We start from the raw sequence: 109,861 nt of genomic DNA, 5'->3' as shown, positions 1-109,861 counted from the left end.
CGCCCCCGCCCAACTCAACAAACACCTGCAAGGCAGCCTGGCGCCCGTATACGTAGTCAGCGGCGATGACCCGCTGCTGTGCCAGGAAGCTGCCGACGCCATCCGCAATGCGGCGCGCCAGCAAGGTTTTGACGAGCGCCAGGTGTTCAGCGCCGACGCCAACTTCGACTGGGGTACCCTGCTGCAAGCGGGTGCCAGCCTGTCGCTGTTCGCCCAGCGGCGCCTGCTGGAGCTGCGCCTGCCATCGGGCAAGCCCGGCGACAAGGGCGCCGCGGCGCTCATGGAGTATTGCGCCAGGCCCGCCGAAGACACCCTGCTGCTGATCAGCCTGCCCAAGCTCGATGGCAGCGCGCAGAAAACCAAGTGGGGCAAGGCACTGATCGAAGGTGCCCACTGCCAGTTCATCCAGATCTGGCCGGTGGATGCCCAGCAATTACCCCAGTGGATCAACCAGCGTCTGTCCCAGGCCGGGCTGTCGGCCCAACGCGATGCCGTCGACCTGATCGCTGCGCGGGTCGAAGGCAACTTGCTGGCCGCCGCCCAGGAAATCGAAAAGCTCAAGTTGCTGGCAGACGGCAACCAGATCACCGTCGAAACGGTGCAGGCGGCCGTGGCCGACAGTGCGCGCTTCGATGTCTTCGGGCTGGTTGACGCCATCCTCAATGGCGAAGCCGCACATGCCCTGCGCATGCTCGAGGGCCTACGCGGAGAAGGCGTGGAACCGCCGGTGATTCTCTGGGCACTGGCCCGTGAATTACGCCTGCTGGCCGGGCTGGCGCAACAGTTCAGCCAAGGTGTGCCGCTGGACAAGGCCTTCAGCCAGGCGCGCCCGCCAGTCTGGGATAAACGCCGACCCCTGGTGAGCAAGGCCCTGCAGCGTCTCTCGGCGCAGCGTTGGGCGCAGCTGCTGCAGGATGCCCAGCGTATCGATGCGCAGATCAAGGGGCAGGCCGAGGGGTCGCCCTGGACCGGGTTGTCGCGGTTGGCGCTGTTGATGGCCGGCCAGCGTCTGGTGCTTCCTTCGGAATAGGTGCGAAGCGGCCACAAGGCCTCAACCATAAACACAATCAATTGGCCCCGCCACCCTCTCAGGCCTACAGTGCGCCCCGAAACCCATCCAAACCGGGAACCCCGCCATGCGCAAGAAGCCGAAAAAGCACGGCCCCAACAAGGCCAAGTCGATCATCGCCCAACCCCTGTTCCGCTGCCGCCAGGAACAACCGGAAAAGGGCAAAGGCAGCTACCGCCGCGAAGCCTTCCAATCGAGAGATTGGGAGGCTTCTTACTTTTTGGCCGCATGAAAGCATCGCGAGCGCAGGCATGGTATGGTCGGCACCTGACCTGCAATTCTGGATCTGTGCATGCTCTTGAGTCTTCTCCCCCGTTGGAATTCCCGCCAGTTGCTCGCGGCCTCCAGCTTCATCCTGCTCGTCGCCTGCGCGGAAAAACCCACCGCCGCCGACGCCCTGCCGCTGGCCCCCGCCCAGCCTGCTCCGGTCGTTACCCTGCCTGGCACGACGCCCGAGGTCAGCACTGAAATCCAGCCCCTGCAAACCTTCGCCCAATGGCAAGCCGGTTTCCGCCAGCAGGCGCTGCAGGCCGGCATCGCGGCGGGCACCTTCGACCGTGCGTTCCTTGGTGTCCTGCCAGATATGGATGTGATCAAGGCCGACCGCAGTCAGCCTGAATTCACCCGCCCGGTATGGGAATACCTGGATGGCGCGCTGTCCCCCCTGCGCGTGCGCAACGGCAAGAAACTGCTGGAACAGAACGCCGAACTGCTGACCCGCATCGAGCAACGCTATGGCGTCGACCGCCAGGCACTGGTCGCCGTGTGGGGCATGGAGAGCAACTTCGGCCAGTTCCAGGGCAGCAAGTCGGTGATCCGCTCGCTGGCTACCCTGGCCTATGAAGGGCGCCGCCCGCAGTTTGCCCAAGACCAGCTGATCGCTGCCCTGCAGATCATCCAGCATGGCGATATCCAGCCTGAGACCATGCGTGGCTCGTGGGCCGGCGCCATGGGCCAGACCCAGTTCATTCCGACCACCTACAACACCTACGCGGTGGACTTCGACGGCGACGGCCGCCGCGATATCTGGAACAGCACACCCGATGCCCTGGCCTCGACGGCCAACTACCTGCAGAGCTCGGGCTGGAAGCGCGGCCAACCTTGGGGCTTCGAAGTGCAGGTGCCAGCCGGCTTCGACTACTGGCAAGCCGATGGCGCGCTGCGCAAGCCGGTCTACGAGTGGCTGCAGATGGGCGTGAAGCTGCCGGCAGGTACCCAGCTGCCAGCCGGCAGCAACCAGCTGTCAGCGGCCCTGCTGTTGCCGGCAGGTGCCCGCGGCCCGGCATTCCTGGTGCTGGACAACTTCCGCGCGATCCTCAAGTACAACAACTCGTCGTCCTATGCCCTGGCGGTGAGCCTGCTGGGTGATCGCTTCTCGGGTTGGGGCTTCATCAGCGGCAGCTGGCCGAAAGAAGACCTGCCATTGAGCCGCAGCGAGCGGATGGAGTTGCAGAATCTGCTGAATGCCAGCGGGCATGAGGCGAGGAACCCGGATGGCATCATCGGGGCCAATACCCGCAAGGCCATTCGCAATGCCCAGCAGCAGCTGGGGTGGCCGGCGGATGGCTATCCGACCCACAAGCTGCTCGACAGTCTGCGTCAGCGCTGATGCACCTGGGGCCGCTTTGCGGCCCCGGCTATTTCAAGCCTTGAACAAGTCCTGCCCCAGCACCAGTGTCTGCTTCTCGCTGTCCAGCCTCACCAATGCCCCCAGCGGCATGCACACATTCGGATCACAATGCCCACTGCGCCACCCGGCCAGCACCGGTACGCCCAGCGGCCCAAAGGTCTGCTCCAGCAGCGGCGCCAGTGCCGCGACAGTAATCCCGGCAAAATCCCCCACCAGCACACCCTTGATGCCCTGTAGCTTGCCTGCCAGGCGCAAGTGGGTCAGCAACCGGTCTACCCGATACAGCGGCTCGTTGACGTCTTCGATGAACAGGATGCAGCCCTGGGTATCTATCTCCGCTACTGTCCCGAGGGTCGCGCTCAGCATCGACAGGTTGCCACCGAGCAGGCGCCCACTGGCAACGCCGGGGACCACGCAGTTCAAGGCGAAATCGGTCGGATGGACAATTTCATCCCCCGCCCCCAAAAGCCCGCCCAATTGCGCCAGCAGCGACGACTCGGTCGGCTGCAACTTGGCGCCCAACAGGTCGGCATTGAGCATCGCACCATGGAAAGTGATCAGCCCGGTACGCTGATAGATCGCCGTGTGCAGCGCGGTGATATCGCTGTAGCCAACCAGCGGCTTGGGGTTGCGGCGGATCAGTTCGAAGTCCAGCTGATCGAGCAGGCGCATGCTGCCATAACCACCGCGCATACACAGGATCGCGTCGACCTCCGGATCGGCAAAGGCCGCATGCAGGTCCTGCAGGCGCTGCTCATCGCTACCGGCCAGATAGCCCTCGGCTTCATAGACGCCTGGGTAGATCCGGCAGCGGTAGCCACGCTCGGCGAACCACTGGCCAGCCTTCTGCGCATCCAGACGCGCCGGCCCGGCCGGGGCGACGATGGCGAAGCAGGCATTGTCCGCCAGCACCTTGGGCAAAAGGGATTCCATGGTTTCAGCGCAATTCATCGCAGCTCCTTTCTATACCGCAAAAACAAAAATGCCGATGCCGCCTCTCAGCGCGCATCGGCATGGTCAGCTCAAGCCCGGATCAGAGCTTGATCTTGGCTTCGTGAGCTTGCTGGTCGGCATGGTACGACGAACGCACCAACGGACCGGAAGCGACGTTCTTGAAGCCCATCTTGTAACCTTCCTCGGCGAACCAGGCGAAGGTGTCCGGGTGGACGAAACGCTGCACCGGCAGGTGGCTGCGCGACGGCTGCAGGTACTGGCCGAGGGTCAGCATGTCGATGTCATGCTCGCGCATGCGATGCATCACCTCGATCACTTCTTCGTCGGTCTCGCCCAGGCCGAGCATCAGGCCCGACTTGGTCGGCACGTGCGGAACCATCTGCTTGAACTTCTGCAGCAGGTCCAGCGACCAGTCGTAGTCCGAACCCGGGCGCGCAGCCTTGTACAGGCGCGGTACGGTCTCGAGGTTGTGGTTGAACACGTCTGGTGGCGTTTGCGCGGTGATTTCCAGGGCAACGTCCATGCGGCCACGGTAGTCCGGCACCAGGGTTTCCAGCTGCACGCCCGGCGACAAGGCACGGATTTCGCGAATGCAGTCGGCGAAGTGCTGGGCACCACCGTCACGCAGGTCGTCGCGGTCCACCGAGGTGATCACCACATACTTCAGGCGCAGGTCGGCAATGGCCACGGCCAGGTTCTTCGGCTCGTCCAGGTCCAGCGGCTTCGGCCGACCGTGGCCGACGTCGCAGAACGGGCAGCGACGGGTGCAGATGTCGCCCATGATCATGAAGGTCGCGGTGCCACCGGAGAAGCACTCGCCCAGGTTCGGGCAGGACGCCTCTTCGCACACGCTGTGCAGCTTGTGCTTGCGCAGCAGCTGCTTGATGCGGTCGACTTCCGGGGATACCGGGATGCGCACGCGGATCCAGTCAGGCTTCTTCGGCAGTTCGTCGGTGGGGATGATCTTCACCGGGATACGCGCGACCTTTTCGGCGCCACGCAGTTTTACCCCGGCTTCCACTTTCTTCGGCGCTGGGCGCGCGGTGGCATCCTGGGTAGGGATCAGGTTCGGCACGGCTTCTTGCACAGTTGTCATATTCAGTCGATTCCGCCCGTGAGGGTCGTCTGCTCAGCATAGTCGAGGTGCCTGACCAGCTGTCCGCGCAGCCTTGTCCTGACCTCGTCGAGTTCGATCGGGCCTGCCAGGTCGCGCAGCTGGGTCATGGCCAGCCCCGCATACCCACAGGGGTTGATTCGGCGGAATGGAGCCAGGTCCATGTCCACGTTCAGAGCAAGGCCGTGGAAGGAACGGCCGTTGCGGATTCGCAGGCCGAGGGAGGCGATTTTCGCTCCGTCGACATAGACACCCGGCGCATCGGGCTTGGCCACGGCGTTGACGCCATAGCTGGCGAGCAGGTCGATCAGGGTCTGCTCGATACGGCTGACCAGCTCGCGCACGCCAAAGCCCAGACGGCGCACGTCCAGCAGCAGGTAGGCCACCAGCTGCCCGGGGCCATGGTAGGTCACCTGGCCGCCGCGATCAGTCTGCACCACCGGGATGTCGCCCGGTACCAACAGGTGCTCGGCCTTGCCGGCCTGGCCCTGGGTGAAGACCGCGGGGTGCTCGACCAGCCAGATTTCGTCCTGGCTGTCCGGGCTACGTTGCTCGGTGAAGCGACGCATGGCCTCCAGCACCGGTTCATAGGGCTGCAGGCCAAGCTCGCGAATACCGAGGCAAAGCGACATCAGAGCACCATTTTCACGATGCCGGTGGCACGCAGGGCACTGTTGATGTCGTGCAGCTGGTTCTCGCTTTCAGCGACGATGTGCAGTTGCACGGTGGTGTACTTGCCTTCCTTGCTCTGGCGCTCGGCCAGGGTGGAAAGGTCGACCTTGGCGTGCTTGCTCAGGATCTCGATCACCGTGTCCTTGAAGCCGACTACGGTGTCGCCGATTACCTTGATCGGGTAATCGTCGCAGGGGAATTCGATTTTGTGCGACTTGACGTCAGGTTCGCTCATGGCGGAAACGGCCTCGTAAGCCGTGGCAACAACAACGCCCCCGCAGGATGCGCGGGGGCTTGCAGGTCACGTATCAGTTGAACAACCCGTAGAAGAATAGACGGATGCTATCCCACATACGGCGGAAGAAACCACCTTCCTCGACGCCATCGAGGGCGATCAGGTCGGCGCTGTGAACCACGTTCTCGTCCAGTTTGACTTCCACTTTGCCGATCACGTCACCTTTGGCGATCGGTGCGGTGAGCTGCGGGTTCATGGTCATCGAAGCCTGCAGGCGCTTCAATTGGCCTTTAGGCATAGTCATGGTCAGGTCGTCGGCCAGGCCTGCCTTGACTTGGCTGGTAGCGCCCTTCCAGACCGGAGCCTGGGCCAGCTCGGTGCCCTTCTGGTAGAAGGTCTGGGTTTCGAAGAAGCGGAACCCGTAGGTCAGCAGCTTCTGGGTCTCGGCAGCACGGGCCTGCTCGCTGTTGGTACCGAACACCACGGCGATCAGGCGCTGGCCGTCACGTACGGCCGAAGCCACCATGCAATAGCCGGCTTCCTCGGTGTGGCCGGTTTTCAGACCGTCGACGGTCTTGTCACGCCACAGCAGCAGGTTGCGGTTCGGCTGCTTGATGTTGTTCCAGAAAAACTCTTTCTGCGAGTAGATGGCGTAGTGGGCCGGGTCGATGGTGATGATCGCGCGGGCCAGCAGGGCCATGTCATGAGCCGAGGAGTAGTGCTCCGGGTTCGGCAGGCCGGTCGGGTTCATGAAGTGGCTGTTGGACATGCCCAGTTCGGCAGCGGTCTTGTTCATCATGTCGGCGAAGGCGTCTTCGCTGCCGGCGATGTGCTCGGACAGGGCGACCGAAGCATCGTTGCCCGACTGGATGATGATGCCGTGCAGCAGGTCGCTGACGGTCACCTGGCTACCGACCTTGATGAACATGCGCGAACCGCCGGTACGCCAGGCGTTTTCGCTGACGGTGACCGGGTCGTTCTCGCCGATCTGGCCACGACGGATGTCGACGGTGGCGATGTACGCGGTCATCAGCTTGGTCAGGCTGGCTGGCGGCAGGCGCTCGTCACCGTTGTTCTCGACCAGCACGTTGCCGCTGGACGCGTCCATGAGTACGTAGGACTTGGCTGCCAGTTGCGGTGGCGCCGGCATCATCTGCTCTGCTGCGAAGGCAGCAGGCGTGAGCATCAGCAGTACGGGCAGGCAAAGTCGTTTGGCAAGGTTGGTGATGTTCATCCGTCTCTCGAAAATCGCTAATGGTCTGATGTTCCCTGGGCCACATCGTGTGCCCAGCGCCAGTCAGTCTAGTTTTGATGGCCATGGCCGGCCCACCCCTGAACGGCTGAATCAGGGTGCGGCTTTATGTCGCTGCGGGCAAAAGCGGACATTGTACATGGCCGGGGCCGGCAATTCATGACAAAACCGACAGTTTGTGGGGGCCTGGGCCCCCACAAAAACTGTCAGTCAGCTGTGACAAGCTTGGCCTGGCCAAGGTTCGCCAGGCGAATGCTGTCTTGTGCCTGCTGGATCTCGCCCTGGCTGCTGAACGGCCCCAGGCGCACGCGGTGCAGGGTCTGCTGGTTACGCACGATGGAGCTGATGAACACCGGCGCGCTGACCATGGTACTGAGCTTGGAGCGCAGCAGTTCGGCAGCATCCGGGTTGGCGAAGGCGCCGACTTGGAGGACGTTGCCAGCAGCGCCGGCTGGCACGTTGCCGCCGCTCACCTGCACCGGTACCACCGGCGCCGCGTGCTGCTGCGGCGGCGGGGTCCACTGCTCGACCCGCCCGGTACTGGCCGGGATCGCCTGGGTCTGGGCGACCTGCGGCTCTTTCAGCATCAGCGGCGGCTGCTGGCCCTTCTGTGCCCACCATTGCTGCGGATCGATTCCCTCGACACGCACGTGCGCCGTGCCGATCTCGGCGTAGCCGAGCTTCTTCGCCGCAGCGTAGGACAGGTCGATGATGCGGTCGGAATAGAACGGGCCACGGTCGTTGACCCGCAGGATCACACTGCGGCCGTTGGCCAGGTTGGTCACCCTTACATAGGCCGGCAGTGGCAGGGTCTTGTGCGCCGCGCTCATGCCGTACAAGTCGTACAGCTCACCGTTGGCGGTGTTCTGGCCGTGGAACTTGGTGCCGTACCACGACGCGGTGCCTTCGGCGCGGTAGTTGCGCGCGTCCTGCATCGGGTAGTAGGTCTTGCCCAGCACGGTGTACGGGTTGGCCTTGTAGGCACCGGTATGCACGGTCGGCGTGGCATCGGGGATCTTGTTGACGTCGACATCCCACCACGGCGCACCGTCCTTGTGGGCCCGGTTGATGTCCAGGCCAGGCTGCGAGCGGACGACGTTGCCACTGCCCTGTGAGGTCGGGCGGCTGGAGGAACAGCTGACCAGCAGCATGCCGACGGTCATGCAGGTCAGCAGTTTGAAGGTGTTGCCAGAGAGGATTGCGCGCATTACTTGACGCCCCGTACTTGGACCAGCTGTTCCGCAAGCTGATGCACCGCCATGGCATACATCACGCTGCGGTTGTAGCGAGTGATCGCGTAGAAGTTCTTCAGGCCCATCCAGTACTCGGGGCCGTTGTCGCCCTCCAGGCGGAAGGCCGTAACCGGCAGATCATCGCGCAACGCATCATGGCTCGACCAGCCCAGCGCTCGCAACTCCCCGAAGGTTTTCGCAGGATCGATACCGGTGGTCAGGCCAAGATCAGCCTGCGTGCCACTGACCTGGGCGCGGCTGACCACGCCCTCGCCGGCTACCCAGCCATGGCGCTTGAAGTAGCTGGCCACGCTGCCGATGGCATCGTCGGGGTTGTTCCAGATATTGATGTGGCCGTCGCCGTCGAAGTCCACCGCGTAGTTGCGGAAGCTGCTCGGCATGAACTGCGGCAAGCCCATGGCACCGGCATAAGAACCCTTGAGGGTGAGCGGGTCGATCTGCTCATCACGGGCCAGCAGCAGGAACTCACGCAGTTCCTTGCGGAAGAATTCCGCGCGCGGCGGGTAGTCGAAGGCCAGCGTCGACAAGGCATCGATCACCCGGTAGTTGCCGGTGTTGCGACCGAAGAAGGTTTCCACGCCGATGATCGCGACGATGTACTGCGCCGGCACGCCATATTCTTGCTCGGCACGGGCCAGCACCGCTTCGTGCTGGCGCCAGAAGTCCACGCCACGGGCGATGCGCGCGTCGGTGATGAACATCGGCCGGTATTCCTTCCACGGCTTGACCCGTTCGGCCGGGCGCGAAATGGCGTCGAGGATCGACTGCTTGCGCTGCACCTCGCGGAACACACCATTCAGTTGCTCGGGGGCAAACCCATTGTCGCGGCTCATCTGGAGCACGAACTCGGTCACCTGTGGCGAGCCATCGTAGTCGCCGGCCTGGGCCAGCTGTACAGCGCCGAACAGGCCCACCGCGCCGATCCACGGCGCACAACGGGCAGCCCAGTTACGCACTGCTTGCATGAAATTCTTCACCTTATTCAAACCTGTGCGATCCATTTGCGGTGCGTGTGGATCGACATCAGAACGCCAAACGCTGACAGCAGCGTCACCAACGAAGTTCCGCCATAGCTAATGAAGGGCAGCGGCACGCCCACCACGGGCAACAGGCCGCTGACCATACCGATATTGACGAACACATATACAAAGAAGGTCATGGTCAGGCTGCCCGCCAGCAGCTTGCCGAACAGGGTCTGCGCCTGTGCGGTGATCATCAGCCCGCGGCCGATCAGCAGCAGGTAGACGATCAGCAGCAGGCAGATGCCGACCAGGCCGAACTCCTCGCCAAGCACCGCGATGATGAAGTCGGTATGGCTTTCCGGCAGGAAGTCCAGGTGCGACTGGGTACCCAGCAGCCAGCCCTTGCCAAACACGCCACCGGAACCGATCGCGGCCTTCGACTGGATGATGTTCCAGCCGGTACCCAGTGGGTCGCTCTCCGGGTCGAGGAAGGTCAGTACGCGCTGTTTCTGGTAGTCGTGCATCACGAAGAACCACATCGCCACCGCTACCGGCACCGTCGCCGCGAGCACGCTGAGGATCCAGCGCCAGCGCAGGCCACCCATGAACAGCACGAATGCGCCGGAGGCGAGAATCAGCAGCGCCGTGCCCAGGTCAGGCTGACGGACGATAAGAATGAACGGCACGCCGATCAACACCAGGCTTATTGCCACGTGTTTCAGGTGCGGCGGCAAGGTGCGCTTGGAGAGGTACCAGGCGATGGTTGCCGGCATGATGATCTTGAGGAATTCCGAGGGCTGGAAGCGGATCACCCCGGGGATGTTGATCCAGCGCGTGGCGCCCATGGCGTTGTGGCCCATGACGTCCACCACCACCAGCAGGAACACCCCGACCAGATACGCCAGCGGCACCCAGCGGGCCATGAAGCGCGGTTCCAGCTGGGCGATGACGAACATCGAGACCAGGCCGATGCCGAACGAGGTGGCCTGCTTGAGCAGCAGGTCCCAGTTCTTGCCACTGGCCGAATAGAGGACGAACAGGCTGCCGGCCGCGAGGGTCAGCAGGATGATCAGCAAGGGGCCGTCGATGTGGATGCGCTGCAGGAAGCTGGCGCGTCGACGCATCACGTCCTCGCTGGAGAGCATGCGATCGAAATTGTTCTTCACTGGGCCGTTTCCTGGGCGACGGTGGCAGGCGCGAATTCGCTTTTCAGCCGGCCGCTCTCGTCGAGCAGCCAGGCGTCCATGATCTGCCGCACCACTGGCGCGGCAACGCCGGAGCCGGACTCACCGTTCTCGACCATCACCGAGACCACGATCTTCGGATCGTCGGCCGGGGCGAAGGCGACGAACAGCGCGTGGTCGCGGTGGCGCTCCTGGAGTTTGTTGCGGTCGTACTTCTCGCCCTGCTTGATCGCCACCACCTGGGCGGTACCGCTCTTGCCGGCAATGCGGTACTGGGCGCCGGCTGCCGCCTTGCGCGCGGTACCGCGGGCGTTGTGCATCACCTGCTCCATGCCGTGGGTGACCTTGGCCCAGTCGGACTTGTCGCGCAGGACGATGTCTTCCATCGGGTTAGGGTCCACCGGCGGCTGACCCTCGATGGTCTTGGCCAGGTGCGGGCGGTTCCACACGCCCTTGTTGGCGATCAGTGCAGTGGCCTGGGCCAGCTGCAACGGCGTGGCCTGCATGTAGCCCTGGCCGATGCCGAGAATCAGCGTTTCACCCGGGAACCAGGCCTGGCGGCGGGTGGCGCGCTTCCACTCGCGCGACGGCATCAGCCCGGGCGACTCCTCGAACATGTCGAGGGCCACCTTCTGGCCGATGCCGAACTTGTTCATGTAGCTGGACAGCCGATCGATACCCATCTTGTGGGCAAGGTCGTAGAAGTAGGTGTCGTTGGAACGCATGATCGCGGTGTCCAGGTCGACCCAGCCGTCACCGGTGCGGTTCCAGTTACGGTATTTGTGATCGTAGTTGGGCAACTGGTAGTAGCCCGGGTCGAATACCCGGCTGCTGGCATTGACCACCCCGCTGTCGAGGCCGGCAATGGCCACCGCCGGCTTGATCGTCGAGCCCGGCGGGTACAGGCCACGGAGCACGCGGTTGAACAGTGGCCGGTCGATCGAGTCGCGCAGCTCGGCATAGGCCTTGAAGCTGATGCCGGTGACGAACAGGTTGGGGTCGAAGCTCGGCTGACTGACCATCGCCAGCACTTCACCGGTACGCGGGTCGAGCGCCACCACCGCGCCGCGCCGGCCGCCCAGGGCGGCCTCGGCGGCCTCCTGCAGCCTGATGTCGAGGCTCAGCACGATGTCCTTGCCCGGCTTCGGATCGGTGCGCTTGAGCACCCGCAGCACGCGGCCCCGGGCGTTGGTCTCGACTTCCTCGTAACCGACCTGGCCGTGCAGTTCGGGCTCGTAGAAGCGCTCGATGCCGGTCTTGCCGATATGGTGGGTGCCGCTGTAGTTGACCGGATCGAGGGTTTTCAGCTCTTTTTCGTTGATCCGCCCGACATAGCCGACCGAATGGGCGAAATGCGCCCCCTGAGGGTAGTGGCGCACCAGCTGGGCGACGACCTCGACGCCCGGCAGGCGGAACTGGTTGACCGCCACGCGGGCGATCTGCTCTTCGTTCAGCTCGAACAGGATCGGCACCGGCTCGAACGGCCGTCGCCCCTGCTTCATGCGCTTCTCGAACAGCGCCCGATCGTCCGCTGTCAGGTCCAGCACTTCGACGATGTTATCCAGCACTTCCTGCCAGTTACCCGCACGCTCGCGGGTCATCGACAAACTGAAGCTAGGCCGGTTGTCGGCGATGATTACCCCGTTGCGGTCGAAAATCAGGCCACGCGTCGGCGGAATCGGCTGCACATGCACCCGGTTGTTCTCCGACAGCGTCGAGTGATAGTCGTACTGGATGATCTGCAGGTAATACAGACGTGCGACCAGCACGCAGATGAGCAGGATGACCGCCACCGCGCCGACCACGACGCGGTTACGCACCAGGCGGGCGTCTTTCTCGTGGTCCTTGAGACGGATCGGCTGCGACATCGGACTGCTTACAGGCTCATTTGTGGTAAGGGTGCCCGGACAATACCGTCCAGGCGCGGTAGATCTGCTCGCCGATGAGTATCCTTACCAACGGGTGCGGCAGGGTCAGCGGCGACAGCGACCAGCGTTGCTCGGCACGCGCACAGACCTCAGGCGCCAGCCCTTCCGGGCCGCCCACCATCAAATTCACCGTGCGCGAGTCCAGGCGCCAGCGGTCCAGCTCGGTCGCCAGCTGCTCGGTACTCCAGGGCTTGCCATGGACCTCGAGGGTGACAATGCGTTCCCCAGGCTGAACCTTGCTCAGCATGGCTTCGCCCTCCTGACGGATCAGGCGGGCGACGTCGGCATTCTTGCCACGGGTGTTCAGCGGGATTTCCACCAGCTCGAGCGACAGCTCCTGGGGCAGGCGCTTGGCGTATTCATGCCAGCCTTCCTCGACCCACTTGGGCATGCGCGAGCCGACCGCGATCAGGCGCAGACGCACGACGCTTCCTTATTCCCGGTCTTTGATCTTGGCGTCGAAGTAGTCGCTGGCGTTTTCCGGGCTGTGGTGCTTGCCATCGGCGGCACGGCTCTGCTCGGCGCCCATCCACAGGCGCTCGAGGTCGTAGAACTGACGGGCAGCGGCGGTCATCATGTGCACGATGACGTCGTTCAGGTCCAGCAGTACCCAGTCGCTGTCGCCCTTGCCTTCTTCACCCAGAGGCTGCGCGCCCTCTTTCTTGACCGACTCACGGACCTTTTCCAGCATCGCGTTGATCTGGCGGTTGGAGGTACCGGTGGCAATGATCATGTAGTCGGTCAGGCTGTGCTTCTCGCGCACGTCGATGACCTGGATGTCCTGGGCCTTGACGTTTTCCAGGGCGCTGATGGTCAGTTTGACCAGTTCTTCGCCATTGATTTTCTGCTTGCTCATAAAAAACTCTTCAACTCGTTTGGATGAGGCGCCCTGGGGCACCGTCAGTTAGGGGCACGATACAGCTCGTGCGCCTCGATGTAGGCCAGTACGGCGTCCGGCACCAGGAACCTCACCGATTTGCCGCTGGCCAGCAGCTGTCGGATCTGTGTAGCCGACACCGCGAGCGGCGTCTGCCAGACGAACGAAATATTCCCCGCCGGGCCGGACATGGCGGTGGGATCGCTCTCCGAGCGCGCAGCCAGCAGGTTGCGCAACTCGTCAGGGGGTTCAACGTCGGCATCCGGGCGTTGCAGCACCAGGATGTGACAGTGTTGCAGCAGTTCTTCCCAGCGGTGCCAGGTGGGCAGACCGCAGAAGGCATCCCAGCCAAGCACCAGGAACAGCTGGTCGTCGACGCCCAGCTCGGCGCGGATCGACTCCAGCGTGTCGATGGTGTACGACGGCTTGTCGCGTTCAAGCTCGCGGGCATCGACGCTGAGGCAATCGACACCCTTCACCGCTTCACGGACCATGGCCAGGCGGTCCTGCGCCGCCACCTGCGGGGTATCGCGGTGCGGCGGACGGGCATTGGGCAACAGGCGCAGCTCGTCGAGCGCCATGAACTCGGCCACTTCCAGCGCGCTGCGCAGGTGGCCGATGTGCACGGGGTCGAAGGTACCGCCAAGAATGCCGATGCGCCGGACTGCCTGGGCCTTGCTCAACTCAGCAGGACTCCTGGCCACGCAGTTGGCCGTCACCGATCACTACGTACTTCTCGCAGGTCAGGCCTTCCAGGCCGACCGGGCCACGGGCGTGCAGCTTGTCGGTGGAAATGCCGATTTCCGCGCCCAGGCCGTACTCGAAGCCATCGGCGAAGCAGGTCGGGGTGTTGAGCATCACCGACGCCGAATCCACTTCGGCCATGAACTGGCGGGCCTGGCCCTGGTGTTCGGTGATGATCGAGTCGGTGTGATGCGAGCCGTACTGGTTGATGTGCTCGATGGCCTGGTCCAGGCCGTCGACGACGCGGATCGACAGGATCGCGTCGAGGTACTCGGTGTGCCAGTCGTCTTCAGTGGCCGGCTTGGCCTCGATCAGCGCGCGGGTACGCTCGCAACCACGCAGTTCGACGCCCTTCTCCTGGAAGCGGCGGGCCATTTCCGGCAGGAAGCCTTCGGCCACGCGCTGGTCGACCAGCAGGGTCTCCATGGCGCCGCAGATGCCGTAGCGGTAGGTCTTGGCGTTGAACGCCACGCGCCAGGCCTTGTCCAGGTCGGCGTGCTCGGCCACATAGACGTGGCAGATACCGTCCAGGTGCTTGATGACCGGCACGCGGGCATCACGGCTGATGCGCTCGATCAGGCCACGGCCGCCGCGCGGCACGATGACATCGACGAACTCGGGCATGCTGATCAGCGCGCCAACGGCTTCGCGGTCAGTGGTTTCGACCACCTGCACCACGGCAGCTGGCAGGCCCGCCGCCGCCAGGCCACGCTGGATACAGATGGCGATGGCGCGGTTGGAGTGGATGGCCTCGGAGCCGCCACGCAGGATGGTGGCGTTGCCCGACTTCAGGCACAGGCTGGCGGCGTCGATGGTCACGTTCGGGCGGGACTCGTAGATGATCCCGATCACCCCCAGTGGCACGCGCATCTTGCCGACCTGAATGCCCGACGGGCGGTAGCTCATGTCGCGGATGGCGCCGACCGGGTCCGGCAGGCTGGCCACCTGGCGCAGGCCAGTGATCATGCCGTCGATGCGCGCCGGGGTCAGCGCCAGGCGGTCAAGCAGCGCTGGCTCCAGGCCATTGGCACGGCCGGCGGCCAGGTCCAGTTCGTTGGCTGCGGCAAGCTCGGCACGCGCAGCATCCAGCGCATCGGCGGCGGCCTGCAGGGCGCGGTTCTTCTGCGCGGTGCTGGCACGTGCGATGACGCGGGAAGCCTGGCGTGCGGCGCGACCCAGGCGGGTCATGTAGTCAAGAACGGACTCAGTCATGGGTTCGGTGTCTTGGCGAAGGGGAAATCGGCTGATTATAACTGTCGCGCAGGTATACGCCCAGCGGCGGGTGGCGGATGGTAGAAAATGGCGCGCAAGAATCCATAGGAAAGATGTAACCGCGCTTATCGAACTGTCCCGGTTCAGCCTCGATTAAGCTATTCATTGCTATCATCCCCGCCTTTACTGCCACGAACCGCCAGCATGCCAGCCTCAGCCCCCTGCCCTGCACTCGCCCTCCCTGACAGCTTCTTCGACCGCGACGCCCTGACCTTGGCCAAGGCGTTGCTGGGCAAAGTCATCCGTCATCGCCATGGCAACCTGTGGCTGGCCGCACGGATCATCGAGACCGAGGCCTACTACCTCACCGACAAAGGCAGCCACGCTTCGCTCGGCTATACCGAAAAGCGCAAGGCGCTGTTCCTCGACGGCGGGCACATCTACATGTATTACGCCCGCGGCGGCGACTCGCTCAACTTCAGCGCCCAGGGCCCGGGCAACGCGGTGCTGATCAAGTCTGCCTACCCTTGGGTCGATGCCATTTCCGATGCCAACAGCCTCGCGCAGATGCAGCTGAACAACCCCGATGCCAGCGGCAACCTGCGCCCGCCCGAGCGCCTGTGCGCCGGGCAGACCCTGCTGTGCAAGGCCATGGGCCTGAAAGTGCCGCACTGGGACGCACAACGCTTCGACCCCGAACGCCTGTACGTGGAAGATTGCGCGATTGCTGTGCCTACCGTGGTCCAGGCTGCGCGCCTGGGCATTCCCCACGGCCGCGACGAACACTTGCCGTACCGCTTCGTCGATGCCGAATTCGCCCGCTTCTGCACCCGGAACCCGCTGCGCCGGGGCCAAGTCGAAGGGCAAGACTTTTTCATCCTAAAACAAGGAAGCTGAAACATGGGCCAATGGCTCGACAGCCTGACCGGCTGGCTCAGTGCTCACCCTCAGTGGCTTGGCCTGGCAATTTTCCTGGTGGCTTGCGTGGAATGCCTGGCCATTGCCGGCATCATCGTACCGGGCACGGTACTGCTGTTCGCCGTTGCCGTACTGGCGGGCAGTGGCGCATTCAGCCTGGGTGAAACCCTGCTGCTGGGTTTCCTCGGCGGCCTGCTCGGCGACGCGCTGTCGTATACCATCGGCAAGTACTTCCACCAGAACATCCGCCGCCTGCCGCTGCTGCGCCACCACCCGGAATGGATCGGCAGCGCCGAGGCCTACTTCCAGCGCTACGGCATTGCCAGCCTGCTGGTCGGCCGCTTCATCGGCCCGCTGCGGCCGATGCTGCCGATGGTCGCCGGGATGTTCGACATGCCTCTGCCGCGCTTCATCGCCGTCAGCCTGGTGGCGGGCGCGGGCTGGTCGGTCGCCTATCTGCTGCCAGGCTGGGCCACTGGTGCAGCCATGCGCCTGCCCTTGCCGGAAGGCTTCTGGCTGGATGCGGGCATCATCGCCGGTACCCTGGCGGTGCTGATCGGCCTGAGCCTGAACAGCAGCCTGCGCGATCAGCGTCATGCTACCCGGCTGATCGCCGGCCTCAGCTTCGTCGCCTTGACGGCGGTGTTTCTTGGCTGGCCCTACCTGCAGGCATTCGACCAGGGGCTGATGACGCTGGTGCAGGAGCACCGCAGCAAGGTGATCGACGGCACCGTGGTGCTGGTGACCCGGCTGGGCGACTTCAAAACTCAGTTTTTCCTGGGCGGCCTGCTGACCGGCTTGCTGCTCCTGGCGCGCCAGTGGCGGCATGCCCTGTTCGCGGGCGGCACGCTGATTGGCACGGCCCTGGCCAATGGCACGCTGAAATGGCTGTTCGCCCGCGCCCGCCCGGAAGTACTGAGCGACCCGCTGACCAGCTACAGCATGCCCAGCGGGCACAGTTCAGCGTCGTTCGCGTTCTTCCTGACCCTGGCGGTACTCGCCGGGCGCGGCATGCCGCCACGCATGCGCCTGACCTGGGTGTTGCTGGGCTGCATTCCGGCGCTGGCGATTGCCTTGTCGCGGGTGTACCTGGGTGCGCACTGGCCGACCGACATCATGGCCGGGGCATTGCTGGCCTGCTGCGTGTGTGCGCTGAGCCTGACATTGGTGCAGCATCGCCAGCCGCTGACAGCAATGCCGCAGCGCGTGTGGTGGCTGGTGTTGCCGGCATGCATCGCGCTGCTGGCGTTCTTTGCCATGCATGCGTTGCCCCACGCCCTGCTGCGTTACCAGTACTGAGATAGCCGCGAAGAGGCCAGTACAGACCACTGAATTCAGTCAGGCGAACAACTCACCCTGAATCCGCTCCAGCAGCTTCTGGATCTCTTCCAGTCGCTGCGCCGGCGAGTCGATTGCCAGCAGGTCCAGCTTGTCCTCTTCCATGAACGGCAGCAGGTAGGCCAGCTGGTTGGCCAGGGCCTGACGCCCGTCGACATCCCGCGGCATGTCCAGCGCTTCGACCATCGGGTGCTCGCCCAAGGCCACCAGCAGCGCCATCAGGTCATCGTCGTGCTCGGTGAGCGGACTGTCCGGTTGTTCCGCCAGCCAATGCACTTCACCCACCAGCAACTGGTCCTTCTGCACTTCGGTCTGGCTCAACTCGAAGCGCCGCACACCCTCCACACGAATACCGAGCAAGCCGTTGTCCTGCTGGACGAAGTCGCGGATCACGGCCTCGCAGCCAATCGAGGCCACCACCGGTGGCGCCTTGCCGACCTGTTCGCCTTCGACGATGCACACCACGCCAAAGCCGGTACCCTGCTTCATGCAGCGGCCAATCATGTCCAGGTAGCGCGCCTCGAAGATCTGCAGATCCAGCAGGCAACCGGGAAACAACACGGTATTGAGGGGAAACAGCGGTAGCGTCATCACAACTCCTCAAGCCACCAGGCTGACCGCCAACGGCAGGAATACCGCCGTGGCCACCCCCATCAGGCTCATCGCCAGCGCGGCAAAAGCGCCGCACTCGTCACTTTCCTGCAAGGCCACTGAAGTGCCCACGGCATGGGCCGTCACCCCCAGCGACATGCCACGCGCCTCCGGGCTGTGCACTCCCAGGCGGGTCAGCAGCGCCGGGCCGAAGATCGCCCCGATCACGCCGGTAATCAATACGAACACGGCCGCCAACGCCGCCACACCACCAATCTGCTCGGCCACCAGCATGGCGATCGGCGAAGTGACCGATTTCGGCGCCATGGTCATCAGGATCATGTGCTCGGCACCGAACCACCCGCCCAGCAGCAGGCAGCAGACCGTGGCGAACAGGCCTCCGATTACCAGCGTAGTAAATGTCGGCCAGAACAGCTGCCGGATGCGCCTCAGGTTGAGGTAGAGCGGCACCGCCAGGGCCACGGTGGCGGGGCCGAGGAGGATGTTCATGATTTCGGTGCTCTTGCGGTATTCGGCGTAACTGATGCCGCAGGTCAGCAGCACGCCGATCACCAGCAGCATCGATACCAGCACCGGTTGCAGGAAGATCCAGCGGGTCTTTTCATAGGCGGCCAGCACGATCTGGTATGCGCCCAGGGTGATACCGATGCCGAATAGCGGATGATGGATGACTGCGTCGAGCGCACCTTGCCAGTCGAGGATCATGGCTGCTCCTCACGCTTGCCGTGCTGGCGATCGATGAGCTTCTGCATCAGCAGGCCGACGAACACCAGAGTCAACAGGCAGGAAATCAGCAAGGCACCGGCAATCGCCCAGAAGTCTGCGGCAATGTCCCTGGCATAGACCATCACCCCCACCGCCGGCGGCACCAGCAGCAGTGGCAGGTAGCGCAGCAGGCTACCGGCGGCCTCGCTCAGCGGCTTGCCGACTTCGCCACGGGCCATGAGGAAGAACAGCAGCAGCAACAGGCCGATGATCGGCCCCGGCAGAATCGGCACGCACAAATGATTGAGCGCCGTACCCAGCAGTTGAAACAGCACCAGCCAGGTCAAACCACGCAACAGCATAAGGATCTCCTTCAGGCATGCCGGCCATTATAAGCATGCGCTGCCCGTAAGCCGATATTCGCCGAAAAGCGGGCATCTTGACTGAAACGGTTCGCCGTGATGATCTTGCACTCTCGTACCAAATGACAACCTGGAGAGTCGCGATGCCCTATGTACCGGTAAACGAGCTATCGCAATACGTTGGAAAGGAGCTGGGACGTTCCGACTGGCTGAAGATCGACCAGCAGCGCATCAACCTATTCGCCGAGGCCACCGGCGATTTCCAGTTCATCCATGTCGACCCGGAAAAGGCGGCGAAAACCCCGTTCGGCACCACCATCGCCCACGGTTTCCTCACCTTGTCGCTGATCCCCAAGCTGATGGAAGACATCCTGGTGCTCCCGGAAGGGCTGAAGATGGTGGTCAATTACGGGCTCGACAGCGTGCGTTTCATCCAGCCGGTCAAGGTCGACAGCAATGTGCGGCTGAAGGTGGACTTGGGTGAGGTGATCGAGAAGAAGCCTGGGCAATGGCTGCTGAAAGCCACCGTTACCCTGGAGATCGAAGGCGAAGAGAAGCCGGCCTATATCGCCGAACCCCTCTCGCTCTGCTTCGTCTGATAGGGCCTATTCGCGGGCGAAGCCGCTCCCACAGGATCGCCACAGGGCCAGGCCTTGTGCAGGACCTGTGGGAGCGGGCTTGCCCGCGAAGAATCCAGCACCGATTTCAGCCAGATCACAGATACCTGCGCCCCGCATTCTGCGGCATACTCGGCAGACTTTTTGCCTGGATTCCGCCATGCGTCCACTGCTCCCCTTCGCACTGTTCCTGATGCTCGCTGCCTGTGGCGATGGTGAGTCGTTGTCGCCGCCCGATGCGCGCCTGCCCGACGGTGGCCGCTACCGGGGCCAGGTGGTCGATGGGTTGCTGCAGGGCGAGGGGCGCATCGACTACCCCAACGGCAGCTGGTACGCCGGCAGCTTCAAGGACGGCCAATGGCATGGCCAGGGTGAGTGGCACGGCAGCAATGGCGAGATCTACCGGGGCCAGTTCGACAAAGGGCTGTTTCACGGTCTGGGCGACCTGACCACCCCGGGCAGCCACTATGCCGGCACGTTCAGCCATGGCCGGCGGGACGGCGAAGGCAGCCTCAAGCAGGCCGACCAGACCTACCGCGGCCAGTTCAAGGACGACCAGTACGAAGGTGCGGGCGAACTCGAACTGGCCGACGGCAGCCGTTACCAAGGTTTGTTCGCCAAAGGCAAGCCCAATGGCGCGGGTGTGCGCAGCGATGCCAGCGGCAACCAGTTCAGTGGCCGCTTCGTCGATGGCCAGCTGCAAGGCAGCGGCACTTATGACAGCGTCGATGGCGAGCAATACATCGGTGAATTCAAGGACAACCGCCTGGAAGGCCGCGGCCGCTACGAAAATGCCGACGGCGACGTGTGGATCGGCGACTTCAAGGACGGCTCACTGATTGGCGAAGGCGAAATGCTCGGCAGCGACGGTAGCCACTACAAAGGCACGTTCGTCGACTGGCGCCTGTCCGGCCAAGGCAGCCTGCAGTTGCCTGATGGCAGCAAGTACGTCGGCGGTTTCGAGAGCGATGCCTACCAAGGTCACGGCAAACTGACCCTGGCCAGCGGCCAGGTCGAAAGCGGCACCTGGGCCAATGGCGTGCGCGTTCGCGACCAGAAAGGCAAACTGCTGCCCGACCCGCTGGACCTGGCCCTGCTCAACCAAGGCCGCCTGCTCGAAGAATCCCTGGCCCGGGTACCACGCTCGGCATCGCCCATCCAGTTGTACAGCCTGGTACTGGCCGGCGATGGCCAGCAGAGCGTGTTCCTGCGCGAAGCCGACTATGTCAGCAACATGCTCAAGGTGCGTTTCGGTGCCAGCGGCCAGGTCACCCTGGTCAACCACCGCGACCAGATGACCACCCGGCCCATGGCCACCCGCGAGAGCCTCACGCGCGCCGCCCGCACCCTGGCCGAGCGCAGCGGCCCGGAAGACCTGATCTTCATCTACCTGACCAGCCACGGCAGCGAGGACCACCAACTGGTGCTCGACCAGCCACGCCTGCAACTGGCCGACCTGTCCGCCGACGAACTGGCCAGCGCCCTGGCGCCACTCAAGGACCGCGACAAGATCATTGTCATCTCCGCCTGCTATTCCGGTGGTTACATCGCCCCGCTCAAGGACGATCGCACGGTGATCATGACGGCGGCACGTGCCGATCGGGTATCGTTTGGTTGTTCGGAAGAAGCAGACTTCACCTACTTCGGCGACGCCCTGTTCGCCGAGGCCCTGAACCAGACCGACGACCTGAAACAAGCGTTTGAACTGGCGCGCAGCAGTGTTGCCGAAAGAGAACGAAGGGAAGGTTTCGAAGCCTCCGAGCCACAATTCTGGGCTCCGCCCGCAGTGCTGGCACATTGGCAGCAACTGCGTAAGCAACAGGCCGAAGAAGCCTTGCGTAATGCAGCACAGGCCAAGGCCGAGGAACAGGCAAAAACGCCTGCCAGCCGCTAAGCTTGTGTGTAACAAGGGAGAGACATCATGTATTTGACGCCTCAGCATGTCCTGCTTGCCGGAGCTACCGGCCTTACTGGTGAGCACCTGCTCGACCGCCTGCTCAACGAACCCACCATCAGTCGCGTGCTGGCACCGACCCGTCGGCCACTGGCCGGGCACCCTCACCTGGAAAACCCGGTGGGCGACCCGGCAGTGTTTCTCCCGCAACTGGCCGGTCGCGTCGATATTGCCTATTGCTGCCTGGGTACCACCCTCAAACAGGCAGGCTCGGAGCAGGCGTTTCGTGCCGTCGATCTGGACATGGTCGTCGCCTTCAGCAAGCGCGCACGGGAAATGGGGGCGCGGCATCTGCTGGTGGTCAGCGCGATTGGCGCCGACCCCAAATCGCCGATTTTCTACAACCGGGTCAAGGGCGAGATGGAAGAAGCGCTCAAGGCCCAGGACTGGCCACAACTGACCATCGTGCGCCCGTCGCTGTTGCTCGGTGAACGGGTACAACCACGGCTCGGCGAGAAGCTGGCATCACCGTTTTCGAAGTTGATGCCGGGCAAGTACAGGGGGATCGAGGCCTGTACCCTGGCCCGGGCACTCTGGCGCCTGGCGCTGGAGGAAGAGGACGGCATTCGGGTCATCGAGTCCGACGAGTTGCGCAAACTCGGCAAGAAATAGCCCCTACAGGCCGCCCGTAGCCTGAAACCCTATGCCTGCCGCCGTCAGCAATGACAGTGGCAGGAGCAGCGTATCCAGCAGCATGCTGCCTGGCAGGTCCAGGTGTGGATACGCTGGCGCCTCAGCCCCGAAGCGATCCTTCGGGCAGCACCCGCCATTGATCACATACATGTCCAGCCGGGTCCCGGCGTATACCACCGGCGCCCCAGGCTTGTTGGCATCCAGCGTGCGCGCCGTGGCGCAGCCGCCGAGCAGGCTCGCCGCCAGCAAGCCGGTCATCAAACGCCTCAATCATCAACCCCGAAATGATGCTCGCCCCAGCGCGGCAACATGTCCTGTGGAATATTCAGCACGTTAAGGATGCGCGCCACGACAAAGTCGACCAGGTCATCGATGGTCTGCGGCTGGTGATAGAACCCCGGTGCCGCAGGCAGGATCACTGCCCCCATCTGCGACAGCTTGAGCATGTTCTCCAGGTGAATGGTCGAGAACGGCGCCTCGCGCGGCACCAGGATCAGCTGCCGACGCTCCTTGAGGGTGACGTCGGCGGCCCGCTCGATCAGGTTGTTGCAGGCACCAGTGGCGATTGCCGACAGGGTGCCGGTGGAACACGGCACCACCACCATCGCCGCTGGCGCACCGGAGCCCGAGGCCACCGGTGACATCCAGTCTTCCTTGCCGTATACGCGGATCTGCCCGTCGGCAGCACCGGTGTATTCGGTAAGAAACGCCTGCATGGCCTGGGGCTTGGCCGGCAGGACCACGTCGGTCTCGGTGGCCATCACCAGTTGCGCGGCCTTGGAGATGAGGAAATGCACCTCACGGTCCTCGCGCACCAGGCAATCGAGCAAGCGCAGGCCATACTGCGCCCCGGAGGCGCCGGTCATGGCCAGGGTGATACGCTCCGGCCCGCTCACTTCAAGGCCTCGGCCAGCTTGCCGTGCAGGCCGCCGAAGCCGCCGTTGCTCATGATCACCACATGGGTACCCGGGCGGGCCTGGCCCTTGACCCGCTCGATGATCGCCTCGAGGCTGTCGGCGACCACGCTTGGCACCTTGCACTGCGCCGCCGTGGCAGCCAGGTCCCAACCCAGGTTGGCGGGCGCGTACCAGATCACCTGGTCGGCATCATTGACGCTTTCTGGCAAGCCGTCACGGTGCGCGCCGAGCTTCATGGAGTTGGAACGCGGCTCGATGATGGCGATGACCGGTGCTTCGCCCACTCGCTTGCGCAGGCCGTCGAGGGTGGTGGCGATAGCGGTCGGGTGGTGGGCGAAATCGTCGTAGATGGTCACGCCCTGGACTTCAGCGACCTTCTCCATGCGCCGCTTGACGCTCTTGAATGCACTCAGGCCGTCGATGCCCATGGCCGGCACCACGCCCACATGGCGGGCAGCGGCCAGCGTGGCAAGGGCGTTGGCGACGTTGTGCTGGCCGGTCAGGGCCCAGTCCACCACGCCCTGCACTTCACCTTCGAACAGCACCTCGAAACGCGAGCCGTCGGCGCTGAGCAGGCGCGCCTGCCACTGGCCTCCTTCACCGGTGGTCTGCACCGGGGTCCAGCAGCCCATGCCAATCACGCGCTCCAGCGCCTGCTCGGTGGTCGGGTGAATCACCAGGCCTTCGCTCGGAATGGTCCGCACCAGATGGTGGAACTGCCGCTCGATGGACGCCAGATCAGGGAAGATATCTGCGTGGTCGAACTCAAGGTTGTTGAGGATCGCGGTGCGCGGGTGGTAATGCACGAACTTCGAACGCTTGTCGAAGAAGGCGCTGTCGTATTCGTCGGCCTCGACCACGAAGAACGGCGTGCCGCCCAGGCGCGCCGACACCGAGAAGTTCTGCGGCACGCCGCCGATCAGGAAGCCCGGGCTCATGCCGGCATGCTCCAGCACCCAGGCCAGCATGCTGCTGGTGGTGGTCTTGCCATGGGTGCCCGCCACGGCCAGGACCCAGCGGCCCTGCAGCACATGGTCGGCCAGCCACTGCGGGCCGGACACATAGGGCAGCCCCTTGTTCAGCACATACTCCACCGCCGGGTTGCCCCGCGACATGGCATTGCCGATCACCACCAGATCAGGTGCAGGGTCCAGCTGAGCCGGGTCGTAGCCCTGGGTCAGCTCGATGCCCTGGGCTTCGAGCTGGGTGCTCATTGGCGGATAGACGTTGGCGTCGGAGCCAGTGACGCGGTGGCCGAGCTCTTTGGCCAGCACGGCCAGCGAACCCATGAAAGTGCCGCAAATACCGAGAATATGAATATGCATGGTCGACCTCGCAAAACTTCGAGGCAGGGTAGCCCAGGGCGCGGGAAATCGCACCCGGTGTTTTGCTCAGACGCCCCTGGCGATGCCGTGTTTGCGCAGTTTTCGATACAAGGTATTGCGGCTGATGCCCAGGTGCTCGGCGACCCGGGTCAGGTGCCAGTGTTTTGCCTCCAGGATTTCCATCAGCGCCTGACGCTCGGCATGTAGGAGCGGCCTTGTGTCGCGAAAGGGCTGCGCAGCAGCCCCGGCGGGTTCAGCGTCACTGGTGAGATCCTGGGGCCGCTGCGCGCCCCTTTCGCGACACAAGGCCGCTCCTACAGGGCTCGCGTCACTTTGAATGATTGCGGGGAGATCCGAGAGGCCTATAAGGGTGTCTTCGCACAGCGCCACCAAGGTCCGCAGCACATTGCGCATCTGCCGCACGTTCCCCGGCCAGGCAAAGTCCAGCAGCGCCTGACGCGCCTCGGGCGCCAACTGCACAACCTGCCCTTGCGCCTCCTGGCGCAACAGGAAGTCCAGCAACGGCCCCTTGTCGCTTCGTTCGCGCACGGCTGGTAACGCCACCTCCAAGCCATTGAGCCGGTAGTAAAGGTCCTCACGGAAACTGCCCTGCTCCACCCGCTCCAGCAGGTCCCGGTGGGTGGCACTGACGATGCGTACATCCACTGCCTGCGGCTCACCGCCAATCGGCACCACCTGGCGCTCTTCCAGCACCCGCAACAGGCGGGTCTGCAACGCCAGCGGCATGTCGCCGATCTCGTCCAGCAACAAGGTACCGCCATCGGCCTGCAGCAGCTTGCCGCGCATGCCCTCCTTGCGCGCGCCGGTAAAACTGCCGCCGCGGTAGCCGAACAGCTCGCTCTCGATCAGGCTCTCGGGAATCGAGGCACAGTTCACCGCCACGAAAGGCTTGCCATGGCGTTGACTGGCCTGGTGCACGGCCTGGGCGAAAGCTTCTTTGCCGCACCCGGTCTCGCCGCGCAGCAGCAGCGGGACATCGCGCTCGAACACGCGCACGGCACGGTGGAAGTCGTGTTGCAAGGCCGGGTCCAGCAGGCAGATGCCCGGCTCCGCGACAGGCCTGGCCTGGGGCAGGCTGGCTGGCACCGTCCAGAGCGGCGCCCTCGCTTGCCCGCGCAGGCTGGCGAACACCTGGCGGCCATCACGGGTGCGCAACGGCCAGACCGTACTGCCGCCTGGCGTGGCACGGCTGAACAGCTCGTCATGGCTGCAGGCGAAGAACATGTCCAGCGGCTTGCCCAGCACGCCGCCGCGGATGGTGCCCAGCAGGTTCAGCGCACTCTGGTTGGCGGCGCAGATGCGGCCATCACCATCGAACGCCAGCAACCCTTCGCTGAACTGGCCGACCGACTCGGCCTGCACGTGAATGCGCAGCAACCATTGCTGCTCGAAATGGCGCAGGAAATAGCAGCTCTCGATCATCTTCGCCGAGAGGTTGACCAGCGCCATGGTGTGGAACTGGCTCTGGCGCGACACGTCTGGCCGCGCCGAGGACACATCGAGCACCGCCAGCAGTTCGCCGTGCGGGTCGAACACCGGGCTCGCCGAGCAGGTCAGCCCGGTATGGCGGCCGCGAAAGTGCTCATTCTGGTGAATGGTCAGGGCCTGGCGTTCGACCAGGCAGGTGCCGATGCCGTTGGTGCCTTCGCGGGCCTCACTCCAGTCCGCCCCCAGCCACAGTCCGGCACGCTCGAAGTTGTGCCGCTCGGAGGGCGCGGTGACACAGTTGAGGATCACCCCACGGGCATCGGTCAGCAGCACAGCGTGACCGGCGCCGGATAACTGCTGGTGCAGGCTGTTCATTTCGTTGTCGGCGATCTTCAGCACCTGGCGCAGGCGCTCACGACTTTCCAGCAGGCGGCCGTGCTCAAGCACAACCGGCGCCTCGATCACTGACGGGTCGAGGTGATAGTCGTCCAGGCAGCGCAGCCACGAACGGGCAATGGAAGGATCGCTGCCGGCTTCACCACGGGCAACGGTATGCACTTGCTGGGCATGGCGGCTGAATGAGTTGCTCTGCATTTGTTGTTGTTCTCCGCAGATAGAGATTCACGCCAGCATCCTCCACCCGCGCAGGCTTTGCAACGTACCCGCCGGCCACGTGTCGCAATCGGTACAAAGTGTCACCCCTGCCGTGCCAGGCCTGGCACAGCGCGCCTTGCCGCCGCACCTGAACATGACCCAAGTCATTGATTCCACAAGGGCGCACCACGCTGGCCCAACCTTTGCTCTACGCTTTTCAACTCCTCAACAAACATAACAGCCAGGAGACACACCATGCGTTACGCACATCCCGGTACCGAGGGCGCGAAGGTTAGCTTCAAGAGCCGCTACGGCAACTTCATCGGCGGTGAGTTCGTGGCCCCGGTCAAAGGCCAGTACTTCGAGAACACCTCGCCGGTGAACGGCCAGCTGATCGCCGAATTCCCTCGTTCCACTGCCGAAGACATCGATAAAGCCCTGGATGCCGCCCATGCCGCCGCCGACGCCTGGGGCCGCACCTCGGTCCAGGACCGCTCCAACGTCCTGCTGAAGATCGCCGACCGTATCGAACAGAACCTGGAAATCCTGGCCATCACCGAAACCTGGGACAACGGCAAGCCGATCCGCGAAACCCTCAACGCCGACATCCCCCTGGCCGTCGACCACTTCCGCTACTTCGCCGGCTGCATCCGCGCCCAGGAAGGCGGCGCCGCCGAAATCAACGAAAACACCGTGGCCTACCACATCCACGAGCCGCTGGGCGTGGTCGGGCAGATCATCCCGTGGAACTTCCCGATCCTGATGGCCGCCTGGAAGCTCGCCCCGGCCCTGGCCGCTGGCAACTGCGTGGTGCTCAAGCCGGCCGAGCAGACCCCGCTGGGCATCACCGTGCTGGTCGAGCTGATTGGCGACCTGCTGCCCAAGGGCGTGCTCAACGTGGTGCAAGGCTATGGCCGCGAGGCCGGTGAAGCGCTGGCCACCAGCAAGCGCATCGCCAAGATCGCCTTCACCGGCTCCACCCCGGTCGGTTCGCACATCATGAAATGCGCGGCCGAGAACATCATCCCGTCCACCGTCGAGCTGGGCGGCAAGTCGCCGAACGTGTACTTCGAAGACATCATGCAGGCCGAGCCGAGCTTCATCGACAAGGCCGCCGAAGGCATGGTGCTCGCGTTCTTCAACCAGGGCGAGGTGTGCACCTGCCCGTCGCGCGCCCTGGTGCAGGAGTCGATCTACCCGCAGTTCATGGAAGTGGTGATGAAGAAGGTGCTGCAGATCAAGCGCGGCGACCCGCTCGACACCGACACCATGGTCGGCGCCCAGGCTTCGCAGCAGCAGTTCGAGAAGATCCTCTCGTACCTCGACATCGCCCAGAAGGAAGGCGCCGAGCTGCTGACCGGCGGCAAGGTGGAAAAACTCGAAGGCGCGCTGGCCACCGGTTACTACATCCAGCCGACCCTGCTCAAGGGCAACAACCGCATGCGCGTGTTCCAGGAAGAAATCTTCGGCCCGGTGGTCAGCGTCACCACCTTCAAGGACGAAGCCGAGGCCCTGGCGATTGCCAACGACACCGAGTTCGGCCTCGGCGCCGGCGTGTGGACCCGCGACATCAACCGCGCCTACCGCATGGGCCGCGGCATCAAGGCAGGCCGCGTGTGGACCAACTGCTACCACCTGTACCCGGCGCATGCCGCGTTCGGTGGCTACAAGAAGTCCGGCGTTGGCCGTGAAACCCACAAAATGATGCTCGACCACTACCAGCAGACCAAGAACCTGCTGGTGAGCTACGACATCAACCCGCTGGGCTTCTTCTAAGACCTGGGATGGCCTCGGGGGCTGCTTTGCAGCCCATCGCAGGCAAGCCCGCTCCCACAGTGCAGTACCTGTGGGAGCGGGCATGTCGAGGCGTCGAACCGCCGCGAAGAGGCCCGACCTGCAAACACAAAATCCAGAGCGGCAACTGCTCTGGCTCGCTTCCTGCAGTCCCCATCACCATCGGCCCGGAACCCTTCCGGCCACCAAGAAAAAGAACAGGTGAACTATGCCAAGCGATCAATCCGCCGGCGCGCCGGCAGGGTCTTCCGTCGACTTCGAAAAAGTCGGGTCGGACTATTTCCAGCAACGTGAACTGAAAAAAGGCGCCGCCGGCTGGGTACTGCTGGTGGGCCTTGGCGTTGCCTATGTGATTTCCGGCGACTATGCCGGCTGGAACTTCGGCCTGGCCCAGGGTGGCTGGGGCGGCATGTTCCTCGCCACCCTGCTGATGGCCACCATGTACCTGTGCATGTGTTTCTCGTTGGCTGAGCTTTCCTCGATGATCCCGACCGCTGGCGGCGGCTACGGCTTTGCCCGCAGTGCCTTCGGCCCGTGGGGCGGCTTCCTGACCGGCACGGCGATCCTCATCGAATACGCCATTGCCCCCGCCGCCATCGCCACGTTCATCGGCGCCTACTGCCAGTCACTGTTCGGCATCGGCGGCTGGATGATCTACCTGGCGTTCTACGTGGTCTTCATCGGTATTCACATCTTCGGCGTGGGTGAAGCGCTGAAGCTGATGTTCATCATCACCGCCATCGCCGCCATCGCCCTGGCCGTGTTCCTGGTGGCTATGGTGCCCCATTTTGATGCAGCCAACCTGTTCGACATCGCCAAAACGGACGCCGCCGGGGCCAGCAGCTTCCTGCCGTTCGGCTACGTCGGCGTGTGGGCCGCGATCCCCTACGCCATCTGGTTCTTCCTCGCCGTCGAAGGCGTGCCGCTGGCTGCCGAAGAAACCAAGAACCCCAAGCGTGACCTGCCGCGCGGCCTGATCGGCGCGATGCTGGTGCTGTTGGCCTTCGCCCTGCTGATCCTGGTGGTCGGCCCTGGCGGTGCGGGCTCCGAAGCGCTGAAGGCTTCCGGCAACCCGCTGGTCGAGGCGCTGGCCAAGGCCTATGGCGGCTCCACCTGGATGGGCAGCTTCGTCAACCTGGTGGGCCTGGCCGGCCTGATCGCCAGCTTCTTCTCGATCATCTACGCCTATTCGCGGCAGATCTTCGCCCTTTCCCGCGCTGGCTACCTGCCGCGCAAGCTGTCGGAAACCAACAAAAGCAAGGCCCCGGTCATGGCGCTGGTGATCCCCGGCATCATCGGCTTCGCCCTGTCGCTGACCGGCCAGGGCGACCTGCTGATCCTGGTGGCGGTATTCGGTGCCACACTGTCGTATGTGCTGATGATGGCCGCGCACATCACCCTGCGCATCCGTCGGCCGAAAATGGAACGCCCTTACCGCACCCCGGGCGGCATCTTCACCTCGGGCCTGGCCCTGGTGCTGGCCTGCATCGCCGTGGTCGCGGGCTTCCTGGTCGACCCACGGGTGGTGATTGGCGCTGCGGTGATCTACGCGGTGCTGATCGCCTACTTTGCGTTCTACAGCCGTCACCACCTGGTGGCGGGCACACCGGAAGAGGAATTCGCCGCGATCCAGAAGGCCGAAGAGGCCCTGCACTGATCGCCGCCACCTGCCGCGGGCCAGCCCGCGGCTCTGGAGATTCTGTATGGCAAGTTTCGTACACACGGTAGGCCACCTGGTCTACCGCTTCGACAGCCTCAAGGAGGTGATGGCCAAGGCCAGCCCGGCCCGTTCCGGGGACTTCCTGGCCGGCGTCGCCGCCAGCAACGACGGCGAACGGGTCGCCGCGCAAATGGCCCTGGCCAACATCCCGCTCAGCCATTTTCTCAATGAAGCGCTGATCCCCTATGAACAGGACGAGATTACCCGGCTGATCGTCGACAGCCATGATGCCCAGGCCTTTGCCCCGGTCAGCCACCTGACCGTTGGCGGCCTGCGCGACTGGCTGCTCGGCGAAGAGGCCAACGAACACAGCCTGCGCGCCCTCGCCCCGGGGCTGACCCCGGAAATGGCCGCCGCCGTGTCGAAGATCATGCGCGTGCAGGACCTGGTGCTGGTGGCGCAGAAGATCCGCGTGGTCACCCAGTTCCGCGGCACCATGGGCCTGCGCGGGCGCCTGTCGACCCGCCTGCAGCCCAACCACCCGACGGATGAGCCGGCCGGCATCGCCGCCAGCATCCTCGACGGCCTGCTCTACGGCAACGGCGACGCCATGATCGGCATCAACCCGGCCACCGACAGCATCGCCTCGATCTGCGCCCTGCTGGAAATGCTCGACGCCATCATCCAGCGCTACGACATCCCCACCCAGGCCTGCGTGCTGACCCACGTCACCACCTCGATCGAAGCGATCAACCGCGGCGTGCCGCTGGACCTGGTGTTCCAGTCGATTGCCGGCACCGAGGCGGCCAACGCCGGCTTTGGCATCAACCTCAACGTGCTGCAGGAAGGCTACGAGGCCGGCCTGTCGCTCAAGCGCGGCACCCTCGGGCAGAACCTGATGTACTTCGAGACCGGCCAGGGCAGCGCGCTGTCGGCCAATGCCCACCACGGTGTCGACCAGCAGACCTGCGAGACCCGCGCCTATGCCGTGGCCCGCCACTTCAAGCCGTTCCTGGTCAACACGGTGGTCGGCTTCATCGGCCCCGAGTACCTGTACAACGGCAAGCAGATCATCCGTGCCGGCCTCGAAGACCACTTCTGCGGCAAGCTGCTCGGCGTGCCGATGGGCTGCGACATCTGCTACACCAACCACGCCGAAGCCGACCAGGACGACATGGACACCTTGCTGACCCTGCTGGGCGTGGCCGGGATCAACTTCATCATGGGTATCCCCGGCTCCGACGACATCATGCTCAACTACCAGACCACGTCATTCCACGACGCGCTCTATGCGCGCCAGACCCTGGGCCTGAAGTCCGGGCCGGAATTCGAAGCCTGGCTGCATCGCACCGGCATCTTCACCCAGGCCGATGGCCGCGTGCGCTTTGGCGACAACCTGCCGCCGGCGTTCCGCCAGGCCCTGGCACAGCTGGCATAAGAGGAGACCATGGCAGACCATACCCCAACCCCGGACAACCCCTGGCTGGCCCTGCGCAACCTGACCCCGGCGCGTATCGCCCTGGGCCGTTGCGGCACCAGCCTGCCCACCGGCGCGCAACTGGACTTCCAGTTCGCCCACGCCCAGGCCCGCGACGCCGTGCACCTGGCCTTCGACCACGCTGCCCTGAGCGAACAGCTCAAGGACCGTGGCCGCGACAGCCTGGTGCTGCACAGTGCCGCCAGCGACCGCCACCAATACCTGCAACGCCCCGACCTGGGCCGGCGGCTGAACGAAGATTCGGCCGAGCGCTTGCGCCAGCATGCCCAGGCCAACCCCGATGGCGTCGACCTGGCCATCGTGGTCGCCGACGGCCTCTCGGCCCTGGCCGTGCACCGCCATACCCTGCCGTTCCTGACCCGCTTCGAGGAGCAGGCCGCAACCGATGGCTGGACCAGCGCCCCCGTGGTGCTGGTGGAGCAAGGCCGGGTAGCGGTGGCGGATGAAGTGGGCCAACTGCTCGGTGCGCGCATGACCGTGATGCTGATCGGCGAACGTCCGGGGCTGAGCTCACCGGACAGCCTGGGCCTGTATTTCACCTACGCGCCCAAGGTCGGCCTGACCGATGCCTACCGCAACTGCATCTCCAATATCCGCCTGGAAGGCTTGAGTTACGGCATGGCGGCCCATCGCCTGCTATACCTGATGCGCGAAGCCTGCAGGCGACAGCTTTCTGGTGTGAATCTGAAAGACGAAGCCGAGGTCCATAGCATCGACAGTGAGAATGCCGCCACCCAGCGAGGCAATTTCCTGCTCGGTGAAGGTTAAAGAACATGTCACGGAAGGCGGATTGCACTGATGGCCAGCATTGGGGCAGCATGCCCATGAAAGCTGCAGGCATTCCGCTGTTTCCCCAAATGGACTCTGAGGGCCGCACATGCGCATCATCAAGGCAACCCTGGAACACCTCGACCTGCTCACCCCGCTGTTCGTCAGATACCGCGAGTTCTATGGGCAGCTCCCTTATCCGGACAGCTCGCGCAAATTCCTGCAAAAGCGCCTCATGCGCGGTGAATCGGTCATTTATCTGGCTTTGCCAGTCGACGATGACAGCAAGCTGCTCGGCTTCTGCCAGCTTTATCCAAGCTATTCGTCGCTGTCGCTGAAGCGGGTGTGGATTCTCAATGACATCTTCGTGGCCGAAGATTCGCGGCGCATGCTGGTAGCCGACCACTTGATGCGAGAGGCCAAGAAAATGGCCAAGGAAACCAACGCGGTACGGATGCGGGTTTCGACCAGCGCCAACAACGACGTGGCGCGCAAGACCTACGAATCGATGGGCTTTCGCAAGGACACCGAGTTCGAGAACTACATCCTGCCGATCAGCCAGGACTGACCTGCACCGCCGCTCCTACAGGATTTTCACAATCCCTGTGATTGCATAACGCCTGTAGGAGCGGCGGTCCAGGTTGACGCTGTAACCCCACGCTACAAACTCCCCGGGCAGGTTTTCCACTTCTCCGTATAATGCCCTTCTGTCGTGTGTGAAAAGTTACCCACTGTCAGGAAATGATGCCGACACCCAGGGCATAGCCCGTTATCGCGTGCCCGTATAGGCGGGTCAAGAACACAGGTGCTGTACATGGAATTCAACCCGCTGGACTTAATCCTGCATCTCGATACCTACCTCGATCTGCTGGTGACCAACTACGGCCCCTGGATCTACGCGATCCTGTTTGCTGTGATCTTCTGCGAAACCGGCCTGGTGGTGATGCCGTTCCTGCCGGGCGATTCGCTGCTGTTCATCGCTGGCGCCGTGGCTGCAGGTGGCGGCATGGACCCGGTCCTGCTGGCAGGCCTGCTGATGGCCGCTGCCATCCTGGGCGACAGCACCAACTACATCATCGGCCGCACCACGGGCGAAAAACTGTTCAGCAACCCCAACTCGAAGATCTTCCGCCGCGACTACCTGCAGCGCACCCACGAGTTCTATGAACGCCATGGCGGCAAGACCGTGACCATGGCGCGCTTCCTGCCGATCCTGCGCACCTTCGCGCCGTTCGTGGCCGGTATCGCGCACATGCACTACCCGCGCTTCCTCGGTTTCAGCGTGGCAGGTTCGCTGCTGTGGGTCGGCGGCCTGGTGACCTTGGGCTACTTCTTCGGCAACGTGCCGTTCATCAAGCAGCACCTGTCGCTGATGGTGGTCGGCATCATCGTGCTGTCGCTGGTACCGATGATCCTCGGCCTGCTGCGCAGCCGCCTGGGCCGCACCGCCAAGGCTCACTGACAGCGGACATGTGGTCCTTCAGCGCCTGGCGGCGCAAGCGTACCCTCGCGCGCTACCCGATCGACCCAAGGCAATGGCAGGTGATCCGTGATCGCCTGCCGATGCTCGACGGCATCAGCGCTGAAGAAGACCTTTGGCTGCGTGAAGCCTGCATCCTGTTCCTGCTCGACAAGCACCTGACCACCCTCCCCGGGGTCGAACTGGACGACGAGCAGCGCCTGTTTCTCGCCGCCCAGGCGCAGCTGCCGCTGCTGCACCTGGGCGAGTTGAACTGGTACCAGGGCTTCCACGAGATCATCCTTTACCCCGACGACTTCAAGAGCCCGCAGCGCCACCGCGATGCCAGCGGCGTGGAGCACGTGTGGGATGCCGAGCACAGCGGCGAAGCCTGGCAACAGGGGCCGATCATCCTGGCCTGGGCCGGGGTGCTGGCCAGTGGCGGCTGGGAGGCCTACAACCTGGTGATCCACGAGCTGGCGCACAAACTCGACATGCTCAATGGCGATGCCAACGGCCTGCCACCGCTGCACCCAGGCATGCGCGTGGAAGACTGGGCTGCAGCCATGCAGCAGGCCTATGACGACCTCAATCGCCAGCTCGACGCCGACCCTGACGCTGAAACTGCCATCGACCCCTATGCGGCGGAAAACCCGGCAGAGTTCTTCGCCGTCACCAGTGAGTATTTCTTCAGTGCTCCCGACCTGCTGCAGCAGGCTTATCCACAGGTGTACCAGCAACTGGCGCTGTTCTACCGGCAGAACCCTCTCGAGCGCCTGCTCAAGCTGCAGGCCGGGCACCCGGATTACCGCGAAAGCCACGCCTGATGCGGCCGCACATCCGTCCACACGTGGCATGGCCTGTCGGAATGTGCCTATAATCGCCGCCACTTTTTTGATCAAACACGGGGGCACTGCCCAATGAGCTACAGCAAGATTCCGGCTGGCAAAGACCTGCCGAACGACATCTACGTCGCCATCGAGATCCCGGCCAACCACGCGCCGATCAAGTACGAAATCGACAAGGACAGCGACACCCTGTTCGTCGACCGCTTCATGGCCACCCCGATGTTCTACCCGGCCAACTACGGCTTCATCCCGAACACCCTGGCCGACGACGGTGATCCGCTGGACGTGCTGGTCGTGACTCCGTACCCGGTTGCTCCAGGCTCGGTCATCCGCGCCCGTCCGGTCGGCGTGCTGAACATGACCGACGACGGCGGCGGCGACGCCAAGGTCATCGCCGTTCCTCACGACAAGCTGAGCCAGCTGTACGTCGACGTGAAGGAATACACCGACCTGCCAGCCCTGCTGATCCAGCAGATCGAGCACTTCTTCGCGAACTACAAGGATCTCGAGAAAGGCAAGTGGGTCAAGATCGAAGGCTGGGAAGGCGCCGACGCCGCCCGCGCTGCGATCACCAAATCGGTCGCTGCCTACAAGGGCTGATACCGCTTTGCAGAAAAAAACCCGCCTCGGCGGGTTTTTTTATGGGCGATACAGGAAGCGGGTAAAAAGTCCTACGCAGTCCTACACATTCGCCCTACATCCAGGCATTTTTCACACCGTTCTTATCAACATCACGTTCATTTCGCTACTGGCAACCGGCCGCTACACTCGGCCTCATGAACAGATCCGGTGACCGACTCAAGGCACTCCTCCGGGAATGTGGCCTGACCCCCGCAGACTTCGCTGCCCAGCGCCGCGTCACGTCGCAGCACATCAACAACTGGTTCACCCGCGGCATCCCGATTGCCCGCCTGGACGAAATGGCCGAGTTGTTCTGTGTGCAACGTCGTTGGTTGCAAACGGGCGAAGGCCCCAAGCACCCGCATTCGCTTCTGCGCATGTACGCACCACAGGCAACGCCGATAGACGCATTCGGTGAGTCACCGGATCAGCCTGTGCCGCTGGTGCAAGTGCCCTTCCACGAACTGCGCAATGGCCAGCTCATCGCGCTTGACGGTCATCACCTGGCAATGCCGGCACCTGCGCTGGAGGCCTTGGCCGTACCCGTGGACCAAGCCATCTGCATGACCATGCCTGCCGCCAACATGGCGCCGTGGATTCCGCGCGATGCCATCCTGGCGATCGACCTCAGCTACACCCGGGTGGTTGATGGCGAGATCTATGCCCTGCTGCACAACGGCAGGCTCAGGGTGAACAGCCTGAGCCTTGGCCATCAAGGGACCCTGTGCCTGCATAGCCACAACCGACGTGAGGTGGTGGAACGCTACACGCCGTTACAACGCAATGTGCAGAAGCTGGAGGTACTGGGCTGGGTGTTCCATTGGTCGCATTACCGCCAGCGACGCCCCGACTGACACACGCTGTGCCATTTTTTGCTGGGCATACAGCGCCAGCCCTTGTATGCTACGCCGCACATTCAGCCCCGGCCGGCGCAAGCTGCGTTCCAGAGGGCTCGGCGACGCTCCACACGACCGTCTGCCATCTCTTTCAGGCCCTTGCTGGCCACACAGTTAAGGCGGTTGCGACTTACCATAAATTAGTCGGAACCGTCCCCGAGAAGCCGGCCACAAGCCGGCTTTTTAATGCCTGTCAGTTTGTTCGCCATGACATTTGCATCGCTTGTGAGATCGAGCGCCGCCCGCGCGGCGCATCGCAGGCAAGCCTGCTCCTACATCTGTTTCGGGCCAATCAAGCCTGTGCCATTAGCGCGCGGCCCCTTGTTTGTACGACACGATATCGAGCCATGCACCAAGGGGTACGCGCGCCTCTGCCACAGGACTCACTGGCCCGAAACAGATGTAGGAGCAGGCTTGCCTGCGATGCGCCGCGCGGGCGGCGCTCGATCTGATAGGCGCTGCACATCTGTCGGCGAACACCTGGTGGCCGTGATGCGCTATCAGGCCTGGCCCATCAATGCCTCATGCCCATCTCGGCATCATCCATCAGCGCCTTGGCCATCGCGCTCAGGTAGTGCGAAGCCCAGATCATCATTGGTTTCTCTTCCATCAGCCCAAGGATGGTCAGCTCCCGCACATAGCCCATCAGTTCCGAGGCCTGCTCTCGGGCATCACGACAGGGGATGCCGGGTTCGATGCGGAACAATGGGTGGGTCCGGTTTTCACCTTGGAAGAAGGTGGTCTTGCCGACGGTGCATTGGGTGTCGTCTGTGGTCATTGGTCAATCTCCCTGAAAAGTCTCGAGTGCCTGGGCGGGCCTCATCGCGGATAAATCCGCTCCTACAAAATTCACGCATTACCTGTAGGAGCGGATTCATCCGCGATTGGCCGGCCCAGACAACACATCACTCAAGCCTCAGTGCAAGGTCCGAGGCCCAGTGGGCATCTGAACCTGGATTAACGCCGATTCGAGCAAGGCCCGCAGCGCCTCCAGCTCATGCATCGAGGTCATCATCAAAATCGACGCAGGGGACTTGGGCTGCAGCAGCAACGCCTGATGCACCACCGTCGTCGCGCAGAGCGCGTAGTCAGTGGCCTGGATCAGGGTGTCTTCGAGGGAATGAATATCGTGAGGTGGATCGGGGACTATCTTAAGCATGGTGTAACCTCGTCTGTATCCGAAGAGACCACCACGTCATCACTTGCATTTGATGGGTGGCGACTACGTGCAGGTCTGCAAGACCGGACAGACGAGAACCGGCAGATCCGAAGATCTCCCGCACGCAGCCACCATTGACCGAACTTGCTGGCAAGCAGCAACTCGGAAAGCGGTACTGATGTCTGTACGGGCTTGCAGGCCCGGTCGCTGCTTTGGCAACGACCGGGCCACACTAGGCCGCCCAGAACACCACCGCAATGGCCCAAGGGCGGTAGGAAGCTAATTCAGAAATGGACTACAAACAACGGGAATTTTCTGAACTTAGAAGTCATAACGCGCCCCGACCATCATGCTCCGCGATGGCCCATAGAAGTTGAACGTCGAGGTAGACCCCACCCGCGACAGGTAATCCCGGTCGAACAGGTTGTTGACGTTCAAGGTCGCCGTCAGCTTCGAAGTCACCGGGTACGACAGCATCGCATCCACAGTCGCGTAACCCGGCGCATCGATACGCACGCCGCCATTCTCGGAGTAGAAGTTGCTCATCGCCGACACACCGCCACCAATGGCCAGCCCGTTCAGCGGGCCCTGGCTGATGGTGTATTTGCTCCACAGCGACGCCTGGTTGCGCGGCATGATGAAGAAGGTGGTTTCGGCATCACCCTTGACGGTGTCGGTTTCCATCCAGGTGTAACCCGCCAGCAGCTCCCAGTTCGGCGTCAGCTTGCCGCTGACTTCCACTTCCGCGCCCTTGACCCGGGTCTTGCCAGAGGCGACCGAGAAGCCGGTGTCCACGCCATCGGCATCGTACTCGGTGCTGGCGCGGTTCTTGTCGGTCAGGCGGAACACCGAGAAGCGGGTGTTCAGGTCGCCACCGAAGTAGCTGCTCTTCAAGCCGAATTCATACTGCTCGCCCTGGCGCGGCTTGAGCACCCGGCCGTTGCCGTCGGTGTCCGACTGGGGCTTGAACACCTGCGAGTAGCTGGCGTACAGCGCGTGGTTTTCGGTCAGGTCGTAGACCAGGCCGCCATACGGCGTGAAGCGGCCATCGACGCGCTTGTTGTCGTCGACCGTCGAGCCGCTGCTCAGGGTGGTGGTGTAGAAATCACCGCGGTACCAGCTGAAGCGGCCACCGGCAATCAGCGCCAGGCGCTCAACCGGGCGGAAGGTGACCTTGGAGTACAGGCCGTATTCCTCTTCCTGCATGCCGGTCTCGGTACTGTAGTTCGGCGACGGCTTGGCGAAGCGCGTCGGTGTATAGCTGTTGACGTTTATGCTGCCCAGGTTGGTGGTGCCGTTGAGGTACTCGGTGTCATAGTTCTTGTAGTCGGTGCCGACCACGAATTCGCTGACCTGGCCGAAAGTCTCGAACGGCTGGCTGTAGCTGGCATCCAGCGAATAGGTGTCCTGGGTAAAGTCGCGGGCGCTGGCGCGTTCGGAGTTGGCACCGGTGGTGGCGTTGGTCGCGGTGAAGGCGTACAGGTAGTTGGTGTCGCGGTGCGAGCCGCGGGCGGCGACGCGGCCATAGCCACCGTTGTCGAAGCGGTGGGTCAGCTCGGCGACCAGGTCGGTGGTCTTGCCGTCGAAGTAGTTCCAGTCGGCGCCGAAGAACTTCGAATGGCTGAAATCAGGCACCTCGCCGGACAGCGTCGCCGGGTAACCGTTGTGCGGGGTGATGTCCTTCACTTCGTGGATCAGGCCGAACGACAGCACAGTGTCGTCGTCCAGGTCGATATCCAGCGCGCCGTAGTAGCTGTTGCTGGTGTTGGCGTTGTAGTCCACTTCACCGTTGGTGTCGTCACGCGAGGCGATGAAGCGCCCGCGCACCCGGCCGGCATCGTCCAACGGCCCGCTCAGGTCGATTTCTTCATGGTTGGTGTCCCAGGTGCCATAGCGGCCTTCGACATGGCCCTGGAATTCGGCGGTCGGGCGTTTGCGCACCATGTTGACGATACCGCCCAGCTCGCTGGTGCTGCTGAACAGCCCGGCCGGGCCGCGCATGATCTCGACCCGGTCGAAGGCCGCCAGCGACGGCACGGTGCCGAAGATACTGGCCATGGGCGCAGGCAGTCCGTCGATATTGAACTCACTGTACTCGTAGCCACGGGCGTAGATCGACGAACGGCCGCTGTCGTTGGTCAGGGTGCGCAGGCCTGCGGTGTACTTGGCCAGGTCATCCAGATGTACGAACTGGCGATCCTTGACGTAGTCCTGGGTGTACACGGTGATTGATTGCGGGATGTCCTTGAGCGCCGCCGGCGTCTTGGTGCCCACGGTAGCGGCATCGACGCTGTAACCACCGCTCTGTTCCGAGGGCAGCATGTCGTAGAGGCGGTTGCCTTCGATGGTCAGGGCCGGCAGGTCGAGCGACGTGTCGTCCGCAGCTGCCTGGCTTGCCACCGTTTCAGCGAGTGCCGACAACGAAAACGGCGCCAGCAGCCCCAGCACCAGCCATCCCCGAACCCGTCGCGGGCTCCCCACACCTTTGTAACCGCTCATGACACACCCTTCGCCCAAGTGATATTTAATCGCAAATGAAACAAGTTGCTTTTTGCGAACGATACCGGACGAAAAACCGGGGTGCAGCAGGATTAACCTTCTTAACACATGCGCCCGACACGGGGCGATTGCCCTGCCCCTGCCTACAATGGGATGATGGCTAACTGATACGAATTCTCATTAAAGACAACCGATGCCCACCTCACTCCTCCTCGCCGAAGATGACGCACACCTGCGCGAGGACCTGCAGCGCCACTTTCTCAACCGCGGTTTCCGGGTCAACGCCTGCGCCAGCGGTACCCAGGCATTGAATGCCGTGCAGCACAGCCGCTTCGACCTGGTGCTGCTGGACATCATGCTGCCAGGCATCGATGGCCTCAGCCTGCTCGACGACCTGCGCCGCCAACATGCCGTACCCGTGATGCTGATGTCGGCGCTGGGCGCCGAGCAGGACCGCATCAGTGGCTTTACCCGCGGCGCTGACGATTACCTGCCCAAGCCGTTCAGCCTCGCGGAGCTGGACGCCCGGGTGGATGCCCTGTTGCGGCGGGTGGCCTTCGGCCGCAGCACGCTCGCGCACAGCGACGCCGGCCCGCTGGTCTTCGACCAGTACCTGCAGGATGTCCTTCTCCACGGCACGGCGGCCGGCCTGACCGCGTCTGAATTCCGCTTGCTGGCCACGTTGAATGCCCACCCAGGCGAGGCCCTGAGCAAGCCGTTCCTGTACCAGACCGTGCTGCACCGGGCCTACACCCGCCTGGACCGCGGCCTCGATGTGCACGTGTGCAACCTGCGTCGCAAGCTGGCCGATATCGGCGCCCAGCACCTGCAGATCCAGGCGGTGCGCGGCCAGGGCTACATCCTGGTCGACACGGAACACGCCTGATGCGCCGCCACCCCTTGCTATGGAAACTGGCAGCCTTGCAGGTCAGTTTCTGCCTGCTGCTGACCTGGCTGATCTGGACCTGGGGCCTGTCGGTGGAGCGCAGCACCTATTTTCTCTCCCAGGCCGACCAGGACTACCTCGCCCGCTACGCACAGCAGGCTGAACAGGCCTGGGAGCAAGCGGGGGCGACAGGCGCCGAGGCCTTCCGCCGCAAGCTCGAACACGCCGAAGACACCTGGGCGGTACTGCTCGGGCCACACCTGCAAAGCCTTGGCACCACCACGCTGGACGCCGAAGAAGCCAGCCACCTGACCTTCATGCGCAAGCTCGACTGGCCGATGAGCCGGCGCCTGCAGGATGAACTGCCGTACGTCAGCATCGAGTTCCCGCAACACCCCGAGAACGGCCGCCTGGTGATGCAACTGCCCGAACGCCTGCTGCCCACGGGCCTGACACCCTGGACCCATGTCATCACCCACGGCGTCGTGCCCACACTGCTTGCCCTGCTGCTGGGCCTGGCGATCTATCGGCAGCTGGTGGTGCCGCTCAACCACCTGCGCGACCGCGCCGATGCCCTGCGCGCCGACGATCTGGAAAGCCCTGGCCTGCCGCTGCAGGAGCGTCGCGATGAGCTGGGTGAACTGGCACAGGCCTTCGAGCACATGGCCGGGCGCCTGCGCCAGAGCCTGGAGCAACAGCGCCTGCTGCTACGCACGCTGTCCCACGAACTGCGCACGCCACTGGCGCGCTTGCGCATCGCCCATGACAGCGGCTTGCCGCCGGCACACCTGCGTGAACGCCTGGAGCGCGAGGTCAACGACATGCAAAAGCTGCTCGAAGACACCCTGGACCTTGCCTGGATGGACACCGAGCAACCGCAACTGCCCACCGAGCCAGTGCTTATGCTTTCCGTGTGGGAAGCGCTCTGCCAGGACATCTGCTTCGAAAGTGGCTGGGACCGCGCGCGCCTGCCCTGCTCGCTGGGCACCGACTGCCGGGTGCAGGTGCATCTGGACAGCCTGGCCCAGGCCCTGGAAAACCTGATGCGCAATGCCATCCGCCATTCGCCCGAGGGCGGCCGGGTGAGCCTGGATGGCTGGCGTGACGGCGACTGCTGGCACCTGCGCCTGAGCGACCAGGGGCCCGGCGTACCGCAAGCTGACCTCGAACGCATCTTCCAACCCTACCAACGCTTGCCCCACAGCGGTGCAGGCTTCGGCCTGGGGCTGGCCATCGCCCGTCGCGCCATCGAACTGCAAGGCGGCCGGCTGTGGGCGAGCAATGCTCACCCTGGCTTGTGCCTGCATGTGGTGCTGCCGATCGGCGAGGAATGTTTAGAAAGTTAATGCGCTTTACGCCCAAACGGCACTGATTATCATCTGGCGTCTCCCTGCAAAGTCCTGACGAGACGCCTGATGAGCAAGATGACCCTGTCCCTGCCCCTGATTGTGGCACTGGCGCTGGCCGCCCCGATTGCCGTGGCGCAGCCAGCGCGTGAGCAGAAGATGGACACCTCGCTGCTGCAGCGCCAGGACCTGGCCTACCACTTCAGCCACCTCGACCTGGACTCGGCCGACGGCCAGCGCCACTACCGCCTGTGGGTCGGCAAGCCGGACCGCCCGGCGCCGGCCGCCGGTTATCCGGTGCTGTGGATGCTCGACGGCAATGCCGCACTTGGGGCGCTGGATGGCCAGCAACTGAGCAGGCTCGCAGCCGGCCAGGCACCGTTGCTGGTGGCCGTGGGGTACCAGACAGATCAGCGCATCGAGCGGACCGGGCGCACCTTCGACTACACCCCGGCTGTGGCCGGGCAGGCCGAGCAGCACGATCCGCTGACGGGAGAACCCAGCGGTGGAGTGGATGCGTTCCTTGATCTGCTGACGCAAAAAATGCGGCCAATGGTGGCCGACGTGGCGCCCATCGACCCGCTGCGGCAGACGCTGTGGGGGCATTCCTATGGTGGCCTGGCAGTGCTGCATGCACTGTTCACCCGGCCAGCGGCATTCAGTGACTATGCGGCAGCCAGCCCATCGCTGTGGTGGAACGACGGAGCGATCGTGCGTGAGGCACCGGGGTTGCAGCGGCGCCTGGGTGATAGCCGGCCGCGGTTGTTGCTGATGCGCGGCAGTGAGGAGCCGGCGAATCCGCGCATGCCGATGAAGGGCGATGCGGAGCGGCCAGCGCGGGAGTTGGCGGCTGATCTATCCAGGGTGAAAGGGCTGCAGGTGCGCTTCGAGCGATTCGAAAGGCTGGGGCATGGGCCGATGTTGCCGGCTTCGCTGGGTAAGGTGATTGGGGATATGTCGCGGTAATCCTGCTTCGGCCTCTTCGCGGGTTTACCCGCGAAGAGGCCGGGACAGGTCAGCCTTTAACGCAAACCAGCTGCCGCAGCGTGTGAACCACTTCCACCAGTTCACTCTGCGCCCGCATCACCGCATCGATGTCCTTGTACGCCATCGGAATCTCGTCGATCACGTCCTTGTCCTTGCGGCACTCCACATGGGCCGTCGCCCGCCGCTGATCCTCCACGGTGAATTGGCTCTTGGCCTTGGTCCGGCTCATCACCCTGCCCGCGCCATGGCTGCAGGAGCAGAACGACTCTTCGTTGCCCAACCCCCGCACAATGAAGCTCCTGGCCCCCATGGAGCCGGGAATGATGCCGAGCTGCCCCTTCTGCGCCGACACCGCGCCCTTGCGCGTCACCAGTACCTCGCGGCCGAAATGCTGCTCGCGCTGCACATAGTTGTGGTGGCAGTTAACCGCCTCCAGGCTTGCCTCGAACGGCTTGGCCAGCACCTTGCGGGTGGCCGCGACCACCGCCTGCATCATCAATTCACGGTTGCATCGGGCAAAGTCTTGCGCCCACTCCACCGCCTCGACATAGTCGGCGAAATGGCGGCTGCCCTCCTCGAAGTAGGCCAGGTCCTTGTCCGGCAGGTTGGCCAGGTGCTGGCGCATGTCGGCCTGGGCCAGTTCGATGAACAGGTTGCCGATGGCATTGCCGACACCGCGCGAGCCGCTGTGCAGCATGAACCAGACCCGGTCGGCCTCGTCCAGGCACACCTCGATGAAGTGGTTGCCGCCGCCCAGGGTGCCCAGGTGGTGGCGGTTGTTGGTCTTTTCCAGGCGCGGGTACTTGTCGGTGATGGCCTTGAAACACCCGGCGAGCTGGCCCCAGGCTTTGTCTGCCAGGCCCGGCACGTTGTCCCAGGCACCTTGGTCGCGTTTACCGAAGGTCTTGCCGTGGGGCACCGCCTGCTCGATGGCACTACGCAGGCGGTGCAGGTTGTCCGGCAGGTCCCGCGCCTGCAGCGAGGTACGCGCGGCGATCATGCCGCAGCCGATGTCGACCCCCACCGCTGCGGGGATGATCGCGCCGACCGTGGGGATCACGCTGCCAATGGTCGAGCCCTTGCCCAGGTGCACATCCGGCATCACCGCCAAGTGCTTGAAGATGAACGGCATCTTCGCCGTGTTGAGCAGTTGCCGGCGGGCGTCGTCTTCGACCGGCACGCCGTCGGTCCACAGTTTGACCGGCTTGCCGCCGGCGACCTGGAGAATGTCCATGGAGCTGTTCCTGTTGAGCCATGCCTGCATGTTACCGCCGAAGGTCGTAGAGCAGCGGCTTGCCAGCAAGGTGGCACCGTACTGTATGCTTGGCCGGTCTTCAGGGCGGGGTGAAAGTCCCCACCGGCGGTAAATCGAAAGATGAGCCCGCGAGCGCCCCGGCCATGCCGGGGGTCAGCAGATCTGGTGCGACTCCAGAGCCGACGGTCATAGTCCGGATGAAAGAAGGCGTCAGGCAGGGGCCATTCGGGCGCCCCTGCGCGCGCATTTTGTTCGCCCCGAGACGTTCATCGATCAATCACGAGGAGCGTTTCATGTCCCCTTTGCTGCAAAAACAATTTCCCAATGTGTCCGCCGCCATCGCCGCCTTCCAGGCCGGGCGCCCTGTGCTGCTGCTCGACGATGACGACCGCGAGGACGAAGCCGACATCGTCGCTGCCGCCGAGAACCTGTCGCTGCAGACCATGGCCATGATGATCCGCGACTGCAGCGGCATCGTCTGCCTGTGCCTGGACGAAGCCACGGTCGATGCCCTGCAACTGGCGCCAATGGTGCAGAACAACCAGGCCCGCCACGGCACCGGCTTCACCGTCACCATCGAAGCGGCCGAAGGCGTGAGCACCGGCGTTTCCGCGCAGGATCGCATCACCACCATCGAAGCGGCGCTGCGTTCGACCGCCGAGCAACGCCATATCGTCAGCCCGGGCCATGTGTTCCCGCTACGTGCGCGGGATGGTGGCGTTCTGACCCGTCGCGGGCATACCGAAGGCTCGGTGGACCTGGCTCGCCTGGCCGGTCTGCGGCCGGCGGCGGTGCTGTGCGAACTGATGAACCCCGATGGCAGCATGGCGCGGGGTGAGCAGGTGGCGGTGTATGCGCGGCAGTACAACCTGCCGGTGCTGACCATCGAAGAGCTGGCGCGGTGCCGTGAGGCCATGGTGGAGCTCGAAGCCGAGCCTGCCTGATCCATCGCACGGGGCCGCTTTGCGGCCCATTCGCGGCGGTTCGGCGCCCCGATGAACCCAGCGGAAGTTTGCTCCCCTAGCGCCGCTCTGCTAACGTCGCGCGGTTCTGACCTGCCACCGAGACTGTCGCCATGGCCCGCAAAAAAGCCTCCATCGATTTCGAACAATCCCTCGCCGACCTGCAAGCCCTGGTCGAGCGCCTGGAGAACGGCGAACTGTCGCTGGAAGACTCGCTGGCCGCCTTCGAGCAAGGCATCGCCCTGACCCGCGATTGCCAGGGCGCCCTGGCCCAGGCCGAACAGAAAGTGCAGATTCTGCTGGAACGTGACGGCGAACTCGCCGCGCAGCCGTTCGATGCGGAGCCAGAAGCATGATCACTGCTTACCAGGCCAGCTGCCAGGCCCGTGTCGACGCCGCCCTCGAGCCCCTGTTCATCGCCCCCACCAAAGAGCTTGAACGCCTTTATGCCGCAATGCGCTACAGCGTGATGAACGGCGGCAAGCGCGTGCGCCCGCTGCTCGCCTATGCGGCCTGCGAAGCCCTTGGCGCGCCGGCCGAGCAGGCCAACGGCGCCGCCTGTGCGGTGGAGCTGATCCACGCTTATTCGCTGGTCCATGATGACCTGCCGGCCATGGACGACGACGACCTGCGCCGTGGCCAGCCAACTACCCACAAGGCCTTCGACGAAGCCTGCGCGATTCTCGCCGGTGACGGCCTGCAGAGCCTGGCGTTCAGCGCCCTGCTCGACCCACGCCTGAGCCCGCAGGCCGACAGCATCCGCCTGGCCATGGTCCAGGCCCTGGCCAAGGCGGCAGGCCCTGCAGGCATGGTCGGTGGCCAGGCCATCGACCTCGGCTCGGTCGGCCTGAAACTCGACCAGCAAGCCCTGGAATTCATGCACCGGCACAAGACCGGCGCCCTGATCGAAGCCAGCGTGCGCCTGGGTGCCCTGGCCAGTGCCCGCGCCGAGCAGGCGCAGCTGGATGCCCTGCAGACTTATGCACAGGCCATCGGCCTGGCCTTCCAGGTGCAGGACGATATCCTCGACGTGGAAAGCGACACGGCCACCCTGGGCAAGCGCCAGGGTGCCGACATCGCCCGTGACAAACCGACCTACCCAGCCCTGCTGGGGCTGGAAGCGGCCAAGGCCTATGCAACCGAACTGCGCGACCAGGCGCTGGTCGCCCTGCAAGGGTTTGGCGAAAATGCCGAGCCGCTGCGGGCGTTGGCGCGCTATATCGTCGAACGCCGCCATTGATGGATGGGGGCCGCTTTGCGGCCCTTCGCGATACCCGTCTGAATGGGCAGTATTTCCCACAATGGGGTAAACTGCCGCGTCTTCACACACCTATAACGACTCGCCTGATGCCCACGACGTTTCAAGAGATCCCCCGCGAACGCCCGGTCACGCCGTTGCTCGACCGCGCTGACACGCCTGCCGGCCTGCGCCGGCTGGCCGAAGCCGACCTGGAGACCCTGGCCGACGAGTTGCGCCAGGAGTTGCTCTACACCGTTGGTCAGACCGGTGGGCATTTCGGCGCCGGCCTGGGCGTCATCGAGCTGACGATCGCCCTGCACTACGTCTTCGACACCCCGGATGACCGGCTGGTGTGGGACGTCGGCCACCAGGCCTACCCGCACAAGATCCTCACCGGGCGCCGCAAGCGCATGCTCAGCCTGCGCCAGAAGGACGGCATCGCCGCCTTCCCGCGCCGCAGCGAGAGCGAGTACGACACCTTCGGTGTCGGCCACTCCAGCACCTCGATCAGCGCAGCGCTGGGCATGGCCATCGCCGCCCGCCTGCAGAACAGCGCACGCAAGTCGATCGCCGTGATCGGCGACGGCGCCCTCACTGCCGGCATGGCCTTCGAAGCGTTGAACCACGCCCAGGAAGTCAACGCCGACATGCTGGTGATCCTCAACGACAACGACATGTCGATTTCGCGCAATGTCGGCGGCCTGTCCAACTACCTGGCCAAGATCCTCTCCAGCCGCACCTACGCGAGCATGCGCGAGGGCAGCAAGAAGGTGCTGTCGCGCCTGCCCGGTGCCTGGGAAATCGCCCGCCGCACCGAGGAATACGCCAAGGGCATGCTGGTGCCGGGCACGCTGTTCGAAGAACTGGGCTGGAACTACATCGGCCCGATCGACGGCCATGACCTGCCCACCATGATCGCCACCCTGCGCAACATGCGAGACCTCAAGGGGCCGCAGTTCCTGCACGTGGTGACCAAGAAGGGCAAGGGCTTCGCCCCGGCCGAGGTCGACCCGATCGGCTACCACGCCATCACCAAGCTCGAACCCGCCGACAAGCCGGCTGCGCCAAAGAAGGTCAGCGGGCCGAAGTACTCTGCGGTGTTCGGCCAGTGGCTGTGCGACATGGCTGCCGCCGACAACCGCCTGGTGGGCATCACCCCGGCGATGAAGGAAGGCTCCGACCTGGTCGATTTCAGCGAGCGCTACCCCGAACGCTACTTCGACGTGGCGATCGCCGAGCAGCACGCGGTCACCCTCGCTGCGGGCATGGCCTGCGAAGGCAGCAAGCCGGTGGTGGCGATCTACTCCACCTTCCTGCAGCGCGGCTATGACCAGCTGATCCACGACGTGGCGGTGCAGAACCTCGATGTGCTGTTCGCCATCGACCGCGCCGGCCTGGTCGGCGAAGACGGCCCGACCCACGCCGGCGCCTACGACCTGTCGTACCTGCGCTGCATCCCCGGCATGCTGGTGATGACCCCGAGCGACGAGAACGAACTGCGCAAGATGCTCAGCACCGGCCACCTGTACAACGGCCCGGCGGCTGTGCGCTACCCACGCGGTACCGGCCCTAACGCACCGATCAGTGGCGACCTCGAACCGCTGGAAATCGGCAAGGGTGTGGTGCGCCGCCAAGGCGAGAAAGTGGCCCTGCTGGTGTTCGGTGTGCAGCTGGCCGAGGCCCTGCAGGTTGCCGAGCAGATCAACGCCACCGTGGTCGACATGCGCTTCGTCAAACCACTGGACGAGGCCCTGGTGCTGGAACTGGCTGCCAGCCATGAGCTGCTGGTGACCATCGAAGAGAACAGCATCATGGGTGGCGCCGGGGCGGCCGTGGGCGAGTTCCTGGCCCATGAGGGCGTGGTCAAACCGCTGCTGCACCTGGGGCTGCCGGACATCTATGTCGAGCATGCCAAGCCTGCGCAGATGCTGGCGGAGTGTGGGCTGGATGCCGCTGGTATCGAGGCCTCGGTGAAAGCCCGCATGGCCAAGCTCGGGCTGTAAATTTTGGGGCCGCTTTGCGGCCCTTTCGCGACACAAGGCCGCTCCTGCACAGGATCGCGCAATCCTGTAGGAGCGGCCTTGCGTCGCGATCGAGGGCACAGCCCTCGCAAAATGGAACAGCCAGTGAAAGCCTCAACCTTTACCACCCTGCTCTGCCTCCCACTGCCCCTGCTGGCCGCCGAGCGCGACGACGCCCTCAAGCTCCCCGACATCCTGATCAGCGCCAACCGCCAGGTCGAATCGCGTACCGCCACCAGCGCCGCCAATACCGTTTTCACCCGCGCCGACATCGACCGCCTGCAGCCCAGCAGTGTCACCGACCTGCTCACCCGCGTGCCCGGTGTACAAGTCGCGCCCACCGGAGGCCGTGGCAGCCTGCCGGGCATCTTCATCCGTGGCACCAAGGCCGCCCAGAGCCTGGTGCTGGTCGATGGCGTGCGCATCGCCAACGCCACCTCCGGCGACAGTGGCCTGCAGTTTCTCGATGTCGACCAGATCGAACGTGTCGAAGTGCTGCGTGGTTCGCGCTCGGCGGTGTACGGCAGCGATGCCATAGGCGGGGTGATCCAGATCTTCACCCGCCGCAGCAGCGGCCCCGGCCTGCAACCACGCCTGCGCCTGGCAGCGGGCAGCAACCAGACGTTCCAGCGCAGCCTGGGGCTGTCCGGCGGTGACGGTGCTACCCGTTTCAACTTCGGCGCCAGCCTCGATGAGACCGCAGGTATCGACTCGACCGGGCCGTCGTTTGCCAGCGATGGTGACCACGACGCCTACCGCAACAAGTCGCTGAACCTGAGCCTGAGCCATACCTTTGACGAGCGCCTGGAAGCCGGCCTGAACCTGCTCGACAGCCGCGGCCGGCACGAGTACGACGAGCCACGCGGCTTCAGCCCGCAAGAACCCTACTCTGACTTCGCAGTCAGCAGCCTAGGCAGTTATCTGGATGCTCAGCTCGCCGAGCAATGGAACACTCGCCTCGAGCTGGCCCACAGTGAGAACCGCGACGAAAGCCGAGACAAGCTCAGCCATTCAAGCTTTCCGTTCACTACATACCGGGACCAGGCAACCTGGCAGAACACCCTCACCCTGGACGACAGCAACAGCTTGATGCTCGGCGGCGACTGGTATGAAGACCGCGTCCATGCAAGCACCGACTTCACCGAAGACAGCCGCTGGAATCGCGCGGTGTTCGCCCAGCATCGCTTCCACGGCGAACACTTTTCCACCGAACTGGGGCTGCGCCACGACAAGAACCAGCAGTTCGGTGGCCAGACCACCTGGAGCGGCAGCCTGACAGTACCGCTCGACGAGGCCAACGATGTACTGCTGTCGTACAGCGAGGGCTTTCGCGCCCCCACTTTCAACGACCTGTACTTCCCCGGTTACAACAACCCGGACCTGAAGCCTGAGCACTCGAAAAGCTATGAGCTGCAATGGCGCAGCCAGTTGAGCGAAAGCAGCAGGCTGGAAACGTCGCTTTATCGCACCGACCTGCGCGACGCGATCGAATACAGTAACCAGCCTGAGAACGTCGGTTCCGCCCGAATCAACGGCTTTGAAGTAGCCCTGAGCCAGGAGTGGAACGGCTGGGTGTCGCAACTGGGCCTGGCACTGATCGATCCACGCAACCGCGAAAACGGCCACACCCTCTCACGACGGTCCAGACGCACCTTGAGCCTGGATATCGACCGTCAGTTCGACCGTTTCAGCCTGGGAGCCAGTTGGCAGGCAGCCAGCAGCAGTTTCAACGACGAAGCCAATACCGACGCGATCGGTGGCTACGGCGTGATCGGCCTTCGTGGGGGGTGGGCGGCAAGCCACGAGCTGAAATTCGACCTGAAGCTGGACAACGTGTTGGACCGGCAGTACAGCCGCACCCATTACAACTACCTGGGCAACAACTACGGCTACCGCGAAGAAGGCCGCACTGCGCTGTTCAGCGTCACCTGGACGCCGGCACTCTAGCCGCCAGCAGCGCGCACAGGCGGGCGGTGGCTTCGATCATCTGCCCGCTGGGCCGCTCCAGGCCCTTGTCCGGCACCACCAGCAAGCCCTTGCCTGCCACCGCGCTCAGCCGTGGCCAGGCCTTCCAGCTCGCCAGCTGCGCCTCATCACCCGCCAGGATCACCTGCGGCTCACGCATCAGCACCGACTCGACATTCACCTGAGGTGCCGGCTGGCTCAGATCGGCAAAGACATTGCGCGCCCCGCACACCGCCAGGGCATCGCTGACCACCTGCCGCCCGCCCAGGGTATACAGCGGCCGGTCCCACACCTGGTAGAACACCCGCAACGGCTGCTCGCGCCGGTACTGCTGGCGCAGCTGCTGCAGGCGCTCGCGCAGGGCCTGCACGTATAGCCGGCCTTGCTCGCCCCGCCCGACGCGCACGGCAAGGGCCTCGATCTGCTCGAGCAGCTGATTCAGGTCGTGGGGTTCGGCGCTGTAAGTCGCGATGCCCAGGCGCTTGAGCTGGTCGCGCTGGGCCGGTGCCACGCTGCCGGGCCAGAGCAGCAGCAGGTCGGGCTTGAGGCTGAGCAGGGTTTCCATGTCGAGCTGGCCCTGGCGCCCGACCGAAGGCAGCCGTTGCAGCGCTGGCGGCCGCTCGCCGCCATCGAGCACGCCCACCAGCAGGTCATCGGCGTGCAGTTCGAGCATGATTTCGCTCATCGACGGCGCGAGGCTGACCACGCGCAAAGGCTCGTCGGCCCTCGCGGCAAGGGCCAGCAATGCCAGCAGGCACAGCAGGATACGCATCAGCCCAGCTGACGCGGAATGCAGTAGAGGTAAAGCAGCACCACGGTGGACAGCGCGAGGAGGATCTGCGGCACCGCCTCCAGCCCGACCAGCACCGAAAGCGCGGCGACCCAGGCCGGGAAGCAGGCAAACAGCATGGCCATGCGTCGCACCCGCGCCAGGGTGATCCAGGCGGCTGGCTCTTCAGCCGTGCCCAGCACCTTCGAGGTGGCGATCAGTGCCCGCTTGTAGGCGCCGAAGCGCGGCAGGCTGAGGAACATGGTCGCGGCACCGGCGATGAACAGCGGCATCGCCAGCACCGGGATCAGCGCATCGCCGCCGCCAAAGGCCCAGGCCATGACCGGCAGCGGCACCAGGCCAACCGCCAAGTATTGCCACCAGGCCAGCGCCAGGCGCCGCTTGACCTCGCCGCGGGTCACGCCTGGGGCACCTCGCCCTGGTGTTCGTTACCCAGCATGTGACCGAGCTTGCCGGCCTTGGTCGCCAGGTAGTAACGGTTGTGCGGGTTGTGCCCAGTGTGCAGCGGCACGCGCTCGGCGACCTTGATGTTCATGTCGGTCAGCGCCTTGACCTTGCGCGGGTTGTTGGTCATCAGGCGCAGCGCTTTCACGCCCAGGTGCTCGAGCATTGGCAGGCACATGGCGTAGTCGCGCTGGTCCGCGGCGAAGCCCAGGCGCTCGTTGGCTTCGACGGTGTCGGCACCACCATCCTGCAGCTCATAGGCGCGGATCTTGTTCAACAGGCCGATGCCACGGCCTTCCTGACGCAGGTACAGCAGCACGCCACGGCCTTCGCGGGCGATGGCCTGCAGCGCGGCTTCCAGCTGCGAACCACAGTCGCAGCGCTGGCTGAACAGGGCATCGCCGGTCAGGCACTCGGAGTGCAGGCGCCCCAGCACCGGCTCGCCGTCGGCGATATCACCCAGGCTGAGCACCACGTGCTCACGGCCAGTGGCTTCGTCAAGGAAGCCATGCATGGTGAAGATCGCAAAGGGAGTCGGGAGTTTCGAGGCGGCAACAAAGACGACGGGCACGTTGTGCTCCTGGATAAGTAGGAAATTTCTCGTGAGCCGATTGTATCAGCAGGTCGCCGCGTGTGCGCTCGTTGTATACCGTGGCTTAAGATCGAAAAGTTCGATGCTTAGGTTTCCCTGTGGGGCTGTGCCTGAACGGGTTATTGCGGTTTGCTGTCCGCCGTGAAGGGATACGGTTGCTTCCAGTGCTCGAAGATCGGCTTCAGCTCGCCACTGTGCACCAGCACGGTCATGCGTTTGTCGAACAGGTCGCGCAGGGCCTTGGCGTGTTCGTTCTTGGCAAACGCCAGGTACAGCGGCAGTTCGGCCACATGGGTACTGCGAAAACGCTCCGGCTGCGAGGCCTGCCCGAGCACATAGTCGACTTCGGTCTGCGCATCTATGTAGAAATCCACCCGCTCATGTTCGAGCATCGGCAGGATGCCTTCACGGCGCTGGATTTCCCGGAAGTTGTGCACATTGGGCAGGTAACTGCCGTAGTCATAGCCACGCACCCAGGCCAGGCGGTACTGGCCGACTGTGGCCAAGGTCGGCACCGGCTTGCTGGCCAGGCCCAAGGCGTAGATGTGGTCCATATCGAAATGCCAGCGCGGATACAGGTTATCGCCGTTCTCTTCCTTGTACGACCCGACCCAGGCATCGGCCTCGCCGCGCTTGACCAGGCCAACCGCGCGGCTGTAAGGCGCACTCTGGGCCACCACCTTGACCCCGGCAGGCTCGAACACCTTGCGCAACACATCCCAGGCCACACCGCTGCCATCGGCGTTGGTGTAGTCGATCCACTCTTCGCTGACCAGGTGAATCTGCTTCGGCAACGCATCGGCCGCCATCGCCCAAGGGGCAAGGCTCAGCATCATTGCCAGCAGCACAGTCCTCATGGCCATCGAAACGCTCCCTGCTTCAGCCTACCGCCCACACCAGAATCTGCATGCCCAGCCAGGCAAAAACACCGGCCAGGATATCGTCGAGCATGATCCCGACACCCCCGTGCACATGGCGGTCGATCCAGCGAATCGGCCATGGCTTGAGGATGTCGAAGAAGCGGAACATCAGGAACCCGGCGAGGATCCACTGCCACCCTTCCGGCACCAGCCAGAGGGTGATCCACATGCCGACCATCTCGTCCCAGACAATGCCTTCATGGTCGTGCACACGCAAGTCATTCGCAACTTTGCCGCACAGCCAGAAGCCGAACAGCATCGTCACGCCCAGCAGCAGCCAGTAGCCCCAGTCGGGCAGCATCTGCCACAGCGGGATGAACGGGATCGCGACCATCGAGCCCCAGGTGCCGGGGGCCTTGGGCAGGGTGCCGGAGCCGAAGCCAAAAGCGATGAAGTGCCACGGGTTGCGCCAGACCGATGGCGGAACGAACTCCGCAGGCACCTGGTTGGGGTGGTCGGTCACGGTGTCTCCCTAAAGTGTTGATAGCCCCGTTGAACCGGGGTGATGTCCTGGCCCTGCGGGTCGCGCAGGGTCACGCCCTGGCCTTCGAGCACGCGACCGATGACGTGCACCTCGGCAAAACCGAGGTCGGTCAGCGGGGCGAGCGCCGCAGGCGGCAGGGTAAAAGCCAGTATGTAGTCGTCGCCGCCGGTCAGCGCAGCCAGCCGTGCCGCATCGTGGCCAAGGAAGGCCTCCAGAGCAGGAGACACTGGCACCTGCACCAGGTTCACTTCAAGTGCGACCCCGGACGCCTTGGCGATATGCCCGCAGTCGGCGAGCAGGCCATCGGAAATGTCCAACGCCGCCGTGGCCCGGCCGCGCAGCAGCTGGCCAAGGTGGAGCTGCGGCATTGGCGACCAGTAGTGGTCGAGCAGCGGCTTGGCCTGCTCGGCCGGTGCCTCGCGCTCACCCAGTACCAGCGGCAACGCCCCAGCCGCCTTGCCCAGCGAACCGCCGACACACAGCAGATCGCCCGGCCGCGCGCCGCTGCGGCGCAACGCCTGGCCGGCCGGCACACGGCCGAACACGGTAACGGTGATGCTCAGCGGACCACGGGTGGTGTCGCCGCCGATCAGGCTCATGCGGCAACGCTGGGCCATGCGGCTGAGACCGTCGGCATAGGCCGCCAGCCAGTCGGGGCCGACATCAGGCAGGGTCAGGGCGAGGGTGAAGCCGATCGCCGTCGCGCCCATGGCCGCCAGGTCACTGGCCGCCACGGCCAACGAGCGCTGGCCAAGCAGCAGCGGATCGCAGACAGCGGGGAAATGCACCCCGGCGACCAGGGTGTCGGTCGACACCGCCAGTTGTTCACCGGGTGGAAGGTCCAGCAGGGCACAGTCGTCGCCGATACCCAGGGCCACGCCCTCGCCGCCCTGCGCACAAGGCGCGGCGGCGAAGTAATGGTTGATCAGCTCGAACTCACCCATGGGCAGGCAGCGCCGGGATCAGCGCTTGTTCGCCTTGACTTCTGCTTCACGCAGGGCCGGGGCGAGCTTGTCCAGCACACCGTTGACGAACTTGTGGCCGTCGGTGGCACCGAAGACCTTGGCCAGTTCCACGCCTTCGTTGATCACCACGCGGTAAGGTACGTCGACGCGCTTGATCAGTTCCCAGGTGGACAGCCGCAGCACGGCCAGCTCGACCGGGTCGAGCTCTTCCAGTGCGATGGTCATGCAAGGCACCAGCGCCTTGTCGATTTCGCCCTTGATCGCCGGGACCCCGTGGAGGATCTCGCGGAAATAGGCACCGTCGACATCGGTGAAATCGTTATCGACCCGGAATTGCGCTTCGATCTCGTTCAGCGAATGCTGGGCCATGTGCCACTGATACAGGGCCTGGGTCGCGAGCTTGCGGGCTTCGCGGCGCTTGGCGCTCTTCGATGGCTTGCCAGCATCCGCAGGTTTTGGATCGCGCGGGTTGAAACGATCGCTTTCGTCGCTAATCACTTGGCCTCCAACTGCGCCAGCAGGCTGACCATTTCCAGAGCGGACAGGGCAGCTTCACCGCCTTTGTTGCCAGCCTTGGTGCCGGAGCGCTCGATGGCCTGCTCGATGGAGTCGACGGTCAGAACGCCGAAGGCCACCGGTACGCCGAACTCCATGGACACCTGGGCCAGGCCCTTGGTGCATTCGCCCGCCACGTATTCGAAGTGCGGGGTACCGCCACGGATCACTGCGCCCAGGGCGATGATCGCGTCGTATACGCCTTGCTGGGCGACTTTCTGTGCCACCAGCGGGATTTCGAACGCGCCCGGGGCACGGATGATGGTGATGTCGCTTTCGCTGACACCGTGGCGTACCAGGGTATCAACGGCGCCGCTTACCAGGCTTTCGACAACGAAGCTGTTGAAGCGGCCAACCACCAAAGCATAGCGACCTTTGGGGGCGATGAAGGTACCTTCGATGGTCTTCAGGGTCATTCCGATATTCTCATCTTCAAGAGCGAGGCCGCATACAAGCGGCCTCGACAGGGGTCTGGACTCGAGCTCAGGGCGTCAATGCCGCCTCAAGTCACTCGGAGGGCACGTATTCTACAACTTCCAGATCGAATCCGGATATCGCATTGAACTTCATCGGCGAACTCATCAGGCGCATCTTGCGCACGCCGAGGTCGCGCAGGATCTGCGAACCGGCACCGACGGTGCTGTAGGTGGTCGGCGCCTTGGTCGGCGCATCGCCCGCGCTTTCGCGGATGTGCGCCAGCAGCACGTCGCCGTCCAGCGGGTGGCCCAGCAGCAGCACCACGCCGCTGCCCGCCTCGGCCACGGCGGCCATGGCCGCGCGCAGGCTCCAGCGGCCCGGCTGCTTGACCAGCAGCAGGTCGCGCAGCGGGTCCATGTTGTGCACGCGCACCAGGGTCGGCTCTTCGGCACAGATGTTGCCCAGGGTCAGGGCCATGTGCACGTCGCCTTCCACCGCGTCGCGGTAGGTGACCAGGTTGAACTCGCCGAGCTCGCTCTCGATCGGCTGCTCGGAGACGCGCTGCACGGTGCGCTCGTGGATCATGCGGTAGTGGATCAGGTCGGCGATGGTGCCGATCTTCAGGCCGTGCTCGGCGGCGAACACTTCCAGTTCGGCGCGGCGCGACATGGTGCCGTCGTCGTTCATCACTTCGCAGATCACGCCGCTCGGCTCGAAGCCGGCCATGCGCGCCAGGTCGCAGGCCGCTTCGGTGTGGCCGGCGCGGGCCAGGGTGCCGCCCGGCTGGGCCATCAGCGGGAAGATGTGGCCTGGGCTGACGATGTCTTCGGCCTTGGCGTCCTTGGCAGCGGCAGCCTGCACGGTGCGCGCACGGTCAGCGGCGGAAATGCCGGTGGTGACGCCCTCGGCGGCTTCGATCGACACGGTGAACTTGGTGCCGAAGCCCGAACCGTTGCGCGGCGCCATCAGCGGCAGCTTCAGGGTTTCGCAGCGCTCGCGGGTCATCGGCATGCAGATCAGGCCACGGGCGTGCTTGGCCATGAAGTTGATGTGCTCAGGCAGGCAGCACTCGGCCGCCATGATGATGTCGCCTTCGTTCTCGCGGTCTTCGTCATCCATGAGAATGACCATTTTGCCCTGGCGGATGTCTTCGACCAGTTCTTCGATGCTGTTGAGCGCCACTCGGCACCCCCTTCTCAATCAGGATTTCAAGAAGCCGTTGGCGGCCAGGAAGCTTTCGGTGATGCCACTGCCCTTGCTCGGTTCGGCAGCCTTGTCGCCCAGCAGCAGACGCTCCAGGTAACGGGCCAGCAAGTCGACCTCAAGGTTGACCCGACGCCCTGCGCGGTAGTCGGCCATGATGGTTTCGGACAGGGTGTGCGGGACAATGGTCAGCTCGAATTCGGCGCCATTGACCTCGTTGACCGTCAGGCTGGTGCCGTCGACGGTGATCGAACCCTTGTGGGCGATGTACTTGGCCAGCTCCTTGGGCGCACGCACGCGGAACTGGATGGCGCGGGCGTTATCGCTGCGCGAGATGATTTCGCCGACGCCGTCGACGTGGCCGCTGACCAGGTGGCCGCCCAGGCGGGTGGTCGGGGTCAGGGCTTTTTCCAGGTTGACCTTGCTGCCGCTCTTGAGGTCGATGAACGCGGTGCGCTTGAGGGTCTCGACGCTGACGTCGGCCCAGAAGCCGTTGCCCGGCAGCTCGACGGCAGTCAGGCACACGCCGTTCACGGCAATGCTGTCGCCGAGCTTGACGTCACCCAGGTCGAGCTTGCCGGTTTCGACGTAGACGCGCACGTCACCGCCCTTGGGGGTCAGGCTACGGATGGTGCCGATGGATTCGATGATGCCGGTGAACATGGGGACTTCCTCAAAAACGGGTTGCGCAGGGCAAGCCAGGCATTATACGCCGGGCGCCGGCAGGGGGATGGCCGTGACCCGCCAGTCATCGCCCACTGCGCGCATTTCGGTGATTTTCAGCCGCGGTGCCTGGCTCATCTTGTCCAGCGGCCAGTCCAGCAATGGCCGGGCCTGGGAGCCGAGGAAGGTGCCGGCGACGAACAGCTGGTACTCGTCGACCAGGCCCAGCTGGGCAAAGGCGCCGACCAGGCCGGCACCGGCCTCCAGCAGGATTTCGTTGACGCCGCGCGCGGCCAGCACCTGCAGCAGTGCCGGCAGGTCCACCTGGCCATTGTCGCCCGGCAGGCAGAGCAGTTCATGGCCGGCAGCGGCATAGCGCGGGTCATCTGCGACGGCGGTCACCACCAGTGCCGGGCCGGCCTGGAAGAACGGCGCGTCCAGCGGCAAACGCAGGCGGCCGTCGATCAGCACGCGCAACGGCGTGCGGCTCAGTGCCAGGGCGGTGGTTTCGGCATCGAGGCCCAGCTCGGTGCCACGCACGGTCATCCGCGCGTTGTCGGCCAGCACGCTGGCCGCACTGGTCAGCACCACGCTGGAGCGGGCGCGCAGGCGCTGCACTGCCGAACGGGCTGCGGGCCCGGTGATCCACTGGCTTTCGCCGCTGGCCATGGCGGTGCGGCCGTCCAGGCTCATCGCCAGTTTGGCGCGGACGAACGGCAGGCCGTGCTCCATGCGCTTGAGGAAGCCAGGGTTGAGCGCGCGGGCTTCGGCTTCGAGCACGCCGCTGGCGACTTCGATACCGGCTTCTGCCAGGCGCCGCAAGCCCTGGCCTGCGACTTGCGGATTGGGGTCCTGCATGGCGGCGACCACACGGGCGACGCCGGCCTTGACCAGCGCCTCGGCGCACGGCGGCGTGCGGCCATGGTGGCTGCACGGTTCCAGGGTCACGTAGGCGCAGGCGCCGCGGGCCCGTTCGCCGGCCTGACGCAGGGCATGCACTTCGGCGTGCGGCTCGCCGGCACGCACGTGCCAGCCTTCACCGACCACCTCGCCATCGCGGACGATCACGCACCCCACACGCGGGTTGGGGTGGGTGGTGTACACACCCTTGCGCGCCAGCTCCAGCGCGCGGGCCATGTAATGGGCGTCGAGGATCGCGGTCTGGCTGGACATGCTCACTCTTTAGCCGGCTCGCGGGCCAGGCGGTCGATTTCTTCGCGGAATTCGTCGAGGTCCTGGAAGCGTCGGTACACCGAGGCGAAGCGGATGTAGGCCACTTCGTCGAGCTTGCGCAGCTCGGCCATGACCATTTCGCCTACCACCAGTGACTTGACCTCACGTTCTCCGGTAGCGCGCAGGCGGCTCTTGATATGCGCCAGCGCCGCTTCCAGGCGCTCGACGCTGACCGGGCGCTTCTCCAGCGCACGCTGCATGCCGGCCCGCAGTTTGTCTTCATCGAAGGGCTGGCGCGTGCCGTCCTGCTTGATCAGCCGGGGCAACACCAGCTCGGCGGTTTCGAAGGTGGTGAAGCGCTCGCCGCAGGCAACGCATTCACGGCGGCGGCGCACCTGTTCGCCCTCGGCGACCAGACGCGAGTCGATGACCTTGGTGTCGTTGGCACCGCAAAAGGGACAGTGCATGGTGGCAGGCAACAAAAAAAGGGAGGGCCATGGTAGCGCATTGCACTGGCAAGACAAGCCAAAGGGGTTAACATCCATACAATTCTGCCCGTGAAGGACCCACCCATGCATCTTCGTGCGCTCGTCGTGCTGTGCTGCGCTTCCCTGCTCGCCGCCTGCGGCAGTGACCGCCCCAGGACCGAAGCAGTCCCTGCGCCAACAGCGGCCAAGGTGGCGAAAAACGCCGAACCGCTCGGCCCGCTGCCGGCCTATCAGCGTGAGTTGAGCGGCACCTTGCTGGAGATCCCCGCCGGCGCCGACGTGGAGCTGGCACTGCTGGTCATCGACGACCGCGACCGCCCGCAACAGCTGCTGGCCAGCAGCACCCTGACCGGCACCGGCCAGGCCCTGCCCTACCACCTGCGTTTCAACCCCGAGGCCTTCCCGGCCGGTGCCCGCGTCGAGCTGCGCGGCCGCGCCAGCAGCTCCGGCCAGCTGATCATGCACCTGCCACCGGTGCGCATCATCCAGGCCCAGACCCAGGCCACCGGCCCACTGCGTTTCGAGAAGGCGCCGTAAGTGGCGCCGCTGGCCCTGCAACAGGCCCTCAGCGGCCTGATCGGCGAAGCGCGCCTGGTCATCAGCGATCTGCCCGAGTGCGAACTGAAGCTATGGCTGATCGATGACCAGAACATGGACCGCGCCTTCAGCAGCGAAGAAACCCGGCGCATCCTCGAAGAACCGCCGTACTGGAGCTTCTGCTGGGCCAGTGGCCTGGCCATGGCCCGCTACCTGGCGGCGCACCCCGAGTGGGTCGCCGGCAAGCGCGTGCTGGACTTTGGTGCCGGCTCCGGCATTGCCGGGATTGCGGCGGCCCGCGCCGGGGCGCTGGAAGTGGTCGCCTGTGACCTCGACCCGCTGGCCCTGGAAGCCTGCCGTGCCAACGCCCAGCTCAATGAGGTCGAGCTGGGCTACAGCAGCGACTTCTTCGCCGAAGCCGACCGCTTCGACCTGATCCTGGTCGCCGACGTGCTCTATGACCGCGCCAACCTGCCGCTGCTCGATGCCTTCCTGGGGCGTGGCCGCCAGGCACTGGTGGCCGACTCGCGTGTCCGCGATTTCAGCCACCCGCTGTACCGGCAGCTTGGCGTGCTCGAGGCCTTGACCCTGCCGGACCTGGCCGAGCCGCACGAATTCCGCCGGGTCAGCCTGTACCACGCCAGCCGCGAGCCTTTATAGTGGTGCCATTCACGGATTACCGAGAGTCGCGATGAGCCAGGACACCCCATACATCTTCGATGCCACCGATGCCACCTTCCAGCAACTGGTGATCGAGAACTCCTTCCACAAGCCGGTGCTGGTGGACTTCTGGGCCGAGTGGTGCGCGCCGTGCAAGGCGCTGATGCCGCTGCTGGCGAAAATCGCCGAGGGTTACCAGGGCGAGTTGTTGCTTGCCAAGATCAACTGCGACGTCGAGCAGCAGGTGGTGGCCCAGTTCGGCATCCGCAGCCTGCCGACCGTGGTGCTGTTCAAGGATGGCCAGCCGGTCGACGGTTTTGCCGGTGCGCAGCCGGAGTCGGCGATCCGCGCCATGCTCGAGCCCCATGTGCAACTGCCGGCCGCGCCGACCGCTTCGCCGCTGGAGCAGGCCAAGGCGCTGTTCGCCGAAAGCCGTTTCGCCGAGGCCGAAGCTGCGCTGCAAGCGCTGCTGGGTGAAGACAACAGCAATGCCGAGGCGCTGATCCTGTATGCCCGTTGCCTGGCAGAACGTGGCGAGCTGGGTGAGGCCCAGGTGGTGCTGGATGCGGTCAAGACCGATGAGCACAAGGCTGCACTGGCCGGTGCCAAGGCCCAGCTGACCTTTCTGCGCCAGGCTGCGAGCCTGCCGGAGGTCGCCGACCTGAAGAGCCGCCTGGCGCAGAATCCGCAGGATGATGAGGCGGCTTACCAGCTGAGCATCCAGCAGTTGGCGCGCCAGCAGTATGAAGCGGCACTGGACGGGTTGCTGAAGCTGTTCCAGCGTAATCGCGGGTATGAGAACGGCTTGCCGCAAAAGGCGATGCTGCAGGTGTTCGAGCTGCTGGGCAATGATCACCCGCTGGTGGGTGTGTATCGCCGCCGCTTGTCTTCGGCCATGTTCTGAATTTGAGATTGCCGGGGCCGCTTTGCGGCCCTTTCGCGACACAAGGCCGCTCCTACAAGGGAACGCGGTCTTCTGTAGGAGCGGCCTTGTGTCGCGAAAGGGCTGCAGAGCAGCCCCAGAATCCAGAACCTCACCCCACCCAGTGATACACCGGCGCATCCACGCCACTTTCCACCTTCACCTCACTGCTGTGCCGCAAGCGCACCAGCAGCCGCTTGCCCGCCGCCGTGCTCCCGGCCAGCCCTTCCAGCCGGTCGAGCAATTCCGGACCGCTCATCTGCCCCGCCAGGCGCAGCACCTCACGCGCCGCATGCCACTGCCCGTCATCCTGGCGCGGTGCCGCTGCCACGGCGACCGGCTCTGCCACCGGCACCTCGATCTGCCGTCCCAATTGCGCCCACTCCTGCGGCTCCAGCTCGATGGTCAGGTCCACCGGCCAGTCACCAATCTGTCCACGAATTCTCACGTTGCGCTCCTTGAGCTCAGATCCATGCAGCCATGCTACCGCAACATGAAACCTGCACCATGCAGACTGGCGACGCGAAGAAAAGTTGTTATAACATAACCAAACTTTCCAGCCCGCCCCCGGAGTCGTCCATGCGTCGCCTGCTGCTCGCCCTGCCCTTCGCCCTGCTGCCCCTGGCCGTGGTCCATGCCCACGACGAACATGACCATGATCACGCCCACGGCACCCTCGGCGCCCACGAGCATGGCGTGGCCAAGCTCAACGCGGTGCTCGATGGCAATACCCTGGAGCTGGAACTGGACAGCCCGGCGATGAACCTGGTCGGCTTCGAGCACATGGCCAGCAGCGATGCCGACAAGGCCAAGGTCGCCGCCGTGCGCCAGCAGCTCGAACAACCGCTGAAGCTGTTCGCCCTGGCCTCGGCCGCCGGCTGCAAGGAAGACCAGCAAGAGCTGGAAAGCCCGCTGTTCGGCGACGCAGCCAAAGCTGACGACGACGGTGACGAGCATGAAAAAGGCCACGTGCACAGCGACATCAATGCCCACTACCAGCTGACCTGCGCCACCCCGGAAAAACTCGCCCAGATCGACCTGACCCCGCTGTACAAGGCCTTCCCGGCCACCCAGAAGATCAACGTGCAACTGATCGGCCCCAATGGCCAGAAAGGCGTAGAAACCTCGCCTGCCAAGGCCGTGGTCGCGTTCTGAAATGCGCCAGGCGTTGATTGAACTGCAGGGCCTGGTGTTCGCCTGGCCTGGCCAGGCGCCGCTGCTGGATATCCCGGCCTTCCAACTGGAAGCGGGTGAAGCACTGTTCCTCAAGGGCCCCAGCGGCAGTGGCAAGACCACCCTGCTGGGCCTGCTCGGCGGGGTCAACCGGCCGGGTCAGGGGCGTATCCAGCTGCTCGGGCAGGATCTTGCCCTGCTCGGCCAGGGTGCGCGTGACCGCTTCCGGGTCGACCACACCGGCTACATCTTCCAGCAGTTCAACCTGCTGCCGTTCCTTTCGGTGCGCGAGAACGTCGAGCTGCCGTGCCGGTTCTCGCGCAGCCGCGCTGAACGTGCCATTCAGCGCCACGGCAGCGTCGACCAGGCCGCCAGCGAGCTGCTCGCGCACCTGGGCCTGGGTGACCCGGCACTGCTCGCACGGCGTGCCGACAGCCTGTCGATCGGCCAGCAGCAACGCGTTGCCGCTGCACGTGCGCTGATCGGCCAGCCGGAGCTGGTGATCGCCGACGAGCCGACCTCGGCACTGGATGCCGACACCCGCGAAGCGTTCATCCGCCTGCTGTTCGACGAGTGCCGCGCAGCCGGTTCCAGCCTGCTGTTCGTCAGCCATGACCAGAGCCTGGCACCGCTGTTCGACCGTCACCTGTCCCTGGCCGAACTCAACCGCGCCGCCAAGCCCCGGGAGGCCTGATGTACCTGCTCCGCCTTGCCCTGGCCAGCCTGGCCAACCGCCGTTTCACGGCATTCCTCACCGCCTTCGCCATCGCCCTGTCGGTGTGCCTGCTGCTGGCCGTCGAACGCGTGCGCACCGAAGCGCGCGCCAGCTTTGCCAGCACCATCAGCGGCACCGACCTGATCGTCGGCGCTCGCTCGGGCTCGGTGAACCTGCTGCTGTATTCGGTGTTCCGCATCGGCAACGCCACCAACAACATCCGCTGGGACAGCTACCAGCACTACGCCCAGGACCCACGGGTGAAGTGGGCGATCCCGATCTCGCTGGGTGACTCGCACCGTGGCTACCGGGTGATGGGCACCACCACCGATTACTTCGACCATTATCAGTACGGCCGCAAGCAGCACCTGGAACTGAGCCAGGGCCGTGAATTCGCCAGCGACCCGTTCGAAGTGGTGCTCGGCGCCGAAGTGGCCGAAGCGCTGCACTACAAGCTCGGCGACAAGCTGGTACTGGCGCACGGTGTCGCCGCGATCAGCCTGGTCAAGCATGACGACAAGCCGTTCACCGTGGTCGGCGTGCTCAAGCGCACCGGCACGCCGGTCGACCGCACCCTGCACATCAGCCTCGGCGGCATGGAGGCCATCCACATCGACTGGCACAACGGCGTGCCGGCCCGTGGCGCCGGGCGCATCAGCGCCGACCAGGCACGGAGCATGGACCTGCAGCCGACGGCCATCACCGCGTTCATGCTTGGCCTGAACAGCAAGATCGCCACCTTCAGCCTGCAGCGCGAGATCAACGAGTACCGCAGCGAACCGTTGCTGGCGATCCTGCCTGGCGTTGCCCTGCAGGAGTTGTGGAGCCTGATGGGCACCGCCGAACAGGCGTTGTTCGTGGTGTCGCTGTTCGTGGTGCTGACCGGCTTGATCGGCATGCTCACGGCAATTCTGACCAGCCTCAACGAACGCCGCCGGGAGATGGCGATCCTGCGTTCGGTGGGCGCGCGGCCGTGGCATATCGCCGGGCTGCTGGTGCTCGAAGCGCTGGCGCTGGCAGTGACAGGCATCGCGGCGGGGCTCGGGTTGCTGTATGCAGGCATCGCCCTGGCCCAAGGCTACGTTCAGGCCAACTACGGTCTTTTCCTGCCCTTGGCCCTGCCCAGCGCACATGAGTGGACGCTGCTGGCTATCATCCTTGGCGCAGCGCTGCTGATGGGCAGCGTACCGGCCTGGCGCGCCTATCGGCAGTCGCTGGCCGACGGCCTGTCCATTCACCTCTGAGAGGCACCATGCTCCGCGTACTGCTGTTATCGATCCTGTTCTTCGCCGCTCCTGTATGGGCGGACGAGGTGCGCGAGCTGGACTGGCCTGCACTCATCCCTGAGGGCGCACCGGTCATCCCGCCACAACTGGCGCCGCTGCACGACATGTCGCAGCTGAGCGATGCGCTGTCGGCCGAGTCGGCCCCACCGGCACGCCAGCAAGGGCCCGACGCCCCGGTGGTGAAAACGCTCGATGGTCAGCAGGTGAAGATCCCGGGCTACATCGTGCCGCTGGAGGTGAGCGAAGAAGGCCGCACCACGGAGTTCCTGCTGGTGCCTTACTACGGTGCCTGCATTCATGTGCCGCCCCCACCGTCCAACCAGATCGTGCACATTTTCAGTGAAATGGGTGTGCGCGTGGAGGACCTCTACCAGCCCTACTGGATCGAGGGAAAGATGCAGGTCAGAGCCTCCAGCAGCGAATTGGCCGACGCCGGCTACCAGATGGAGGCCGAGAAAATATACGCTTATGTTCTCAAGTGAGAACTGTTTCGAATTCGTGACAACAGTTCTTTGAGCTGGGTCAAACAATTGGTTTAGACGGCTCCTTACCATTGGACTACTCGATTACTCACGTCCTTTGGGAGCTTCCATGAACAAGTCCTTGCTCGGCGCCTCGCTTGTGGCCCTTGCGCTCGCCGCCCCTGTCGCCCACGCCCACCAGGCGGGTGATGTCATCGTCCGCGCCGGTGCCATCACCACTGCCCCGAACGAAAACAGTGGCGACCTGAAATTCGACGGCAACAAGGTTTCGGGCACCAAGGCAACCCTGGACAGCGACACCCAGCTGGGCCTGACCTTCGCCTACATGCTCACCGACCACATCGGCCTGGAGCTGCTGGCCGCGACCCCGTTCAAGCACAGCGTAGGCGTCAAAGGCCTGGGCGGCGGGCTGGACGGCAAGCTGGCCGACATCAAACAGCTGCCACCGACCCTTTCCGTACAGTACTACCCGATGGAGCCTAACTCCAAGTTCCAGCCCTATGCCGGCGTCGGCATCAACTACACCCTGTTCTTCGACGAAGACCTGACCAGCGAGCGCAAGCAACAGGGCTTCAGCAACCTCAAGCTGCAGGATTCGGTGGGTATCGCCGGCCAGTTGGGCATGGACTACATGATCACCGACAACCTGCTGGTCAACGCCTCGGTCTGGTACGTCGACATCGACACCAAGGCCAGCGTCAATGGCCCGACCGCCCTGGGCTACAGCAAGACCAAGGTCGACGTCGATGTCGACCCTTGGGTGTACATGGTCGGCCTCGGCTACAAGTTCTGACCTGAACACGACAGGGCGGCTTCGGTCGCCCTTTCTCGTTGCCCCCAAGCCCAGTACCCCAGTGCCAGCACACTGATCGCCATCCCCAACCCACAGACTGCGATCCAGCCCCAGCGCGCATACACCCAACTCGCCAGCACTGCACCCAGGCCGCTACCGATCGAGTAGCAACACATGTAAGCGCCGATCAAGCGGCTGGCCATCGCACCACGCCCCGCCAGCAACAGGCTCTGATTGGTGACATGCACCGCCTGCACGGCGAAATCCAGCATCAGCACACCCAGCACGAACGCCGTCAGCGAGTGCCCGACCAAGGCTGTCGGCAGCCATGACAGCGTCAACAAGGCCAGCGCCAGCCCGGTGGTGCGCTCGCCCAGCCCTCGATCAGCCAGCCGACCGGCCCGCGACGCCGCCAAGGTACCGGCGATACCTGCCAGGCCGAACAGGCCGATCTCGGTATGGCTGAGGGCCAGCGGTGGTGCACTCAGGGGCAGCGCCATGGCACTCCACAGCACGCTGAACGCCGCGAAGATCAGCAGGCCGAACAGCCCGCGCCGGCGCAGCAGGCTGTCGTTTCGATACAAGGTGAACAAAGAGCCGATCAACTGCAGGTAGCCAAACCGTTGCGTGGGAATCCGGCTCGCTGGCAGCCAGCGCCAGAGCACCACCGCCATCAGCACGAGCAGTACCGCCGCCACGAAGTACACACTGCGCCATCCGGCCAGGTCGGCGAGTGCCCCCGAGACCAGACGCGCCAGCAAGATGCCCAGCACGATACCGCTGGTGACCGTGCCCACCGCCTGGCCCTGGCTGACCGGGGTGGCGAGGGTCGCGGCGTGGGCGACCATCACCTGCACCATGACCGCCATCAGCCCGACCAGGGCCAGGGCTGCCAGCAGAATCAGCCAGTCCTGCGCCAGGCCTACCCCGATCAAGGCCAAAGCGGCAACCAGCAGCTGCCCCAGCAGCAGGTGCTTGCGTTCGAGCAGGTCGCCAAGGGGCACGATCAGTATCAACCCAAGGGCATAACCCGCCTGGGTCGCACCGACCACCCAACCGATCTGCTGTTGCGCCACCCCCAGGTCGCTAGCCATCGACTCGAGCAAAGGCTGAGCGAAATAGACCGTGGCCACGGCCATGGCGCAGGTGGCGGCAAGCAACAGGGTTATCCAGCGACTCATCGGGCTGACTCCTTAGCACTTGGTTTCAAATTGAAACCACATGCTGGATATTTAGCAAATGTGGTTTTAATCTGCAACCAGATGAACCTTGCAGGTACTGTCAATGCTCGATGAAGTGAACGCTCAGTGCCCCGTGGCCCGGGCGCTGGAAGTGCTGGGTGACCGTTGGGCGCTGATGATCCTGCGCGATGCCTTCGATGGCCTGCGCCGTTTCAGCGAGTTCCAGAAGAACCTGGGGCTGGCCAAGAACATCCTGGCGTCGCGGTTGAAGCTGCTGGTGGAGAGTGGGCTGCTGGCGTTGCAGCCGGCGTCCGATGGCAGCGCCTACAAGGAATATGTACTGACCGAGAAAGGGCGCTCGGTGTTTCCGATCGTGGTGGGGTTGCGCCAGTGGGGGGAGCGGTTTCTGTTCGAGGCGGGGGAAGCGCGGTCTGCGCTGGTGGACAGTGCCAAGGGGCGGCCGGTCGGGATTCTGCAGGTGCGGGCCGAGGATGGGAGGCTGCTCGCGGCAGAGGATTGCCGGCGCAAGGTTGTGCGGCATTCATGAATCTGGGGCCGCTTTGCGGCCCCGGCTATCTCAAGCCTTGCCGAGCAGTTTGGCCAAAGCCTCGACCATCGGGGTCGGCTGCGGGAAATCGAAGCGCGCCAGCAAGCGTTGGTTGTCCGCCCGCGAATGGCGAATATCACCCGAGCGCGCCTGGCCGTAGCTGATCGCCGGCAGGCTGCCCACCACCTGCTCCAGTGCCTTGAGCATCTGGTTCAGCGAAGTCGCCTGGTTCAGGCCGACGTTCACCGCGCCCTCTTCCACCTGCGGCTGTTCCAGCGCCTGCACCATCACCTGCACCAGGTCGCCGACGTAGAGGAAGTCACGGGTCTGCTCGCCATCACCGAACACGGTGATCGGCAACCCTTGCACCGCCCGTTCGCTGAAGATGCTGATCACCCCGGAGTACGGCGAGGATGGGTCCTGGCGCGGGCCGAAGATGTTGAAGAAGCGGAACACCACCGGCTCCAGGCCATGCTGGCGGCGATAGAAATCCAGATACTGCTCGCTGGCCAGCTTGTCCACCGCATAGGGCGTCAGCGGCGCCTTGGGCGTGTCCTCGGCAATCGACTCACCTTCACCATTGTTGCCGTACACCGCCGCACTCGAGGCGAACAGCACGCGGCGCACCCCATGCACGCGCATGGCCTCGGCCACGTTGAGGCTGCCGATGAAGTTGCTCTGGTGGGTCTTCACCGGGTCTTCGACCGACGCCTGCACCGACGCCACTGCTGCCAGATGGACCACGGCACGGCAACCAGCGGCGGCACGCTGAACCAGCTCGGCGTCGGCCACATCGCCTTCGATCAGCTCGAGGCGCGGGTTATCCAGTTGCAGGTTGTCGCGTTTGCCGGTGGAAAGGTCGTCGAGAATACGTACGGCATAGCCCTTGGCCAGCAACGCATCGCACAGGTGGGAGCCAATGAAGCCGGCGCCGCCGGTGATCAGGATGGGGGCATCAGCCATGGCGGTAGAATCGATCCAGTAGTGGCGGCAAACCAGCGCGCCAGGCACGCGGCTTGATGCCGAAAGTGTGAAGTATTTTCTTGCAGGCCAACACCGCGTGCTGCGGCTCCTCGCTGGCATCCGGCCGTGCGGCATGGGCCTGCGCGGTAGGCGCCTGTACGGCCAGCTGACGGTACTGCCCGGCCTCGCTGAGGATTGCCTGGCCCAGCGCCAGCGGCGTGGTCGCCTCGTTGCCGGCGTAATGGTAGGTGCCCCACAGCGGCGCGCTGCAATCGAGCTGCTTGAGCACCGAGAGGATCACCCGTGCAGCGTCGTCGACCGGCGTCGGGTTGCCGCGGCGGTCATCGGCCAGCAACAGCTCCTGCGGTTGCTCGGCACGGGTCAGGAAGCGGCCCAGGGCACCGTCGATGCTTTCGTCCAGCAACCAGCCGAAGCGCAGCAGCACATGCTGTGGGCACGCCGCGCGCACGCTCTGCTCGATACGCCACAAGGCCTGGCCACGCTGGCCCAACGGTACCGGTTCGTCCTTTTCGGAGTAGGCCGTGGCCCGCGAACCGTCGAACACCCGGTAGCTGGAGGGCTGCACCAGGGTGATCTGGTGGTGCTGGCACAACTCCGCCAGCCGCTCCACCGCCCGCTCCTGCAAGGCCAGGCGCTGGTCGCTGACCGCCTCGGCCTGGAACCAGTCGAAGTAGTAGGCCAGGTTGACCAGGGCATCGGGGCGATGATCGTCAAGCAGCTGAGTGAGGCTGGCCGGGGCCCAGCCGTTCTCCGGCGGGCGCGGTGCCAGGAATGCGATGTCCTCCTCGGCCCCGAGACGAATCAGCGCTTGCCCGAGGGCATTGCCACCACCCAACAGCATCAGGCGCATACGCATAGAGTCAGCAGATCCGAACAGGTTGATAGAAGGAAAGGGGTCATTTTGCGGTTTCCGGGCGGGGAAGTCCAACACGGGGTCTGGACGGCACCAACGACCAGGCTCTTCATCGATCAGCGCGATTACAAGATGAATTCTCCTACAGCCTTCAACGATCGAGCTGACTTTAGTTCAACAGCATAACGGCATTGAATTGTTGACCTGCCCACTTGCCGGTTGCTGAAGCATTTTCCAAGCGGCGGCTGAGGCACTTCACCCATATTTACAAGGAACGTCCCATGTCGCATTCAGAAGTCGCGTACCTGGATTTCAACCGGGAACAAGGCCAGGCCATAACCCTCGCAAGCGATTTTCTTACTGATCTGGGGGGACCACAGGCTGGGAAAGTGGCAGCTCAGGCACGCCTGTTCGCCAAGCAGCTCGAATCAACATTGAGTACTGATCAAAAATCGACACTACAACGTTTTAGCGACGGCTTGCTGTCCGCGTTGATGTTCAGGGGCATGCCTCGCCCCACCGATTCGGCCCCAGAGCAGTTGGCGGACATTTCAGTAATGGCGCGCAGCAACCGCTGCCAATACCTCGCTTCACGCAACCAAGTGCTGTTGGCGCTGGCACAACATCGAAGTTTCGCTTTCGACATCGACAATGAAGGCCAGCAAGTGCGCCTGGTCGGCAACTTCAAAGGGGGCGGCTGCATCCCCAGGCCCGACGAGAGGCCCGATGCTGAAATCGAAATCAGCTCACATGCGGGATTGCAGCTGGGACCACACACCGAAGCGCCCTACAACTGTTCAACCATTGCCAGTGATGGCCACTCACCCGCGCCTTGCGCACTGATCCTCACCGCACGCTGGAACCCTGCCCATGAACCGACGCATGTAATTCCACTTCGCGGCATCATCGAACGCATGGCCAGCCTTGATGTACTTGCCCTTACTTCGCCCTCTTTCGACTTCACCCGCAGTGACTGCTTCGCTTACGGGCTCGGCAATGCAGGCAAAGCCGTGTCGATACTGCAGTACAACACCAATGGCGGCTTCTCGCTTCGGTACAACAGCTACCGCTTTTCGCTCAGTGGAAATGCTGATAGCGCAGTTGCTCGTGCTTTTGATGCATTTCAGGAAGCCGTGCACAGCGCGCAACCCGAGATGTTCGACCTGCAGGCTGACACCGCGCTGCTGATAAACAACGGACGCGCCTTGCATGGCCGCAACATCATCCAGGACAACCGACGCTTACTGGTGCGCCAGTTCGGATACTCCCGTTTCGCTGCTCCCATTGTGATCGCTGAAGACCCGCTACTGGTCCGTGGCTGAGTACAGGAAGTTGCCCGATGATCGAACTCGATTTTTTACTCATTCTCATACTCGGCCTTGTCGCTTTCACTGCCGGCTTCTTCGATGCGATTGCCGGCGGCGGCGGCCTGATTACACTGCCGGTATTGTTTGTTGCCGGTATCGAACCTCTGGCGGCAATCGCCACCAACAAATTTCAGGCCGCTTCGGCTACGGTTTCGGCGACATGCGCCTTTGCCCGTAAAGGCATGATCGATTGGAAACGTGGCAGCCCAATGGCACTTATGTCTTTCATCGGCGGCGCACTCGGCGCCTTGTCAGTCAGCCTGATACCCAAGACGCTACTGCAGGCATCCGTTCCCATATTGCTGATTCTGGTAGCCGCGTATTTCGCGTTCAGCCCGAAACCCAATGAGCAGTCGCGCAAGGCGAAGCTTTCAATCAGCGTATTCTGCATTGCCGTGGCGCCAGTCATTGGCTTCTATGACGGGATCTTCGGCCCAGGCGTCGGCTCGTTCTTCATGCTCGCCTGCGTCATCCTGTTGGGCCAGCATCTGCTACAGGCCGTTTGCAACAGCAAGCTGCTGAACGCCGCGTGCAACCTGGGCGCACTGTCAGTGTTTTCGCTGAGCGGAGCAATCATCTGGCCTCTAGCGCTGGCCATGGCAAGCGCGGCGTTTGTCGGTGCTCAACTGGGCGCTCGCTGCGCCGTGTACTTCGGCCCCCGGCTGATCAAACCATTGTTGGTCTGCGTTTGCTGCATCATGGCAACCAAGTTGTTGCTCGATTCAGGCAACCCGATCGGCGAGTGGCTACACCGGCTAACGCTCTGAAGGCGCCATCATTCAATCTCGAACAAGCTGTTACGCAACGGCCCTACACTTAACCGCTCACGCACATCGTCATCGATCCGTGGATCATCCGGCCGGTACAGCCTGACCTGCCGATAGGCATTGATGCGGTTGATCTCCTCACCCAGGTATTCCCAAACCACCCGGGTGCAGGCCGGGTTGCGCCGGTCGCCGCTGGACACCCCGGACTTCAAACCGTTCAGGCGGGTGATGCGGCTCTTGAAGCTGGGGATGAGGATGGTCTGGCTCATCTCATTGAAGGTCAGCGACTCGTAGTCGATGAGGAACACCCGGTCCTGCAACTGGAACGCCGCGCCCAGGTAGCGGCAGCGCACCTCGGCATGCTGGTCGGTGGCGCTGGAGCGCTCCTGGCGTTCCTGGCGCTCGAACAGGAAGCGGCCGCGTTCTTCCCACAGGTGCACCAGCGACACCAGGATGGTGCCGGGCACCGACATGCAGTTGGAATACTCGAAGTAATAACCGCAATAGCGCGACAGATTGCCGGCATGTTCGTGCAGCGGGCGGAACAGTTCGCTGATCGGGTCGCCGGGCTGGTCAGCGACAGCCGACACACGCGCGCCAATGAGGCGGGCGAACTGTTCGGCCGGAAGGTTCAGCTCGTAATCCTCTACACCGAAGAAATCCCCGATGCGCTTGAGGTTGAAAGGCGTCGGGCGGCTCTGCCCGCTCAGGTACTTGTTGAACTGCGCGCGGTTGATCGAGAGCTGCCGGCAAACTTCGGAGATAGAGCGGTAATGGCTGCAGGCCAGCTTGAGGTTGGTAGCGAAATGATCGCTCATGACTGGAGACTCAGGTGACGCGAATGATGCCAGTGTAGCATCAAGTCGCACCAAAACAGAGCAAGCCGCGAAATTGTAACCACTCTTGTCATGGCCAACCATGCGCCCCAACGCATAGCGGTGCGCCTGCCGTCCGCTGTCTTTTCACACGAAGAATAAGAATCGAGGTCATTTTCCAATGCTCGAAGCACTCAACGATTTCCTTTCGGGGAAACTCCTCATCGTGCTGATCGTCGGTCTCGGCGGTTACTTCACCATCCGTTCGCGGTTCGTTCAGTTCCGCCATTTCGGCCACATGTTCGCCGTCTTCAAGGAATCGCTGCGTGGCCAGGCAGGCCAGCTGAGTTCCTTCCAGGCCTTGATGCTGAGCCTCGCCGGCCGTGTTGGCGCCGGTAACATCGCCGGTGTCGGCATCGCCGTGACCCTGGGTGGCCCAGGCGCGGTGTTCTGGATGTGGGTCACTGCCCTGGTCGGCATGGCCAGCAGCTTCTTTGAATGCACCCTGGCCCAGGTCTACAAGCGCGCCGACGGCGACGGCCTGTACCGTGGCGGCCCGGCCTACTACATCCAGCACGGCCTGAAGCGTAAAAGCATGGCCATCGTGTTCTCGATCCTGTTGCTGGTCACCTACGGCTTCGCCTTCATCGGCCTGCAGTCGTACACCGTGACCCACTCGCTGCAAAACGCCTTCGCCTTCGACCCGCGCCACACCGGCATCGTCCTGGCCGTGCTGCTGGCCATCACCTTCCTCGGTGGCATCAAGCGCATCGCGGCGGTGTCGGACCTGCTGGTACCGATCAAGACCCTGGCCTACATCGGCGTGACCCTGTACGTGATCGGCACCCAGATCGAACACGTGCCAGCCATGCTTGAAACCATCTTCAAGAGCGCCTTCGGCCTCGACCCAGCGTTCGGCGGCCTGCTCGGCAGCGCCATCGTCATGGGCGTGAAGCGTGGCGTGTTCGCCAACGAAGCGGGCCTGGGCAGTGCGCCGAACGTGGCTGCCGTGGCCGCCGTGAAGCACCCGGGCGCCCAGGGCGTGGTCCAGGCGTTCAGCGTGTTCCTCGACACCTTCGTGATCTGCACCTGCACCGCGCTGCTGATCCTGCTGTCGGGCTTCTACACCCCGGGCTTCGAGGGTGACGGCATCGTCCTGACCCAGAACTCGCTGGCCGCCGTGGTCGGTGACTGGGGCCGCCTGTTCGTCAGCGTGGCACTGTCGCTGTTCGTGTTCACCTGCATCCTCTACAACTACTACCTGGGCGAGAACAGCCTGCAGTTCCTCAGCCGCAACCGCGTGGTGCTGCTGGCGTTCCGTGCCCTGGTACTGGCGCTGGTGGTGTGGGGTTCGATGCAGGACCTGTCGACCGTGTTCGCCTTCGCCGACATCACCATGACCTGCCTGGCCTTCGTCAACCTGGTGGCCCTGGCCCTGCTGTTCAAGGTCGGCCTGCGGGTGATGCGCGACTACGATGACCAGCGCAAGGCCGGCATCCAGCAGCCCGTGTTCGACTCGTCGAAGTTTGCCGACCTGGACCTGGACCGCAACGCCTGGCCTGCCAATCCGCAGGCGGAAACAGCCACTGACAAAGCCGTCGGCCAAGCTCAGCCGCAGCGCTGATATCCTGCCCTGCCCAGCCGCCCCGTCCGTGGGCGGCTGCTCTACCTCCGCTCACCGCTACGGATGCTTTCCATGCGTGCAGTCAAGAATCTCCTCGTCCTCTACACCGGTGGCACCATCGGCATGCTCGAAACCGCCGAAGGCCTGGCGCCAGCCGGTGGTTTCGACGCGCGGATGCGCGAACACCTCGCCCAGCTGACCGATGCGCCCCAGGTGCAATGGACGCTGCAGGAAATGAACCCGCTGCTCGACAGCGCCAACATGCAGCAGCACAACTGGCTGGCGATGCGCGATGCCATCGTCGCCGCGGTGGACGCCGGCCACGACGGCGTGCTGGTGCTGCATGGCACCGACAGCCTGGCCTACAGCGCCGCGGCGCTGTCGTTCCTGCTGCTGGGCCTGCCAGTGCCGGTGCTGCTGACCGGCTCGATGCTGCCGGCCGGCGCGCCCGGCAGCGATGCCTGGGACAACCTGTGCGGGGCCTTGCGCCAGATCGAACAGGGCCTGGAAGCTGGCGTGCAGCTGTACTTCCACGGCCAGCTGCTGCATGGCTGCCGGGCTTCGAAGCTGCGCAGCGAGGCCTTCGACGCCTTCGCCGCGCTACCGCGCCATCGTGAAGGCGAGCGTGCCGCCGAACTGCCTGTCGCCCTGGGCTATCGCCAGCAGCGCCAGCCGGTCAACCTGGCGGTGATGCCGGTGTTCCCGGGCCTGCAAGCCGGGCATCTGAAGGGGCTGCTCGACAGTGGCGTGCAAGGGCTGCTGCTGGAGTGCTATGGCAGCGGTACCGGGCCGTCGGATGACCAGGCGCTGCTCGACGTGCTGCGCGCGGCACGCCAGCGTGGTGTGCTGCTGGCTGCCATCAGCCAGTGTCCGGAAGGGTCGGTGGTGTTCGATACCTATGCGGCGGGCAATCGCCTGCGCGCGGCCGGGCTGGTCAGTGCTGGCGGCATGACCCGCGAGGCGGCGCTGGGCAAGATGTTTGCGCTGCTGGGTGCGGGGCTGGATGTGGATACTGCAGAGCAATGGTTTGCTCTGGACCTGTGCCGGGAACGGGCTTAAACCCTGGAAAATGGCGGAAGGCAGCGGGAGTCGAACCTGCCCGGGAACGGCTGCCGTCCCCAACCGGGTTTGAAGCCCGGCCGCGCCACCGGGCGCGATTGCCTTCCTTGAACTCAGTGCCTGGCCTGCTGCTGGGCCAGGGCGCTGTCGGCGCGGATGTGACGCTGGTCGGCCACCCGGCGGGTCAGGCCGATGCGGTCGAAGTATTCGAGAATCTGCACACTGCGCTTGCGACCGATGCCCAACATATCGCGAAACGCAGCAACCTGCACTATCGGCGTCTCGCTGGCCTGCCGCAGCAGCAGCTCTGCCATGCCCCGTAGCGTTGCCTCAGGGTAGAACAGGTCGCGCACCACCTGATGCACCAGGCCCAGCCGGGCCAGCTTGCGCAGCAGCAGGCGTACATCCGCCTCCGCGCAATGCTCTTCAGTCGCCAACGTCCGGACCCAGGGTGGGTCATACTGCCCTGCCAGCAACTTCGGCTGCAGTCGTTCCCACAACATGCTGTCGGCGGCGCTCAATTGCACCTTGTGATCAGGCAAATGCAGCCATGGCCCGCTGCTGGCGATCACTTCGTCATTGAGCAGCTCATCGAGCAGGCTGACAAACGCCGGGCGCTCCAGCGGCAACGCGGCGAAGCGGCGCAGGCGGTCGCGGTCCGGGCCAAGCTGGTCGGGCTCCTGTTCGTGGAACCGCGCCAGTTGTTCCAGTACCTGGTGCCTCAGTGCAAGCCATTGGCGCTTGGCGAACAGCAACGGGCCCTGGCGCGTGGCCACCACCATCACATCATTGGGCAACAGCCAGGTTTCACGCTGGCGATTGAACTGGCGCTCCAGGCGCTGCGGGTCTAGGCCACCGAGCGCGCAGGCGAGCAAAGCCGGCAGTGCCTCCTCCAGGTCATCGACATCGCGCAGCACCTGCAGCTGGCGCAGGCGTTCTTCACTGCGGCGCTGCCGGCTAGGCGCGAACGGGTCGAGCACCTTGCCGCCGCCGAGGGTGCGCTGGGCACGCTGATCCCGCAGCACCAGGCGGTCACCGTGTACCGCCTGCAACGGTGCGTTGAGCAGCAACTGGGCAAACATGCGTTGGCCAGCGGCCAAGGTTTCGCCTTCGAGCAAGGCCACCCGGGCCGTCACATCCTGGGTACCGAGGTGCACGTGAACGGCACTGAAATGCTCGAAAATGCGGGTTTCACCGGGTAGCAGGCACAGTTCGATATCCACCCGCACGCTGGGTGCATGCAACCATTCAGGTACCAGCCAGTCGCCTCGGTGCACCTGCTCTACCGTCAGGCGTTCGGCGACGATGTTCAGCGCCACCCGCTGACCGGCCTCGGCCACCAAGGCCACCTGGTTCTGCGCGTGCAGGCCGCGTACCCGCACCGGCTTGCCGGCCTTGCCCAGCAGCAAGGTGTCGCCGGTACTGACGCGCCCGGCCAGCGCCGTGCCGGTCACGACCACCCCGGCGCCGGTCACGGCGAAGGCGCGATCGACCGCCAGGCGAAAACCGCCGCGCACGCTGCGCTTACGCACCCGCACTTCGGCCTCCAGCAAGGCTCGGCGCAACACCTCGATACCCTGCCCGGTGATGCTCGACACAGGAAATTGCCGGGCCTTGGCATAAGGCCCCGGTGCCAGCAACGCCCTGACCTGCGCCTGCACCTCGGCCAGGCGTGCGGGCTCGACCCGGTCGCATTTGCTGATCACCACCAGCGCCTGGGGAATACCCAGCAGCTCGATGATCGCCAGGTGCTCGCGGGTCTGTGGCATTACCCCGTCGTCGGCGGCCACCACCAGCAGCACCAGGTCGATGCCATGGGCGCCGGCCAGCATGTTGTGGATAAACCGCTCATGGCCCGGCACATCGATGAAACCGGTCAACGCCGCCCCTTCGGCCAGCGCCGCGTAGCGGTAGCCGAGGTCGATGGTCATGCCACGAGCGCGCTCTTCCTGGCGCTGGTCACCAGCCTGGCCGGTGAGGGCCTGAAGCAGCGCGGTCTTGCCGTGGTCGATGTGGCCGGCGGTGCCGACGATCATTGCACTGGCCCCAACTGCAAGGCCGGCAGCTGCGCCAGCCACTGGGCCTCATCGTCGAGCTGGCGCAGGTCGAGCCACAAGGCGTCATCAGCGATGCGCCCGAGCACCGGCACCGGCAGGTCGCGCAGGGCCCGCTCCAGCACATGCAGGCTGCGCCCACGCAGCTTCTTCGATACTTGCGGGCGCAGGCACAGCGCCGCACTGGGCAGGCGTGCCACCGGCTGGCTGCCACTGCCGATCATGCCCAGCGCGGGCTCGACGCCAACTGCCCACTGCTCACCCAGACGGGCCTTGAGTTCTGGAGCCAGGCGCTCGGCCTGGGCCTGGATCTCGGCCTGGCTCCGGGTGAGCAGACGCAGGCTCGGCAGGCGTTCGGCCAGGCGGTCGGGGTTGCGGTACAGCGCCAGCACCGCTTCGAGTGCGGCGAGGGTGATCTTGTCGACGCGCAGTGCACGCTTGAGCGGGTTTTTCTTGATCCTGGCGATCAATTCCTTGCGACCGACGATGATACCGGCCTGGGGGCCGCCCAGCAGTTTGTCGCCGCTGAAGGTGACGATATCGGCGCCATCGACCAACGCCTGGCGCACCGTCGGCTCGGCGGGCAGCCCCCAGCGCGTGAGGTCGAGCAGGCTGCCACTGCCAAGGTCTTCAAGCAGTGGCAGTTCATGCTGGTGGGCGATACGCGCCAGTTCGGCAGTCGGTACCTGATGGGTGAAGCCCTGAATGCTGTAGTTGCTGCAGTGCACGCGCATCAGCAGGCCGGTGCGCGGGCCGATGGCGGCTTCATAGTCACGGGCGTGGGTGCGGTTGGTGGTGCCGACCTCGTGCAGCTTCACCCCGGCCCTGGCCATGATGTCGGGGATGCGGAAGGCACCGCCGATCTCGATCAGTTCACCACGGCTGATGATGCCTTCCTGGCGCGCGCCCAGGCTGTTGAGCGCCAGCAGCACGGCGGCGGCATTGTTGTTGACCACGGTGACGGCCTCGGCGCCGGTCAGCTCGCGGATCAGGCCTTCGATCAGGTCATCACGGTCGCCGCGCTTGCCGGTGGCCAGGTCAAATTCCAGGTTGAGCGGGTAGCGGGCGGCAGTCTGCATGGCTTCGACCGCTTCCTCGGGCAGCAGCGCGCGGCCGAGGTTGGTGTGCAGCACGGTCCCGGTGAGGTTGAACACGCGGCGTACCTGGCTGCGTTGCTGGATCGACAGGCGTTCGCCGGCACGGCCAATGAGGATTTCAGGGGCCAGTTCGGCACTGCTGAGCTCGCCGTTGCGGGCAGGGTCGCGCAGGTCGTCGAGCAGCTGGCGCAAGGTGGCCAGGACGGCGTCGCGGCCATGGCGTTCGATCAGCGGAAGGCAGGCCGGGTGGCGCAGGAGAGTATCGATGGAGGGCAGGCGTGGGGTGTCGCTGGCTAGGCTGGAGGACATGCGGTACTACCTTGGACTGATCCGTTGTCTGTGCTGGCCCCTTCGCGGGGCAAGCCCGCTCCCACAAGTGCTGTGCAACCCGGAAGGCCAGCGCAGTACCTGTGGGAGCGGGCTTGTCCCGCGAAGCAGGCGACTCGGTATTACAGTGTAGACACTCACCCACTACCCGGGCGCGAGCATCAGGTTGGGTGCCAGGCGATGGAATCCCTCCTCGTCCAGGCGGATATCCAGCGCCAGGCTGGCCAGGTCGTCAGCCAGTGGCTCGGCCGCCGCATCGTTTTCCAGATAGTTCTGCTTCAGGTAGCTCTCGCATGCCGGGCAGCATTCGGCCCGTAGCGGCGCCTTGCCCGGTGCATGGCGATCATCTTCGAGGCTGGTGTAGCGCAAATCCTTGCTCGATTCGCAATACACGCACTTGACCCGCACCACATGCCACTCACAGGCACACAGCGAACAGGCCAGGTAACGCAGGCCGTTGTGCTTGCCACGGTTGCGCACCACCCCGGCCATTGCCGGCGAACCACAGGCCGGGCACTGCGCCAGGCTACCGGCGGGCTTGAGCTCGGGTGCTGGCAGCGCCAGCAACCAGCTCGACCAGGCGGCCTGCAAGACCGCGCCAATGAACGGTACCAGTGCCGCCGGCACCGCATCGTATTGCCCGGCGAGCAAGGCGATACCCCAGCCCTTGCGCTGGCTGTCATCACTGTCACGCAAGGTTTGCAGCGCCTCGCCCAGCGCGCCACTGGCCTGGCTATCAAGGTGCGTGAGCAAGGCCTGCAACCAGACCAGCCAGGGCCCCTCACGCACCAGGCTGTCGGCTGCCAGCGGTGGCAAGCCATGACTTATGCACAGGCGCTGACGTGCCTCGGCCACCGGCAACCCGCCGGGAGGGTTATCCACAAGCTGCTGCTGGACGCGGCACAGCTGAGCGATCAGCCGCAGGTAATCACCCAGGGCATTGCCCTCGGCCAGGTGTTCCAGGCGCGCTGCGCGCAATGCAAACAGATTGGCAGGCGGCAGATGCAGAAACGGCGACATCACTGCCGACGCTTCGATCTGCCCGGGTTCGAGTATCGTGCTCAAGCGCTTATCCTTCTTTCCGTCCGTGATTGCCCGGCGTCTTGTCGCCGGTCACTTCGCGGTACCACAACTCATGGTGCTTGCGTGCCCAGGCGCGGCTGACCCAGCCATGCAGCATGGCGCCGATCGAGCCCTTGATCCAGATACCAGCGTAGATATGCACGATGATGCTGAGGATCAGCACGAACGCCGCCAGGGCATGGGCCAGCGCCGACAGGCGGATGATCTCGATGCCGAACAGCTGGCTGAAGTACGCGCGCCAGATCACCACGCCGCTGAGCAGCAGCACCAGCATGCACGCCAGCAGGGTCCAGAACAGCAGCTTCTGCCCGGCGTTGTACTTACCGATCGGCGGCACGCCCTCCTCCTTGTTCAGCATCACCCGGTCGACCCGACGCAGCCACAGGCGGTCGTTGGCGGTGATGAAGTTGGCGCGCCAGAAGCGGAACACCAGGCCGAGGAAGAACACGAACATCGCCACGCCGAGGAACGGGTGCAGGATGCGCGTCCATGGCCCGCCGCCGAACAGGTGGCTGAGCCAGAACAGCGCCGGGTGGAACAGCGCAAGCCCCGAGAGCCCCGCCGTCATGAACAGGATCGCGACGATCCAGTGGTTGGTCCGTTCGTTGGCGTTGTAGCGCAGGATGGGTTTGTTGTCGTTCATGGCCGCTGCTCCCCTTGCCCACCGGGCCTGGCCGGATCATAGACATGCACCGCAGGGTCCACCTGATGCACGCTGACGTCCGGCGGTGTGGGGTGCTCATCCTCCTCCACCCGCTGTGGGCCAACCCGCACATAGTGGAAGAACCCGGCCAGCACCGCCGCGCCCATGGCCAGCAGCGCCAGCGGCTTGGTGAAGCCCTTCCACAAGCCCACCAGCGGGCTGATCACCGGCTGGTCCGGCAGGCCGGCATACAGCTTCGGTGTGTCGGCATGGTGCAGCACATACATCACGTGGGTGCCGCCGACGCCGTCCGGGTCGTACAGCCCGGCCTGGTCGAAACCGCGCGACTTGAGGTCGACGATGCGCTCGGCGGCATGCACCTTCATCTCCTCCTTGCTGCCGAACACGATTGCCCCGGTCGGGCAGGTCTTCACGCAGGCTGGCTCCAGGCCCACGGTCACGCGGTCGGAACACAGGGTGCACTTGTACGCCTTGTGGTCCTTCTGCGAGATGCGCGGGATGTTGAACGGGCAGCCGGTGATGCAATAGCCGCAGCCGATGCAGTGGTCCTGGTTGAAGTCGACGATGCCGTTGGCGTGCTTGATGATCGCGCCCGGGCTCGGGCAGGCCTTCAGGCAGCCCGGGTCAGCGCAGTGCATGCAGCCGTCCTTGCGAATCAGCCACTCGAGGTTGCCGTCGTCGCGCTCGTGCTCGGTGAAGCGCATCAGGGTCCAGGTCTCGGCGGTGAGGTCCTGGGGGTTGTCGTAGGTGCCGTGGTTGTGGCCGACCTCGTCACGCAGTTCGTTCCACTCCGAGCACGCCACCTGGCAGGCCTTGCAACCGATGCACTTGGTGGTGTCGATCAGCTTGGCGACCTCTTCCTGCTGGCGTACCGAAGGCGGAACGGTGGTGGTGGCCGAGCGGGCGATGATGTCTTGGCTGGCCATCAGATTTTCTCCACTTTGACGAGGAACGACTTGGACTCCGGCGTCTGGGTGTTGCCATCACCGAGGAACGGCACCAGGGTGTTGGTCAGGTAGCCATGCCGCGTGGCCCCGGTGAACCCCCAGTGCAGCGGGATGCCGATCTGGTGCACGGTCTGGTTGTTGACCTGCAGCGGGCGAATCCGCTTGGTCACCACCGCCACCGCATCGATATGCCCCCGCTTGCTCGACACCCGCACCCGGTCACCGGCCTTGATGCCTTTTTCGTTGGCCAGCACCTCGCCGATCTCGACGAACTGCTCGGGCTGGGCGATGGCATTGAGGCGGCAGTGCTTGCTCCAGAAATGGAAGTGCTCGGTCAGCCGGTAGGTCGTCGCCGCGTACGGGAACTCGTCGTGCTTGCCGAGGGTGTCCCACACCGAATCGAAGATCCGCCCGGCCGGGTTGCTGGTGGCCTTCTTGTTCTGCGGGTGCAGCGGGTTGATGCCAATCGGCGTCTCGAACGGCTCGTAGTGCTCGGGGAACGGGCCTTCGGCCATCTTGTCGATGGCGAAGAACCGCGCCACGCCTTCGGGGTTCATGATGAACGGGTTCATCCCCGCCTCTGGCGGCGAGTCGACCTTGAAGTCGGGCACGTCGGTGCCAGTCCAGGCCTTGCCGTTCCACCACACCAGGCGCTTCTTCTCAGGGTCCCATGGCTTGCCTTGGGGGTCGCTGGAGGCGCGGTTGTAGAGGATGCGGCGGTTGGCCGGCCAGGCCCAGGCCCAGTTCTGCACCTGGTGCATACCGTACGGGTCGCTGTTGTCGCGGCGGGCCATCTGGTTGCCCTGTTCGGTCCAGCAGCCAGCGAAGATCCAGCAGCCGGACGCGGTGCTGCCGTCGTCTTTCATCTGGCCGAAGCCCGACAACTGCTGGCCTGCCTTGAGCGTGGCACCGGTGGCGTCGGTCAGGTCGGAGACCGCCCAGCCGTTCATCTCCTTGGCCAGTTCCTCAGGCGATGGCTCTTCGGGGATCTTGTACGGCCAGCTGATGTTCATCATTGCGTCGGGATAGGCGCCGCCTTCTGCCTGGTAGCGCTGGCGCAGGCGGATGAACAGCTCGCTCATGATCTGCACGTCCGTGCGGGTCTCGCCCGGGCCGTCGGCGCCCTTCCAGTGCCATTGCAGCCAGCGGCTGCTGTTGACCAGCGAGCCATCCTCCTCGGCGAAGCAGGTGGTGGGCAGGCGGATCACCTCGGTCTGGATATTGGCCGTGTCGACATCGTTGAACGGCCCGGCGTTGCGCCAGAATTCCGAGGTTTCGGTGGCCAGCGGGTCCATGATCACCAGCCACTTGAGCTTGCCCAAGGCCGCAGTGACGCGGTTCTTGTCCGGCAGCGCGGCAATCGGGTTGAAGCCCTGGCACAGGTAGCCATTGACCTTGCCCTGGTCCATCATCTCGAACATGCGCAACACGTCGTAGGCCGGCACGTCGAGCTTGGGCAGCCAGTCATAGCCCCAGTTGTTTTCTGCAGTGGCGTTGGCGCCGTACCAGGCCTTCATCAGGCTGACATGGAACTTGCCGTAGTTCTGCCAGTATGACAGCTGCCCCGGGCGCAGCGGCTTCGACGCACGTTTGTCGATGTAGGTGGCGTAGTCCTGCTCGGCATCGCCGGCCAGGGTCAGGTAGCCCGGCAACGAGTTGGACAGCAGGCCGAGGTCGGTCAGGCCCTGGATGTTGGAGTGCCCGCGCAGGGCGTTGACCCCGCCACCCGGCATGCCGACGTTGCCCAGCAGCAGCTGGACCATGGCCGCACTGCGGATGATCTGCGCGCCGATGGAATGCTGCGTCCAGCCGAGTGCGTAGAGGATCGTCATGGTCTTGCCCGGTACCGAGCAGGTGGCGATCTCTTCCCAGACCTTCATCATGGCGTCCTGCGGCATGCCGCAGGTCATGCTGGCCAGTTCCGGGGTATAGCGGCTGTAGTGCTGCTTCATCAGCTGGTATACGCAGCGCGGATGCTGCAGGGTCGGGTCGACCTTGGCGAAGCCGTCCTCGCCCAGCTCGTAGCCCCAGCCGGATTTATCCGCATACACGCGCTTGGCCTCGTCGTAGCCGCTGAACAGCCCGTCCTCGAAGCCATAGTTCTCTTTGACGATGAACGACACGTCGGTGTAGTTGCGCACATACTCGTGCTGGATCTTGTCGTTGCTCAGCAGGTAGTTGATCAACCCGCCCATGAAGGCGATGTCGGTACCGGTACGAATCGGCGCGTAGTAGTCCGCCACCGAAGCGGTACGGGTAAACCGCGGGTCGACCACGATCAGCCGCGCCTGGTTGTGCGCCTTGGCTTCGGTCACCCATTTGAAGCCGCACGGATGCGCCTCTGCTGCGTTGCCACCCATCACCAGGACCAGATTCGCGTTGGCGATATCGGACCAGTGGTTGGTCATGGCGCCACGGCCATACGTCGGGGCAAGACTTGCCACCGTCGGGCCATGTCAGACACGTGCCTGGTTATCGAACCCCAGCATGCCGGTTGCGCGGACGACCTTGTGGGTCAGGTAGCCTGCCTCGCTGGAGGCGGCGGAGGCAGCGAGGAAACCGGTGGTGAGCCAGCGGTTTACCGTTTGCCCCTGGGCGTTCTTCTCGATGAAGTTGGCGTCGCGGTCTTTCTTCATCAGGTCGGCGACGCGGTCGAGCGCCTCGTCCCAGCTGACCCGCACCCACTCGTTGCTGCCCGGCTTGCGCATTTCGGGGTACTTGAGGCGGCTCGGGCTGTGGATGAAATCGAGCAGCCCGGCACCTTTCGGGCACAACGTGCCGCGATTGACCGGGTGATCGGCGTCGCCTTCGATGTGGATGATGTTCTGTTTGACGTTCTTGCCCGCATCGCCCTGGCTGTACAGGATCAGGCCGCAGCCGACCGAGCAGTAGGGGCAGGTGTTGCGGGTTTCGATGGTGTGCGCCAGCTTGAAGTGACGCACCTGCTCGGCGAAGGCCGGCGTCGGGGCCATGCCCAACGCCGCCAGGCTCGAGCCTCCAAGGCCCACTGCGGCGACCTTGAAGAACTGCCGACGGTTGAGATCCATCGTGCACTCCTGATCAGGTGGTGGACGCACGGAACATGGCCGGCGCCTCTTGGTAGTCACGGTGGCGGCTAATTGATGGCCGCCAATAGATAAGACTAGTCAAGAAACGAGAAGGTGCGATGACATGGGTCAGGGGTGTGCGCACGAATGGTGAAGGAGTGACTGCCCCGAAACAGATGCAGGAGCCGGCTTGCGGGCGGCGCTCGATTTCATAAGCGTTGAACATGGTGAGGCGAGCACCAGTTGTGCCCTGACCCATTCTGCTGACATGGGGGGCATCGAACCATTGACCAACACTGCCGCGCCCGATCCGGCGAACCCGGCCTAAACATACCAGGCAATGTCATGCATGCAGCTACGAATTACCTGACAATCTTGGCCAAAGCACTGGTCAGTTGATAGCCATATTGAACTTATCGCCATCCAGATAACGCACTTGAACCTCACCACTGACATCTCTCCCGTCGCGGGAGATAAGTTTGTAGCGTGACAAGAGAAACACCTCTCGGCTGACGGCCCTTTTACCGTAAAGGTGGGAACCCAAAGCGACAAGAGCTCCACCCACACTGAATATCGGACCTGGGTACATCTGCACGTACTGAAGCAAGGTCGGGCCAGTCATTCTGCTGTAAGTAATCGTCTCAGGGCCGAAAACCGCTGTACTGAAGCCCACGAGGGCAATTACACCACCTACCGCCATCGCCAAGCCGCCGAAAAAACCGACACCATCGTCGATACCTTCAAGATAGGCCGCATAGTCTTCGCTGAATCCGGGGACCTGATAGTCCCCTGCCGAAGCTTTCAGTTTGATTTCCTTTTGAACAAACTCATCATTGCTTGGCTGCATGATCCACTCCTTTGAAAACATGGATACTAAGCAACGGCGGTGGCAGATAGTTGGCGCAAGAGCAGCTTCAGAAATGCCCTACAACACAAAGAGATACTTCGCCCGAATATTTTCAGTCCGCATCCAGTCGCATGCCTGTAGACTCATGGCGCTTGTGAGATCCTAAAAACAACGCGGCAGGTTACGGGCCACATTGAGTGCCGCGCTGCTCTGGGCCACCGGCATGATCTCGACCGTATTGATATTCACATGCCCTGGCTGCTCGGCGATCCATGCCACCGTGGCGGCGATGTCCTCCGGCAAGATGGCCTCCACATCGCGGTAGAGGGCTTGCACGGCCTCCAGGTCGCCGTTCAGGCGCACCACCGAAAAGTCGGTGCCCGAGCACAACCCCGGCTCGATATTGCTCACTCGCACACGGGTGCCTGCCAGGTCGGCGCGCAGGTTGAGGCTGAACTGGCGGACGAACGCCTTGCTGGCGCCATACACATTGCCACCCGGGTACGGATAAGTGCCGGCGATGGACCCCATGTTGATGATCATGCCGCTGTCGGCCTCCACCATCTGCGGCAGGACTTTGTGGGTCACCATCGCCAGGCCGGTGACGTTGGTGTCGATCATCTGCTGCCAGTTCTGGCTACTGCTGACCTGAGCGCGATCGACACCCAGCGCCAGCCCGGCATTGTTCACCAGCAGGTCAATCTGCAGCGAGGCTGCACGGACTTGTTCGAACGCCGACTCGATCGACAGCGGATCGGTGACATCCAGCGCCAACGCAATGAAATTGTCGCCAAGCTCGGCTTCCAGCACTTGCAGCTTGTCCATGCGCCGGGCGGCGCCGATCACACGGTAGCCCTTGCCGATCAGGGTGCGGCAGATGGCCCGGCCAAAGCCCGAAGAAGCGCCGGTCACGAATGCAGTTTTCATCAGTTATCTCCTTAGAAGGGGGTCAAGCCAGGTACTTCACACCCAGGCTGGTAAACAGGCAGAGCATCGAGAACACCAACGCCTTGCGCACCACTTCATTGCCTTTGCGCAGGGCCAGGGCGCTGCCCAGGTGGTTGCCGAGGATGTTGCAGGCCACTAGCGGTAGCGCCAGCAGGTAAACGACCTTGCCCGCCATGACGAACGCCACCAGGGCGCCGATGTTGGAGGCGAAGTTGAAGGTCTTGGAGTTGGCGGAGCTGGAGACCAGGTCCATGCGCAGCAGGTAGTGGAACGCGATGATGAACATGCTGCCGGTGCCGGGGCCGAAGAAGCCGTCGTAGAAGCCGATGGCCAGGCAGATCAGCGGCACCACGGTGAACAGCATGCGCGGCGACAGTTCGCGCTCCTGCACCGGGCTGTCCTTGGGGGTGAGGAAGATGAGAATGCCGATCGGGATCAGCGCCAGGATGATCTTGCCCACGGTTTCCTGGGGGATCGACACGATCAGGTGCGCGCCCAGATAAGCCCCGAGCAATGAAAACGGCACCCCGACCAGCGCCACCTGCCAGACCATCTTGCTGTTGGCCAGGAAGTTGCGGATGGCCGCGAGTGTGCCGAGGGTGCTCACCAGTTTCTCCTGCCCGAGGGCAACCTGCGGTGGCATGCCCACCAGCAGAAAACCGGGCACCAGAAACAGCCCGCCGCCACCGGCGATGCTGTCGACAAAGCCTGCAACGAATGCGATAGCTCCCAGCATCAGGATCGCCAATAACCAGTGTTCTGCCCAGAAGGCGCCTAAACATTCCATATCGGACTCCAGCTTGCTGGCCTGAGGCCAGTCGGTGTGTGCGGCAAATGTTTTGTTTTATGAAACCGGTGAGAGGCCTTGAGCATTGAATCGATTCAATCATTGTAGTTACATAAATAACATCGATTCAATAGATTTAATCAACCTAGCAAGCAGGCGATTGAATCGATCAAATCAAACCGTTGATTTCAAAAGGTTTCTGATTTTTCAACGTGAAACCGTTGAAGCCCAGTCCACTTGAGCTCTGACGAACGCGCCATTCCGATGCCGATGACCGGAGGATCTACCAGACTAAATCGAGGCAATTTACGTGTAAGAGAACGCAATTACTTCCATCAGACCTTTCGTGCTAGGCTTCCGCGTTCTCGCAGATTCTGGTGCCATTTCTATGTGGGTTCCTCACTACAGCGACCTGGCGCAGCCGGTCTACCTGATGATCGCCGACGCCCTGGAACAGGACATCGGCAGTGGCCGGCTGGTGGCTGGCGAACGCCTGCCAACCCTCAAGGACCTGGCCGAGTCACTGGACGTGACACCCGGCACCATTGGCCGTGCCTATGACGAAGCCGCCAAGCGTGGCCTGGTGGTGGGTGAGGTTGGGCGCGGGACTTTCGTGCTGCCGCAACGCCAGGCGCAGCCCCCTGCCCCGCTTGCGCCTGCACGGCCCAGCCCCAGCTGCGCCGAGCGCGAGAGCGGGCAGATCGACTTGTCGATCATCAAGCCCAATGACGCCCACATGACCGATTGGCTGCGCGGCGCCATCAACGAACTGGCCCAGTCGCCCGACCTTGCTCAGGTGCTGGACTATGTCACCGAGGGCGGCCATGCGACCCACAAGCAGGCCGGTGCGGCCTGGATCCAGCGCTGGCTACCCGAAGCCCGCTGGCAGCAGGTGGTGCTGACGTCCGGCGCCCAGCATGGCCTGCTGGTGGCCATCAGCAGCCTGTCGAAGAGCGACGATGTGGTGCTGTGCGAATCGTTCTGCTACCCAGGCATCATCTCGCTGGCCCACAGCATGGGGCGTCGCCTGCGTGGCGTGGCCATGGACGAATTCGGGCTGATTCCCGAGGCGCTGCGTGCGGCATGCCTGGAACATCGCCCTTCGCTGCTGGTGTGCGTCACCACGCACCAGAACCCGACCAACTCGATCATGCCCCCTGCGCGGCGCGAAGCCATCGCCCAAATCGCTCGCGAGTTCGACCTGTTCATCGTCGATGACGACATCTATGGCTTTCTCGAACCCGCCCCGGACTACAAGCCGCTTGCCGCGTATGCCCCTGAGCGGTCGGTGTACCTCACCAGCCTGTCCAAGAGCGTGCTACCGGCACTGCGCATCGGCTACCTGTATGCCCCGCCGCAAACCCTCTCGCGGCTATCGTCGATGGTACGCAGCAGCGTCTGGATGCCATCGCCATTGATGGCGCAACTGGCCAGCAACCTGATCAACAGCGGCATGGCCGACCAATTGGCGCAGGTGCAGCAGGAGGAAGCGGCAGCACGCCAGCAGATGGCGCGAGAGATCCTGGGCAAGTACCAGATCCGCAGCCAGCCCAACAGCTTCCACATCTGGCTGGAGCTGCCTGAGCCCTGGACCAGTGACGAGTTCGCCAACCTGGCGCGCAACAATGGCGTCACGGTGGTCAGCGGCAGCCAGTTCCTGTCCGAGCGCAGCCATGCCACCTGTGGCGTGCGCATTGCCTTGATGTCTCCCACCCGCCAGGAGCTGGGCTTTGCCCTCACCAAATTGGCGAGCCTGCTGGATTCGCCGGAGCCGCGGTTGTTTTATTGAGCGGGGTTGTGGGAAGGACATAAAAAAACCCAGGGCAACTGCCCTGGGTTTCTGTTCCAGCTAGACGCCTACCGCTCGATCAGAACGGAATATCGTCATCGAAGCTGTCGAAGTCAGCCGCCGGCTGCGGTGCAGGCTGCTGTGGCGCCGGGCGCTGTTGCTGCTGCGGGCGCTGGGCCTGCTGGCGTGGCGGAGCCTGGTTGTACTGTTGCTGCTGGCCGCCACCGTAGTTGCCGCCACCCTGGTTGTACGGGTCACCGCCCTGCTGCTGGCCTTGCGGACGACCGCCGAGCAGCTGCATGGTGCCGTTGATGTCGACGATGATCTCGGTGGTGTAGCGCTTGATACCGTCCTTTTCCCACTCGCGGGTCTGCAGCTTGCCTTCGATGTAGCACTGCGAACCTTTGCGCAGGTACTCGCCGGCGATCTCGGCAACCTTGCCGAACAGCGACACACGGTGCCACTCGGTACGCTCGACCTTCTGGCCCGACTGCTTGTCGGTCCACTGCTCGCTGGTGGCCAGGCTCAGGTTGGTCACGGCGTTACCGTTGGGCAGGTAGCGGACTTCGGGATCCTGGCCACAGGTACCGACCAGAATGACTTTGTTAACCCCACGGGCCATAACGTTCTCCTAGGCTTCGCACGCCGAAGAGGCTGGATTCACCAGTCGCTCGAGGGTCGCACGGTCCAAAATTTTCGTATCCAGTTTGATATAGATGGCGGCTTCATCTGCCACCACCACGGCGTCGGTCACACCCGGCACGGCCATCAGGCGCTCGGTCAAGCCGGCTTCCCGAACTGCCTCTGGCGTCAGCGGCATGCGCAGGCTGGTCACATAGGGCGGCTCGTTCATGCGCAAGGCAACGACCAACCAGATGGCACACAGGATTGCGCAACCAAGGAACACCATGTTCAGCCCGCCGTGCTGGAACAGCCAGCCACCGAGGATTCCTCCCAGGGCGGCGCCGAGGAACTGACTGGTGGAATACACCCCCATCGCCGTCCCCTTGCCGCCAGCAGGCGACACCTTGCTCACCAGCGAAGGCAACGAGGCCTCCAGCAGGTTGAATGCGGTAAAGAATACCACGGTGCCAATCACCAGTCCGCGCAAACCGTCAGACCACTGCCAGAAGAACACTTCCGTCAGCAGCAGGACACTGACCGCACCGGCCAACACACGTTTCATCTTGCGCTTTTTTTCGCCGTAGATGATGAACGGGATCATTGCAAAAAATGAGATCAGCAGTGCGGTCAGGTACACCCACCAGTGCTGCTCCTTGGGCAGGCCGCCGCGCTCGACGAACGCCAGGGGCAGCGCGACGAAGCTGGCCATGAGGATGGCGTGGAGGATGAAAATGCCCACGTCCAGGCGTAGAAGGTCCGGGTGACGCAGGGTTGGGCCGAGGGCCTGGCGCGCTACACCCGACTCGCGGTGCTGCAAGGTGCTGTGGGTATTGGGTACGACGAAAGCGATCAACAGGATCCCGACCAGGGCAAGTCCTGCAGTTGCCAGGAACAATCCTGACAAGCCGAAGTGGCTTGTGAGCAATGGGCCAATGACCATGGCCACGGCAAACGACAGGCCGATGCTCATGCCGATCATCGCCATCGCCTTGGTCCGGTGCTGCTCACGGGTCAGGTCCGAGAGCAAGGCCATGACCGCAGCGGAAATTGCCCCGGCGCCCTGCAGGATTCGCCCGGCGATCACGCCCCAGATGGAGTCGGCCTGGGCCGCCAACAGGCTGCCCAGGGCGAAGACCACCAGCCCCAGGTAAATCACCGGCCGGCGGCCGATGCGGTCGGAAATCATCCCGAACGGGATCTGCAATACTGCCTGGGTCAGGCCATAGGCGCCAATGGCCAGGCCGATCAGCGCGGGGGTGGCGCCGGCCAGGTCCATGCCGTAGGTGGCCAGCACCGGCAAGACCATGAACATGCCCAGCATACGAAAGGCAAAGACCAGGGCCAGGCCGCTAGCAGCGCGGGTTTCGCCGCTGCTCATGCGCTCGTTGTGGGTGTCGTGCATGGATAAACCTCGTGTGAACCGGCGGCGATTCTATCAGTCCGACAGCCTGACGGCATCTACGCGACGCTTTGCCGCGTACTGGCAGCGCGCCGTATACTTCCTTGTTTATGCCCGCCGAGCGAGGCCGCAGTGGACAAGATCCTGATTCGTGGGGCCCGTACCCACAACCTGAAGAACATCGACCTGACCCTGCCGCGGGACAAGCTGATCGTGATCACCGGCCTGTCCGGATCCGGCAAGTCGTCCCTGGCGTTCGACACCCTCTACGCCGAAGGCCAGCGCCGCTACGTGGAATCGCTGTCGGCCTATGCCCGGCAGTTCCTGTCGATGATGGAAAAGCCCGACGTCGACACCATCGAAGGCCTGTCGCCGGCCATTTCCATCGAACAGAAGTCGACGTCGCACAACCCCCGCTCCACCGTCGGCACCATCACCGAAATCTACGACTACCTGCGCCTGCTGTACGCCCGCGTCGGTACGCCACGCTGCCCGGACCACGATATTCCGCTGGAAGCGCAAACGATCAGCCAGATGGTCGACCTGGTGCTGGAGCGCCCGGAAGGCAGCAAGCTGATGCTGCTGGCACCGGTGGTGCGCGAGCGCAAGGGTGAGCACCTGGCGGTGTTCGACGAGCTGCGCGCCCAGGGCTTCGTCCGTGCACGGGTCAACGGCAAGCTCTATGAGCTGGACGAACTGCCCAAGCTGGACAAGCAGAAAAAGCACAGCATCGACGTGGTGGTGGACCGTTTCAAGGTCCGCGCCGACCTGCAGCAGCGCCTGGCTGAGTCGTTCGAGACCGCGTTGAAGCTGGCCGACGGCATCGCCCTGGTGGCGCCCATGGACGACGAGCCCGGCGAAGAGATGATCTTCTCCGCACGTTTCGCCTGCCCGGTATGCGGCCACGCGATCAGCGAGCTGGAGCCGAAGCTTTTCTCTTTCAACAACCCGGCCGGTGCCTGCCCGACCTGCGACGGCCTGGGCGTGAAGCAGTTCTTCGACACCAAACGGCTGGTCAACAGCGAACTGACGCTAGCCGAAGGCGCGATTCGTGGCTGGGACCGGCGCAATGTGTACTACTTCCAGATGCTCGGCTCGCTGGCCGCGCATTACGGCTTCAGTCTGGAGGAGCCATTCGGCGAACTGTCGGCCGAGCACCAGAAGGTGATCCTGCAGGGCAGCGGCAAGCAGAGCGTCGACTTCAAGTACCTCAACGACCGCGGCGATATCGTCAAGCGCTCGCACCCGTTCGAAGGCATCGTGCCGAACCTTGAACGCCGCTACCGCGAGACCGAATCCGCCACCGTGCGTGAAGAGCTGGCCAAGTTCCTCGGCACCCAGCCCTGCCCGGATTGCCGCGGCACTCGCCTGCGCCGCGAAGCCCGCCACGTGTGGGTTGGCGAGAAGACTCTGCCGGCGGTGACCAACCTGCCGATCGGTGAAGCCAGCAACTACTTCGGTGACCTGACCCTGAGCGGGCGCCGCGGCGAGATCGCGGCGAAGATCCTCAAGGAGATCTGCGAGCGCCTGCAGTTCCTGGTCAACGTCGGCCTCGACTACCTGACCCTCGACCGCAGTGCCGACACGCTGTCTGGCGGCGAGGCCCAGCGTATACGCCTGGCCAGCCAGATCGGTGCCGGCCTGGTCGGGGTGATGTACATCCTCGATGAGCCATCCATCGGTCTTCATCAACGGGACAACGACCGCCTGCTGGCCACCCTCAACCACCTGCGCGACCTGGGCAATACCGTGATCGTGGTGGAACACGACGAGGACGCCATCCGCCTGGCCGACTACGTGGTGGACATTGGCCCAGGTGCCGGCGTGCATGGCGGCCAGATCGTCGCCGAGGGCTCGCCGCAAGAGGTCATGGACCACCCAGATTCGCTGACGGGCAAATACCTGTCCGGGCGCAAGAAGATTGTCGTGCCGGCCCAGCGCACCCCGCGCAACAAGAAGCTGCAGCTCAAGCTCAAGGGCGCACGTGGCAACAACCTGCAGAACGTCGACCTGGAACTCCCGATCGGCCTGCTGACCTGCGTGACCGGCGTGTCCGGCTCGGGCAAGTCGACGCTGATCAACAACACCCTGTTCCCCCTCGCCGCCACCGCCCTCAACGGCGCGAGCAGCCTGGAAGCCGCACCGCACAGCAGCATGGATGGCCTGCAGCACCTCGACAAGGTGGTGGACATCGACCAGAGTCCGATCGGGCGCACGCCGCGCTCGAACCCGGCGACCTACACCGGCATCTTCACGCCGATTCGCGAGCTGTTCTCCGGCGTGCCGGAATCGCGCTCGCGCGGCTACGGCCCGGGGCGCTTCTCGTTCAACGTCAAGGGCGGCCGTTGCGAGGCCTGCCAGGGCGACGGCCTGATCAAGGTCGAGATGCACTTCCTGCCGGATATCTACGTGCCTTGCGATGTGTGCAAGAGCAAGCGCTACAACCGCGAAACCCTGGAGATCAAGTACAAGGGCAAGAACATCCACGAGGTCCTGGAAATGACCATCGAGGATGCCCGCGAGTTCTTCGATGCGGTACCGGCGCTGGCGCGCAAGCTGCAGACGCTGATGGACGTGGGCCTTTCGTACATCAAGCTGGGGCAATCGGCGACCACCCTTTCCGGTGGCGAGGCGCAACGGGTGAAGCTGTCCCGTGAGCTGTCCAAGCGCGACACCGGCAAGACCTTGTACATCCTCGACGAGCCGACCACCGGCCTGCACTTCGCCGACATCCAGCAGCTGCTGGACGTTCTGCATCGCCTGCGTGACCACGGCAACACCGTGGTGGTGATCGAGCACAACCTGGATGTGATCAAGACCGCTGACTGGCTGGTGGACCTGGGGCCGGAAGGCGGTTCCAAAGGCGGGCAGATCATTGCCTGTGGTACACCGGAAGAGCTGACCAAGATGAAACAGTCGTATACCGGGCATTACCTCAAGCCGCTGCTGGAGCGTGACCGGGCCTGACGTTTGTGGGAGACATGAAAAAGCCCCTGGTACCGTTGGTGCCAGGGGCTTTTTCGTGAAGCTGTGGATAACTTACATCTGCGACTGCAGGTAGTTCTCCAGGCCGATGGCCTTGATCAGGCCCTGCTGCTTCTCCAGCCAGTAGGTGTGATCTTCTTCGGTGTCAGCCAGCTGCGCGCGCAGGATGTCGCGGCTGATGTAGTCCTTGTGCAATTCGCACAGCTCGATGCCTTTGCACAGCGCGCCGCGCACCTTGTACTCGAGCTTGAGGTCGGCCTCGATCATTTCCGGCACGGTGCTACCCACTTCGAGGTCATCCGCGCGCATGTCGGGCGTGCCTTCGAGCATGAGGATACGGCGCATCAGGGCATCCGCGTGCTGCGTCTCTTCTTCCATCTCGTGGTTGATACGCTCGTAGAGCTTGGACAGGCCCCAGTCTTCGTACATGCGCGAGTGGATGAAGTACTGGTCGCGAGCCGCCAGTTCGCCCTTCAGCAACGTGACGAGGTAGTTGATAACGTCCGGGTGACCTTGCATCGCCCTGATTCTCCCTGTGAAAACGGCTTGATGCACATAGTGTGAACCAGCTTTTGCGCTCGGTCACTGAAAAACGCGCAATTAGATGCAAAAAATCGGCTAAACAGTAGTGATATTCATTGAAAAACCGCCCAAATGAGGGCGGTTCTTCTTATCACTTCGACTTAGGCGAGCGTCACGCCCAATGCCTTGGCGATGCCTTCGCCGTAGGCCGGGTCGGCCTTGAAGAAGTACTGCAACTGGCGCTGAATGACATCCTCACTGACGCCCGCCATGGTGCCGGCGATATTGCCGATCAGCAGCGCCCTCTGCTCGTCGCTCATCAGGCGGAACAACGCACCGGCGTGGCTGTAGTAGTCGTCGTCCTCACGGTGGTCGTGGCGGTCCGCTGCGCCGCTCAGGGTCAGTGCGGGTTCGGCGTGGCGTGGCGACTGCTTCGGCGCATCGGCGTAGCTGTTAGGCTCATAGTTCGGCGCACTGCCGTAGCTGCCCATCGCCATCGAACCATCGCGCTGGTAGCTGTTCACCGGGCTGCGTGGGGCGTTCACCGGCAGCTGCTGGTGGTTGGTACCCACACGGTAGCGGTGTGCATCGGCGTAAGCGAATACGCGGCCCTGCAGCATGCGGTCGGGCGACAGGCCGACACCCGGGACCATGTTGCTCGGGCCGAACGCCGCCTGTTCCACTTCCGCGAAGTAGTTCAACGGGTTGCGGTTGAGCTCCAGTACACCGACTTCGATCAGCGGGTAGTCCTTCTGCGACCAGGTCTTGGTCACGTCGAACGGGTTCTCGTCACGGTTGGCCGCCTCGGCCTCGCTCATCACCTGGATGCACACGGTCCAGCGCGGGAAGTCGCCACGCTCGATGGCCTCGAACAGGTCACGCTGAGCATAGTCCGGATCGGTACCGGCCAGACGTGCAGCGTCGGCCGGTGCCAGGTTCTTGATGCCTTGCTGGGTCTTGAAGTGCCATTTGACCCAGGTGCGCTCGCCTTGGGCATTGATCAGGCTGTAGGTGTGGCTGCCGAAGCCGTGCATGTGCCGGTAACCGTCCGGGATACCGCGGTCGGAGAACAGGATGGTGACCTGATGCAGTGCTTCGGGCGAGTGCGACCAGAAGTCCCACATCATCTGGGCGTTCTTCAGGTTGGTTTGCGGGTGGCGCTTCTGGGTGTGGATAAAATCGGGGAACTTGAGCGGGTCGCGGATGAAGAACACCGGCGTATTGTTGCCAACAATGTCCCAGTTACCTTCCTCGGTGTAGAACTTCACCGCAAAGCCACGTGGGTCACGCTCGGTATCCGCCGAGCCGCGCTCGCCGCCAACCGTCGAGAAGCGCAGGAAGGTCTCGGTCTGCTTGCCGATCTGTTCAAACAGCTTGGCGCTGGTGTGCGAGGTGATATCGCGGGTGACGGTGAAGGTACCGTAGGCACCCGAGCCTTTGGCATGCACACGGCGCTCAGGGATATTCTCACGGTTGAAGTGGGCGAGTTTCTCGATCAGGTGGAAGTCGTCGAGCAGCAGCGGGCCGCGTGGGCCGGCGGAGCGGGAATTCTGGTTGTCGGCTACAGGTGCACCGCTGGCGGTGGTGAGAATCTTGCTCATGGGCTCTCCTTATCGGTTTTCAGGTGCCGGCTAACGGCTTGAGAAGGAGTATCGACGAGCGGTCGTTTCAGAACTAATTCATTACATGACTTGTATCAATAGAAATAAACAATACTTGCAGACACAAAAAACCGGGCACTAGGCCCGGTTCTTTGTAGCAGACAGAACGTCTTACTCAGCAGCTTCTACAGCACCGCCGACCGGACGATCAACCAGCTCGACGTACGCCATAGGCGCGTTGTCGCCAGCGCGGAAACCGCACTTCAGGATGCGCAGGTAGCCGCCCTGACGGGTGGCGTAACGCTTGCCCAGGTCGTTGAACAGTTTGCCAACAGCGGACTTCGAACGGGTACGGTCGAAGGCGAGACGACGGTTAGCAACGCTGTCTTCCTTGGCCAGGGTGATCAGCGGCTCGGCAACGCGGCGCAGTTCCTTGGCTTTCGGCAGGGTGGTTTTGATCAGCTCGTGCTCGATCAGCGACACTGCCATGTTCTGGAACATAGCCTTGCGGTGAGAGCTGGTACGGCTCAGGTGACGTCCACTTTTACGATGACGCATGATTCATTCCTTACCAAACACTACGTTCGGTGATTACGACGATCAGGCGGTCGCCTTGTCGTCTTTCTTAAGACTTGCAGGCGGCCAGTTGTCGAGGCGCATGCCGAGAGACAGACCACGAGAGGCCAGAACGTCCTTGATTTCAGTCAGGGACTTCTTGCCAAGGTTAGGAGTCTTCAACAGCTCTACTTCGGTACGCTGAATCAGGTCGCCGATGTAGTAGATGTTCTCCGCCTTGAGGCAGTTGGCCGAACGTACAGTCAGTTCCAGGTCGTCAACCGGGCGCAGCAGGATCGGATCGATCTCGTCTTCCTGCTCGACTACGACAGGCTCACTGTCACCTTTGAGGTCGACGAACGCGGCCAGCTGCTGTTGCAGGATGGTCGCAGCGCGGCGGATAGCCTCTTCAGGATCCAGGGTGCCGTTGGTTTCCAGATCAATGACCAGCTTGTCCAGGTTGGTACGCTGTTCAACACGGGCGTTTTCGACCACATAGGCGATACGACGCACCGGGCTGAACGAAGCGTCCAGCTGCAGACGGCCAATGCTACGGCTTTCGTCTTCGTCGGTTTGACGGGAGTCAGCCGGCTCGTAACCACGACCACGAGCTACGGTGAGCTTCATGTTCAGGGCGCCGTTGGACGCCAGGTTCGCGATTACGTGATCGGGGTTGACGATCTCGACATCGTGATCCAGCTGAATATCGGCAGCGGTAACCACCCCCGAACCCTTTTTCGACAAGGTCAGCGTAACTTCGTCACGACCGTGCAGTTTGATAGCCAGGCCTTTCAGGTTCAACAGGATTTCAATTACGTCTTCCTGAACACCTTCGATCGCGGAGTACTCGTGGAGTACGCCATCGATCTCGGCCTCGACTACTGCACAGCCAGGCATGGAGGACAACAGGATGCGGCGCAGCGCGTTGCCCAGGGTATGGCCGAAACCACGCTCGAGAGGCTCGAGCGTAATCTTGGCGCGGGTCGGACTGACTACCTGCACATCAATATGGCGGGGAGTCAGGAACTCATTTACCGAAATCTGCATGGATGCACCTATTTTCTAGCCCTTACTTGGAGTAGAGCTCGACAATCAGGTTTTCGTTGATGTCGGCAGACAGATCGCCACGAGCTGGAACGTTCTTGAAAACGCCCGACTTCTTAGCGGAATCTACGTCTACCCACTCAACGCGGCCACGCTGGGCGCACAGTTCAAGGGCTTGAACAATGCGCAGCTGGTTCAGCGACTTCTCGCGAACCGCGACCACGTCACCCGGACGAACTTGGTAGGATGGAATGTTTACAGTCTTACCGTTGACGCTGATTGCTTTGTGCGAAACCAGCTGACGGGATTCGGAACGAGTCGAACCGAAGCCCATACGGTAAACGACGTTATCCAGACGGCACTCGAGCAGTTGCAGCAGGTTCTCACCGGTTGCGCCTTTTTTCGAGGCAGCAGCTTGGTAGTAACCGCGGAACTGACGCTCCAGAACACCGTAGATACGACGGACTTTTTGTTTCTCGCGCAGCTGGGTACCGTAGTCGGACTGACGGCCACGGCGCTGGCCGTGGATACCTGGGGCTGCTTCGATGTTGCACTTCGATTCCAGAGCGCGAACGCCGCTCTTCAGGAACAGGTCGGTGCCTTCACGACGAGACAGTTTGCATTTTGGACCAATGTAACGTGCCATTCTTCTGTCTCCTGATTACACGCGACGCTTCTTCGGCGGACGGCACCCGTTGTGCGGGATTGGCGTCACGTCGGTGATGCTGGCGATCTTGTAGCCGCAGCTGTTCAGTGCACGAACGGCGGATTCACGACCTGGACCTGGACCCTTGACGTTGACGTCGAGGTTCTTCAGACCATATTCCAGCGCAGCTTGACCAGCACGCTCAGCAGCGATCTGGGCTGCGAACGGGGTGGATTTGCGCGAACCACGGAAACCCGAACCACCGGAAGTAGCCCAGGACAGTGCGTTGCCCTGACGGTCGGTGATGGTCACGATGGTGTTGTTGAAAGAAGCGTGGATGTGGGCGATGCCATCAACCACTGTCTTTTTGACTTTCTTACGAGGACGAGCAGCAGGTTTTGCCATGTCTATATTCCTGGGCGATTACTTGCGGATCGGCTTACGCGGGCCCTTGCGGGTGCGTGCGTTGGTCTTGGTGCGCTGACCGCGAACCGGCAGACCTTTACGATGACGCAGGCCGCGGTAGCAACCCAGGTCCATCAAGCGTTTGATCTTCATGTTGATGTCACGACGCAGGTCACCTTCGGTGGTGAACTTCGCGACTTCGCCACGCAGGGTTTCGATTTGCTCGTCGCTCAGATCCTTGATCTTAGCGGCTGGGTTGACACCAGCGTCTGCACAGATCTTCTGTGCAGTTGTGCGACCGACACCATAGATGTAGGTCAGCGAGATAACAGTATGCTTGTTATCTGGAATGTTGACGCCTGCAATACGGGCCATTCAGTGGGACTCCAATTGACAGCTACCTACGCCCCGGAAGCCAAGAAATAGGGCGCGAGATAATATCGCTGTAGAAACGAATAATCAACCCAGCAGCACACTAGCTGCTGGGTTTGAAGCGCAGATCACACTCAGCCTTGGCGCTGTTTGTGACGCGGTTCCGCGCTGCAGATCACTCGTACGACGCCTTCGCGACGGATGATCTTGCAGTTACGGCACAGCTTTTTCACCGATGCACGAACTTTCATTACCGACTCCTCGAACCTTAGGGGCGTATCAGCGCAGCAGACCGCTGCCGCCGTAGCCTTTCAGGTTGGCTTTCTTCATCAGGGATTCGTACTGGTGCGAAACGAGGTGCGATTGTACTTGGGACATGAAGTCCATCACAACCACTACCACAATCAGCAACGAGGTCCCGCCAAGGTAGAACGGCACATTTGCTGCCACCACCAGGAACTGGGGCAGAAGGCAGACGGCCATCATGTAAAGAGCACCGAACATGGTCAGACGAGTCAGAACGCCATCAATGTAGCGCGCGGACTGCTCACCAGGACGGATACCCGGAATAAAGGCACCGGACTTCTTCAGGTTTTCCGCTACGTCTTTCGGGTTGAACATCAACGCTGTGTAGAAGAAGCAGAAGAAAATGATCCCTGCACTAAACAGCAGAATGTTCAACGGCTGACCAGGAGCGATCGACTGCGAGATGTCCTGCAGCCAGCCCATACCTTCGGACTGACCGAACCAGGCACCCAGCGAAGCCGGGAACAGCAGAATGCTGCTCGCGAAAATGGCCGGGATAACCCCCGCCATGTTCACCTTCAGCGGCAAGTGGCTGGTCTGCGCGGCAAAGACCTTGCGGCCCTGCTGACGCTTGGCGTAGTGAACGGCGATACGACGCTGACCACGCTCAATGAACACCACAAAACCGATGATCGCTACTGCAAGCAAACCGATTGCGACCAGGGCGAAAATGTTGATATCGCCTGTGCGTGCAGACTCGAAAGACTGCCCGATTGCTCTCGGAAGACCGGCAACGATACCCGCGAAGATCAACATCGAGATACCGTTGCCCACACCGCGCTCGGTGATCTGCTCGCCCAGCCACATCATGAACATCGCGCCTGCCACGAAGGTGGAGACAGCAACGACATAGAAGCCGAGGCCTACAGAAAACGCCACGCCCTGGTTGGCCAGGCCAATGGACATGCCAATGGCTTGAACCAGTGCCAGGATAACGGTGCCGTAGCGGGTGTACTGGCTGATCTTGCGACGGCCAGCTTCACCTTCCTTCTTCAACTGCTCCAGTTGCGGGCTGACCGCCGTCATCAGCTGCATGATGATCGATGCCGAGATGTACGGCATGATCCCCAGTGCAAAGATACTCATGCGCTCAAGCGCGCCACCGGAAAACATGTTGAACAAGCTAAGAATGGTCCCCTCATTCTGCCGAAACAGATCCGCCAGACGGTCCGGATTGATGCCAGGAACCGGGATATGCGCACCTATCCGATAGACGATGATCGCCATGAACAGAAAGCGCAGACGAGCCCAGAGTTCCGACATCCCGCCCTTACCGAGCGAAGAGAGAGCACCTTGCTTAGCCATTTATTCCTCGAATTTGCCGCCAGCTGCTTCGATAGCCGCACGCGCACCCTTGGTGGCTGCGATGCCCTTGATGGTGACTGCGCGAGTGACTTCGCCAGACAGCATGATTTTCACACGCTGTACGTTCTGGCCAATCACGTTGGCGTCCTTCAGGGACTGTACGGAAACCACGTCGCCTTCCACTTTGGCCAGCTCGGACAGACGCACTTCAGCGCGGTCCATGGCTTTCAGGGAAACGAAGCCGAACTTCGGCAGACGACGGTGCAGCGGCTGTTGACCGCCTTCGAAGCCAGGAGCGATCGAACCACCGGAACGGGAGGTCTGACCTTTGTGGCCACGGCCGCCGGTCTTACCCAGACCGCTACCGATACCACGACCTGGACGATGCTTCTCGCGACGGGAACCCGGCGCTGGACTCAGATCATTGAGTTTCATCGATTAACCCTCGACCTTCAGCATGTAGTAAGCCTTGTTGATCATCCCGCGGTTCTCGGGAGTATCCTGGACTTCTACAGTGTGACCGATGCGACGCAGACCCAGACCTTTAACGCACAGTTTGTGGTTAGGCAGGCGGCCCGAGACGCTCTTGATCAGCGTTACTTTTACGGTTGCCATGATTAGAAGATCTCCTCAACGCTCTTGCCGCGCTTGGCAGCAATGGACTCAGGAGATTGCATGGCTTTCAGACCCTTGAAGGTGGCGTAAACCACGTTCACTGGGTTGGTCGAACCGTAGCACTTGGCCAGGACGTTCTGAACACCAGCAACTTCCAGGACGGCACGCATGGCGCCGCCGGCGATGATACCGGTACCTTCCGAGGCAGGCTGCATGTAAACCTTCGAGGCGCCGTGGGCAGCCTTGGTGGCGTACTGCAGGGTGGTGCCCTTCAGGTCAACCTGGATCATGTTGCGACGAGCAGCTTCCATGGCTTTCTGGATCGCAGCAGGTACTTCGCGCGATTTGCCACGGCCGAAACCAACGCGGCCCTTGCCATCACCCACCACGGTCAGCGCGGTGAAGGTGAAGATACGGCCGCCTTTAACGGTTTTAGCTACGCGGTTAACTTGAACCAGCTTCTCGATGTAGCCTTCGTCGCGCTTTTGATCGTTATTTGCCATAACTTAGAACTCCAGCCCGCCTTCACGAGCAGCATCAGCCAGCGCTTTGACGCGGCCGTGGTACTTGAAGCCGGAACGGTCAAAGGCAACTTGAGATACACCGGCGGCTTTCGCACGCTCAGCTACCAGCTTGCCAACCTTAGTGGCCGCGTCGATGTTGCCAGTGGCGCCATCACGCAGGTCTTTGTCCAAGGTCGAGGCGCTTGCCAGAACCTTGCTGCCGTCGGCCGAAATGACCTGGGCGTAGATGTGCTGCGAGGAGCGGAACACGCACAGGCGCACAACTTCGAGTTCGTGCATCTTGAGGCGTGCTTTGCGAGCGCGACGCAGTCGAATAACTTTTTTGTCGGTCATTTGCTAGGCCCTACTTCTTCTTGGCTTCTTTACGACGGACTGCTTCGTCCGCGTAACGCACACCCTTGCCCTTATAAGGCTCTGGCGGACGGAACCCGCGGATTTCAGCGGCCACCTGACCTACCAGCTGCTTGTCGATACCCTTGATCAGGATGTCGGTCTGGCTAGGCGTTTCAGCGGTGATGCCGGCTGGCAGTTCGTAGTCCACTGGGTGAGAGAAGCCCAGGGCCAGGTTCAGGATTTCGCCTTTGGCCTGCGCCTTGTAACCAACACCGACCAGCTGGAGCTTGCGCTCGAAGCCTTGGCTTACGCCTTGGACCATGTTGTTCACCAGGGCACGGGTAGTACCGGCCATGGCGCGAGCTTGCTGGTCACCGTTGCGAGCGACGAAACGCAGCTCGCCAGACTCTTCGGTAACTTCAACAGACGAGTGAACGTTCAGTTCGAGAGTGCCTTTGGCACCCTTCACCGAAAGCTGCTGACCGGCGAATTTGACTTCGACACCGGATGGCAGCTTAACGGGGTTCTTAGCGACGCGAGACATGCCTATCTCCCCTTAGAACACTGTGCACAGAACTTCGCCGCCGACACCGGCAGCGCGCGCAGCGCGGTCAGTCATCACACCTTTGTTGGTGGAGACAATAGACACGCCCAGACCGCCACGAACTTTCGGCAGGTCGGAGACGGCCTTGTACTGGCGCAGGCCAGGACGGCTGGAACGCTTCAGTTCCTCGATGACCGGACGGCCTTCGAAGTACTTCAGTTCGATCGAAAGGGAAGGCTTGGCCTCACCAGTTACCTGGTAACCAGCAATGTAACCTTCGTCTTTCAGAACTTTGGCAACCGCGACCTTCAGGGTGGAGGAAGGCATGCTTACGACGGACTTTTCAGCCATCTGGGCATTACGGATGCGAGTTAGCATGTCCGCTAACGGGTCCTGCATACTCATGGGCTAGATGCTCCTGATACAAGAAATATTAGCCTTGCGGCTATCACAACCACCCAAGCGGGCAGGGTAAAAAACCCAGGCTCGGGTGAGCCGGTCATTCTAGACACAAGGCAGAAACGAAACAAGCCCCACGAGGGGGCTTGTTTGTTGGTGAGGTCACCGGCGGTCGGAAGATCGCTCCCCTTCCACCGGGATCACACCTGCAGCGATTACCAGGAGGCTTTGACCAGGCCTGGTACGTCGCCGCGCATTGCAGCTTGGCGCAGCATGTTACGGCCCAGGCCGAACTTACGGTATACACCGTGAGGACGACCGGTCAGGCGGCAACGGTTGCGCAGGCGCGAAGCGCTGGCGTCGCGTGGCTGCTTCTGCAGAGCGACTACGGCAGCGAAACGCTCTTCTGGAGAGGCGTTTACGTTGACGATGGTCGCTTTCAGCTCAGCACGCTTCTTAGCGAACTTGGCTACCGTGAGCTGACGCTTCAGCTCGCGGTTTTTCATGCTCTTCTTGGCCATTTTCCTACTCCAATCAGTTGCGGAACGGGAATTTGAATGCACGCAGCAGAGCGCGGCCTTCGTCATCCGAACGAGCAGTGGTGGTCAGGGTGATGTCCAAACCGCGCAGAGCATCGATCTTGTCGTAATCGATTTCCGGGAAGATGATCTGCTCTTTCACGCCCATGCTGTAGTTGCCACGGCCATCGAAGGACTTGGCATTCAGGCCGCGGAAGTCGCGTACCCGAGGCAGGGAGATCGCCAGCAGGCGGTCCAGGAATTCGTACATCTTGTCGCTACGCAGGGTCACCTTGACGCCGATCGGCCATCCCTCACGGACTTTGAAGCCCGCGATGGATTTACGAGCGAAAGTCACGACCGGCTTTTGACCGGTGATCTTTTCCAGGTCAGCAACAGCGTGCTCGATGACTTTCTTGTCGCCGATCGCTTCGCCCAGACCCATGTTCAGGGTGATCTTGGTAACGCGCGGAACTTCCATCACGTTCGACAGCTTAAGTTCTTCCTTAAGCTTAGGAGCGATTTCGTTCCGGTAAATCTCTTTCAGTCGTGCCATGGTCTTCTACCTAGCAGTGTTCAAGCATCAACCGCTTTTTGGGTCGACTTGAAGACACGAATTTTCTTACCGTCTTCTACTTTGAAACCAACGCGGTCAGCCTTGTTGGTTTCGCCGTTGAAGATGGCAACGTTGGAAGCGTGCAGAGGCGCTTCTTTTTCGACGATACCGCCCTGAACGCCCGCCATCGGGTTAGGCTTGGTATGACGCTTGACCAGGTTCACGCCACCGATGACCAGACGGTCATCAGCCAGAACCTTCAGCACCTTACCGCGCTTACCTTTGTCTTTGCCGGCGATCACGATGATCTCGTCGTCACGACGAATCTTTTGCATGTCGGATCTCCTTACAGCACTTCAGGGGCGAGCGAGACGATCTTCATGAACTTCTCAGTACGAAGTTCACGGGTCACTGGCCCGAAGATGCGAGTGCCGATCGGCTCTTGCTTGGTGTTCAGCAGAACAGCAGCGTTGCCGTCGAAACGAATGATGGAACCGTCAGCGCGACGTACACCGTGACGGGTACGGACGACAACAGCGGTCATCACCTGGCCTTTTTTGACCTTACCGCGCGGAATTGCTTCCTTGACGGTTACTTTGATGATGTCACCGATGCCGGCGTAACGGCGGTGCGAGCCGCCGAGCACCTTGATGCACATGACGCGACGAGCGCCGCTGTTATCGGCCACATCGAGCATGGATTGAGTCTGAATCATAAAATTTCTCCGACCCCTAGCCCTTAGACTTCAACAGCGCGTTCGAGGACTTCAACCAGTGCCCAGGACTTGGTCTTGGCCAGCGGACGGGTTTCACGGATGGAAACCTTGTCGCCGATTTTGCACTGGTTGGATTCGTCGTGCGCGTGCAGCTTAGTCGAACGCTTAACGTATTTACCGTAGATCGGGTGCTTTACGCGACGCTCGATCAGAACGGTGATGGTCTTGTCCATTTTGTCGCTGACGACACGGCCAGTCAGCGTACGGACGGTTTTTTCAGCTTCAGCCATGATCACTTACCTGCCTGCTGGTTAAGCACAGTTTTCACGCGAGCGATGTCACGCTTAACTTGCGAGAGCAGGTGCGACTGCCCCAACTGGCCAGTTGCTTTCTGCATACGCAGATTGAACTGGTCGCGCAGCAAGCCGAGCAGTTGCTCATTCAGTTGCTGTGCAGATTTTTCACGAAGTTCATTCGCTTTCATCACATCACCGTCCGCTTAACAAAGGAGGTGGCGAGAGGCAGCTTTGCAGCAGCCAGGGCGAAAGCTTCGCGCGCCAGCTCTTCAGAAACACCCTCGATCTCGTACAGGACTTTGCCTGGCTGGATCTGGGCAACCCAGTATTCCACGGAGCCCTTACCTTTACCCATACGAACCTCGAGAGGCTTCTTGGAGATCGGCTTGTCCGGGAACACACGGATCCAGATCTTACCGCCACGCTTGACGTGACGGGTCAGCGCACGACGTGCGGACTCGATCTGGCGAGCGGTGAGGCGACCGCGAGCAACAGCTTTCAGGGCGAATTCGCCGAAGCTGACTTTGCTACCGCGCAGTGCCAGACCACGGTTGTGGCCAGTCATCTGCTTGCGGAATTTTGTACGCTTTGGTTGCAACATTTGGCGTACCCCTTACTTAGCAGCTTTTTTACGAGGCGCTGGTGCTTGTGGTTTCAGTTCTTCTTGGCGACCACCAATAACTTCGCCTTTGAAGATCCAAACCTTCACACCGATCACACCGTAAGTGGTGTGAGCTTCGTAGGTGTTGTAGTCGATATCGGCACGCAGGGTGTGCAGAGGCACACGACCTTCGCGATACCACTCGGTACGAGCAATCTCAGCACCGCCGAGACGACCGCTCACCTGGATCTTGATGCCCTTGGCACCAATACGCATGGCGTTCTGTACGGCGCGCTTCATGGCGCGACGGAACATTACGCGGCGTTCCAGCTGCTGAGCTACGCTCTGCGCAACCAGCATAGCGTCGAGTTCCGGCTTGCGGATCTCTTCGATGTTGATGTGCACAGGCACACCCATCTGCTTGGTCAGGTCCTGACGCAGCTTCTCGACATCTTCACCTTTCTTCCCGATAACGATACCTGGACGAGCGGTGTGGATGGTGATGCGTGCAGTTTGAGCCGGACGATGAATATCGATACGGCTTACGGACGCGCTTTTTAGTTTGTCTTGGAGGTACTCACGCGTTTTCAGATCCTTCAACAGGTAATCTGCGTAAGTAGCACCGTCTGCGTACCAGACGGAGGTGTGCTCCTTGACGATTCCCAGGCGAATGCCAGTGGGATGTACTTTCTGACCCATCTGATCGACTCCGTTACTTGTCCGCAACCTTGACAGTGATATGGCAAGACCGCTTGACGATGCGATCAGCACGGCCTTTGGCACGTGGCATGATGCGCTTCAGCGAACGCCCTTCGTTGACGAAGACGGTGGAGACCTTCAGGTCATCAACGTCTGCGCCTTCGTTGTGTTCGGCGTTGGCTACGGCCGACTCGAGGACTTTCTTCATGATTTCAGCGGCTTTTTTGCTGCTGAAGGCCAACAGGTTGAGCGCTTCGCCCACCTTCTTCCCGCGGATCTGGTCGGCGACCAAGCGGGCTTTCTGGGCGGAGATGCGAGCGCCCGACAACTTAGCGGCTACTTCCATATCCTTACCCCTTAACGCTTGGCTTTCTTGTCAGCCACGTGCCCGCGATAGGTGCGGGTACCGGCGAACTCGCCCAGTTTGTGGCCGACCATGTCTTCGTTCACGAGAACTGGGACATGCTGGCGACCGTTGTGAACCGCGATGGTCAGACCGACCATTTGTGGCAGGATCATCGAGCGACGCGACCAGGTTTTAACTGGCTTGCGATCGTTCTTCTCCACCGCCACTTCGACCTTCTTCAACAGGTGAAGATCGATAAAAGGACCTTTTTTCAGAGAACGTGGCACTGTCGTATCCCTCTAGTTACTTGCGACGACGGACGATCATGTTGTCGGTACGCTTATTACCGCGGGTCTTCGCACCCTTGGTTGGGAAGCCCCATGGCGATACCGGATGACGACCACCGGAGGTACGACCTTCACCACCACCATGTGGGTGGTCAACCGGGTTCATGGCAACACCACGAACGGTTGGGCGAACGCCGCGCCAGCGTTTGGCACCAGCTTTACCCAGCGAACGCAGGCTGTGCTCGGAGTTCGAGACTTCGCCCAGGGTCGCACGGCACTCAGCCAGGACTTTACGCATTTCACCAGAGCGCAGACGCAGGGTCACGTAGACACCTTCGCGGGCGATCAGCTGAGCCGAAGCACCAGCGGAACGTGCGATCTGAGCACCTTTACCCGGCTTCAGTTCGATGCCGTGAATGGTGCTACCTACTGGAATGTTGCGCAGCTGCAGGGAGTTACCGGCCTTGATTGGGGCCAGGGCACCTGCGATCAGCTGGTCGCCAGCGCTCACGCCTTTAGGGGCGATGATGTAGCGACGCTCACCGTCTGCGTAGCACAGCAGGGCGATGTGAGCAGTACGGTTTGGATCGTATTCGATACGCTCGACAGTGGCCGGGATGCCATCTTTGTCGTTGCGACGGAAGTCGACCAGACGGTAATGCTGCTTATGACCACCACCAACGTGACGAGTGGTAATGCGGCCATTGTTGTTACGACCACCAGACTTCGATTTTTTCTCGATCAGCGGTGCGTGAGGAGCGCCTTTGTGCAGCTCCTTGTTGACCACCTTGACCACGAAACGGCGGCCAGGGGAAGTCGGTTTGCATTTAACGATTGCCATGATGCACCCCTTCCTTACTCAGCACTGCTGCTGAAATCGAGATCTTGGCCTGGCTGAAGGGAGACGATCGCCTTCTTCCAGTCATTACGCTTGCCCAGACCACGTGCGGTACGCTTGGTTTTACCCAGAACGTTAACAGTCGACACGTTTTCAACTTTTACGTTGAACAGGCCTTCGACAGCTTTCTTGATTTCCAGCTTGGTTGCATCGGTAGCAACCTTGAATACGAACTGGCCTTTTTTCTCAGCCAGAACGGTAGCCTTCTCGGAAACGTGCGGGCCAAGGAGGACTTTGAATACGCGTTCCTGGTTCATCCCAGCAGCTCCTCGAATTTCTTCACGGCCGAGACGGTGATCAACACCTTCTCGTATGCGATCAGACTGACCGGGTCGGAACCTTGAACGTCACGTACGTCGACGTGCGGCAGGTTGCGAGCAGCCAGGTACAGGTTCTGATCAACAGCGTCGGAAACGATCAGTACGTCGTTCAGACCCATGCCGTTCAGCTTGTTCAGCAGATCTTTGGTTTTCGGCGCTTCAACAGCGAAGTCCTGAACCACGACCAGACGGTCGCTACGCACCAGCTCAGCGAGGATGGAGCGCAGGGCTGCGCGGTACATCTTCTTGTTGAGCTTCTGCGAGTGATCTTGAGGACGAGCTGCGAAGGTTACACCACCGCCACGCCAGATCGGACCACGAGTGGTACCAGCACGAGCACGGCCAGTACCCTTCTGACGCCATGGGCGCTTACCGCCACCAGCCACGTCGGAACGGGTCTTCTGCTGCTTGGTGCCCTGACGGCCGCCGGCCATGTAGGCCACGACTGCTTGGTGTACCAGCGTCTCGTTGAATTCGCCACCGAAAGCCAGTTCGGAAACTTCGATCGCCTGAGCGTCATTTACATTAAGTTGCATGTCAGTATCCCCTTAACCGCGAGCCTTGACAGCTGGACGTACAACCACGTCGCCGCCAGTAGCGCCAGGAACGGCACCCTTGACGAGCAGCAGGTTGCGCTCAGCGTCTACGCGAACTACTTCCAGGGACTGAACAGTCACGCGCTCGGCGCCCATGTGACCGGACATTTTCTTGCCCTTGAACACACGACCAGGAGTCTGGCACTGGCCGATGGAACCTGGGACACGGTGCGACACGGAGTTACCGTGGGTGTTGTCCTGGCCACGGAAGTTCCAGCGCTTGATGGTACCGGCGAAGCCTTTACCTTTGGACTGACCAGTAACGTCAACCAGCTGGCCTGCAGTGAAGAGTTCAGCTTTGATCGAGTCGCCAGCCTGGAACTCGCCTTCTTCAAGACGGAACTCCCAGACACCGCGACCAGCGGCAACGTTGGCCTTGGCGAAGTGACCTGCCTGAGCGGCAGTCACACGCGAAGCACGACGCTCGCCGACAGTGACTTGCACTGCACGGTAGCCATCGGTTTCTTCAGTTTTGAACTGGGTGACACGATTCGGCTCGATCTCAATGACCGTGACCGGAATGGAGACACCTTCTTCGGTGAAAATGCGGGTCATACCGCACTTGCGACCGATTACACCAATAGTCATGTTGTAAACCTCATGAGTGTACGGGGCTTTCACCCGCTATGGCCGCCCATTTCAGAGCGTTACACGACTAGACCGAAGTCTTAGCCGAGGCTGATCTGTACTTCCACACCTGCCGCCAGATCAAGCTTCATCAGCGCGTCAACGGTTTTATCCGTTGGCTGGACGATGTCCAGAACACGTTTATGAGTGCGAATCTCGTACTGGTCACGCGCGTCTTTGTTGACGTGCGGGGAGACCAGAACGGTGAAACGCTCTTTGCGGGTAGGCAGTGGAATTGGACCACGCACTTGTGCACCAGTACGTTTCGCGGTTTCCACGATTTCCTGGGTGGATTGGTCGATCAGGCGATGGTCGAAAGCCTTCAACCTGATACGGATTTGCTGATTTTGCATTGGATTTCAGACTCCAGGCTGTTCCCAACGGACGCACTACGCCCGCTAAAAGGAGGCGTGATTCTATAGACGCCCCAATTTAGTGTCAACCCAATAAAAAAAACCCCCGCTGAGCGGGGGTTTTTTCAATCGGTCGAGTGATTACTCGATGATTTTGGCTACGACGCCGGCGCCGACGGTACGACCGCCTTCACGGATAGCGAAGCGCAGACCGTCTTCCATTGCGATGGTCTTGATCAGGGTAACAGTCATCTGAATGTTGTCACCCGGCATTACCATTTCAACGCCTTCCGGCAGTTCGCAGTTACCGGTCACGTCAGTGGTACGGAAGTAGAACTGAGGACGGTAGCCTTTGAAGAACGGAGTGTGACGGCCGCCTTCTTCCTTCGACAGAACGTAGACTTCTGCGGTGAACTTGGTGTGCGGCTTGACCGAACCTGGCTTGAC

Annotated in this window: 122 protein-coding genes, 1 tRNA gene, 1 pseudogene and 1 riboswitch (1 of these 125 cut by a window edge); of the genes and pseudogenes, 40 read left to right on the top strand and 84 right to left on the bottom strand. The window is 63.0% G+C overall.

The features are described 5' to 3' along the window. The 3 genes from holA to ACIPZ8_RS18230 all read left to right on the top strand — a co-directional run. On the top strand, positions 1-1,030 hold the 3' portion of the coding sequence (gene holA / locus ACIPZ8_RS18240) for a DNA polymerase III subunit delta (RefSeq protein ID WP_159408750.1). 8 nt of this gene lie to the left of the window's left edge; 1,030 of the gene's 1,038 nt are visible here — the last part of the coding sequence; its start codon lies beyond the left edge, outside the window; the stop codon is at positions 1,028-1,030. Positions 1,031-1,136: 106 nt separating this feature from the next. Then, a complete protein-coding gene (arfA, locus tag ACIPZ8_RS18235; RefSeq protein WP_400725877.1) occupies positions 1,137-1,301 on the top strand; it encodes an alternative ribosome rescue factor ArfA in 165 nt (54 codons plus the stop codon). A 60-nt stretch (positions 1,302-1,361) separates the two neighbouring features. Further along, on the top strand, positions 1,362-2,678 hold the full coding sequence (locus ACIPZ8_RS18230) for a lytic murein transglycosylase (protein WP_400725875.1): 1,317 nt from the start codon (positions 1,362-1,364) through the stop codon (positions 2,676-2,678). Positions 2,679-2,711: 33 nt separating this feature from the next. On the opposite strand, the gene ACIPZ8_RS18225 is transcribed toward ACIPZ8_RS18230, so the two are convergent. The 13 genes from ACIPZ8_RS18225 to ACIPZ8_RS18165 all read right to left on the bottom strand — a co-directional run bounded on the left by ACIPZ8_RS18225 (position 2,712) and on the right by ACIPZ8_RS18165 (position 15,086). Further along, on the bottom strand, positions 2,712-3,650 hold the full coding sequence (locus ACIPZ8_RS18225; protein ID WP_400725872.1) for an LD-carboxypeptidase: 939 nt from the start codon (positions 3,648-3,650) through the stop codon (positions 2,712-2,714). 82 nt (positions 3,651-3,732) lie between these two features. Further along, positions 3,733-4,749, bottom strand: a complete 1,017-nt coding sequence (lipA, locus tag ACIPZ8_RS18220; protein ID WP_060509515.1) for a lipoyl synthase — start codon at positions 4,747-4,749, stop codon at positions 3,733-3,735. Between the two features lie 2 nt (positions 4,750-4,751). Next, entirely contained in the window at positions 4,752-5,399 is a 648-nt protein-coding gene (gene lipB, locus ACIPZ8_RS18215) for a lipoyl(octanoyl) transferase LipB (protein ID WP_110637742.1), read from the bottom strand. Further along, positions 5,399-5,674 (bottom strand): DUF493 domain-containing protein, encoded by a 276-nt coding sequence (locus tag ACIPZ8_RS18210; RefSeq protein ID WP_003249736.1) that lies wholly within the window; start codon positions 5,672-5,674, stop codon positions 5,399-5,401. Before ACIPZ8_RS18210 ends, lipB begins: the two co-directional genes overlap by 1 nt. A gap of 73 nt (positions 5,675-5,747) precedes the next feature. Next, positions 5,748-6,908, bottom strand: coding sequence for a D-alanyl-D-alanine carboxypeptidase family protein (locus ACIPZ8_RS18205; protein ID WP_400725869.1), 1,161 nt, complete (start codon positions 6,906-6,908; stop codon positions 5,748-5,750). 224 nt (positions 6,909-7,132) lie between these two features. Continuing rightward, complete coding sequence (locus ACIPZ8_RS18200; RefSeq protein ID WP_400725866.1) at positions 7,133-8,134, bottom strand: septal ring lytic transglycosylase RlpA family protein; 1,002 nt, start codon at positions 8,132-8,134, stop codon at positions 7,133-7,135. Next, positions 8,134-9,144, bottom strand: coding sequence for a lytic murein transglycosylase B (mltB, locus tag ACIPZ8_RS18195; protein ID WP_400725863.1), 1,011 nt, complete (start codon positions 9,142-9,144; stop codon positions 8,134-8,136). The genes ACIPZ8_RS18200 and mltB overlap by 1 nt, the downstream gene beginning before the upstream one ends. Positions 9,145-9,161: 17 nt before the next feature. After that, on the bottom strand, positions 9,162-10,265 hold the full coding sequence (gene rodA / locus ACIPZ8_RS18190; RefSeq protein WP_050437190.1) for a rod shape-determining protein RodA: 1,104 nt from the start codon (positions 10,263-10,265) through the stop codon (positions 9,162-9,164). Positions 10,266-10,303: 38 nt separating this feature from the next. Continuing rightward, positions 10,304-12,193, bottom strand: coding sequence for a penicillin-binding protein 2 (gene mrdA / locus ACIPZ8_RS18185; protein ID WP_400725860.1), 1,890 nt, complete (start codon positions 12,191-12,193; stop codon positions 10,304-10,306). 16 nt (positions 12,194-12,209) lie between these two features. Continuing rightward, a complete protein-coding gene (rlmH, locus tag ACIPZ8_RS18180; RefSeq protein WP_008090421.1) occupies positions 12,210-12,677 on the bottom strand; it encodes a 23S rRNA (pseudouridine(1915)-N(3))-methyltransferase RlmH in 468 nt (155 codons plus the stop codon). 9 nt (positions 12,678-12,686) lie between these two features. Further along, complete coding sequence (gene rsfS, locus ACIPZ8_RS18175; protein WP_400725858.1) at positions 12,687-13,109, bottom strand: ribosome silencing factor; 423 nt, start codon at positions 13,107-13,109, stop codon at positions 12,687-12,689. Between the two features lie 44 nt (positions 13,110-13,153). Beyond that, complete coding sequence (gene nadD, locus ACIPZ8_RS18170) at positions 13,154-13,813, bottom strand: nicotinate-nucleotide adenylyltransferase (RefSeq protein ID WP_400725855.1); 660 nt, start codon at positions 13,811-13,813, stop codon at positions 13,154-13,156. Between the two features lies 1 nt (position 13,814). Beyond that, the gene (locus ACIPZ8_RS18165; protein ID WP_400725853.1) at positions 13,815-15,086 is read right to left on the bottom strand and encodes a glutamate-5-semialdehyde dehydrogenase; all 1,272 of its coding nucleotides are present in this window, start codon (positions 15,084-15,086) and stop codon (positions 13,815-13,817) included. Positions 15,087-15,290: 204 nt separating this feature from the next. On the opposite strand from ACIPZ8_RS18165, the gene ACIPZ8_RS18160 reads away from it, so the two are divergent. Both ACIPZ8_RS18160 and ACIPZ8_RS18155 read left to right on the top strand, forming a co-directional pair. After that, on the top strand, positions 15,291-15,983 hold the full coding sequence (locus tag ACIPZ8_RS18160; RefSeq protein ID WP_400725851.1) for a DNA-3-methyladenine glycosylase: 693 nt from the start codon (positions 15,291-15,293) through the stop codon (positions 15,981-15,983). Between the two features lie 3 nt (positions 15,984-15,986). Continuing rightward, positions 15,987-17,303 (top strand): bifunctional DedA family/phosphatase PAP2 family protein, encoded by a 1,317-nt coding sequence (locus tag ACIPZ8_RS18155; protein WP_400725848.1) that lies wholly within the window; start codon positions 15,987-15,989, stop codon positions 17,301-17,303. Between the two features lie 39 nt (positions 17,304-17,342). Here ACIPZ8_RS18155 and ACIPZ8_RS18150 read toward each other — a convergent pair whose 3' ends face one another. Genes ACIPZ8_RS18150 through ACIPZ8_RS18140 form a run of 3 tightly spaced genes read right to left on the bottom strand, consistent with a single transcriptional unit; the run spans position 17,343 to position 19,021 of the window. Next, entirely contained in the window at positions 17,343-17,933 is a 591-nt protein-coding gene (locus ACIPZ8_RS18150) for an LON peptidase substrate-binding domain-containing protein (protein WP_400725845.1), read from the bottom strand. A gap of 9 nt (positions 17,934-17,942) precedes the next feature. Then, on the bottom strand, positions 17,943-18,659 hold the full coding sequence (locus tag ACIPZ8_RS18145) for an LrgB family protein (RefSeq protein WP_400725842.1): 717 nt from the start codon (positions 18,657-18,659) through the stop codon (positions 17,943-17,945). After that, positions 18,656-19,021 (bottom strand): CidA/LrgA family protein, encoded by a 366-nt coding sequence (locus tag ACIPZ8_RS18140; protein WP_400725839.1) that lies wholly within the window; start codon positions 19,019-19,021, stop codon positions 18,656-18,658. Before ACIPZ8_RS18140 ends, ACIPZ8_RS18145 begins: the two co-directional genes overlap by 4 nt. A 143-nt stretch (positions 19,022-19,164) precedes the next feature. Here ACIPZ8_RS18140 and ACIPZ8_RS18135 point away from each other — a divergent pair, with 143 nt between their 5' ends. The 3 genes from ACIPZ8_RS18135 (at position 19,165) to ACIPZ8_RS18125 (ending at position 22,204) form a co-directional block, all read left to right on the top strand. Beyond that, on the top strand, positions 19,165-19,620 hold the full coding sequence (locus ACIPZ8_RS18135; protein WP_400725837.1) for a MaoC family dehydratase: 456 nt from the start codon (positions 19,165-19,167) through the stop codon (positions 19,618-19,620). Between the two features lie 178 nt (positions 19,621-19,798). Beyond that, complete coding sequence (locus ACIPZ8_RS18130; RefSeq protein ID WP_400725834.1) at positions 19,799-21,532, top strand: C13 family peptidase; 1,734 nt, start codon at positions 19,799-19,801, stop codon at positions 21,530-21,532. A 27-nt stretch (positions 21,533-21,559) separates the two neighbouring features. Continuing rightward, positions 21,560-22,204 (top strand): oxidoreductase, encoded by a 645-nt coding sequence (locus ACIPZ8_RS18125; RefSeq protein WP_400725831.1) that lies wholly within the window; start codon positions 21,560-21,562, stop codon positions 22,202-22,204. A gap of 3 nt (positions 22,205-22,207) precedes the next feature. Here ACIPZ8_RS18125 and ACIPZ8_RS18120 read toward each other — a convergent pair whose 3' ends face one another. From ACIPZ8_RS18120 to ACIPZ8_RS18105, 4 genes are all read right to left on the bottom strand, one after another. Further along, positions 22,208-22,483 carry a YceK/YidQ family lipoprotein gene (locus ACIPZ8_RS18120; RefSeq protein ID WP_400725828.1) on the bottom strand — a complete coding sequence of 92 codons (276 nt, stop codon included), beginning with the start codon at positions 22,481-22,483 and terminating at the stop codon, positions 22,208-22,210. Positions 22,484-22,491: 8 nt separating this feature from the next. Beyond that, positions 22,492-23,121 (bottom strand): flavin prenyltransferase UbiX, encoded by a 630-nt coding sequence (gene ubiX / locus ACIPZ8_RS18115; RefSeq protein WP_400725826.1) that lies wholly within the window; start codon positions 23,119-23,121, stop codon positions 22,492-22,494. Then, positions 23,118-24,467 carry a UDP-N-acetylmuramate:L-alanyl-gamma-D-glutamyl-meso-diaminopimelate ligase gene (gene mpl / locus ACIPZ8_RS18110; protein WP_400725823.1) on the bottom strand — a complete coding sequence of 450 codons (1,350 nt, stop codon included), beginning with the start codon at positions 24,465-24,467 and terminating at the stop codon, positions 23,118-23,120. Before mpl ends, ubiX begins: the two co-directional genes overlap by 4 nt. A gap of 66 nt (positions 24,468-24,533) precedes the next feature. Further along, on the bottom strand, positions 24,534-26,510 hold the full coding sequence (locus ACIPZ8_RS18105) for a sigma-54-dependent Fis family transcriptional regulator (RefSeq protein WP_400725820.1): 1,977 nt from the start codon (positions 26,508-26,510) through the stop codon (positions 24,534-24,536). A 255-nt stretch (positions 26,511-26,765) separates the two neighbouring features. Between ACIPZ8_RS18105 and ACIPZ8_RS18100 the strand changes: the two genes are divergently transcribed. The 9 genes from ACIPZ8_RS18100 (at position 26,766) to ACIPZ8_RS18060 (ending at position 36,012) form a co-directional block, all read left to right on the top strand. Then, positions 26,766-28,286, top strand: coding sequence for an aldehyde dehydrogenase family protein (locus ACIPZ8_RS18100; RefSeq protein WP_400725817.1), 1,521 nt, complete (start codon positions 26,766-26,768; stop codon positions 28,284-28,286). Positions 28,287-28,512: 226 nt separating this feature from the next. Further along, positions 28,513-29,961, top strand: a complete 1,449-nt coding sequence (gene eat, locus ACIPZ8_RS18095; RefSeq protein WP_400725814.1) for an ethanolamine permease — start codon at positions 28,513-28,515, stop codon at positions 29,959-29,961. Positions 29,962-30,007: 46 nt separating this feature from the next. Beyond that, entirely contained in the window at positions 30,008-31,402 is a 1,395-nt protein-coding gene (locus tag ACIPZ8_RS18090; protein WP_400725811.1) for an ethanolamine ammonia-lyase subunit EutB, read from the top strand. Between the two features lie 9 nt (positions 31,403-31,411). Then, positions 31,412-32,230, top strand: a complete 819-nt coding sequence (gene eutC / locus ACIPZ8_RS18085; RefSeq protein WP_400725809.1) for an ethanolamine ammonia-lyase subunit EutC — start codon at positions 31,412-31,414, stop codon at positions 32,228-32,230. Between the two features lie 109 nt (positions 32,231-32,339). Further along, positions 32,340-32,798, top strand: coding sequence for a GNAT family N-acetyltransferase (locus ACIPZ8_RS18080; protein WP_079226390.1), 459 nt, complete (start codon positions 32,340-32,342; stop codon positions 32,796-32,798). A gap of 246 nt (positions 32,799-33,044) precedes the next feature. Beyond that, complete coding sequence (locus ACIPZ8_RS18075; protein WP_152956248.1) at positions 33,045-33,692, top strand: DedA family protein; 648 nt, start codon at positions 33,045-33,047, stop codon at positions 33,690-33,692. Between the two features lie 8 nt (positions 33,693-33,700). Beyond that, positions 33,701-34,516, top strand: a complete 816-nt coding sequence (locus tag ACIPZ8_RS18070) for a zinc-dependent peptidase (protein WP_400725805.1) — start codon at positions 33,701-33,703, stop codon at positions 34,514-34,516. A 93-nt stretch (positions 34,517-34,609) separates the two neighbouring features. Then, on the top strand, positions 34,610-35,137 hold the full coding sequence (gene ppa / locus ACIPZ8_RS18065) for an inorganic diphosphatase (RefSeq protein WP_003255365.1): 528 nt from the start codon (positions 34,610-34,612) through the stop codon (positions 35,135-35,137). 176 nt (positions 35,138-35,313) lie between these two features. Further along, on the top strand, positions 35,314-36,012 hold the full coding sequence (locus tag ACIPZ8_RS18060; protein ID WP_400725802.1) for a helix-turn-helix transcriptional regulator: 699 nt from the start codon (positions 35,314-35,316) through the stop codon (positions 36,010-36,012). 556 nt (positions 36,013-36,568) lie between these two features. On the opposite strand, the gene ACIPZ8_RS18055 is transcribed toward ACIPZ8_RS18060, so the two are convergent. From ACIPZ8_RS18055 to ACIPZ8_RS18045, 3 genes are all read right to left on the bottom strand, one after another. Next, positions 36,569-36,832: a DUF3077 domain-containing protein gene (locus ACIPZ8_RS18055; protein ID WP_400725800.1), complete on the bottom strand. Its 264-nt coding sequence runs from the start codon at positions 36,830-36,832 to the stop codon at positions 36,569-36,571. A gap of 138 nt (positions 36,833-36,970) precedes the next feature. Further along, on the bottom strand, positions 36,971-37,213 hold the full coding sequence (locus tag ACIPZ8_RS18050; RefSeq protein WP_110639487.1) for a hypothetical protein: 243 nt from the start codon (positions 37,211-37,213) through the stop codon (positions 36,971-36,973). A gap of 321 nt (positions 37,214-37,534) precedes the next feature. Beyond that, the gene (locus ACIPZ8_RS18045) at positions 37,535-39,712 is read right to left on the bottom strand and encodes a TonB-dependent siderophore receptor (RefSeq protein WP_400725797.1); all 2,178 of its coding nucleotides are present in this window, start codon (positions 39,710-39,712) and stop codon (positions 37,535-37,537) included. A 193-nt stretch (positions 39,713-39,905) separates the two neighbouring features. Between ACIPZ8_RS18045 and ACIPZ8_RS18040 the strand changes: the two genes are divergently transcribed. The 3 genes from ACIPZ8_RS18040 to ACIPZ8_RS18030 all read left to right on the top strand — a co-directional run bounded on the left by ACIPZ8_RS18040 (position 39,906) and on the right by ACIPZ8_RS18030 (position 42,910). After that, the gene (locus ACIPZ8_RS18040) at positions 39,906-40,598 is read left to right on the top strand and encodes a response regulator transcription factor (RefSeq protein WP_400725794.1); all 693 of its coding nucleotides are present in this window, start codon (positions 39,906-39,908) and stop codon (positions 40,596-40,598) included. Continuing rightward, positions 40,598-41,944, top strand: a complete 1,347-nt coding sequence (locus tag ACIPZ8_RS18035) for a histidine kinase sensor domain-containing protein (protein WP_400725791.1) — start codon at positions 40,598-40,600, stop codon at positions 41,942-41,944. The genes ACIPZ8_RS18040 and ACIPZ8_RS18035 overlap by 1 nt, the downstream gene beginning before the upstream one ends. Before the next feature lie 69 nt (positions 41,945-42,013). Next, positions 42,014-42,910, top strand: a complete 897-nt coding sequence (locus ACIPZ8_RS18030) for an alpha/beta hydrolase (RefSeq protein ID WP_400725788.1) — start codon at positions 42,014-42,016, stop codon at positions 42,908-42,910. A 49-nt stretch (positions 42,911-42,959) separates the two neighbouring features. Here the strand turns inward: ACIPZ8_RS18030 and ACIPZ8_RS18025 are convergent, their stop codons facing one another. Next, positions 42,960-44,165: an RtcB family protein gene (locus ACIPZ8_RS18025; RefSeq protein WP_400725785.1), complete on the bottom strand. Its 1,206-nt coding sequence runs from the start codon at positions 44,163-44,165 to the stop codon at positions 42,960-42,962. A gap of 92 nt (positions 44,166-44,257) precedes the next feature. Further along, positions 44,258-44,399: riboswitch (FMN riboswitch) on the top strand. An 80-nt stretch (positions 44,400-44,479) separates the two neighbouring features. On the opposite strand from ACIPZ8_RS18025, the gene ribB reads away from it, so the two are divergent. The 5 genes from ribB (at position 44,480) to ACIPZ8_RS18000 (ending at position 50,356) form a co-directional block, all read left to right on the top strand. Beyond that, the gene (ribB, locus tag ACIPZ8_RS18020) at positions 44,480-45,130 is read left to right on the top strand and encodes a 3,4-dihydroxy-2-butanone-4-phosphate synthase (RefSeq protein WP_400725783.1); all 651 of its coding nucleotides are present in this window, start codon (positions 44,480-44,482) and stop codon (positions 45,128-45,130) included. Between the two features lie 131 nt (positions 45,131-45,261). Then, positions 45,262-45,504, top strand: coding sequence for an exodeoxyribonuclease VII small subunit (locus ACIPZ8_RS18015; protein WP_008092375.1), 243 nt, complete (start codon positions 45,262-45,264; stop codon positions 45,502-45,504). Then, positions 45,501-46,388, top strand: a complete 888-nt coding sequence (gene ispA, locus ACIPZ8_RS18010; RefSeq protein WP_400725780.1) for a (2E,6E)-farnesyl diphosphate synthase — start codon at positions 45,501-45,503, stop codon at positions 46,386-46,388. Before ACIPZ8_RS18015 ends, ispA begins: the two co-directional genes overlap by 4 nt. Before the next feature lie 107 nt (positions 46,389-46,495). Beyond that, on the top strand, positions 46,496-48,391 hold the full coding sequence (dxs, locus tag ACIPZ8_RS18005; protein ID WP_400725777.1) for a 1-deoxy-D-xylulose-5-phosphate synthase: 1,896 nt from the start codon (positions 46,496-46,498) through the stop codon (positions 48,389-48,391). Between the two features lie 111 nt (positions 48,392-48,502). Then, positions 48,503-50,356 (top strand): TonB-dependent receptor plug domain-containing protein, encoded by a 1,854-nt coding sequence (locus ACIPZ8_RS18000; RefSeq protein WP_400725774.1) that lies wholly within the window; start codon positions 48,503-48,505, stop codon positions 50,354-50,356. On the opposite strand, the gene ACIPZ8_RS17995 is transcribed toward ACIPZ8_RS18000, so the two are convergent. The 12 genes from ACIPZ8_RS17995 to nrdR all read right to left on the bottom strand — a co-directional run bounded on the left by ACIPZ8_RS17995 (position 50,334) and on the right by nrdR (position 59,047). Further along, positions 50,334-51,146 (bottom strand): cobalamin-binding protein, encoded by an 813-nt coding sequence (locus tag ACIPZ8_RS17995; RefSeq protein ID WP_400725771.1) that lies wholly within the window; start codon positions 51,144-51,146, stop codon positions 50,334-50,336. The two genes, ACIPZ8_RS18000 and ACIPZ8_RS17995, sit on opposite strands and share 23 nt — an antisense overlap. After that, positions 51,146-51,565, bottom strand: coding sequence for an MFS transporter (locus tag ACIPZ8_RS17990; RefSeq protein ID WP_400725768.1), 420 nt, complete (start codon positions 51,563-51,565; stop codon positions 51,146-51,148). Before ACIPZ8_RS17990 ends, ACIPZ8_RS17995 begins: the two co-directional genes overlap by 1 nt. Next, positions 51,562-52,179 (bottom strand): GTP cyclohydrolase II, encoded by a 618-nt coding sequence (gene ribA / locus ACIPZ8_RS17985; RefSeq protein ID WP_103448799.1) that lies wholly within the window; start codon positions 52,177-52,179, stop codon positions 51,562-51,564. The genes ACIPZ8_RS17990 and ribA overlap by 4 nt, the downstream gene beginning before the upstream one ends. A gap of 140 nt (positions 52,180-52,319) precedes the next feature. Then, positions 52,320-53,063 (bottom strand): substrate-binding periplasmic protein, encoded by a 744-nt coding sequence (locus ACIPZ8_RS17980; protein WP_400725765.1) that lies wholly within the window; start codon positions 53,061-53,063, stop codon positions 52,320-52,322. A gap of 16 nt (positions 53,064-53,079) precedes the next feature. Beyond that, positions 53,080-53,583, bottom strand: a complete 504-nt coding sequence (locus tag ACIPZ8_RS17975; RefSeq protein ID WP_085677096.1) for a phosphatidylglycerophosphatase A — start codon at positions 53,581-53,583, stop codon at positions 53,080-53,082. Then, positions 53,580-54,548, bottom strand: coding sequence for a thiamine-phosphate kinase (gene thiL, locus ACIPZ8_RS17970; RefSeq protein ID WP_400725762.1), 969 nt, complete (start codon positions 54,546-54,548; stop codon positions 53,580-53,582). The genes ACIPZ8_RS17975 and thiL overlap by 4 nt, the downstream gene beginning before the upstream one ends. Before the next feature lie 18 nt (positions 54,549-54,566). Next, positions 54,567-55,067, bottom strand: coding sequence for a transcription antitermination factor NusB (gene nusB, locus ACIPZ8_RS17965; protein ID WP_003255393.1), 501 nt, complete (start codon positions 55,065-55,067; stop codon positions 54,567-54,569). After that, positions 55,064-55,540, bottom strand: a complete 477-nt coding sequence (gene ribE, locus ACIPZ8_RS17960; RefSeq protein ID WP_159408711.1) for a 6,7-dimethyl-8-ribityllumazine synthase — start codon at positions 55,538-55,540, stop codon at positions 55,064-55,066. Before ribE ends, nusB begins: the two co-directional genes overlap by 4 nt. 91 nt (positions 55,541-55,631) lie before the next feature. Further along, entirely contained in the window at positions 55,632-56,723 is a 1,092-nt protein-coding gene (gene ribBA, locus ACIPZ8_RS17955) for a bifunctional 3,4-dihydroxy-2-butanone-4-phosphate synthase/GTP cyclohydrolase II (RefSeq protein ID WP_027917815.1), read from the bottom strand. A gap of 18 nt (positions 56,724-56,741) precedes the next feature. Further along, positions 56,742-57,407: a riboflavin synthase gene (locus tag ACIPZ8_RS17950; protein ID WP_016497780.1), complete on the bottom strand. Its 666-nt coding sequence runs from the start codon at positions 57,405-57,407 to the stop codon at positions 56,742-56,744. Between the two features lie 42 nt (positions 57,408-57,449). Next, positions 57,450-58,580, bottom strand: coding sequence for a bifunctional diaminohydroxyphosphoribosylaminopyrimidine deaminase/5-amino-6-(5-phosphoribosylamino)uracil reductase RibD (gene ribD / locus ACIPZ8_RS17945; RefSeq protein WP_400725757.1), 1,131 nt, complete (start codon positions 58,578-58,580; stop codon positions 57,450-57,452). A 2-nt stretch (positions 58,581-58,582) separates the two neighbouring features. Continuing rightward, a complete protein-coding gene (gene nrdR / locus ACIPZ8_RS17940; RefSeq protein ID WP_009685710.1) occupies positions 58,583-59,047 on the bottom strand; it encodes a transcriptional regulator NrdR in 465 nt (154 codons plus the stop codon). A 105-nt stretch (positions 59,048-59,152) separates the two neighbouring features. Here nrdR and ACIPZ8_RS17935 point away from each other — a divergent pair, with 105 nt between their 5' ends. Genes ACIPZ8_RS17935 through trxA form a run of 3 tightly spaced genes read left to right on the top strand, consistent with a single transcriptional unit; the run spans position 59,153 to position 61,169 of the window. After that, positions 59,153-59,605, top strand: coding sequence for a YbaY family lipoprotein (locus tag ACIPZ8_RS17935; RefSeq protein WP_400725755.1), 453 nt, complete (start codon positions 59,153-59,155; stop codon positions 59,603-59,605). Beyond that, positions 59,606-60,265 carry a class I SAM-dependent methyltransferase gene (locus ACIPZ8_RS17930; protein ID WP_400725752.1) on the top strand — a complete coding sequence of 220 codons (660 nt, stop codon included), beginning with the start codon at positions 59,606-59,608 and terminating at the stop codon, positions 60,263-60,265. It begins immediately after the preceding gene. A gap of 31 nt (positions 60,266-60,296) precedes the next feature. Then, positions 60,297-61,169 carry a thioredoxin gene (gene trxA, locus ACIPZ8_RS17925; protein ID WP_400725749.1) on the top strand — a complete coding sequence of 291 codons (873 nt, stop codon included), beginning with the start codon at positions 60,297-60,299 and terminating at the stop codon, positions 61,167-61,169. Between the two features lie 130 nt (positions 61,170-61,299). Here the strand turns inward: trxA and ACIPZ8_RS17920 are convergent, their stop codons facing one another. Beyond that, the gene (locus ACIPZ8_RS17920; protein WP_400725747.1) at positions 61,300-61,635 is read right to left on the bottom strand and encodes a hypothetical protein; all 336 of its coding nucleotides are present in this window, start codon (positions 61,633-61,635) and stop codon (positions 61,300-61,302) included. 131 nt (positions 61,636-61,766) lie between these two features. On the opposite strand from ACIPZ8_RS17920, the gene ACIPZ8_RS17915 reads away from it, so the two are divergent. The 5 genes from ACIPZ8_RS17915 to ACIPZ8_RS17895 all read left to right on the top strand — a co-directional run bounded on the left by ACIPZ8_RS17915 (position 61,767) and on the right by ACIPZ8_RS17895 (position 65,636). Further along, entirely contained in the window at positions 61,767-62,342 is a 576-nt protein-coding gene (locus tag ACIPZ8_RS17915) for a DUF2796 domain-containing protein (RefSeq protein WP_400725744.1), read from the top strand. Between the two features lies 1 nt (position 62,343). Then, positions 62,344-63,054: an ABC transporter ATP-binding protein gene (locus ACIPZ8_RS17910; RefSeq protein WP_400725741.1), complete on the top strand. Its 711-nt coding sequence runs from the start codon at positions 62,344-62,346 to the stop codon at positions 63,052-63,054. Next, the gene (locus ACIPZ8_RS17905; RefSeq protein ID WP_400725738.1) at positions 63,054-64,319 is read left to right on the top strand and encodes an ABC transporter permease; all 1,266 of its coding nucleotides are present in this window, start codon (positions 63,054-63,056) and stop codon (positions 64,317-64,319) included. The genes ACIPZ8_RS17910 and ACIPZ8_RS17905 overlap by 1 nt, the downstream gene beginning before the upstream one ends. Positions 64,320-64,327: 8 nt before the next feature. Next, the gene (locus tag ACIPZ8_RS17900) at positions 64,328-64,843 is read left to right on the top strand and encodes a DUF3299 domain-containing protein (protein ID WP_400725735.1); all 516 of its coding nucleotides are present in this window, start codon (positions 64,328-64,330) and stop codon (positions 64,841-64,843) included. A 109-nt stretch (positions 64,844-64,952) separates the two neighbouring features. Continuing rightward, the gene (locus tag ACIPZ8_RS17895) at positions 64,953-65,636 is read left to right on the top strand and encodes an OmpW family protein (RefSeq protein ID WP_060509644.1); all 684 of its coding nucleotides are present in this window, start codon (positions 64,953-64,955) and stop codon (positions 65,634-65,636) included. Here the strand turns inward: ACIPZ8_RS17895 and ACIPZ8_RS17890 are convergent. Beyond that, entirely contained in the window at positions 65,624-66,817 is a 1,194-nt protein-coding gene (locus ACIPZ8_RS17890) for an MFS transporter (protein WP_400725732.1), read from the bottom strand. The genes ACIPZ8_RS17895 and ACIPZ8_RS17890 overlap by 13 nt on opposite strands. Before the next feature lie 103 nt (positions 66,818-66,920). On the opposite strand from ACIPZ8_RS17890, the gene ACIPZ8_RS17885 reads away from it, so the two are divergent. Further along, positions 66,921-67,364, top strand: coding sequence for a winged helix-turn-helix transcriptional regulator (locus ACIPZ8_RS17885; protein ID WP_400725730.1), 444 nt, complete (start codon positions 66,921-66,923; stop codon positions 67,362-67,364). Positions 67,365-67,394: 30 nt separating this feature from the next. On the opposite strand, the gene ACIPZ8_RS17880 is transcribed toward ACIPZ8_RS17885, so the two are convergent. Next, the gene (locus ACIPZ8_RS17880; protein WP_400725727.1) at positions 67,395-68,327 is read right to left on the bottom strand and encodes an NAD-dependent epimerase/dehydratase family protein; all 933 of its coding nucleotides are present in this window, start codon (positions 68,325-68,327) and stop codon (positions 67,395-67,397) included. Continuing rightward, positions 68,320-69,204, bottom strand: a complete 885-nt coding sequence (locus ACIPZ8_RS17875) for a sugar nucleotide-binding protein (RefSeq protein ID WP_294341451.1) — start codon at positions 69,202-69,204, stop codon at positions 68,320-68,322. Before ACIPZ8_RS17875 ends, ACIPZ8_RS17880 begins: the two co-directional genes overlap by 8 nt. Before the next feature lie 278 nt (positions 69,205-69,482). Here ACIPZ8_RS17875 and ACIPZ8_RS17870 point away from each other — a divergent pair, with 278 nt between their 5' ends. Both ACIPZ8_RS17870 and ACIPZ8_RS17865 read left to right on the top strand, forming a co-directional pair. Beyond that, entirely contained in the window at positions 69,483-70,523 is a 1,041-nt protein-coding gene (locus ACIPZ8_RS17870) for a hypothetical protein (RefSeq protein WP_400725724.1), read from the top strand. 17 nt (positions 70,524-70,540) lie between these two features. Beyond that, positions 70,541-71,335 (top strand): TSUP family transporter, encoded by a 795-nt coding sequence (locus ACIPZ8_RS17865; protein ID WP_400725721.1) that lies wholly within the window; start codon positions 70,541-70,543, stop codon positions 71,333-71,335. Between the two features lie 8 nt (positions 71,336-71,343). On the opposite strand, the gene ACIPZ8_RS17860 is transcribed toward ACIPZ8_RS17865, so the two are convergent. Beyond that, on the bottom strand, positions 71,344-72,153 hold the full coding sequence (locus tag ACIPZ8_RS17860; protein WP_400725718.1) for a helix-turn-helix domain-containing protein: 810 nt from the start codon (positions 72,151-72,153) through the stop codon (positions 71,344-71,346). Positions 72,154-72,331: 178 nt separating this feature from the next. Between ACIPZ8_RS17860 and ACIPZ8_RS17855 the strand changes: the two genes are divergently transcribed. Beyond that, the gene (locus tag ACIPZ8_RS17855; protein ID WP_400725715.1) at positions 72,332-73,774 is read left to right on the top strand and encodes an alanine/glycine:cation symporter family protein; all 1,443 of its coding nucleotides are present in this window, start codon (positions 72,332-72,334) and stop codon (positions 73,772-73,774) included. A gap of 72 nt (positions 73,775-73,846) precedes the next feature. After that, the gene (locus tag ACIPZ8_RS17850) at positions 73,847-74,833 is read left to right on the top strand and encodes an asparaginase (protein WP_400725712.1); all 987 of its coding nucleotides are present in this window, start codon (positions 73,847-73,849) and stop codon (positions 74,831-74,833) included. Positions 74,834-74,844: 11 nt separating this feature from the next. Here the strand turns inward: ACIPZ8_RS17850 and ACIPZ8_RS17845 are convergent. The 10 genes from ACIPZ8_RS17845 to ACIPZ8_RS17800 form a co-directional block, all read right to left on the bottom strand. Further along, positions 74,845-74,940: transfer RNA gene (locus ACIPZ8_RS17845), tRNA-Sec, on the bottom strand. A 6-nt stretch (positions 74,941-74,946) separates the two neighbouring features. Continuing rightward, positions 74,947-76,869 (bottom strand): selenocysteine-specific translation elongation factor, encoded by a 1,923-nt coding sequence (gene selB, locus ACIPZ8_RS17840; RefSeq protein WP_400725710.1) that lies wholly within the window; start codon positions 76,867-76,869, stop codon positions 74,947-74,949. Next, positions 76,866-78,293 carry an L-seryl-tRNA(Sec) selenium transferase gene (selA, locus tag ACIPZ8_RS17835; protein WP_400725707.1) on the bottom strand — a complete coding sequence of 476 codons (1,428 nt, stop codon included), beginning with the start codon at positions 78,291-78,293 and terminating at the stop codon, positions 76,866-76,868. Before selA ends, selB begins: the two co-directional genes overlap by 4 nt. A 162-nt stretch (positions 78,294-78,455) precedes the next feature. Beyond that, positions 78,456-79,376 (bottom strand): formate dehydrogenase accessory protein FdhE, encoded by a 921-nt coding sequence (fdhE, locus tag ACIPZ8_RS17830; RefSeq protein ID WP_400725704.1) that lies wholly within the window; start codon positions 79,374-79,376, stop codon positions 78,456-78,458. Positions 79,377-79,380: 4 nt separating this feature from the next. Next, positions 79,381-80,037 carry a formate dehydrogenase subunit gamma gene (locus tag ACIPZ8_RS17825; protein ID WP_400725701.1) on the bottom strand — a complete coding sequence of 219 codons (657 nt, stop codon included), beginning with the start codon at positions 80,035-80,037 and terminating at the stop codon, positions 79,381-79,383. Continuing rightward, complete coding sequence (gene fdxH, locus ACIPZ8_RS17820; RefSeq protein WP_400725699.1) at positions 80,034-80,984, bottom strand: formate dehydrogenase subunit beta; 951 nt, start codon at positions 80,982-80,984, stop codon at positions 80,034-80,036. The genes ACIPZ8_RS17825 and fdxH overlap by 4 nt, the downstream gene beginning before the upstream one ends. Beyond that, positions 80,984-84,052: a formate dehydrogenase-N subunit alpha gene (gene fdnG / locus ACIPZ8_RS17815; protein WP_400725696.1), complete on the bottom strand. Its 3,069-nt coding sequence runs from the start codon at positions 84,050-84,052 to the stop codon at positions 80,984-80,986. Before fdnG ends, fdxH begins: the two co-directional genes overlap by 1 nt. A gap of 391 nt (positions 84,053-84,443) precedes the next feature. Further along, positions 84,444-84,899 (bottom strand): hypothetical protein, encoded by a 456-nt coding sequence (locus tag ACIPZ8_RS17810; RefSeq protein WP_400725693.1) that lies wholly within the window; start codon positions 84,897-84,899, stop codon positions 84,444-84,446. Positions 84,900-85,061: 162 nt separating this feature from the next. Beyond that, complete coding sequence (locus ACIPZ8_RS17805) at positions 85,062-85,826, bottom strand: SDR family NAD(P)-dependent oxidoreductase (RefSeq protein ID WP_400725690.1); 765 nt, start codon at positions 85,824-85,826, stop codon at positions 85,062-85,064. 22 nt (positions 85,827-85,848) lie between these two features. Then, complete coding sequence (locus ACIPZ8_RS17800; RefSeq protein WP_400725687.1) at positions 85,849-86,634, bottom strand: sulfite exporter TauE/SafE family protein; 786 nt, start codon at positions 86,632-86,634, stop codon at positions 85,849-85,851. Positions 86,635-87,022: 388 nt separating this feature from the next. On the opposite strand from ACIPZ8_RS17800, the gene ACIPZ8_RS17795 reads away from it, so the two are divergent. Next, positions 87,023-88,423: a PLP-dependent aminotransferase family protein gene (locus ACIPZ8_RS17795; protein ID WP_400725684.1), complete on the top strand. Its 1,401-nt coding sequence runs from the start codon at positions 87,023-87,025 to the stop codon at positions 88,421-88,423. A 79-nt stretch (positions 88,424-88,502) separates the two neighbouring features. On the opposite strand, the gene ACIPZ8_RS17790 is transcribed toward ACIPZ8_RS17795, so the two are convergent. Continuing rightward, positions 88,503-89,045, bottom strand: coding sequence for a single-stranded DNA-binding protein (locus tag ACIPZ8_RS17790; RefSeq protein ID WP_085677073.1), 543 nt, complete (start codon positions 89,043-89,045; stop codon positions 88,503-88,505). 9 nt (positions 89,046-89,054) lie between these two features. Continuing rightward, entirely contained in the window at positions 89,055-90,449 is a 1,395-nt protein-coding gene (locus tag ACIPZ8_RS17785; protein ID WP_400725681.1) for an MFS transporter, read from the bottom strand. Between the two features lie 129 nt (positions 90,450-90,578). Between ACIPZ8_RS17785 and uvrA the strand changes: the two genes are divergently transcribed. Continuing rightward, positions 90,579-93,413: an excinuclease ABC subunit UvrA gene (gene uvrA, locus ACIPZ8_RS17780; protein WP_400725678.1), complete on the top strand. Its 2,835-nt coding sequence runs from the start codon at positions 90,579-90,581 to the stop codon at positions 93,411-93,413. Positions 93,414-93,485: 72 nt separating this feature from the next. On the opposite strand, the gene bfr is transcribed toward uvrA, so the two are convergent. The 31 genes and pseudogenes from bfr to ACIPZ8_RS17625 form a co-directional block, all read right to left on the bottom strand. Then, complete coding sequence (gene bfr, locus ACIPZ8_RS17775) at positions 93,486-93,950, bottom strand: bacterioferritin (RefSeq protein WP_003257116.1); 465 nt, start codon at positions 93,948-93,950, stop codon at positions 93,486-93,488. A 164-nt stretch (positions 93,951-94,114) separates the two neighbouring features. After that, the gene (locus ACIPZ8_RS17770) at positions 94,115-95,554 is read right to left on the bottom strand and encodes a catalase (protein WP_400725675.1); all 1,440 of its coding nucleotides are present in this window, start codon (positions 95,552-95,554) and stop codon (positions 94,115-94,117) included. Between the two features lie 171 nt (positions 95,555-95,725). Further along, positions 95,726-96,112, bottom strand: coding sequence for a 50S ribosomal protein L17 (gene rplQ / locus ACIPZ8_RS17765; RefSeq protein ID WP_003255451.1), 387 nt, complete (start codon positions 96,110-96,112; stop codon positions 95,726-95,728). Positions 96,113-96,154: 42 nt separating this feature from the next. Next, complete coding sequence (locus tag ACIPZ8_RS17760; protein ID WP_003255452.1) at positions 96,155-97,156, bottom strand: DNA-directed RNA polymerase subunit alpha; 1,002 nt, start codon at positions 97,154-97,156, stop codon at positions 96,155-96,157. 22 nt (positions 97,157-97,178) lie between these two features. Next, positions 97,179-97,799 (bottom strand): 30S ribosomal protein S4, encoded by a 621-nt coding sequence (rpsD, locus tag ACIPZ8_RS17755; RefSeq protein WP_027917844.1) that lies wholly within the window; start codon positions 97,797-97,799, stop codon positions 97,179-97,181. Positions 97,800-97,814: 15 nt separating this feature from the next. Beyond that, on the bottom strand, positions 97,815-98,204 hold the full coding sequence (rpsK, locus tag ACIPZ8_RS17750; RefSeq protein ID WP_003255454.1) for a 30S ribosomal protein S11: 390 nt from the start codon (positions 98,202-98,204) through the stop codon (positions 97,815-97,817). An 18-nt stretch (positions 98,205-98,222) separates the two neighbouring features. Next, on the bottom strand, positions 98,223-98,579 hold the full coding sequence (gene rpsM / locus ACIPZ8_RS17745) for a 30S ribosomal protein S13 (protein WP_003255457.1): 357 nt from the start codon (positions 98,577-98,579) through the stop codon (positions 98,223-98,225). A gap of 131 nt (positions 98,580-98,710) precedes the next feature. Next, on the bottom strand, positions 98,711-98,827 hold the full coding sequence (rpmJ, locus tag ACIPZ8_RS17740) for a 50S ribosomal protein L36 (protein WP_002555468.1): 117 nt from the start codon (positions 98,825-98,827) through the stop codon (positions 98,711-98,713). Between the two features lie 28 nt (positions 98,828-98,855). Next, a complete protein-coding gene (secY, locus tag ACIPZ8_RS17735; protein ID WP_016393394.1) occupies positions 98,856-100,187 on the bottom strand; it encodes a preprotein translocase subunit SecY in 1,332 nt (443 codons plus the stop codon). Continuing rightward, positions 100,188-100,622, bottom strand: coding sequence for a 50S ribosomal protein L15 (gene rplO, locus ACIPZ8_RS17730; protein WP_023382625.1), 435 nt, complete (start codon positions 100,620-100,622; stop codon positions 100,188-100,190). A gap of 3 nt (positions 100,623-100,625) precedes the next feature. Further along, positions 100,626-100,802: a 50S ribosomal protein L30 gene (gene rpmD, locus ACIPZ8_RS17725; protein ID WP_003255463.1), complete on the bottom strand. Its 177-nt coding sequence runs from the start codon at positions 100,800-100,802 to the stop codon at positions 100,626-100,628. Between the two features lie 2 nt (positions 100,803-100,804). Then, on the bottom strand, positions 100,805-101,305 hold the full coding sequence (gene rpsE, locus ACIPZ8_RS17720) for a 30S ribosomal protein S5 (RefSeq protein WP_003255465.1): 501 nt from the start codon (positions 101,303-101,305) through the stop codon (positions 100,805-100,807). A 3-nt stretch (positions 101,306-101,308) separates the two neighbouring features. Continuing rightward, complete coding sequence (gene rplR / locus ACIPZ8_RS17715) at positions 101,309-101,659, bottom strand: 50S ribosomal protein L18 (RefSeq protein ID WP_003255467.1); 351 nt, start codon at positions 101,657-101,659, stop codon at positions 101,309-101,311. Positions 101,660-101,669: 10 nt separating this feature from the next. Further along, positions 101,670-102,203 carry a 50S ribosomal protein L6 gene (rplF, locus tag ACIPZ8_RS17710; RefSeq protein WP_103448762.1) on the bottom strand — a complete coding sequence of 178 codons (534 nt, stop codon included), beginning with the start codon at positions 102,201-102,203 and terminating at the stop codon, positions 101,670-101,672. A 12-nt stretch (positions 102,204-102,215) separates the two neighbouring features. Continuing rightward, on the bottom strand, positions 102,216-102,608 hold the full coding sequence (gene rpsH / locus ACIPZ8_RS17705) for a 30S ribosomal protein S8 (RefSeq protein ID WP_346643481.1): 393 nt from the start codon (positions 102,606-102,608) through the stop codon (positions 102,216-102,218). Positions 102,609-102,817: 209 nt separating this feature from the next. Beyond that, on the bottom strand, positions 102,818-103,123 hold the full coding sequence (gene rpsN / locus ACIPZ8_RS17700) for a 30S ribosomal protein S14 (RefSeq protein ID WP_009681970.1): 306 nt from the start codon (positions 103,121-103,123) through the stop codon (positions 102,818-102,820). A gap of 13 nt (positions 103,124-103,136) precedes the next feature. Then, a complete protein-coding gene (gene rplE / locus ACIPZ8_RS17695) occupies positions 103,137-103,676 on the bottom strand; it encodes a 50S ribosomal protein L5 (protein WP_003255474.1) in 540 nt (179 codons plus the stop codon). 20 nt (positions 103,677-103,696) lie between these two features. Continuing rightward, positions 103,697-104,011: a 50S ribosomal protein L24 gene (gene rplX, locus ACIPZ8_RS17690; RefSeq protein ID WP_003255476.1), complete on the bottom strand. Its 315-nt coding sequence runs from the start codon at positions 104,009-104,011 to the stop codon at positions 103,697-103,699. An 11-nt stretch (positions 104,012-104,022) separates the two neighbouring features. Then, positions 104,023-104,391 (bottom strand): 50S ribosomal protein L14, encoded by a 369-nt coding sequence (gene rplN / locus ACIPZ8_RS17685; protein ID WP_008089810.1) that lies wholly within the window; start codon positions 104,389-104,391, stop codon positions 104,023-104,025. 23 nt (positions 104,392-104,414) lie between these two features. Beyond that, a complete protein-coding gene (rpsQ, locus tag ACIPZ8_RS17680; protein WP_008089812.1) occupies positions 104,415-104,681 on the bottom strand; it encodes a 30S ribosomal protein S17 in 267 nt (88 codons plus the stop codon). Positions 104,682-104,683: 2 nt separating this feature from the next. Continuing rightward, complete coding sequence (gene rpmC, locus ACIPZ8_RS17675; RefSeq protein WP_002555481.1) at positions 104,684-104,875, bottom strand: 50S ribosomal protein L29; 192 nt, start codon at positions 104,873-104,875, stop codon at positions 104,684-104,686. Beyond that, the gene (gene rplP / locus ACIPZ8_RS17670; protein ID WP_003255479.1) at positions 104,875-105,288 is read right to left on the bottom strand and encodes a 50S ribosomal protein L16; all 414 of its coding nucleotides are present in this window, start codon (positions 105,286-105,288) and stop codon (positions 104,875-104,877) included. Before rplP ends, rpmC begins: the two co-directional genes overlap by 1 nt. Before the next feature lie 12 nt (positions 105,289-105,300). Then, positions 105,301-105,987 (bottom strand): 30S ribosomal protein S3, encoded by a 687-nt coding sequence (gene rpsC, locus ACIPZ8_RS17665; RefSeq protein ID WP_003255481.1) that lies wholly within the window; start codon positions 105,985-105,987, stop codon positions 105,301-105,303. 13 nt (positions 105,988-106,000) lie between these two features. After that, positions 106,001-106,333 (bottom strand): 50S ribosomal protein L22, encoded by a 333-nt coding sequence (gene rplV / locus ACIPZ8_RS17660; protein WP_003103908.1) that lies wholly within the window; start codon positions 106,331-106,333, stop codon positions 106,001-106,003. A gap of 11 nt (positions 106,334-106,344) precedes the next feature. Further along, entirely contained in the window at positions 106,345-106,620 is a 276-nt protein-coding gene (rpsS, locus tag ACIPZ8_RS17655; RefSeq protein WP_003255482.1) for a 30S ribosomal protein S19, read from the bottom strand. A 16-nt stretch (positions 106,621-106,636) separates the two neighbouring features. Continuing rightward, complete coding sequence (gene rplB, locus ACIPZ8_RS17650; protein ID WP_003255483.1) at positions 106,637-107,461, bottom strand: 50S ribosomal protein L2; 825 nt, start codon at positions 107,459-107,461, stop codon at positions 106,637-106,639. A 14-nt stretch (positions 107,462-107,475) separates the two neighbouring features. Further along, on the bottom strand, positions 107,476-107,775 hold the full coding sequence (gene rplW, locus ACIPZ8_RS17645) for a 50S ribosomal protein L23 (RefSeq protein ID WP_003255484.1): 300 nt from the start codon (positions 107,773-107,775) through the stop codon (positions 107,476-107,478). Then, positions 107,772-108,374 (bottom strand): 50S ribosomal protein L4, encoded by a 603-nt coding sequence (rplD, locus tag ACIPZ8_RS17640; protein ID WP_027917846.1) that lies wholly within the window; start codon positions 108,372-108,374, stop codon positions 107,772-107,774. The genes rplW and rplD overlap by 4 nt, the downstream gene beginning before the upstream one ends. Positions 108,375-108,386: 12 nt before the next feature. Next, entirely contained in the window at positions 108,387-109,022 is a 636-nt protein-coding gene (gene rplC, locus ACIPZ8_RS17635; protein ID WP_027917847.1) for a 50S ribosomal protein L3, read from the bottom strand. Between the two features lie 80 nt (positions 109,023-109,102). After that, positions 109,103-109,414: a 30S ribosomal protein S10 gene (gene rpsJ, locus ACIPZ8_RS17630; protein WP_003186070.1), complete on the bottom strand. Its 312-nt coding sequence runs from the start codon at positions 109,412-109,414 to the stop codon at positions 109,103-109,105. A gap of 141 nt (positions 109,415-109,555) precedes the next feature. Beyond that, positions 109,556-109,861, bottom strand: a pseudogene (locus ACIPZ8_RS17625) (elongation factor Tu); the annotation flags it as partial.

The organism is Pseudomonas sp. NPDC089422, assembly GCF_044749405.1.
Taxonomy (GTDB): Bacteria; Pseudomonadota; Gammaproteobacteria; order Pseudomonadales; family Pseudomonadaceae; genus Aquipseudomonas.
The sequence above is the reverse complement of the archived record's forward strand: the minus strand, read 5'-3'. Positions and strand labels throughout refer to the sequence as shown.

Coding starts and splice junctions, on each gene's coding strand:
- rplO (WP_023382625.1), bottom strand. CDS start 100,622: ATGAAACTCAATGATCTGAGTCCAGCGCCGGGTTCCCGTCGCGAGAAG.
- rplV (WP_003103908.1), bottom strand. CDS start 106,333: ATGGAAGTAGCCGCTAAGTTGTCGGGCGCTCGCATCTCCGCCCAGAAA.
- ACIPZ8_RS17870 (WP_400725724.1), top strand. CDS start 69,483: ATGTCGCATTCAGAAGTCGCGTACCTGGATTTCAACCGGGAACAAGGC.
- thiL (WP_400725762.1), bottom strand. CDS start 54,548: ATGGGTGAGTTCGAGCTGATCAACCATTACTTCGCCGCCGCGCCTTGT.
- ACIPZ8_RS18070 (WP_400725805.1), top strand. CDS start 33,701: ATGTGGTCCTTCAGCGCCTGGCGGCGCAAGCGTACCCTCGCGCGCTAC.
- rplP (WP_003255479.1), bottom strand. CDS start 105,288: ATGTTGCAACCAAAGCGTACAAAATTCCGCAAGCAGATGACTGGCCAC.
- ACIPZ8_RS17795 (WP_400725684.1), top strand. CDS start 87,023: ATGTGGGTTCCTCACTACAGCGACCTGGCGCAGCCGGTCTACCTGATG.
- ACIPZ8_RS18150 (WP_400725845.1), bottom strand. CDS start 17,933: ATGACGCTACCGCTGTTTCCCCTCAATACCGTGTTGTTTCCCGGTTGC.
- ACIPZ8_RS17885 (WP_400725730.1), top strand. CDS start 66,921: ATGCTCGATGAAGTGAACGCTCAGTGCCCCGTGGCCCGGGCGCTGGAA.
- ACIPZ8_RS18055 (WP_400725800.1), bottom strand. CDS start 36,832: ATGACCACAGACGACACCCAATGCACCGTCGGCAAGACCACCTTCTTC.
- dxs (WP_400725777.1), top strand. CDS start 46,496: ATGCCCACGACGTTTCAAGAGATCCCCCGCGAACGCCCGGTCACGCCG.
- selB (WP_400725710.1), bottom strand. CDS start 76,869: ATGATCGTCGGCACCGCCGGCCACATCGACCACGGCAAGACCGCGCTG.
- rpsC (WP_003255481.1), bottom strand. CDS start 105,987: ATGGGTCAGAAAGTACATCCCACTGGCATTCGCCTGGGAATCGTCAAG.
- rsfS (WP_400725858.1), bottom strand. CDS start 13,109: ATGAGCAAGCAGAAAATCAATGGCGAAGAACTGGTCAAACTGACCATC.
- ACIPZ8_RS17980 (WP_400725765.1), bottom strand. CDS start 53,063: ATGGCCATGAGGACTGTGCTGCTGGCAATGATGCTGAGCCTTGCCCCT.
- ACIPZ8_RS17805 (WP_400725690.1), bottom strand. CDS start 85,826: ATGAAAACTGCATTCGTGACCGGCGCTTCTTCGGGCTTTGGCCGGGCC.
- ACIPZ8_RS18035 (WP_400725791.1), top strand. CDS start 40,598: ATGCGCCGCCACCCCTTGCTATGGAAACTGGCAGCCTTGCAGGTCAGT.
- ACIPZ8_RS18105 (WP_400725820.1), bottom strand. CDS start 26,510: ATGCAGAGCAACTCATTCAGCCGCCATGCCCAGCAAGTGCATACCGTT.
- rpmJ (WP_002555468.1), bottom strand. CDS start 98,827: ATGAAAGTTCGTGCATCGGTGAAAAAGCTGTGCCGTAACTGCAAGATC.
- ACIPZ8_RS18040 (WP_400725794.1), top strand. CDS start 39,906: ATGCCCACCTCACTCCTCCTCGCCGAAGATGACGCACACCTGCGCGAG.
- ispA (WP_400725780.1), top strand. CDS start 45,501: ATGATCACTGCTTACCAGGCCAGCTGCCAGGCCCGTGTCGACGCCGCC.
- rplC (WP_027917847.1), bottom strand. CDS start 109,022: ATGACTATTGGTGTAATCGGTCGCAAGTGCGGTATGACCCGCATTTTC.
- fdxH (WP_400725699.1), bottom strand. CDS start 80,984: ATGGCCAGCCAAGACATCATCGCCCGCTCGGCCACCACCACCGTTCCG.
- rodA (WP_050437190.1), bottom strand. CDS start 10,265: ATGCGTCGACGCGCCAGCTTCCTGCAGCGCATCCACATCGACGGCCCC.
- secY (WP_016393394.1), bottom strand. CDS start 100,187: ATGGCTAAGCAAGGTGCTCTCTCTTCGCTCGGTAAGGGCGGGATGTCG.
- rplD (WP_027917846.1), bottom strand. CDS start 108,374: ATGCAACTTAATGTAAATGACGCTCAGGCGATCGAAGTTTCCGAACTG.
- bfr (WP_003257116.1), bottom strand. CDS start 93,950: ATGCAAGGTCACCCGGACGTTATCAACTACCTCGTCACGTTGCTGAAG.
- rpmC (WP_002555481.1), bottom strand. CDS start 104,875: ATGAAAGCGAATGAACTTCGTGAAAAATCTGCACAGCAACTGAATGAG.
- ACIPZ8_RS18075 (WP_152956248.1), top strand. CDS start 33,045: ATGGAATTCAACCCGCTGGACTTAATCCTGCATCTCGATACCTACCTC.
- rplF (WP_103448762.1), bottom strand. CDS start 102,203: ATGTCTCGCGTCGCTAAGAACCCCGTTAAGCTGCCATCCGGTGTCGAA.
- ACIPZ8_RS17850 (WP_400725712.1), top strand. CDS start 73,847: ATGCGTGCAGTCAAGAATCTCCTCGTCCTCTACACCGGTGGCACCATC.
- rpsD (WP_027917844.1), bottom strand. CDS start 97,799: ATGGCACGTTACATTGGTCCAAAATGCAAACTGTCTCGTCGTGAAGGC.
- ACIPZ8_RS17770 (WP_400725675.1), bottom strand. CDS start 95,554: ATGAGCAAGATTCTCACCACCGCCAGCGGTGCACCTGTAGCCGACAAC.
- ACIPZ8_RS17875 (WP_294341451.1), bottom strand. CDS start 69,204: ATGCGTATGCGCCTGATGCTGTTGGGTGGTGGCAATGCCCTCGGGCAA.
- ribD (WP_400725757.1), bottom strand. CDS start 58,580: ATGTCCAGCCAGACCGCGATCCTCGACGCCCATTACATGGCCCGCGCG.
- ACIPZ8_RS17935 (WP_400725755.1), top strand. CDS start 59,153: ATGCATCTTCGTGCGCTCGTCGTGCTGTGCTGCGCTTCCCTGCTCGCC.
- ACIPZ8_RS18090 (WP_400725811.1), top strand. CDS start 30,008: ATGGCAAGTTTCGTACACACGGTAGGCCACCTGGTCTACCGCTTCGAC.
- mrdA (WP_400725860.1), bottom strand. CDS start 12,193: ATGTCGCAGCCGATCCGTCTCAAGGACCACGAGAAAGACGCCCGCCTG.
- ribB (WP_400725783.1), top strand. CDS start 44,480: ATGTCCCCTTTGCTGCAAAAACAATTTCCCAATGTGTCCGCCGCCATC.
- ACIPZ8_RS17905 (WP_400725738.1), top strand. CDS start 63,054: ATGTACCTGCTCCGCCTTGCCCTGGCCAGCCTGGCCAACCGCCGTTTC.
- arfA (WP_400725877.1), top strand. CDS start 1,137: ATGCGCAAGAAGCCGAAAAAGCACGGCCCCAACAAGGCCAAGTCGATC.
- ACIPZ8_RS18120 (WP_400725828.1), bottom strand. CDS start 22,483: ATGACCGGCTTGCTGGCGGCGAGCCTGCTCGGCGGCTGCGCCACGGCG.
- ACIPZ8_RS17900 (WP_400725735.1), top strand. CDS start 64,328: ATGCTCCGCGTACTGCTGTTATCGATCCTGTTCTTCGCCGCTCCTGTA.
- ACIPZ8_RS17810 (WP_400725693.1), bottom strand. CDS start 84,899: ATGCAGCCAAGCAATGATGAGTTTGTTCAAAAGGAAATCAAACTGAAA.
- rpsM (WP_003255457.1), bottom strand. CDS start 98,579: ATGGCCCGTATTGCAGGCGTCAACATTCCAGATAACAAGCATACTGTT.
- ACIPZ8_RS18225 (WP_400725872.1), bottom strand. CDS start 3,650: ATGAATTGCGCTGAAACCATGGAATCCCTTTTGCCCAAGGTGCTGGCG.
- ACIPZ8_RS18080 (WP_079226390.1), top strand. CDS start 32,340: ATGCGCATCATCAAGGCAACCCTGGAACACCTCGACCTGCTCACCCCG.
- ACIPZ8_RS17760 (WP_003255452.1), bottom strand. CDS start 97,156: ATGCAGATTTCGGTAAATGAGTTCCTGACTCCCCGCCATATTGATGTG.
- rpsK (WP_003255454.1), bottom strand. CDS start 98,204: ATGGCAAAACCTGCTGCTCGTCCTCGTAAGAAAGTCAAAAAGACAGTG.
- rplX (WP_003255476.1), bottom strand. CDS start 104,011: ATGCAAAAGATTCGTCGTGACGACGAGATCATCGTGATCGCCGGCAAA.
- trxA (WP_400725749.1), top strand. CDS start 60,297: ATGAGCCAGGACACCCCATACATCTTCGATGCCACCGATGCCACCTTC.
- ACIPZ8_RS18200 (WP_400725866.1), bottom strand. CDS start 8,134: ATGCGCGCAATCCTCTCTGGCAACACCTTCAAACTGCTGACCTGCATG.
- ACIPZ8_RS17855 (WP_400725715.1), top strand. CDS start 72,332: ATGCTCGAAGCACTCAACGATTTCCTTTCGGGGAAACTCCTCATCGTG.
- rpsJ (WP_003186070.1), bottom strand. CDS start 109,414: ATGCAAAATCAGCAAATCCGTATCAGGTTGAAGGCTTTCGACCATCGC.
- ACIPZ8_RS17825 (WP_400725701.1), bottom strand. CDS start 80,037: ATGAACGACAACAAACCCATCCTGCGCTACAACGCCAACGAACGGACC.
- rplR (WP_003255467.1), bottom strand. CDS start 101,659: ATGACCGACAAAAAAGTTATTCGACTGCGTCGCGCTCGCAAAGCACGC.
- lipA (WP_060509515.1), bottom strand. CDS start 4,749: ATGACAACTGTGCAAGAAGCCGTGCCGAACCTGATCCCTACCCAGGAT.
- ppa (WP_003255365.1), top strand. CDS start 34,610: ATGAGCTACAGCAAGATTCCGGCTGGCAAAGACCTGCCGAACGACATC.
- rplE (WP_003255474.1), bottom strand. CDS start 103,676: ATGGCACGACTGAAAGAGATTTACCGGAACGAAATCGCTCCTAAGCTT.
- rplW (WP_003255484.1), bottom strand. CDS start 107,775: ATGAACCAGGAACGCGTATTCAAAGTCCTCCTTGGCCCGCACGTTTCC.
- rpsH (WP_346643481.1), bottom strand. CDS start 102,608: ATGAGTATGCAGGACCCGTTAGCGGACATGCTAACTCGCATCCGTAAT.
- ACIPZ8_RS18160 (WP_400725851.1), top strand. CDS start 15,291: ATGCCAGCCTCAGCCCCCTGCCCTGCACTCGCCCTCCCTGACAGCTTC.
- ACIPZ8_RS18045 (WP_400725797.1), bottom strand. CDS start 39,712: ATGAGCGGTTACAAAGGTGTGGGGAGCCCGCGACGGGTTCGGGGATGG.
- ACIPZ8_RS17995 (WP_400725771.1), bottom strand. CDS start 51,146: ATGCGTATCCTGCTGTGCCTGCTGGCATTGCTGGCCCTTGCCGCGAGG.
- rpsN (WP_009681970.1), bottom strand. CDS start 103,123: ATGGCCAAGAAGAGCATGAAAAACCGCGAGCTGAAGCGTCAGCTCACG.
- ACIPZ8_RS18140 (WP_400725839.1), bottom strand. CDS start 19,021: ATGCTGTTGCGTGGTTTGACCTGGCTGGTGCTGTTTCAACTGCTGGGT.
- mpl (WP_400725823.1), bottom strand. CDS start 24,467: ATGCATATTCATATTCTCGGTATTTGCGGCACTTTCATGGGTTCGCTG.
- nrdR (WP_009685710.1), bottom strand. CDS start 59,047: ATGCACTGTCCCTTTTGCGGTGCCAACGACACCAAGGTCATCGACTCG.
- ACIPZ8_RS18210 (WP_003249736.1), bottom strand. CDS start 5,674: ATGAGCGAACCTGACGTCAAGTCGCACAAAATCGAATTCCCCTGCGAC.
- ACIPZ8_RS18145 (WP_400725842.1), bottom strand. CDS start 18,659: ATGATCCTCGACTGGCAAGGTGCGCTCGACGCAGTCATCCATCATCCG.
- ACIPZ8_RS17910 (WP_400725741.1), top strand. CDS start 62,344: ATGCGCCAGGCGTTGATTGAACTGCAGGGCCTGGTGTTCGCCTGGCCT.
- ACIPZ8_RS18025 (WP_400725785.1), bottom strand. CDS start 44,165: ATGGACATTCTCCAGGTCGCCGGCGGCAAGCCGGTCAAACTGTGGACC.
- ACIPZ8_RS17880 (WP_400725727.1), bottom strand. CDS start 68,327: ATGGCTGATGCCCCCATCCTGATCACCGGCGGCGCCGGCTTCATTGGC.
- eat (WP_400725814.1), top strand. CDS start 28,513: ATGCCAAGCGATCAATCCGCCGGCGCGCCGGCAGGGTCTTCCGTCGAC.
- ACIPZ8_RS18050 (WP_110639487.1), bottom strand. CDS start 37,213: ATGCTTAAGATAGTCCCCGATCCACCTCACGATATTCATTCCCTCGAA.
- ACIPZ8_RS18060 (WP_400725802.1), top strand. CDS start 35,314: ATGAACAGATCCGGTGACCGACTCAAGGCACTCCTCCGGGAATGTGGC.
- mltB (WP_400725863.1), bottom strand. CDS start 9,144: ATGCAAGCAGTGCGTAACTGGGCTGCCCGTTGTGCGCCGTGGATCGGC.
- ACIPZ8_RS17895 (WP_060509644.1), top strand. CDS start 64,953: ATGAACAAGTCCTTGCTCGGCGCCTCGCTTGTGGCCCTTGCGCTCGCC.
- ACIPZ8_RS18230 (WP_400725875.1), top strand. CDS start 1,362: ATGCTCTTGAGTCTTCTCCCCCGTTGGAATTCCCGCCAGTTGCTCGCG.
- ACIPZ8_RS17860 (WP_400725718.1), bottom strand. CDS start 72,153: ATGAGCGATCATTTCGCTACCAACCTCAAGCTGGCCTGCAGCCATTAC.
- ACIPZ8_RS17785 (WP_400725681.1), bottom strand. CDS start 90,449: ATGCACGACACCCACAACGAGCGCATGAGCAGCGGCGAAACCCGCGCT.
- rpmD (WP_003255463.1), bottom strand. CDS start 100,802: ATGGCAACCGTAAAAGTAACGCTGATCAAGAGCGTCTCGGGCCGCCTG.
- ACIPZ8_RS18155 (WP_400725848.1), top strand. CDS start 15,987: ATGGGCCAATGGCTCGACAGCCTGACCGGCTGGCTCAGTGCTCACCCT.
- ACIPZ8_RS18100 (WP_400725817.1), top strand. CDS start 26,766: ATGCGTTACGCACATCCCGGTACCGAGGGCGCGAAGGTTAGCTTCAAG.
- rpsE (WP_003255465.1), bottom strand. CDS start 101,305: ATGGCAAATAACGATCAAAAGCGCGACGAAGGCTACATCGAGAAGCTG.
- ACIPZ8_RS18125 (WP_400725831.1), top strand. CDS start 21,560: ATGTATTTGACGCCTCAGCATGTCCTGCTTGCCGGAGCTACCGGCCTT.
- ACIPZ8_RS17915 (WP_400725744.1), top strand. CDS start 61,767: ATGCGTCGCCTGCTGCTCGCCCTGCCCTTCGCCCTGCTGCCCCTGGCC.
- ribE (WP_159408711.1), bottom strand. CDS start 55,540: ATGACCCTGAAGACCATCGAAGGTACCTTCATCGCCCCCAAAGGTCGC.
- eutC (WP_400725809.1), top strand. CDS start 31,412: ATGGCAGACCATACCCCAACCCCGGACAACCCCTGGCTGGCCCTGCGC.
- ACIPZ8_RS18165 (WP_400725853.1), bottom strand. CDS start 15,086: ATGACTGAGTCCGTTCTTGACTACATGACCCGCCTGGGTCGCGCCGCA.
- ACIPZ8_RS18015 (WP_008092375.1), top strand. CDS start 45,262: ATGGCCCGCAAAAAAGCCTCCATCGATTTCGAACAATCCCTCGCCGAC.
- selA (WP_400725707.1), bottom strand. CDS start 78,293: ATGTCCTCCAGCCTAGCCAGCGACACCCCACGCCTGCCCTCCATCGAT.
- rplB (WP_003255483.1), bottom strand. CDS start 107,461: ATGGCAATCGTTAAATGCAAACCGACTTCCCCTGGCCGCCGTTTCGTG.
- ACIPZ8_RS18135 (WP_400725837.1), top strand. CDS start 19,165: ATGCCCTATGTACCGGTAAACGAGCTATCGCAATACGTTGGAAAGGAG.
- ACIPZ8_RS17865 (WP_400725721.1), top strand. CDS start 70,541: ATGATCGAACTCGATTTTTTACTCATTCTCATACTCGGCCTTGTCGCT.
- lipB (WP_110637742.1), bottom strand. CDS start 5,399: ATGTCGCTTTGCCTCGGTATTCGCGAGCTTGGCCTGCAGCCCTATGAA.
- ACIPZ8_RS18030 (WP_400725788.1), top strand. CDS start 42,014: ATGAGCAAGATGACCCTGTCCCTGCCCCTGATTGTGGCACTGGCGCTG.
- ACIPZ8_RS17790 (WP_085677073.1), bottom strand. CDS start 89,045: ATGGCCCGTGGGGTTAACAAAGTCATTCTGGTCGGTACCTGTGGCCAG.
- rpsQ (WP_008089812.1), bottom strand. CDS start 104,681: ATGGCTGAAGCTGAAAAAACCGTCCGTACGCTGACTGGCCGTGTCGTC.
- rplN (WP_008089810.1), bottom strand. CDS start 104,391: ATGATTCAGACTCAATCCATGCTCGATGTGGCCGATAACAGCGGCGCT.
- rplQ (WP_003255451.1), bottom strand. CDS start 96,112: ATGCGTCATCGTAAAAGTGGACGTCACCTGAGCCGTACCAGCTCTCAC.
- ACIPZ8_RS18205 (WP_400725869.1), bottom strand. CDS start 6,908: ATGAACATCACCAACCTTGCCAAACGACTTTGCCTGCCCGTACTGCTG.
- ACIPZ8_RS17950 (WP_016497780.1), bottom strand. CDS start 57,407: ATGTTCACCGGCATCATCGAATCCATCGGCACCATCCGTAGCCTGACC.
- ACIPZ8_RS17890 (WP_400725732.1), bottom strand. CDS start 66,817: ATGAGTCGCTGGATAACCCTGTTGCTTGCCGCCACCTGCGCCATGGCC.
- ACIPZ8_RS18130 (WP_400725834.1), top strand. CDS start 19,799: ATGCGTCCACTGCTCCCCTTCGCACTGTTCCTGATGCTCGCTGCCTGT.
- ACIPZ8_RS17800 (WP_400725687.1), bottom strand. CDS start 86,634: ATGGAATGTTTAGGCGCCTTCTGGGCAGAACACTGGTTATTGGCGATC.
- ACIPZ8_RS18000 (WP_400725774.1), top strand. CDS start 48,503: ATGGAACAGCCAGTGAAAGCCTCAACCTTTACCACCCTGCTCTGCCTC.